The sequence below is a fragment of the Anaerovirgula multivorans genome, from assembly GCF_900188145.1.
GTDB classification, from domain to species: domain Bacteria; phylum Bacillota; class Clostridia; order Peptostreptococcales; family Natronincolaceae; genus Anaerovirgula; species Anaerovirgula multivorans.
Genome location: NZ_FZOJ01000011.1, coordinates 57,672 through 150,369 on the forward strand (window position 1 = coordinate 57,672; position 92,698 = coordinate 150,369).

General features: G+C 35.7%; 95 protein-coding genes and 1 riboswitch (1 of these 96 running past the window's edge). Of the genes, 8 read left to right on the forward strand and 87 right to left on the reverse strand.

Translation table 11 applies throughout. The annotated features are described in order from the left end of the window. The 7 genes from CHB72_RS12550 to CHB72_RS12580 all read right to left on the reverse strand — a co-directional run. Positions 1-583: the beginning of a TRAP transporter large permease gene (locus CHB72_RS12550; protein WP_089283228.1), read on the reverse strand. Its footprint begins 665 nt before the window's first position; the window shows 583 of its 1,248 coding nt (coding positions 1-583); it begins with the start codon at positions 581-583; its stop codon lies off the left edge, out of view. Next, positions 583-1,077 (reverse strand): TRAP transporter small permease, encoded by a 495-nt coding sequence (locus tag CHB72_RS12555; protein ID WP_089283229.1) that lies wholly within the window; start codon positions 1,075-1,077, stop codon positions 583-585. The genes CHB72_RS12550 and CHB72_RS12555 overlap by 1 nt, the downstream gene beginning before the upstream one ends. A 64-nt stretch (positions 1,078-1,141) precedes the next feature. Further along, on the reverse strand, positions 1,142-2,170 hold the full coding sequence (locus CHB72_RS12560; RefSeq protein ID WP_089283230.1) for a TRAP transporter substrate-binding protein: 1,029 nt from the start codon (positions 2,168-2,170) through the stop codon (positions 1,142-1,144). Positions 2,171-2,315: 145 nt separating this feature from the next. Further along, on the reverse strand, positions 2,316-3,986 hold the full coding sequence (ilvD, locus tag CHB72_RS12565) for a dihydroxy-acid dehydratase (protein WP_089283231.1): 1,671 nt from the start codon (positions 3,984-3,986) through the stop codon (positions 2,316-2,318). A gap of 129 nt (positions 3,987-4,115) precedes the next feature. Further along, a complete protein-coding gene (locus CHB72_RS12570) occupies positions 4,116-4,856 on the reverse strand; it encodes a response regulator transcription factor (protein ID WP_207652549.1) in 741 nt (246 codons plus the stop codon). Continuing rightward, complete coding sequence (locus CHB72_RS12575; protein WP_089283233.1) at positions 4,853-6,460, reverse strand: PocR ligand-binding domain-containing protein; 1,608 nt, start codon at positions 6,458-6,460, stop codon at positions 4,853-4,855. The genes CHB72_RS12570 and CHB72_RS12575 overlap by 4 nt, the downstream gene beginning before the upstream one ends. A gap of 215 nt (positions 6,461-6,675) precedes the next feature. Further along, the gene (locus tag CHB72_RS12580; RefSeq protein WP_089283234.1) at positions 6,676-7,065 is read right to left on the reverse strand and encodes a hypothetical protein; all 390 of its coding nucleotides are present in this window, start codon (positions 7,063-7,065) and stop codon (positions 6,676-6,678) included. A 337-nt stretch (positions 7,066-7,402) separates the two neighbouring features. Here CHB72_RS12580 and CHB72_RS12585 point away from each other — a divergent pair, with 337 nt between their 5' ends. Next, entirely contained in the window at positions 7,403-8,686 is a 1,284-nt protein-coding gene (locus CHB72_RS12585) for a PAS domain-containing sensor histidine kinase (protein ID WP_089283235.1), read from the forward strand. 58 nt (positions 8,687-8,744) lie between these two features. Here the strand turns inward: CHB72_RS12585 and CHB72_RS12590 are convergent, their stop codons facing one another. The 31 genes from CHB72_RS12590 to CHB72_RS12740 form a co-directional block, all read right to left on the reverse strand. After that, the gene (locus CHB72_RS12590) at positions 8,745-8,957 is read right to left on the reverse strand and encodes a hypothetical protein (protein ID WP_089283236.1); all 213 of its coding nucleotides are present in this window, start codon (positions 8,955-8,957) and stop codon (positions 8,745-8,747) included. A gap of 218 nt (positions 8,958-9,175) precedes the next feature. Next, entirely contained in the window at positions 9,176-10,366 is a 1,191-nt protein-coding gene (locus CHB72_RS12595) for an S-layer homology domain-containing protein (RefSeq protein ID WP_176431352.1), read from the reverse strand. A gap of 223 nt (positions 10,367-10,589) precedes the next feature. Then, a complete protein-coding gene (locus CHB72_RS12600) occupies positions 10,590-10,928 on the reverse strand; it encodes a flagellar protein FlaG (protein ID WP_089283238.1) in 339 nt (112 codons plus the stop codon). 178 nt (positions 10,929-11,106) lie between these two features. Further along, on the reverse strand, positions 11,107-11,430 hold the full coding sequence (locus CHB72_RS12605; RefSeq protein WP_089283239.1) for a coiled-coil domain-containing protein: 324 nt from the start codon (positions 11,428-11,430) through the stop codon (positions 11,107-11,109). 378 nt (positions 11,431-11,808) lie between these two features. Then, positions 11,809-12,264, reverse strand: coding sequence for a hypothetical protein (locus CHB72_RS12610; protein WP_089283240.1), 456 nt, complete (start codon positions 12,262-12,264; stop codon positions 11,809-11,811). Between the two features lie 162 nt (positions 12,265-12,426). Continuing rightward, positions 12,427-12,624: a YjfB family protein gene (locus tag CHB72_RS12615; RefSeq protein WP_089283241.1), complete on the reverse strand. Its 198-nt coding sequence runs from the start codon at positions 12,622-12,624 to the stop codon at positions 12,427-12,429. An 18-nt stretch (positions 12,625-12,642) separates the two neighbouring features. Continuing rightward, positions 12,643-13,011 (reverse strand): hypothetical protein, encoded by a 369-nt coding sequence (locus CHB72_RS12620; RefSeq protein ID WP_089283242.1) that lies wholly within the window; start codon positions 13,009-13,011, stop codon positions 12,643-12,645. 234 nt (positions 13,012-13,245) lie between these two features. After that, positions 13,246-14,331, reverse strand: coding sequence for a dTDP-glucose 4,6-dehydratase (rfbB, locus tag CHB72_RS12625; protein WP_089283243.1), 1,086 nt, complete (start codon positions 14,329-14,331; stop codon positions 13,246-13,248). 32 nt (positions 14,332-14,363) lie between these two features. After that, complete coding sequence (rfbA, locus tag CHB72_RS12630; RefSeq protein WP_089283244.1) at positions 14,364-15,230, reverse strand: glucose-1-phosphate thymidylyltransferase RfbA; 867 nt, start codon at positions 15,228-15,230, stop codon at positions 14,364-14,366. Between the two features lie 11 nt (positions 15,231-15,241). Next, the gene (locus tag CHB72_RS12635; RefSeq protein ID WP_089283245.1) at positions 15,242-16,333 is read right to left on the reverse strand and encodes a DegT/DnrJ/EryC1/StrS family aminotransferase; all 1,092 of its coding nucleotides are present in this window, start codon (positions 16,331-16,333) and stop codon (positions 15,242-15,244) included. Positions 16,334-16,439: 106 nt separating this feature from the next. Beyond that, the gene (locus tag CHB72_RS12640) at positions 16,440-16,970 is read right to left on the reverse strand and encodes a hypothetical protein (RefSeq protein WP_089283246.1); all 531 of its coding nucleotides are present in this window, start codon (positions 16,968-16,970) and stop codon (positions 16,440-16,442) included. 4 nt (positions 16,971-16,974) lie between these two features. After that, a complete protein-coding gene (locus tag CHB72_RS12645) occupies positions 16,975-19,332 on the reverse strand; it encodes an ATP-grasp domain-containing protein (RefSeq protein WP_089283247.1) in 2,358 nt (785 codons plus the stop codon). Between the two features lie 342 nt (positions 19,333-19,674). Beyond that, complete coding sequence (locus CHB72_RS12650; protein WP_089283248.1) at positions 19,675-21,003, reverse strand: glycosyltransferase; 1,329 nt, start codon at positions 21,001-21,003, stop codon at positions 19,675-19,677. A gap of 106 nt (positions 21,004-21,109) precedes the next feature. Next, positions 21,110-23,608: a glycosyltransferase gene (locus CHB72_RS12655; RefSeq protein ID WP_089283249.1), complete on the reverse strand. Its 2,499-nt coding sequence runs from the start codon at positions 23,606-23,608 to the stop codon at positions 21,110-21,112. A 160-nt stretch (positions 23,609-23,768) separates the two neighbouring features. After that, positions 23,769-24,623: a flagellin N-terminal helical domain-containing protein gene (locus CHB72_RS12660; RefSeq protein WP_330397041.1), complete on the reverse strand. Its 855-nt coding sequence runs from the start codon at positions 24,621-24,623 to the stop codon at positions 23,769-23,771. A 182-nt stretch (positions 24,624-24,805) separates the two neighbouring features. Next, positions 24,806-25,042, reverse strand: coding sequence for a carbon storage regulator CsrA (csrA, locus tag CHB72_RS12665; RefSeq protein ID WP_089283250.1), 237 nt, complete (start codon positions 25,040-25,042; stop codon positions 24,806-24,808). Between the two features lies 1 nt (position 25,043). Continuing rightward, positions 25,044-25,514, reverse strand: a complete 471-nt coding sequence (gene fliW / locus CHB72_RS12670; protein WP_089283251.1) for a flagellar assembly protein FliW — start codon at positions 25,512-25,514, stop codon at positions 25,044-25,046. Between the two features lie 44 nt (positions 25,515-25,558). Beyond that, entirely contained in the window at positions 25,559-26,122 is a 564-nt protein-coding gene (locus CHB72_RS12675) for a DUF6470 family protein (protein WP_089283252.1), read from the reverse strand. Positions 26,123-26,171: 49 nt separating this feature from the next. Further along, positions 26,172-27,830 (reverse strand): flagellar hook-associated protein FlgL, encoded by a 1,659-nt coding sequence (gene flgL / locus CHB72_RS12680; RefSeq protein ID WP_089283253.1) that lies wholly within the window; start codon positions 27,828-27,830, stop codon positions 26,172-26,174. Positions 27,831-27,844: 14 nt separating this feature from the next. After that, a complete protein-coding gene (flgK, locus tag CHB72_RS12685; RefSeq protein ID WP_089283254.1) occupies positions 27,845-29,347 on the reverse strand; it encodes a flagellar hook-associated protein FlgK in 1,503 nt (500 codons plus the stop codon). A 39-nt stretch (positions 29,348-29,386) separates the two neighbouring features. Then, entirely contained in the window at positions 29,387-29,881 is a 495-nt protein-coding gene (locus CHB72_RS12690; protein WP_089283255.1) for a flagellar protein FlgN, read from the reverse strand. Between the two features lie 34 nt (positions 29,882-29,915). Beyond that, positions 29,916-30,206, reverse strand: coding sequence for a flagellar biosynthesis anti-sigma factor FlgM (gene flgM / locus CHB72_RS12695; RefSeq protein ID WP_089283256.1), 291 nt, complete (start codon positions 30,204-30,206; stop codon positions 29,916-29,918). Between the two features lie 69 nt (positions 30,207-30,275). Further along, entirely contained in the window at positions 30,276-30,701 is a 426-nt protein-coding gene (locus tag CHB72_RS12700; RefSeq protein ID WP_089283257.1) for a TIGR03826 family flagellar region protein, read from the reverse strand. 114 nt (positions 30,702-30,815) lie between these two features. Next, the gene (locus CHB72_RS12705; RefSeq protein ID WP_089283258.1) at positions 30,816-31,556 is read right to left on the reverse strand and encodes a ComF family protein; all 741 of its coding nucleotides are present in this window, start codon (positions 31,554-31,556) and stop codon (positions 30,816-30,818) included. Between the two features lie 139 nt (positions 31,557-31,695). After that, on the reverse strand, positions 31,696-31,932 hold the full coding sequence (locus CHB72_RS12710) for an aspartyl-phosphate phosphatase Spo0E family protein (RefSeq protein ID WP_141131403.1): 237 nt from the start codon (positions 31,930-31,932) through the stop codon (positions 31,696-31,698). Positions 31,933-31,966: 34 nt separating this feature from the next. Continuing rightward, positions 31,967-34,198 carry an SF1B family DNA helicase RecD2 gene (gene recD2 / locus CHB72_RS12715; protein WP_089283260.1) on the reverse strand — a complete coding sequence of 744 codons (2,232 nt, stop codon included), beginning with the start codon at positions 34,196-34,198 and terminating at the stop codon, positions 31,967-31,969. 343 nt (positions 34,199-34,541) lie between these two features. Further along, positions 34,542-34,760 (reverse strand): DUF2922 domain-containing protein, encoded by a 219-nt coding sequence (locus CHB72_RS12720; RefSeq protein WP_089283261.1) that lies wholly within the window; start codon positions 34,758-34,760, stop codon positions 34,542-34,544. A gap of 38 nt (positions 34,761-34,798) precedes the next feature. Further along, positions 34,799-35,023, reverse strand: a complete 225-nt coding sequence (locus tag CHB72_RS12725) for a DUF1659 domain-containing protein (RefSeq protein ID WP_089283262.1) — start codon at positions 35,021-35,023, stop codon at positions 34,799-34,801. Between the two features lie 87 nt (positions 35,024-35,110). After that, on the reverse strand, positions 35,111-35,683 hold the full coding sequence (locus CHB72_RS12730) for a sigma-70 family RNA polymerase sigma factor (RefSeq protein WP_089283263.1): 573 nt from the start codon (positions 35,681-35,683) through the stop codon (positions 35,111-35,113). 182 nt (positions 35,684-35,865) lie between these two features. Further along, a complete protein-coding gene (metK, locus tag CHB72_RS12735; protein ID WP_089283264.1) occupies positions 35,866-37,059 on the reverse strand; it encodes a methionine adenosyltransferase in 1,194 nt (397 codons plus the stop codon). A gap of 163 nt (positions 37,060-37,222) precedes the next feature. After that, positions 37,223-37,322: riboswitch (SAM riboswitch) on the reverse strand. Positions 37,323-37,475: 153 nt separating this feature from the next. Then, complete coding sequence (locus tag CHB72_RS12740; RefSeq protein ID WP_242975121.1) at positions 37,476-37,961, reverse strand: COG2426 family protein; 486 nt, start codon at positions 37,959-37,961, stop codon at positions 37,476-37,478. 259 nt (positions 37,962-38,220) lie between these two features. Here CHB72_RS12740 and CHB72_RS25940 point away from each other — a divergent pair, with 259 nt between their 5' ends. Next, complete coding sequence (locus CHB72_RS25940; protein ID WP_141131399.1) at positions 38,221-38,379, forward strand: Spo0E family sporulation regulatory protein-aspartic acid phosphatase; 159 nt, start codon at positions 38,221-38,223, stop codon at positions 38,377-38,379. A 54-nt stretch (positions 38,380-38,433) separates the two neighbouring features. On the opposite strand, the gene CHB72_RS12745 is transcribed toward CHB72_RS25940, so the two are convergent. From CHB72_RS12745 to CHB72_RS12775, 7 genes are all read right to left on the reverse strand, one after another. Then, on the reverse strand, positions 38,434-39,363 hold the full coding sequence (locus CHB72_RS12745) for an AEC family transporter (RefSeq protein WP_089283265.1): 930 nt from the start codon (positions 39,361-39,363) through the stop codon (positions 38,434-38,436). Between the two features lie 227 nt (positions 39,364-39,590). Then, on the reverse strand, positions 39,591-40,178 hold the full coding sequence (locus CHB72_RS12750) for a GerMN domain-containing protein (RefSeq protein WP_176431355.1): 588 nt from the start codon (positions 40,176-40,178) through the stop codon (positions 39,591-39,593). A gap of 142 nt (positions 40,179-40,320) precedes the next feature. Next, a complete protein-coding gene (locus tag CHB72_RS12755) occupies positions 40,321-41,736 on the reverse strand; it encodes a sensor histidine kinase (RefSeq protein WP_089283267.1) in 1,416 nt (471 codons plus the stop codon). Further along, entirely contained in the window at positions 41,736-42,419 is a 684-nt protein-coding gene (locus CHB72_RS12760) for a response regulator transcription factor (RefSeq protein ID WP_089283268.1), read from the reverse strand. The genes CHB72_RS12755 and CHB72_RS12760 overlap by 1 nt, the downstream gene beginning before the upstream one ends. Positions 42,420-42,612: 193 nt before the next feature. Then, a complete protein-coding gene (locus CHB72_RS12765; RefSeq protein ID WP_089283269.1) occupies positions 42,613-43,158 on the reverse strand; it encodes a permease in 546 nt (181 codons plus the stop codon). After that, positions 43,155-43,640, reverse strand: coding sequence for a permease (locus tag CHB72_RS12770; protein WP_089283270.1), 486 nt, complete (start codon positions 43,638-43,640; stop codon positions 43,155-43,157). The genes CHB72_RS12765 and CHB72_RS12770 overlap by 4 nt, the downstream gene beginning before the upstream one ends. A gap of 133 nt (positions 43,641-43,773) precedes the next feature. Then, positions 43,774-45,426 carry a glycosyl hydrolase family 18 protein gene (locus CHB72_RS12775; protein WP_089283271.1) on the reverse strand — a complete coding sequence of 551 codons (1,653 nt, stop codon included), beginning with the start codon at positions 45,424-45,426 and terminating at the stop codon, positions 43,774-43,776. Between the two features lie 445 nt (positions 45,427-45,871). Between CHB72_RS12775 and CHB72_RS12780 the strand changes: the two genes are divergently transcribed. Further along, the gene (locus CHB72_RS12780) at positions 45,872-46,552 is read left to right on the forward strand and encodes a SurA N-terminal domain-containing protein (RefSeq protein ID WP_176431357.1); all 681 of its coding nucleotides are present in this window, start codon (positions 45,872-45,874) and stop codon (positions 46,550-46,552) included. A 381-nt stretch (positions 46,553-46,933) separates the two neighbouring features. On the opposite strand, the gene CHB72_RS12785 is transcribed toward CHB72_RS12780, so the two are convergent. The 12 genes from CHB72_RS12785 to CHB72_RS12840 all read right to left on the reverse strand — a co-directional run bounded on the left by CHB72_RS12785 (position 46,934) and on the right by CHB72_RS12840 (position 58,611). Beyond that, complete coding sequence (locus CHB72_RS12785) at positions 46,934-48,628, reverse strand: phospho-sugar mutase (RefSeq protein WP_089283273.1); 1,695 nt, start codon at positions 48,626-48,628, stop codon at positions 46,934-46,936. A gap of 207 nt (positions 48,629-48,835) precedes the next feature. Next, positions 48,836-49,255, reverse strand: a complete 420-nt coding sequence (gene fabZ / locus CHB72_RS12790; RefSeq protein WP_176431358.1) for a 3-hydroxyacyl-ACP dehydratase FabZ — start codon at positions 49,253-49,255, stop codon at positions 48,836-48,838. A 277-nt stretch (positions 49,256-49,532) separates the two neighbouring features. Next, the gene (locus CHB72_RS12795) at positions 49,533-49,856 is read right to left on the reverse strand and encodes a rod-binding protein (protein ID WP_089283275.1); all 324 of its coding nucleotides are present in this window, start codon (positions 49,854-49,856) and stop codon (positions 49,533-49,535) included. A gap of 62 nt (positions 49,857-49,918) precedes the next feature. Continuing rightward, on the reverse strand, positions 49,919-50,713 hold the full coding sequence (gene flgG / locus CHB72_RS12800; RefSeq protein WP_089283276.1) for a flagellar basal-body rod protein FlgG: 795 nt from the start codon (positions 50,711-50,713) through the stop codon (positions 49,919-49,921). Between the two features lie 15 nt (positions 50,714-50,728). Further along, the gene (locus CHB72_RS12805) at positions 50,729-51,817 is read right to left on the reverse strand and encodes a flagellar hook-basal body protein (RefSeq protein ID WP_089283277.1); all 1,089 of its coding nucleotides are present in this window, start codon (positions 51,815-51,817) and stop codon (positions 50,729-50,731) included. A 181-nt stretch (positions 51,818-51,998) separates the two neighbouring features. After that, positions 51,999-53,021 carry a rod shape-determining protein gene (gene mreB / locus CHB72_RS12810; protein WP_089283278.1) on the reverse strand — a complete coding sequence of 341 codons (1,023 nt, stop codon included), beginning with the start codon at positions 53,019-53,021 and terminating at the stop codon, positions 51,999-52,001. A 169-nt stretch (positions 53,022-53,190) separates the two neighbouring features. Beyond that, positions 53,191-53,460, reverse strand: a complete 270-nt coding sequence (gene spoIIID / locus CHB72_RS12815) for a sporulation transcriptional regulator SpoIIID (RefSeq protein ID WP_089283279.1) — start codon at positions 53,458-53,460, stop codon at positions 53,191-53,193. A gap of 154 nt (positions 53,461-53,614) precedes the next feature. After that, positions 53,615-54,463 carry a M23 family metallopeptidase gene (locus CHB72_RS12820; RefSeq protein WP_089283280.1) on the reverse strand — a complete coding sequence of 283 codons (849 nt, stop codon included), beginning with the start codon at positions 54,461-54,463 and terminating at the stop codon, positions 53,615-53,617. A gap of 119 nt (positions 54,464-54,582) precedes the next feature. After that, positions 54,583-55,587: a stage II sporulation protein D gene (gene spoIID / locus CHB72_RS12825; RefSeq protein WP_089283281.1), complete on the reverse strand. Its 1,005-nt coding sequence runs from the start codon at positions 55,585-55,587 to the stop codon at positions 54,583-54,585. A 76-nt stretch (positions 55,588-55,663) separates the two neighbouring features. Then, positions 55,664-56,935 (reverse strand): UDP-N-acetylglucosamine 1-carboxyvinyltransferase, encoded by a 1,272-nt coding sequence (gene murA / locus CHB72_RS12830; RefSeq protein WP_176431359.1) that lies wholly within the window; start codon positions 56,933-56,935, stop codon positions 55,664-55,666. A gap of 42 nt (positions 56,936-56,977) precedes the next feature. Continuing rightward, the gene (locus tag CHB72_RS12835; RefSeq protein ID WP_089283283.1) at positions 56,978-57,805 is read right to left on the reverse strand and encodes a YwmB family TATA-box binding protein; all 828 of its coding nucleotides are present in this window, start codon (positions 57,803-57,805) and stop codon (positions 56,978-56,980) included. A 254-nt stretch (positions 57,806-58,059) separates the two neighbouring features. Then, positions 58,060-58,611: a YueI family protein gene (locus CHB72_RS12840; RefSeq protein ID WP_089283284.1), complete on the reverse strand. Its 552-nt coding sequence runs from the start codon at positions 58,609-58,611 to the stop codon at positions 58,060-58,062. 208 nt (positions 58,612-58,819) lie between these two features. Between CHB72_RS12840 and CHB72_RS12845 the strand changes: the two genes are divergently transcribed. Beyond that, complete coding sequence (locus tag CHB72_RS12845) at positions 58,820-59,236, forward strand: NusG domain II-containing protein (protein WP_242975122.1); 417 nt, start codon at positions 58,820-58,822, stop codon at positions 59,234-59,236. A gap of 50 nt (positions 59,237-59,286) precedes the next feature. Here the strand turns inward: CHB72_RS12845 and CHB72_RS12850 are convergent, their stop codons facing one another. The 16 genes from CHB72_RS12850 to CHB72_RS12925 all read right to left on the reverse strand — a co-directional run bounded on the left by CHB72_RS12850 (position 59,287) and on the right by CHB72_RS12925 (position 73,891). Continuing rightward, positions 59,287-59,697 carry a F0F1 ATP synthase subunit epsilon gene (locus CHB72_RS12850; protein WP_089283285.1) on the reverse strand — a complete coding sequence of 137 codons (411 nt, stop codon included), beginning with the start codon at positions 59,695-59,697 and terminating at the stop codon, positions 59,287-59,289. Between the two features lie 17 nt (positions 59,698-59,714). Further along, positions 59,715-61,112: a F0F1 ATP synthase subunit beta gene (gene atpD, locus CHB72_RS12855; protein WP_089283286.1), complete on the reverse strand. Its 1,398-nt coding sequence runs from the start codon at positions 61,110-61,112 to the stop codon at positions 59,715-59,717. A 26-nt stretch (positions 61,113-61,138) separates the two neighbouring features. Beyond that, complete coding sequence (gene atpG, locus CHB72_RS12860; RefSeq protein WP_242975123.1) at positions 61,139-62,011, reverse strand: ATP synthase F1 subunit gamma; 873 nt, start codon at positions 62,009-62,011, stop codon at positions 61,139-61,141. Positions 62,012-62,026: 15 nt separating this feature from the next. Then, entirely contained in the window at positions 62,027-63,538 is a 1,512-nt protein-coding gene (gene atpA, locus CHB72_RS12865) for a F0F1 ATP synthase subunit alpha (RefSeq protein ID WP_089283287.1), read from the reverse strand. 18 nt (positions 63,539-63,556) lie between these two features. Continuing rightward, entirely contained in the window at positions 63,557-64,099 is a 543-nt protein-coding gene (locus CHB72_RS12870; RefSeq protein ID WP_089283288.1) for a F0F1 ATP synthase subunit delta, read from the reverse strand. Beyond that, a complete protein-coding gene (atpF, locus tag CHB72_RS12875; RefSeq protein WP_089283289.1) occupies positions 64,087-64,593 on the reverse strand; it encodes a F0F1 ATP synthase subunit B in 507 nt (168 codons plus the stop codon). Before atpF ends, CHB72_RS12870 begins: the two co-directional genes overlap by 13 nt. Before the next feature lie 55 nt (positions 64,594-64,648). Further along, on the reverse strand, positions 64,649-64,915 hold the full coding sequence (atpE, locus tag CHB72_RS12880; protein ID WP_089283290.1) for an ATP synthase F0 subunit C: 267 nt from the start codon (positions 64,913-64,915) through the stop codon (positions 64,649-64,651). Positions 64,916-65,086: 171 nt separating this feature from the next. Beyond that, entirely contained in the window at positions 65,087-65,641 is a 555-nt protein-coding gene (gene atpE / locus CHB72_RS12885) for an ATP synthase F0 subunit C (RefSeq protein WP_242975124.1), read from the reverse strand. Between the two features lie 38 nt (positions 65,642-65,679). After that, positions 65,680-66,372 carry a F0F1 ATP synthase subunit A gene (gene atpB / locus CHB72_RS12890; protein ID WP_089283291.1) on the reverse strand — a complete coding sequence of 231 codons (693 nt, stop codon included), beginning with the start codon at positions 66,370-66,372 and terminating at the stop codon, positions 65,680-65,682. Then, positions 66,373-66,780: an ATP synthase subunit I gene (locus CHB72_RS12895; RefSeq protein WP_089283292.1), complete on the reverse strand. Its 408-nt coding sequence runs from the start codon at positions 66,778-66,780 to the stop codon at positions 66,373-66,375. It lies immediately after the preceding gene. A gap of 4 nt (positions 66,781-66,784) precedes the next feature. Then, positions 66,785-67,021 (reverse strand): AtpZ/AtpI family protein, encoded by a 237-nt coding sequence (locus CHB72_RS12900; RefSeq protein WP_089283293.1) that lies wholly within the window; start codon positions 67,019-67,021, stop codon positions 66,785-66,787. Positions 67,022-67,287: 266 nt separating this feature from the next. Then, positions 67,288-68,454, reverse strand: coding sequence for a non-hydrolyzing UDP-N-acetylglucosamine 2-epimerase (wecB, locus tag CHB72_RS12905; protein ID WP_089283294.1), 1,167 nt, complete (start codon positions 68,452-68,454; stop codon positions 67,288-67,290). Between the two features lie 319 nt (positions 68,455-68,773). Continuing rightward, positions 68,774-68,890, reverse strand: coding sequence for a TIGR00366 family protein (locus CHB72_RS28100; RefSeq protein ID WP_141131405.1), 117 nt, complete (start codon positions 68,888-68,890; stop codon positions 68,774-68,776). A gap of 3 nt (positions 68,891-68,893) precedes the next feature. Then, on the reverse strand, positions 68,894-70,072 hold the full coding sequence (locus CHB72_RS12915) for an acetyl-CoA C-acetyltransferase (RefSeq protein ID WP_089283295.1): 1,179 nt from the start codon (positions 70,070-70,072) through the stop codon (positions 68,894-68,896). 319 nt (positions 70,073-70,391) lie between these two features. Next, the gene (locus tag CHB72_RS12920; RefSeq protein ID WP_176431360.1) at positions 70,392-72,119 is read right to left on the reverse strand and encodes a sigma 54-interacting transcriptional regulator; all 1,728 of its coding nucleotides are present in this window, start codon (positions 72,117-72,119) and stop codon (positions 70,392-70,394) included. A gap of 242 nt (positions 72,120-72,361) precedes the next feature. After that, entirely contained in the window at positions 72,362-73,891 is a 1,530-nt protein-coding gene (locus CHB72_RS12925; RefSeq protein ID WP_207652550.1) for an AbgT family transporter, read from the reverse strand. Positions 73,892-74,010: 119 nt separating this feature from the next. On the opposite strand from CHB72_RS12925, the gene CHB72_RS12930 reads away from it, so the two are divergent. From CHB72_RS12930 to CHB72_RS12945, 4 genes are all read left to right on the forward strand, one after another. Further along, positions 74,011-74,211 carry a CARDB domain-containing protein gene (locus CHB72_RS12930; protein ID WP_089283296.1) on the forward strand — a complete coding sequence of 67 codons (201 nt, stop codon included), beginning with the start codon at positions 74,011-74,013 and terminating at the stop codon, positions 74,209-74,211. A gap of 7 nt (positions 74,212-74,218) precedes the next feature. Next, complete coding sequence (locus CHB72_RS12935; protein ID WP_089283297.1) at positions 74,219-74,977, forward strand: lipase family protein; 759 nt, start codon at positions 74,219-74,221, stop codon at positions 74,975-74,977. 70 nt (positions 74,978-75,047) lie between these two features. Next, positions 75,048-75,401 carry a hypothetical protein gene (locus CHB72_RS12940; protein WP_089283298.1) on the forward strand — a complete coding sequence of 118 codons (354 nt, stop codon included), beginning with the start codon at positions 75,048-75,050 and terminating at the stop codon, positions 75,399-75,401. Continuing rightward, the gene (locus CHB72_RS12945) at positions 75,402-75,764 is read left to right on the forward strand and encodes a hypothetical protein (RefSeq protein ID WP_089283299.1); all 363 of its coding nucleotides are present in this window, start codon (positions 75,402-75,404) and stop codon (positions 75,762-75,764) included. It begins immediately after the preceding gene. Positions 75,765-75,886: 122 nt separating this feature from the next. On the opposite strand, the gene CHB72_RS12950 is transcribed toward CHB72_RS12945, so the two are convergent. The 14 genes from CHB72_RS12950 to CHB72_RS26590 form a co-directional block, all read right to left on the reverse strand. Then, a complete protein-coding gene (locus CHB72_RS12950) occupies positions 75,887-76,522 on the reverse strand; it encodes a response regulator (RefSeq protein ID WP_089283300.1) in 636 nt (211 codons plus the stop codon). Positions 76,523-76,526: 4 nt separating this feature from the next. Next, on the reverse strand, positions 76,527-77,900 hold the full coding sequence (locus tag CHB72_RS12955) for a sensor histidine kinase (RefSeq protein ID WP_089283301.1): 1,374 nt from the start codon (positions 77,898-77,900) through the stop codon (positions 76,527-76,529). A 47-nt stretch (positions 77,901-77,947) separates the two neighbouring features. Beyond that, complete coding sequence (locus CHB72_RS12960) at positions 77,948-78,547, reverse strand: DUF6305 family protein (RefSeq protein ID WP_089283302.1); 600 nt, start codon at positions 78,545-78,547, stop codon at positions 77,948-77,950. 21 nt (positions 78,548-78,568) lie between these two features. Continuing rightward, positions 78,569-80,200 (reverse strand): ABC transporter substrate-binding protein, encoded by a 1,632-nt coding sequence (locus tag CHB72_RS12965; protein ID WP_089283303.1) that lies wholly within the window; start codon positions 80,198-80,200, stop codon positions 78,569-78,571. A gap of 344 nt (positions 80,201-80,544) precedes the next feature. Further along, a complete protein-coding gene (gene ftcD / locus CHB72_RS12970; protein WP_089283304.1) occupies positions 80,545-81,441 on the reverse strand; it encodes a glutamate formimidoyltransferase in 897 nt (298 codons plus the stop codon). A 58-nt stretch (positions 81,442-81,499) separates the two neighbouring features. Next, positions 81,500-82,732 (reverse strand): sodium/glutamate symporter, encoded by a 1,233-nt coding sequence (gene gltS / locus CHB72_RS12975; protein WP_089283305.1) that lies wholly within the window; start codon positions 82,730-82,732, stop codon positions 81,500-81,502. A 363-nt stretch (positions 82,733-83,095) separates the two neighbouring features. Further along, positions 83,096-84,448 carry a sigma-54-dependent transcriptional regulator gene (locus CHB72_RS12980; RefSeq protein ID WP_089283306.1) on the reverse strand — a complete coding sequence of 451 codons (1,353 nt, stop codon included), beginning with the start codon at positions 84,446-84,448 and terminating at the stop codon, positions 83,096-83,098. Next, positions 84,426-86,429: a transporter substrate-binding domain-containing protein gene (locus CHB72_RS12985; protein WP_176431361.1), complete on the reverse strand. Its 2,004-nt coding sequence runs from the start codon at positions 86,427-86,429 to the stop codon at positions 84,426-84,428. The genes CHB72_RS12980 and CHB72_RS12985 overlap by 23 nt, the downstream gene beginning before the upstream one ends. Before the next feature lie 173 nt (positions 86,430-86,602). After that, a complete protein-coding gene (locus CHB72_RS12990; RefSeq protein WP_089283308.1) occupies positions 86,603-87,835 on the reverse strand; it encodes an efflux RND transporter periplasmic adaptor subunit in 1,233 nt (410 codons plus the stop codon). A 130-nt stretch (positions 87,836-87,965) separates the two neighbouring features. Then, a complete protein-coding gene (locus CHB72_RS12995; RefSeq protein WP_089283309.1) occupies positions 87,966-90,323 on the reverse strand; it encodes an ABC transporter permease in 2,358 nt (785 codons plus the stop codon). Then, complete coding sequence (locus CHB72_RS13000; protein WP_089283310.1) at positions 90,323-91,033, reverse strand: ABC transporter ATP-binding protein; 711 nt, start codon at positions 91,031-91,033, stop codon at positions 90,323-90,325. Before CHB72_RS13000 ends, CHB72_RS12995 begins: the two co-directional genes overlap by 1 nt. Positions 91,034-91,035: 2 nt before the next feature. Then, positions 91,036-91,626 (reverse strand): TetR/AcrR family transcriptional regulator, encoded by a 591-nt coding sequence (locus tag CHB72_RS13005; protein ID WP_089283311.1) that lies wholly within the window; start codon positions 91,624-91,626, stop codon positions 91,036-91,038. 202 nt (positions 91,627-91,828) lie between these two features. Then, positions 91,829-92,104, reverse strand: a complete 276-nt coding sequence (locus CHB72_RS13010; RefSeq protein WP_089283312.1) for a transposase — start codon at positions 92,102-92,104, stop codon at positions 91,829-91,831. A 26-nt stretch (positions 92,105-92,130) separates the two neighbouring features. Continuing rightward, positions 92,131-92,298, reverse strand: coding sequence for a response regulator (locus tag CHB72_RS26590; RefSeq protein ID WP_176431362.1), 168 nt, complete (start codon positions 92,296-92,298; stop codon positions 92,131-92,133). Positions 92,299-92,698 lie beyond the last annotated feature (400 nt).

The window sequence follows — 92,698 nt, forward strand, 5'->3', positions numbered from 1 at the left end:
TATTTTTATAGGCATATCTTATAGCCAAAACAATTAAGATCAAACCCATCAGGGATCCAGGTAAAAATCCACTTAAAAACAGCTTTGCCACTGATTGATCAGCAATGACTGCATATAAAATCATCGGGACAGAGGGTGGAATAACTACTCCTATCGTTCCACTGGCAGCAATTAAGGCAGCTGAAGTAGCTTCATCATAGCCCTTCTTTTTTAGTTCGGGTATGAGGGGTGTTCCTACCGCTGCGGTGGTGGCGGCACCTGATCCGGAAATAGCAGCAAAAAACATGGAGGCCAGAACACATACTACTGACAATCCCCCTTTAAGAAATCCGAAGATAGAATCTGCAAATTCCACTAATTTTCCCGATACCCTGCCTTTTGCCAGCAGGTCTCCTGCTAAAATGAAAAAGGGAACTGCTATTAGGGGAAAGGTATCTGTACCTGCAAACATTCTCTGAACCAAAACCGTTAGAGGCATTCCCTCCTTTACTAGTACTACCAAGGAGGCCAGTCCAATAGCAATCGCTACAGGAATACCTACTATCATAAAAATCAAAAAAGAAATAAAGATAAGAGCTCCCATTAAGCCTCCACCTCCCCTTGGTCAAAAATCATTTCAACGATCAAGTTTATTCCATGAATAAACATCACAATAAAACTGAGTGGAATTCCCAAATAGATATACTTCATTGGTAGCCTTAGGGCTGGTGATAACTGAAAGCTTTGCATAGCTATTAATTGAAAGCCATAATAGGCACATGTCCCAAAAAATATTAAAGATATGAATATACTTAATAAAGTAACTGCTTTCCTCAATGTCTTAGGCAGCAAATCTACACCAAAGGTAACAGCGATATGCATCTTTCTTTTATAGGCAAGTGTTGCTCCTAAAAAACTACTCCAAACTAACAAGTATCTTGCAGCCTCTTCCGTCCAAACCAAGGCATTAAAAAACACTCTAAAAATGATTTGAAGGCTTATAGAAACAATCATCCCTACAATTCCTAGAAAGACAACCCTTATAATCATCCAATCCAACAGATCACTAATCTTTCCTAAATAATAGGTTAATTTCATTGTGTACCCCCTTATTTTTGAATTAGCCTTGGCAAATCACTACCAAGGCTAATTTCAAACAATGTTATTTATTTAATTGCGCTTGAATTTTATCCATGTATTCTCCGTATTGTCCTCTATATTTCTCATACACTGATTGTACTGCTGCTTGGAAAGCGGCCACGTCTACTTCTGTAACCTCCATGCCTCTATCCTTTAATTCCTGTAAAAGAACTTCTTCTTCTTCTGTATTAACACCTCTTACATATACTGCTGCTTCTTGAGCAGATGTTTCCATAATTTCCTGAATATCTACTGGAAGCTTGTTAAATGCGTTTAGGCTCATCATAATGGTAGCTGGTGAATAACTATGTCTTGATAAGGATAAATGTTTTTGTGTCTCATCCAGTTTAAAGGAGTGAATTACTACTACTGGATTTTCCTGTCCATCGATGGTACCCTGTTGTAAAGCTGTAAGGGTTTCTGTCCACGCCATCGGTACAGTGTTTGCACCTAGCGCTTGGAAGGTATCGATATATACTGGATTTTCCATAACTCTTATTCTTAGCCCCTTCATATCATCAGGCGTGGTTACTGCTTTCTTAGAGTTTGTTAAGTTCCTAAATCCTCTTTCTGCAAAAGCAAGGCCTTTAAGGTTAACGTTCTCCATCTTACCTAGAATCTCTTGTCCTACATCACCGTCTAACACACCATAAACCTCTTCACGATTACTGAATAGGAAAGGCAATTCAAATACAGCTACCTCTGGTACGAAGTTGGCGATAGGCCCATTGGTAATAACCCCCATATCCACTGTTCCCATCTGCATACCTTCTAACAATGTTCTTTCATCACCTAGCGTAGCATTTGGATGGATTTCTATTTCTACTTTTCCTTCAGTTCTTTCTTCTACTAACTCTTTGAACTTAACAGCAGCGGTGTGGAAGCTGTCATTCTCATTAACAACGTGGGCTAACCGAAATTTCACTGGTTCAAACTCTTCTGCAGCAGGTTCTTCTCCTCCAGCTGCTGGTGCTGGCTGTTTTTCTCCGCAGGCAGCTAACAGGGTTAGCACCAAAAGCATACATAATAAAACACTCAATTTCTTTTTCATCATTCTTCCCCCTTAAATAATTACGTCTCATTATTTATATTTGATCAAGTATTTTACGGGAGGACAGAGTCCTCCCCTGCCTTCAGCATGGTCATTTTACCTATGGCTTTTATAGAGATGGAGTTCTCTCTCCACCCGGTTTAATTTAGTATTTAAACACCGCGCCTGTGCTGGCAGATGTAACTAATTTGCTATATCTATACAAATAAGTTCCTTCCTCTGCTTTTGAAGGTGGCTGTTTCCAATCCTTTAGACGACTTTCAATTTCTTCATCAGTTAAGTCCACCCTTAAGACTCTATTCGGTATATCAATCTCAATGATATCTCCCTCTTGAACAATGGCAATAGGTCCTCCCTCTGATGCCTCTGGAGAAACGTGTCCTAGACAAGGTCCTCTTGTACCTCCTGAAAAACGTCCATCGGTAATCAAAGCAACAGATTTTTCTAAGCCCATTCCTACGATTGCTGCGGTAGGACTTAGCATTTCCCTCATGCCAGGACCACCCTTTGGTCCCTCATATCGAATGATGACTACATCTCCTGATACAATTTTCTTATTAATAATAGCCCCATAAGCTTCTTCCTCTGATTCAAAAACCCTTGCTGGACCCTTATGCATCATCATCTCAGGTTCTACTCCTGATTGCTTGACGACAGCTCCATCTGGAGCAAGATTACCTCTTAGAATAGCAATACCACCTTCTTTGCTATAGGGTTTTTCTATAGCTCTTATGACATCAGTATCCCAAACCTCTGCCTTTGTTACGTTTTCTCCTAAGGTTTTGCCTGTGACAGTTATTTCATCATTATAGATTAATCCCGCCTTCATTAACTGATTAATGACGGCAGAAATGCCTCCAGCTTCATTCAAATCGTTGATACTATGGGCCCCAGCAGGACTTAGCTTAGCAATGTTGGCAACCTTTCTACTGACCTTATCAAATTCCTCTAAGTCCAAAGGAATCCTTGCTTCATTGGCAATCGCCATGAGATGCAATACGGTATTAGAGGAACCACCAATGGCCATATCAACTGCAATAGCATTTCTAAAGGCTCCCAGTGTTAATATGTCTCTTGGTCGAATATTTTCTTTAATCAGCTCCATGATTTGAATCCCAGCTCTTTTTGCCAATTGCCTTCTTTGTCCATAAGGAGCAGGTATCGTTCCGTTACCCGGCAGACCTATTCCTAGCGCTTCTGCAAGACAGTTCATGGTATTGGCGGTAAACATCCCGGCACAGCTACCACAGGTAGGACAGGATTGCATTTCTATTTCTTCTAATTCTTCAGCAGAAATTTTCCCTTCTACATGAGCCCCTACCCCTTCAAAAGCACCTCTTATTAAGTCTACTGTTTTACCCTTATGACTTCCTGTTAGCATTGGGCCTCCGCTGATATAGATAGCAGGGATATTCAATCTAGCCGCAGCCATCATCATCCCCGGCACGATTTTATCGCAGTTTCCTATTAGAACCAATCCATTAAGCTGATGTCCTATCGTCATGGCTTCAATAGAGTCGGCAATTAGCTCTCTGGTGGAAAGAGGATACTTCATTCCATTATGGTTCATGGCGATGCCATCGCATATCCCTATAACAGGAAATTCCATAGGTGTACCTCCAGCCGCACTTACCCCTAGCTTTACCGCCTGAGCTATTTCATTCAAGTGAAAATGTCCTGGAATCAGTTCATTGTGTGCATTGACTACACCAATTAATGGTTTTTTCAAATCTTCTGGCAGATACCCCATAGCATAAAATAGAGAACGATGGGGTGCCCGATCTACACCTTGATAGGTTTCATTTACTTTTTTCATATGATCAGCCCCTTAATTATTATTATTTATCTACTTTAACATAACAAAAGATCCAAAACTATTTAGTATATAGCTAAATATTTCGAATCTTTTGTTATGCAGAATTTTGAAATTCTTGTCCTATTTTTATTATTTTGTCATAAGCTGTCTTCTATATCCAGTGGGAGTAATCCCCTCATACCTTTGAAATACAATGCTGAAGTAGCTTAAATCTTCATATCCTACTCTGTAGGAAATTTCATTTAAGCTTAGATTAGGATTCCGCATGAGCTCCTTTGATTTTTGAATTCTTACTTGGTTTAAATAGTTAGAAAAATTTACCGCTGTCTTTTGCTTAAAAAATTTTGAAAAGTAAGTGGAACTTAAGCCCACATAGTCTGCTACATTCTGCAGATGAATTTTACTGTGATAATGATCCTCTACATATTCTTTTGCCTTTAGAATCACTTGATCCTCATAGATCTCTTGTTGTTTTTCCTCTTGAGGAACCGCTGCCTGTCGTTGCTTCTGATCATCTAGAAGCCTTTTCAACAAATTCTTTAAATCCTTAGGGGGTATGGGCTTTAAAAGATAATCATAGGCTCCTAGCCTTAAAGCTTTTTGTGCATATTCAAACTTATCATAGGCGGATAGAAAAATGACGGTTGCTGAAGGTTGCTGTTGCTTGATGGTCTCTGTAGCCTCCAAACCATTGACCTGAGGCATCTTTATATCCATAAAAATCACATCTGGCTGAAGCTTTTCCGCCAGAGCTATGGCTTCTTCTCCGTTGGAGGCCTCAAATACAGTAATAGGCAAATTTTCTTCTTGAATAACAAATTTTGTATATTCCTTCATCATCTTTTCATCATCTACGATTAATAATTTCATTCTTCTAGCCCTTTCTTTTTCCCATTGATAGGTAGTTTCATCAGCACCTTTGTACCTTCTCCCCATTGGCTTTCTATTTTAAATTCATAATCTTCCCCATAATAATAGGTAAATCGTTCCTTTAAATTAACTAAGCCAATCCCGGTTCCTTCCTTCGTTTCACTTTTTTTCTCAAAGAGCTTTTCCATTCCTTCATCTTTAATACCACAGCCGTTATCGGTTACCTTTAGAATCATATAGTTCTGCTGTTTTCTTCCCTCTATCCGAATCGTTACTTCTTTTCCCGTAGTTTCCAATCCATGGGCAATCGTATTTTCTACCAATATTTGCAGAATCATAAAGGGCACTTCTACCTCCAACAACTCTTCTGCTATATCAATTTCTTCTTGGATCAGATGGTGAAACCTCTTCTTCTGGATAAAGAGATAATCCTTAATATAATCAATTTCCTCCTGTACCTTTACCATCTCCTCTGAGCGCTTCAAGGTAGTCCGTAAAAGATTAGATAGGGCAAAGGTAGTTTCTGCTGCATCTTTTGCCCCCTGCATATAGGCTAACTCTCCTATAACACTGAGGGTATTGAATAAAAAATGAGGACTGAGTTGAGCCTGTAGTGCCTCCATTTTTACTTCATTGAGGGCCTTCTCCAGCTCAATCTGTTTTCTATGCTCCTCCATTACTTGTATCGTCTTTTGGTGCAGCTCCTTTTGGGCTAAATTATTGATACCGGATTCTACAATAAAATGACTCATCGTGGTTAAAGACTCCATAATTGCGTGCAGTCGTCCCTTTGTAAGTATTCTTATATTTAGATAGGACGCTAACAATCCCTCATTTCCATCCCTTTGCATTTCCTTTTTCAAGGTTTCTATAGATTTTTCTGAAGGCTCATTTAATAAAACAGGACCGCAGCTGATGTTGCCTATATAGGTGTCCCCTACGAAGATAGGGGTGTAGATGGTAACAAGGTCTAAACAGCAGCTTCTTACTTGCGTCTCACTTTCTTTATAAAGCCTTCCTTTGTTTTTTAAATGACAATTGTTGTCATACTTGCACCGAAGCTGACAAAAATCTACCATATTACTAGGCTCAGTAATAATTTCTCCCTTTTCATCTTTAATGACAATAGACATCTGAGACCCCTCAGAAAACTTATCCTGTACCTTTTGTAGCATAGGTAAATCAATAATATTTTTTAAATTGTCAATAGCATATCGCTTCGAGAACTCCACTGGTGGCAGTATTTCTCCATAACTCATACTATTGGCGTTATAGACAATGATCATCTCTAATGGTTCATTACCTAAATTAGTAACAGCATGCTCCGCATAGGGAGGTATATGATATACTTTTCCATAGGATAAAGGATATTCTTCTCCATCCACCCACTGGATCCCCTTGCCAGATAAAATATATAATATTTGTTCATCTCCTGTATGAAGATGTTTTTTCTGCTCTGTGTTAGGAAGAAAAGTGATGTGTCCCACCATTAGTTTCCCTTTGTCTACATCCTCAGGCTCATGAAGCCATTTCACCGTGCCCCACTCAAAGTACTGTTTTACTGGCCTCATAGCATTACGGTCATTATATGTTTTTGATTTCATTTGATCCCCTCTAAAACTTGTTATTTTTTGTCGATTATTACTCCTATACTCATTATACCATTTTCTCTTTTCTTCCTCATCCTAAAAATCCTTTATAAACCTATTGTGATACCACAAATAAATGTAATTTTATGAAGATTTAACCTATTGTTAATTCCCATTCATGAAAAAAGGTCTTCAAGAAGTCACCTATACTTCTCAAACACCTTTTAAAATCATCTTCTTCTCCTACCAAAGCCAGATACAGTAGCCTGCTTACTTTCACCATAACCGCTTTGCTCCTTTGTTTGAAGCTCTTTCTTTAGACACATTCCACAAATACTGCCTCGATCTATAGAAACACCACATTTTTCACAGTAGAGCAACAAGCTTCTCTTTTCCAGCAGGGACAATCTTCCCTCCTTCAAATACTTTAAAATCAACCTCTCACTAACCCCGGTTGCCTGGGATACTTCTAGTATGGTTGCCCCTTGATGCTCATAAACGTATTGACGTACAAGTTTATAAGGTTCCCCTTCCTCTACAGCACACCGACTACACAGTATTTCTCCTTCTCCCTCATCCTTGATGAGTCTCCCACACTTTGGACAATTAGTTAATTTCATTAGTATCACCTCATACCTTTGCGTCTGTGTCATTAAATTATGCCTTAAGTAATCTAAGATTTTATAGGGTTCTAATATCTTTTGAATTTCATTTTCCTTTAATTCATTTAGATAATCTCTTCATATATTCCCAATTCGACATTTTTTGCAAAAATCCTTCATTGCTCCTTGAGGAATCCTATTAGAAAGCACAAAATTATTGCATAATATTGTTAATTTTTTTGCATTCCCACAGGAAAACGCGGTTTTTTGTCGAAATTAGTTATAGAATAATGTTGAAATGTGTTGTTTTTAGTCGCACACTCATCATGTAAAACTATATTCAGGAGGAATTTTGATGCAGGAAAGTCCTTTAAACAGTCCTATTTTCAAACCTAAAACCATAGAAAAACTTAAACATTCCAGAAATAATGATAAAAAACTAAAAATTACAGAGGAACATTTTCGGCTGCTAGCTGATCACGCACAGGATATTATTTATTTATATCAATTATATCCTGAGGCTAACTTTCTATATATCAGTCCCTCCGTCACAAAAATTACTGGCTATACTCCTAAAGAATATTATGTGGATTCCGCCCTCGCTTCGAAGATCGTATATCCTAAAGATTATCCTATCTTAAAAAATATTTTTACTGGAGATTATGATTTTGAAAAACCTTCTGTGTTAAGGTTCGTTCGAAAAGATGGAACAATCATATGGCTAGAACAATATAATCATCCTATCTACAACGAAGAAGGAAAAATGGTTTCAGTAGAAGGGATCATCAGAGATATTACAGAAAGAAGAGTTCTTGAGGAACTGCATCGTCAGAGAGAGGGACAAGAAAAAATAAAAACGGAATTTTTTTCTAATATTTCCCATGAGCTGAGGACCCCACTAAACATTATATTAGGCACCCAACAGCTATTACAACTATATTTGTCAAATATGGAAATAGAAGATCCTACTAAAATGAAACTAAATAAACATTTAAAAACCATGCGACAAAACTGTAATCGTTTGATAAGACTTGTAAACAATCTTATGGATATCACAAAAATTGATTCTGGCTACTTCCATTTAGATTTACATAACTACAACATTGTGATGATCATAGAGTCCATCGTCTCCTCCGTTAAGGATTATGTTAAAAACAAAGATTTATCCTTAACCTTCCATAGCGACTGCACTAAGAGAGTCATAGCATGTGATACTGATAAAATTGAAAGAATCATGTTAAATCTTTTATCTAATGCTACTAAATTTACTCCCGGTGGCGGTAAGATTCATATTGAGCTCATTCATACAGAAACAGCTATGAAGATCGTTGTAGAGGATACAGGAGTAGGTATTCCTAAAGATAAGTTGAATTCTGTCTTTAAGCGTTTTGTTCAGGTGGATGGATCCTTTACCCGTTCCCATGAAGGAACTGGCATTGGGTTAGCCCTTGTGAAATCTTTAGTAGAGATGCATCAAGGCACTATTTCTGTAGAAAGTGAAGTAGGGAGAGGTACCAAGTTTATCATTCATCTTCCTCAGCATACTGTAGAAGATGAATGCTCTTTACCTTCAGAATGCTTTTTACAAAGAGATCAAATCGAAAAGATTAAAGTAGAGTTTTCTGATATTTATTTATAGATTCTGACATCTAAAAACGTATAAAGGAGCATCTAAGATGCTCCTTATTATTCTAGTATTAGTGAAAATTTCCCTTTTCTATATCTTCAAAGCTATATCCTTTTCTTTTCAAGAGCATAATAATTCCATGATAGTCCTTCATCATCACCATATCTGTGACAGCATTGGATTCTCGATAGTTTAAAGGAATCTTATGTAAATGTTTTTGAACACTTTTTATTTGCGCCTCCATGGAAATTACGTTGTTTCCCTTGTTGCCCTCTAAATTCATTTTATCCTCTCCTATGAATACATACTTGATGTCAAAACATCTATGTTTAGTTGTATCCATAGGACATGTTTCTACTCGCTTTTTAGACAATATTTTATTCCCATAATAGGTACTATTCTCCACATGCTGCTATTATTTCATTCAGGTATAAATTTTTTAAAAGGGCATTCTCTATGTAAAAAACAATGGTTTATGGTTATCTTAGTATCAATAATGCTTTAATAAAGGTTTTCTATTATCTTATACATAAGCTTACACATTTCTCCTCTTGTGATAGGATCCTGCGGCCGCAATAGATAGTTATCTTCCTCTACTGTCAGTACATCTTTACCTATAAAATAAGCTACACTATCTAATGCTAAAAGACTTATTTCATTGAAATCCTCGTAGTCTATCGGTACCATCAATTCTTCCTCATTGATTATCTCTTCTCTAAATCCATCAAATAACATCATAATGGTATCTTCTCTTGTAATAAATTCCTTTGGCTTGATGTTACCCTCTTCATCGGTGGAGAGAATTCCATATTGATGGGCTGTAGCTACATAATCCTTTGCCCAACTGGAAACGTCACTCCAGTCTTTACCAACACTTTTCCCTTTTGTTATTTCTATACCTAGAGCATCTACTACGATTTTCGCCATTTGCTCTTTGGTTACATGGCCGTCAGGTTGAAACTTATCACTGCTAACACCACTTACGATACCCATAGAATACAATTCCTCTATATACTCTTGCTTTGGATGATCTATCAGGTCTTTAAAAATCACTTCGTCGTCACCATTGAGGTCTCCAAAATGGTGATCTTTGGGGGTAGGTACCCATAAATCGTCCTTTGGCAAACCACTACTTGGTAAATACTTGGTGTCAATAGAAGTAATAGGTTGATTGTATTTATCTCTTATTAATTCAAATATCTCTTCTTGGAAAGCCTTTTTCCCTGATGCATTAGGATTATTTCTAGCCACCCATCCATTATATCCCCAGAGAGCAAAGTACCAATGCTCCAGTACGTTAGGATCCATATCTCCTACAATAGGATAAATGCTTCCACTAGCATTCCACCTACCCAGTAAAATATTTGCCCCCGCTTCAATATTATATTTTAAATCATATTTTAGCTTTTCCTGATCTAAATGCCTATGTATTCGGTTGATCTGCATAATTCCCGTATTCCCATTGGATATAAAGGGGGTTCCATTGCTGTCAAATTGATTATACTTACTTTCCTTCCAAGCAATTGCCTTAAGAATCACAGAGGGAATGTTTTTTTCTTTTGCTACCTCCTCAATGACCGTTTCAATTTCTTCATGACTCAAATTTCCATTTGCAAAACTCTGTGTTAATCCCGTCGTTATGAGTAATGTTAAGATTAGAATAAAAGTGATCCCTTTTTTTCTTTTACTCACCTTCACACCTCCAGTTTTTTTTGATTCTTCCACTAGCTTGAAAAACTAGTAGTGGTAGCTAGTCCATCTAGCGTTATACTTATAGTAATCGCATAATTCACTATTATCACATTTTTCTTCTTTAAAGGCAACTTTTGCTAATTTTTTCACAATAAATCTACAAAATCCACAATAAAAAAGAATCCTTTTCATTTAAAGGACCCTTTTTTGCTTTTGCTTCTATTTATACTTTTTCATCAATAAGAATTCCTGCAACCTCAAGCATATAGGCCACCATGTCCAATATTTTCTCTGGCGGTATTTCTCTAATCACTTCATCATTCATAGTATTTATTACCTTTACCATAACAGCATTCATTTTTTCATGCACTGAAATTTCAAACCGTCGATCAAAGGGCTCAAAACTTTTGTTAGCCCTTTCTATTGCCTTTACTACCTGCTCTTCACTAGGTATTCCTGCTTCCTTTGCCGTAGCATCTTGTCTCACTGCTTGCTGGCTTCCTTGCCTTAAAGTGTTGCTTACAGCAAAAGTTGAGTTTAACTGTACTCCCTCTACCTTCATATAGGCTCCCTCCTATAATTTCACAAATGTTTCTATATATTATATCGGATGTCTTAGATGAAGAGTTTAGTAGGGATTTAAAAATTTTTTCTCAGAGTGCTATCGATTAACCATAAAAGTAACCACAATCTCTCTTATAAAGGATTTTATATTTCTGGTAATACGATTCTGTTGAAATTTATTTGACATGCTTCAGTCTAGCAAGGTCATTCCAATTTTTCGATGTGATAATTTCTAGGGATCCTACGCTTCGCCGAAGATCTTCAATTTCTCCTGTTATGGTAAGATGTCTATCTGCATTTTTGCTGTCTAGTTCCATAAGATGATCTTTAATCTTTTCTTGTCCTACTTTAAGATGTTCTACATCTGATTGAAGTGTATTAATCTTATTGTCCATAACATTAATCTTATCGTCCATGCTATTAATCTTATTGTCCATAGCATTAATCTTATTGTCCATGCTATTAATTTTCGCCAGTATTTCCTTCAATAAATTTTCCATGGAAAGCTCCTTTCTACATCCTGTATTTCTTAATTTTCGCACATCACGCTTTAAACTAATCTATGCTATTATTTTACACTATATTGTCTAAAATAAAAATGAATTTTTGTGTTCTTTTTATTAATTCACCATAGTAAAGGTCAAATTCACTAAGGAGACCAATTCCTCACTAGAAATATATTAACAGAAGAATTATCAAAAAAGAAAGAAAAAGACATCTCACAAGTATTTCTACCTGGGAGGTGTCCTTTTTTTGTTAGTGATTTTTAACATTCAACTTTACTTTCTGATTACAATTTGATGTCTATGTTTCCTCCTAATGGATGTGATATTCATTTATTGAACACTAATGGTTTTGAACACAGAAAAAATCTTTCATTATTTAACAGATTTTAGCTCTATTATTTCTGCCCAGTTTTCTGCTGTAGCTCTTACCACTCTTATTAAGTCTTTTTGTACATCTTTTACTCTTGATGATGTATCTTTAACGGCTAATTCTATAACTTCCAATCTATCTGACAATGATTTACCGTCTTTATCTTTATTTCTTCCCAACTGCTCTTGAAAAGAAGATTGAACCTCTGCAAGAATTCGAATTTTTTTGTTCATGTCCTCAAGTATTACAGTATTATTATCTGTTTTATTTTCTACTCTTCCAAGTCTAATGTCTAGATTTTTTATGTCAGTCTTCATTTCATTGATTTCGGTCTTCATTTCATTGATTTCGGTCTTCATTTCACCAATGTCTATCTTCATAGTATTTATGTCGGTTCTAATAGGTTCAAGTTTTTGATCCAACAAATTTTCAATAGCTTTTAACATCTCTATATCCATATCTACACCACCTTTACATACACTTCACGTTACATTAATTATACATTATTTATCTAAATTATCAACAATTAAATATCTTCAGAATCAAATGATAAAGTATCGCAAAAAGACCCTGTGATAGAGTCTTTGCTGGCTGGTTTAGAATTTAACTTTATTTTCCCATTACAACTTGATATCTACATTGGCTCCTAGGTGAGGATTTATCGATTGCTCCATCATTTTTGTACTGTCTTCTAACATTTGCGTTAAATCTGCTGTTTGTATTTTGGCCGTATCCATTGCCATTTTCATGATGGAGATGCTGGCCTGCTGCGCTACCTTCATTTGACTTAGTCCCATTGATAGGGCTGCTATATCCATGGTATCAACTCCTTTCTCTTATGAAACAACGTAAGGTTTTAGTACTTTCTCCATTTCTTCCTTCCATGCTTTGAAGGATGGGAGAACTTCTTTCTCTATTTGGTTTTCTAGGTTACTCTCGCTGCCTTGCTCATAACTATCAACGGCTTTATTCATACTTTCTTTTACCACTACGAACAATGTATCTATGTTGTTTTCTGGTAATTCATCATATATAGGCTGCATTACACTATCAATACTTGCTATACCTTTCATCGCATCTTGTAAAAGAGTCAATGCTTCTTCATATCTCAATTCTACTAGTTGGTTTTGTATGTGAAGGATCCCTTCTTTTATGGTGTCCAATAATGGCAATATTTGCTGTATTACTTCGTAATATTTATTCATTGTTTTAAACTCCTTTTTACAATCATCGCTTATACTTTAACTTTCCACTTCAGTATTTTCCATTAATCAATCAAAAGTCTCAAAGAATTATAGAACATCTCTGTGTTCAAATATAAAGTCTTTATTACAAGTTATATGTTACAGTAATTTTATATCATCGTTACTTGATCCAGCCAAATAAAATTGTAACACTACTCTCCTTATTTTATTATACTTAATCTTTAAATACTAGTATTACAAGTTTAGTATCACTGCAAACTTATTACTAATATCTGAGTACATCCCCTCATAATACTTAACATAATCACCAGATACAATGTTCTCTATCCAGTCAGTATTATTTAAATACCATTCAATAGTCTCTTTTATCCCTTGTTCAAAAGTATAATTTGGTTTCCATCCTAACTGAGTTGTTATTTTAGTATTATCAATGGCATATCTTCTGTCATGGCCTGGACGATCTTTTACATATTTAATTAAATCTTCTGACTTACCAAGAGTTCTAATGATCAATTTTACAATTTCAATATTGGTCTTTTCGTTATTGCCACCGATGTTATAGATTTCTCCATTCTTGCCTTTATGTAAAACTATATCAATAGCAGCACAGTGGTCAGATACATGGAGCCAATCTCTTATCTGCATCCCATCTCCATAGACAGGTAAATCTTTCTTCTTTAAACAGTTATTAATCATAAGAGGTATCAGTTTCTCTGGAAATTGGTATGGACCATAATTATTGCTACAACGTGTAATGTTGACTGGCATATCAAAGGTTTCATGATAAGCTCTCACAATCATATCTGCACTTGCCTTTGAGGCAGAATAAGGACTGTTAGGCATTAACGGCATGGTTTCTACAAACATCCCTGTTTCCCCTAGTGCACCATAGACTTCATCAGTGGATACCTGCAAGAATTTCACCTCTTGCTTATACTCTTTACAATATTTGTCTTCAGGACTAACCTTCCAGTGTTTTTTAGCCACATCAAGTAAAACCTGAGTTCCAATGACATTAGTTGTTAGAAATACTTCTGGTTCTTCAATACTTCTATCTACATGAGACTCCGCTGCAAAATTTAAGACTGCATTAATATCATAAGATGAAAATATTTCTTCCATCTTCTGTCTATCTCTAATATCTGCTTTAATAAAAGTATAGTTTGAATTATGAGATATGTCTTTCAAATTTTCGAGATTCCCTGCATAAGTGAGAGCATCTACATTTATAATTTTATAGTCAGGATGCTTATTCAACATCATTTTTACAAAGTTACTGCCAATAAAACCAGCACCACCCGTAACTAATATAGTTTTCATCCTAAAAACCCTTTCGTTTTTAATCTATCATTTTATTCTTCTAGCAACGATAAAATGTATTGACCATAGTCAGTCATCTTTAAACTTTCCCCAATATTTCTAAACTGATTATCATCAATAAATCCTCTACGCCATGCGATCTCTTCCAGACAGGCTATATAGAATCCTTGTCTTGATTGTACTGCTTCAACATATTCAGCAGCTTTAAGCATCCCTTCCGGTGTTCCTGTATCAAGCCAAGCCATACCTCGGCCAAGCAAAATAACATTAAGATCTCTTTGTTCTAAGTAGACATTGTTGATAGAGGTGATCTCGATTTCCCCACGAGCTGATGGTTTTACATTTTTTGCTATCTCAATGACCTTATTGTCATAGAAATAAAGCCCTGGAACAGCATAGTTTGATTTGGGTTTGCTTGGTTTTTCCTCAATGGAAATCACCTTATTATTTTTATCAAATTCAACAACCCCAAATGAACATGCATCTTTAACAGGGTATCCAAAGATGACTGCACCAGTTTCAAATGTTTTGGCGCGATTAAGAACTTTTGTCAAGTCTTGTCCATAAAAGACATTATCCCCAAGGATTAAACATATTTTATCATCAGCAATGAATTCATCTCCTAATATAAAAGCATCAGCAAGTCCCCTAGGTGTTTCTTGTACCTTATAAGAAAATTTAACGCCGATCTTAGAGCCATCGCCAAGCAATCTTTCATAAACTGGAGTGTCTTCTGGTGTTGAAATAATAAGTATCTCTCGAATACCTGCTAACATAAGAACAGATAATGGATAATAAATCAATGGCTTATCATATATTGGTAAAAGCTGTTTTGATACAACCTGTGTCATGGGGTAAAGCCGGGTTCCTTTTCCTCCTGCTAAAATAATTCCTTTCACTCTATTCACCTCTATCCTTTAATACACTCACAAATCCTATCAACATCCTCTAAGGCCAAATCGGCATAAAGAGGAAGAGTCAACACTCTTTCAGCGATATATTTCGCAATTGGCGTTTCTTCAGGGTTAAATCTTCCTTTATAACATTCAAAGCTACTTGTTAATGGATAAAAATATTTCCGTGCAATAATATTCTGCTCTTTTAACGCTTCATACACTTCATCTCTGGTCAGCTTATATCCATCAAATACAACTGAAAAATACGCATAGTTGCTTTTCACACCCTTTTGTGGTTTCAGTAACTTGATACCTTTAATTTCGCTAAGATTTTCTATGTATCTTTCCACTACAGCTTTTCTTTTCATGATCTCATCATCTATATGGCGAAGATTGCAAAGACCCATAGCAGCTTGGAACTCATTCATTTTGGCATTACCACCAACATACACTACAGATTCTAGTCCCGTAATACCAAAATTCTTGAGGTTATTCAGTGTTTGTCGCAAATCAGGATTTCTAAAGGTTACTGCTCCACCTTCAATGGTATTAAAGACTTTTGTAGCATGAAAGCTGAACATGGAAGCATCACCGAAGTTAGCAACTCCTATCCCATCAAAGGTAACTCCAAATGCGTGAGCAGCATCGTAAATAACTTTAAGGTTATACCGATTTGCTATTCTTTCAATCTCAAATACGTTACATACATTTCCATACACATGAACAGGGAGGATAGCGGAAGTTTTCTCTGTTATCAGATCCTCAAGCTTGTCTGCATCCATGGTATAATCATCAGGATTAATATCACAAAACACTGGTTCTAATCCATTCCTTGCAATGGCATGTGTTGTTGATGCAAAGGTGAAGGGAGTTGTAATCACTTCTCCAGTAAGGTTTAAGGCTGCTATTGCGCACTCCAATGCAAGATGTCCGTTTGTAAACAGTATGACATTAGAAGTGTATAAATACTTAGACAATTCTGTTTCTAATTGTTTATGCTTTACACCCATGTTAGTCAGCCAATGGCTGTCCCATAGGTCTTTAATTTCTTCTATGTACTCCTCTATTTTGGGCATTGAGGAGTATGTTACTTGGATTTTATCCATGATATTACCTCTACTCCTATATATTTTTCTGCAAACTTTTTAAAAGCGAATATTACTTTATGGTTCAACTGGAAATTTACATAGCTCTCTCATTATAAAGCAACTCTTATCTCATAAAACATTTTATTAATAGTTCTAATTCTATTAAATCATTAGTTGAAAATAATATAGTCATATTTCTATTTAAATATGAATCATCTTCCGTTACGCATTTAAGTATTTTGAATTCAAGAGATTCAATGCTTTTTACAGAATCTTGGTTTTCAACTTCAAGCATATATTTGCATTTATTGTTTGATTTTAGAAAACGATCTAAAAATAGATTGTCCTTTATAGATCTCCTTTTCGCTACAAATGGTTTGTTTAGTAAAGTACATAATTTTATTTCATCAAACTCTAAATAATATACTTTTTTTTCTGAAGCTCTATGAATAATACGTTTTTTTTCAACCCTAACAGCTTTCATTGCTACATTTTTAATATCAAAAATAATCTTAAATTTACTTTCAAAGTTACTATCATTAAAGTTACTCTCATACCATTGATATATAATAAATTCTTTGTCCCACAAACTAGCTTTATTGACTGACTCTAAAATATATTTTTTTTCCTCTTCTTTTAGTGTTTCTATTCTCATAGTCTTACCCCTTAACTTTAATAAAAAGCTCCTTGTTTACATATCTATTGACTTCTAGATTGTTCATCATATCATTCTCATGAATTAAGCAAAATATAAAATCTGCATTTGAACCAAAACTTCCTCTTTTTTCTGGATGTAATAAATTAGGTATAAGAATAATATTTTTACCCAAGAAATTATTTAACATCTCTTTGCATATATCGTTATCATAAGTTACTGGTCTTCCTGACAAATTATAAACATAATCCATCACCATTTTTTTGCCCTTAGCTTGAGATTTTATAACTTCTTTGCCTGTAATCAAATTTATATATTCTTCTTGAATATCATAATCAAATAAATAACTAATATAGGTTTTATAATAAATTCCTCCACCAACCCCTATATCCATTTCGATCATATCAACATTTTCTTCACTAACAATAATATCTGCCTTTATAATCACATCTTTAAGCCTTAAATTTTTAATCATTCTATTTACATAATTTTTAATTTGAATAATTTTATCATCTTTATGACTCAAGCGTCCAAGTAAAAAAGATTCATGGAAAGACTGGCGTTTAATCGGAGCAAGTAATTTTAGTTCACTATTTTGAACTATAATAAGCATCCTATACTCTTCCCCCTCTTTTAACTCTTGGATTATATCTTTTTCTGAGAGATTATTATTTTCTATCATTTGATATAACTCTATCAAATTTATCTTACGTACTCCAGCGCTCCCTCTTCCGATAGATGGTTTAATGATGAATTTATTAATTCCTTTTACTAGAGTCTGATTGTTTCTCAGTTCATCAGAGCTAAAAGTTTTTATAGAAGTTAATTGGTATTTTTCATAAAGTTTTTGTTGTTCAAATTTATTCATATCAACTGATAATAATTTAGGTATACTTGTTGGTAGATTGAAAGTACGAGAAACTTCATGTAAAGTCTTAATAGCGACTCCGCCTGCAAAAGATCCTGCGGCTGACACTTCTATAGGTAATCCTTGTAACCACTTAATAGCCTCTTCGTGATTTGAAGTATCTATTTCTTTAAAATAGTCGCATAGCTTAATAGCATTTAAGTCATTTCTCCCCTTTCCAAAAGCAGCTACTGAATAACCTCTTTCTTTTAGAGCCTTAATAAATGGAAGTTGTGTACAGCCCGCTCCAACAGAAACAATTAATTTATCAGTCTTATTTATGGAATTTTTTTGATTTGCTATTTCCAAATTTATCTCTCCTTGTAAATTCAATACCTCTTTTGTGAATATATTACTAGTATCTTCCCTTAAATAAATATCGTTCCTTAAAAAAATCCAAAATTCATTAAATAATAAATTCAAATCGTAATTATAGAAAACAAGCTTTTCAAATGCATCAAGATATTTTTGCATACCCCCAAACCAGAAATATTTTGTAGAGTGAAATGATTCCTCTGATATATTAATCTGTTTCAGCAATCCAAAATCATGAAGAAAAGCTTCAAAAAAATTCATTTCTGCATCTACAAAAAGCTGAGAAGGTCCCCAAAAACGCGGATTTGCCTCTATCATATAATTTTTATTATTCTGTTGTTTAACTTCAACCATTACTAAACCAAAAAAATTAATATTTTTAAACAAACTTTCATATTTCTGAGATTCGCTAGAATTATGAAAGTCTGATGAAATAGCAGCTACCATAGATTTTCCATCTGGCTGTTGTATTAAATTTTCCTGTGAAAGCTTATAGATCATGCCGTTTCTATGAAAATAATATAGTAAATAAAGACTCTTTCCATTCACATATTCTTGATAGTAAAAATCTTCAATGTTATAATTTTCACAGAATAGCTCGAAATCTATTGAATGTTTTATTATTATTGGAGATAATATTTCTCTTTTTGTCGACGAGAAATATTTCTTAGGTTTAGCTACTACTGGCAAAATCATATTTTTACTAAATTTAAACTCTTTAGGAATTAAGATATTATTTTTCGAACAAATTTTCCCAAAGCTATATTTATCAGAAATCTGTTCATATAGTTCTTTTTTAACTAATGGTATTACGCACCCATTTTTCTCAAATAATTCTCTTTTCTCAAGTAAAAACCTATTTAGTGCTTCTGTTGTTGGGGCAATAATATATTCTTCTGCTTGAGTTTGTTCTTTTACCATTTTAATAGAGGATAATAAATCTTCAAGGTTAAGTGATAGCGAACTTCGAATAGCTAATACTTTTTCCTTATAATCCGTTAAGAAGATATCATCCTCTTGCGATTTAGCTATAATGGCATAATCTATATTATTAGCTTTTAACGTTCGTAAAAAAGCAATTACTGCTCTTTGATTGAAACCAGAAAAAACCAAAACACATATTCTGTTTATTATGTTCATTTTCACCCCCCCTTTCTTTGGTGTAAACTATCTTAACATTCTAAAATGTAAATTCCTATCTTTAAAATTGAACTAATAGTACTCTTATAATTTAAAACTTCTTTAAGTATTGATGTTCCTATCTTAATCATTACTTCTCATCTTTAATGTAAATATTATCCACTCTACTTTATTTGATTAGTTCTATTTTTCTTTGTTGGGTTTAATAATAATAGGTATAGAAATATTGATGAAGAACTCCTAATATGGAAATTCACTTTTAAAGATACTACAAACCTGAAAGTTATTTAAATTAAAATTATATAATTGTATGACATACTGCCAAAGTATTTAACAAATTACTTAGATTTTTTCTAATATTCTTTCATAAGCAAAAGGATATTCTTTAGAAATACTCATTAGTAATTCTAAGGCATACCTCTTATTTTTGCTATTCCATAAAGCTGGAAAGCGCCATATAACATAAGAGAATACTCTGTTATTAATCCATTTTTCCATTGTTTCTTCATTTGCTATTTTATTATCCAATACTTTTTTCTTTAATTTTTCAAATTCAATTATAGTTGATTCATCAAATTCTACAGGCATATTAAAACTCAAACTTTTTTTGTGTACACGATAAACGCTTACATGTTCATCAATAAATCCAACATCTCCCATTAGCATAAGCTTTAAATACATAAAGGTATCTTTACTTTTTGTTTTTTCATCTCCAAAGCCTGTAGCTCTTAGCTTTTCTACATCAAAAACCGTTGTAAGTTGACCTGTGATATGTGGCCTTTGGGGTGTTTCATAATTTAAAAAATAATCAATACCATTTGTTATTTTGGAGTTTTTGAAATTTGTAATACTTCCTTTTCCTGATATTTCATTCTTGATCTTGCAATTTGCCCATACAAAAGACAAATTAGGATAATTCATTAATAATTTCACTGCTTTTGAAATATAATCATTTTTTATTAGATAATCGTCATGATTAAAATACATTGCATACTTAGAGTCAATTAAATTGTAAAGCATATTTCGTGTATTGTTGCCCGGTCCAAGATTTATTTTATTACGAATATATTTTATTCTTTTATTATTTCGATATGTTTCCATCATTGTATCTGTACCATCTTGGGAGCAATCATCTATTACAAGAATTTCTAAATTAGGATAATCTTGTTGCAAGCAACTTTCTATAGCTTCTTTTAAATGTTCTTTTTGATTATAAGTTGTAATTCTAATAGTTACTTTTGGATAACTAGATTGCTTAATACTTAACTTGTTCTTTTGTAATTCAATTTCCTCAATTTTATTATACTCATTTAAAATTTCTTCAATTTTCTTTTTTATTTCTCCATCGATTGCATATTCTTTAGCCCTATTATAAAACTCATATGCTTTTACATGATTATCTTGTGATTGATATAAATAGGCAAGGTTACAAAGAAGATCAAAGTTTTCTCTATCTACGTTAAACCCTTCTGTCAAAACCCTCTCCGCCTCATCCATATCTCCCTTCATCATAGCAATCATACCTTTAAAGGAGTATATGTCTATGTCATCATTTACAATATTTTCATATTGGGTTAAAAGTTCTTTTGCTTCATTTAATCTATTATCACTTATTAATAGATTAATGTTTTCTTTGATTTTTTTCTGAAAAGTAATCATGTCATTATTCATTTTAATCTCCGCCAATCCTCATAATATTTTTGATGCTCCACCTGCTAGAAATTACACTTCTCCTGCTTTATGAGCTTAAAATAATTAAGGTTTATTATAAAATTAGCTATTTACTTACATTTTCCATTACAGCAATTTGAGATTTATAAAATAAAGCTTCCAGATCATCTTGTACAATCGTTTCATATTCTTTTAAGATTAATTTTGCATGATCTAATTCTCCATTATTAATAAACTCTTCTATCTTACTCTTTACTTGCTTTGTATATTCTGCAAATTCTTTTACTTCATCAATATTCTTCTTATCATTCTGTGAAACTATATCATCACCTTCTGCACAATTACCAGAAAGTTCTTCAATTATAGCACTGATTTGTTGTTGATGCTGTGCGTTATTTGTGGATAATAGGGCTTGCTGGTAAAGGTTAATTGCCAGTTGAATTTGATTTTTTGTCTCACAAAGGTAAGCAGCATTGCAAAGCAAGTCAAAATCAGTTGGTTCTAATAGTAAGCCTTCTTTTAAGATTTCCTCAGCATCTTCCCAATTTTCTTTAACTATAGCTATCATACTTCTTAAGGCATAAATAGAAATATCATCCTTTGCAATATCTGCATATTCGTCTAAAAGCTTTGCAGCATTTTCTAATCTTCCATTGCCAATCAGTGAATTAATTTGTTCTTTAACTTTATTTCGATAATGTTCAAACTCAGAGGTTTTATCAGCCTTTTTCTTCTCATCCTGCATCATCAATTCAATACCTTTTTTTTGCATAGGATAAACTTTTAATGCTTTCCTTAGATATCGAATATAATTTGCCTGCTCGGTATCTTTAAACTCATAAGCTTTAAGCATAAGTAAGAAAAAGACATCCTCGTCGGTTTTGACTCTATTAATACTTTCCTGCTGGATTATATCTCTATGATAAGTTTCTTCTAAGTCATAGACACCATAATGTATATATCTTTTAAAAACACCTAGATACTCCTTATCTTCCATTTCTCCATAAGACAAAAGTGCTCCGCAAACTATTTTTTCTATCTTAGATGTTTCCTGACTCATATATAAAAAGTGTTTCTTCATTGATTGAAGAATTATATCAAAAAATTCACTTTTGTAGGTGTTTGCTAAGTAATTAAGAAAAGAATATCTTTTTGTTTCTCTCAGATTGTATAGTATATCTATAATAGGTATGCCCTTCTTCATCATAAAGTAAATCATATCACTATAATATGGCGGCAGGTCATCATAATGAAAGGTCTTTATTTTTTCCAAAGTATAGCATTCTATTTCCATTTCATCTCTAATAGCTAATAATCTAATAGAATTTAGAAAACCATAACTGTCATCTAATTTCGAAAATAGCTGTATCAAAGAAAATTTTTCTTCTTCTTTCAAGGATTGAATTTTCAGTTCAACCATATCGTAGAAACTCTCTTTTAGAATTTTATCTCCTTTACATCTTTCATGATAGAAGTCTAACAATTTTTGATGATTTCCAGTTTTTAAGTATGCGGCAATGATTGATTCTAAAGCAAGTTTTAAAACATGATTTGATTGTATCATTTTTCCATATTCAATAGCCTGTTTATAATTTTCTTTTGCAGTCAATAACTTTGAAAGTTCATAGTATACTCCTTCATGGGAATCTAAAGTAAACACAATAGAGGTTGGATCTTTGTATTTATTAAAATCTTTCCTAATTTCCAAATATTTTTCATAATTTTTTATGGCATCATCTATCTTCGTTAGGTTTTGCTGAGCATAAGCCAAAAACCAATAAAGATCTAAATTTTTATTACTTATGACAATAGCTTCTTGGCAAATTTCTTCTAATTTTTTATATTTTTTTGCAACATAATAACAATGGGCAATTTGAATATATATATACATTCGTTCATTCATATTGTATTTTTTTTCTTTAGCAATCTCATATGCCTTTAAAGCTGCCTCTAAAGATTCCTTATGCTTATTATACATACCGTAGGATTGTGAAAGTTGAAACCATGTGTAACTGTTGTCAGGTTCCCTTTCAAGTTCCTTTTCCAGCAAAGCTATATTCCGAACAAATTTTCTCTTCATTAATTCCTTATCGGTAGAAATATATCCAAAATGAAGAAGTATAACATCTAGAAAGTAAATTGGATGTCTAATAATTGGTTGTTCATGAATACTACCTGTATATAGAAATTTTTTATTTTTAAATAGTCTGCATACGTGCACCACAGTGTTATATTCTCTTTTATCCGATGTAAAATTTTTAATAGATACTAAAGCTGTATTATAGCGTTTGTCAAAGTTATGCTTAAAAAATTGTATGATATCTTTTGCATCCTCAACAATCTCATCTCCATCAATGACAAAGAGCCACTCTCCCTTTGCATAACCAATAGTGATATTTCTCATCTCTGCAAAATTATCCTTCCATAAATGAAAATAAACCTTCTTTGTGTATCTTTTGGCAATTTCCATGGTATTATCCTGAGATCCTGTATCCACAATAATCAACTCTGAAGAGATCGCCTCCCGAATAGGGTCCAAACTCTTCAAGCATTTCTCTAAATATTTAGATTCGTTCTTCACCATCATAACGATGCTTAACTTCATTGATTATCCTCCTTATAAATTATCTGCTGATTAAAGAAGCTGTTTGCATAAGAAAATTCTTTTCTCATCTAAACAAATTCTTTATGTTCTAGAGTAAAGTTATCCTGAAGTTAGAAAAAAGGAGAGCAGTTACACTACTCCCCTTTCCATACTAATATATTTATCTTAATAATTGAAGCACGTTTTGTGGAGCTTGGTTAGCTTGAGCCAACATTGCTGTAGCAGCCTGTTGTAGAATATTCGTTCTAGTGAAGTTCATCATTTCCTTCGCCATATCGGTGTCTCTGATTCGAGATTCAGAAGCTTGTAGGTTTTCAGCAGATACGTCTAGGTTATTAATGGTATGCTCTAATCTGTTTTGAATAGAACCAAGTTTCCCTCTTTCAGCAGATACTTTTTCTAATGCATTATTAACTGTAGTGATAACTGCACTAATGCTAGCACCTGTAGAAGTAGCATCTGCTACGATAGTTCCAACAGAAGCTGCTGTAACTCCTAAGCTTGCAGCACTCATGTTAGCAATTCCAAATTCGATTTTCTGATCTTGGTTAGCACCTACTTGCAAATACACTGCATTTGTAGCAGATAAGCCTCCACCTAAAAGATTCTTTTTGTTAAACTCTGTTTTGTCTGTAATAGCTGTAATTTCTTCAGATAATTGATTTAATTCATCAGCAATCTTTGATCTATCTTCAGGTTCATAAGTGTCATTAGAAGCTTGTACAGCTAATTCTCTCATTCTTTGAAGCATTGCATGAGTTTCTGTTAAAGCACCTTCAGCTGTTTGAATCATTGAAATACCGTCTTGAGCATTTCTAGAAGCTTGATTTAAACCTCTGATTTGTCCTCTCATTTTTTCAGAGATTGCCAAACCTGCAGCATCATCAGCAGCTCTGTTGATTCTTAAACCAGAAGATAATTTTTCTACAGCTTTTGATTGATCTCCACCAGTTAGTTTTAAAGATCTGTGGGAATTGATTGCTAACATATTGTTGTTAATTACCATATTACTCATTATAAATCTCCTCCTTGAATTTTATTGTTTTTTCTGGCATCCTTGCCATAAACTGATTTTACATTAAATGATTCTAAAATCTTCCTTCTCCTTGGCCAAGGTTTATTGGTAAGATTTATTGTTATGCTTACTATATATATCGGAATATTTAAAGGCTACTTTAGAGTAAAAAGTAAAAAAATTTATTTTTCTTCTTTTTTTGTCAAAATATCTTTGATGCACGCAAAATTTGTCTTTTGTTGGCTGGCAGCTTTATTTTCCTCTTGGATCTCTATGTACACTTCTTTTCTAAAAATCTCTATATTTTTAGGGGCAGATATCCCTATTTTGACACGATCCTCCTCGATGCTGAGGATTTTTATTTCTATATCCTTACCTAACATAATGCTTTCTTCTTGCTTTCTTGCCAGTACCAGCATTTTACTTTGCCCCCTCTAAAGTTTTTTCATTTTGAGGAGTATTTAGTTCTTCTAATATATAATGTTTTGTATGATATCTTTCATCTTCTATTACAATTTGTTTTGCTTTATAGTTTTTGCTATTGATAATAAGAGGCGCCCGTAGGTTTGCTGTCATTTTGCTGATATCCTCTGGTACAACCACAATGGCAAATAGGTTGACATCTTCAACCGCTTCAATTCCTAGTTTTTCTACTACGCTTTGAGAAATTTCAAAATCATAATCAGGTCTGAAAATAAACGGATTTACTATTACAAAGGTTAAATTTTCATCCTCCACTGATTGCAGCCAATGGAAGGGGATCTCTTCATCTGGATTTTTAAGGATAATGAATTTTGTTCGTTCTTCAAAAGCAGGGATACCGTCGGGAAAGTCCAATATTTTTTCTTCTTCTATTTCTATTTCTCCAAAATTTCTTGTCTTTAATAGCATGCCCTTATCGCTCCTTTGATTTAAGATTTAATCTTATTATCTCATTAACCGCCATAAAGGTCTACTTTTTTTCCTACATAATCTATTTGGATATAGTTTTTTTGTTTGAGGTAGACCTTGACATCTCTTGTGTTGTAATGGATGTTGACAGGATTGGGAGGCACATGGGTTTTTATATCTCCCTTCTGGTAGCGAATATGGGTTTCTCCCTTTTGAAATCTCATCTCTGGTCTGGATTTTGGTATCATATCAAATGCAAATTGCTTCTCTTGAGCCTTCATCTTATTTTTGGCCAATCTGCCTATGACAACTCCGTTCTGGATATCTGCCATCGCATTGCCTTCATCTGCAATTTTTGCGATGGCTCTTAGGGCATTTTGTCTCCCCTTTGCCGCAAATTGTCTAGAGAGTTCTTGGTTACTTTTTAATCCCGCTTCGGAAAAGCACTGACTTTGATCAATAAGCAAGACAGGGTCTTCTTGCTGTATATAAATCTCAGGATATAATGTCTGTATTTGAAGAAAATGATGGTTTTGAGAAATATACAAATCTCCAATTCCCTGTTGAATGCCTATTTGGGCATCCTGCGTTTGAATACGTAAATTCATGTTGCTTCACCCCATTTAAAATAGATAAAGGATTGGACCTTTTAAGGCTTTACCTTAAAAAGTCCAATAATGTTGGCTGCATAATCCTCGCTCCAATGGATAGTGCAGAGCGATAAATAGCTTCTTCTCTTATTATGTCCGTGTAGACCTGTGCCATGTCTGCATCCTCAAGCTGAGATAATAACTTTTTAAAGTTTATGGTCTCATCGGCCACACGATTACTGACCATGTCCATACGATTCACCTTTGCACCTATTTCTGAGTTTACCTCTAATATTTTTTGATGGAAGGCATCGATTTGACCTAGAAGTTCGTTGATTTCCTCATTGTTTCCTCTTAATAATTCATCTTCTAGCTTATCAAATAGTTGGATTAGTCCTGCTTTTTGACCTGCAACAACCGTTTTCTTTTCTGCATCTCCAGCTACTCTTAATTGGTCAACTGCATCATTATCAATACCTAAGGTTCCTCCAAATATCTCTTTATTATAAAGGACTCCTGAATTTTCAGGGGCGATCACTCTTAATCCAGCACCATCAGCTTCGAATGTAAATCCAGCAATTTTCGAGCCCTTTTCTTGAGCTATTGCTTCAAAAGCATCTACCAGCATTTGAGAATCAAAAGTTCCATCAACAACCACTGTTGCTCCATCTTTTGTAACATTTGTGATTTCACTTGAAGCTCCAGCTTCAATTTTTAAAGTAACCCCCATAAAGGTAAAGGTAGTGTCTGGCGTAAACGTAATGTCTCCCGTCTCCCACACAGCCGCTACTTGCCTTGTATCCACCGCTGTAGCATCGGTAGGGGTAGCTTTGATTCTTAGAACACCGTCAATAACTTGTGTACCATCCCACTCATTGGCTTCATACTTTTCAAAGGAATAGCCTTTTAATGGAGAACCGTATACTTCTGCCATTTCCTTTAGTCCATTGATCATAGCTTCCATCTGTTCTTCTACATTACCAGGGGGGCCTACTGTAACAGTCGCTTCGGTTCCGTCTTGGTTTATGGTTACTCCTTCAGGAGATCCTATCACTAAAGTAACTGTTACTGGTGGCGTACCATCCTCCATCTGCAAAGTTATAGTATCGCCACTATTCAAAGGAAATTCTTCACTATAAACCACTGGCTTCTCATAAGCCTCAAACAATTGAAATCCCAAAGTGTTTACACCAATATTCTCAAAGTTTGCTACTTGAATATTTTTCTTGTCATCAACATAGGCAGGATTTACATAATCTGTTAAATTTACAAGATAATTGCCCTCCTTGTCAAATAGGGGCTGGTCTATCTTTTTACCAGAAAAGATATAGCTGTTGCCATAGGAGCTATTTCCAAAGCTAATAATTTGCGCCTTTAGTTCCTTTATTTCTTCCTGAATTTTTGTAGTTTCTTCAACCGTCAGGGGTCCATTGGCCGCTTGTACCATTAGTTCTCTTACACGAACAAGGGCATCATTTGTTTGTTTTGCTGCCAGTTCTGTGGTTTCTAGCCAAGATATAGCATCATTTACATTTTTACCATATTGCGTCAATTGACTTATATCTGATTTCACTCTTAAACTTCTAGCAACAGCTGCAGGATCATCGGAAGGCCGATTGATTCTTTTTGTTGTTAAGCCTTGAGTTTGCAGTTTATCCAAGCGTAGCATATTGTTATTTAAGTTTCGCATAACTTTGTTAATCATCATATTATTTGTAATTCGCATATCATATCAACTCCCTATCTTCCTACTATACCTAATTTATTAATAATAACATCCAGCATCTCATCAAAGGTAGTAACCATTCTAGCAGAAGCGTTATAGGCATGTTGAAATCTTATCATATTGGTCAATTCTTCTTCGGTGGATACTCCTGATATCCTTTGTCTCTCTGTGTCCACCATTTCAGTTAATAAGAACTGATTGACGGCATTTCTTTGGGCTTCTAGGGAATCTACTCCAAGGTTAGCGATCAAGGCTGTCATAAAGTCCTCTGCCTTTCCCTCTTTGAACATACTTCCATTATTTCTAAGCTCAGCAAGCTTTAAGGCATTGGAGCCATCGCCTGGAAGTAAATCCAATTCACTAGCGGCTGCAATCTTGTTCAAATCCTCTAAATCTAAAGCAACAGCGATATTTTTGGCATTGATTTTAGGACTTGTATCCTTTAGTGCCTCTTCAGTGGAGACACCATTAGCTGTGAAAAACATAATCCCCGTGGTTTCATTTAAACCAAAACCACTGCTGTGAAGTTTGTTTACCTCTTCAGCCAATACCTGTGCAAAGTGATTCAGTCTTTCTATGTAATAAGGTACTCCTTTAGTAGCACCTCCTTGACCATCCCTTAGGTCCAATAGCCCTTTTAATTCTCCTTTTAGAGCAGAGGTGTTCAAGATTGTGCCATCTGCCCATCTCACTACATTAATTTCTAAGTCGACGCCCATTTCATCGAAAAACTCACTCTTTTCTTTGGTGCCGGCATCCAATTTTTTCACTCTATCATGGTGAACCAAAGGATTACCATTAATTTGTATAGCCATTTTATTGTTGCCGTTTCCATCCGAGACTTCCAGCACTTCTATGTTGACCAATTTTGAAAGTTCATCTATCAAAAGATTTCTTCGATCCCTTAAATCATTAGCCGTGCTTCCCCCTATCTCATAACGAGAAATCTGTTCATTTAACTGGGCAATTTGTTCGGCATAGCCATTGATGGAATTCACAGCATCTACCACATCATTGTTTAAGCCCCGTACTAAGTTCTCCATCTGACTATACATGCTATTGATACTACTGGTAAAAGCACTGGCATTTTCCCGCACTAGTCTTCTAGTTGCAAGACTATTTGCATTTTCTGGTTTGCTAAGCTGTTGAAAAGAATCGAAGAATTCTTTAATAATTGTGTTTATACCAGTCTCAGAGGGTTCATTCATAATAGCTTCTAAGAAATATAAACCATCACTTTTGGCCTCCCAATAGCCTAGAGAATTGACTTCTCCTCTGTATCGGTAATCTAAAAATTCATTCCTTAACTGTTGTATAGCAACAGTATCTACTCCTGTACCAAGCATTCCCTGCCGGCCAGATAAAGGCATTGGCGTACTTTGAGTCTGTATTAATCTTTGTCTTGTATAGCCGGCTGTATTTACGTTAGCAAGATTGTGCCCCGTGATATCTAGTGCTCTTTGGGATGCAAAGAGTCCAGATGTAGCTGTATTAAATCCTAGAAATGTTGAGCGCATGATTCATACCACCTTCTTCTGTATTAGGTATCCCTTTTCTCAAACCTTCATATCCAATAGGCTGGAGATCGATTTTCTCTTTCCTGTATCCTTCTCTCCATAATTGTTACCTGTTTCTGGTGATGAGGTTATTATTTCTATGTTAAAATCGATGAACTCCAAGTTTTGTTGAATTAACTTCTCATTTAATTGGTTTACTTCTGTTAGCTTCTTAATAGTCTCTAACAACTGATTCCTTATGGTGTCAATTTCATTAATCTCCTGGTCTCCTAAATGCAACAATAGCTCGGATATGCCAGCGGGTTCAGGAATCTCCATTTCCTCTGCAATATTTGTGAAAATAGATCGTCGAATCTTTTCAAAGGTTGCCATTGTTCGAATATACTGCTGTTCTTTTTGAATGACCTCTTCCAATTCCACCAATTTTCCCATCTTTATAATTATTGTTTTTTCTTTAGCCATTTCTACAATATCCTTATACATCTTTAGCTCCTGATGTAGGGTTTCTTTTAACTGTTGAATGGATTTTATCATATTATCACCACCTGCTATATTTATCCTTAGGCTGTTAAATTTTCTCATCCATCAGAATGCTTTCAATTAATTTATCTGTGATTTCTTTTCCTGATACATTATAACTATTTGTTTGGATCTTTTCTTTTAAATCCTCTACTTTTTCTTTCCTTACTTCTGGTAGATTTTTAAAGGCCTTTACTGCCACTTGAAATTCCTTTGCTTTTCCTGATATATCTAGTTGATCCCCGGAGGATGTTACTTCTCCTGTTTTCTCTGTAGACTTTACAGATTTATTGTATAATTTCATGACCTGTGAAATATTAGGATTGTTGAAAATCTTCATAAAAACACCTCTAACTTTCCGATTGTTTTCTTAATAGTATTATCGGTAAGGCAGAGGTATTTCTTTACATCAATTATTTTTTTTTCTTTCTGCTATAAACATTTTATGAGTTCTATTGGTCTTTCTTGGTTTTTCCCTTTCTTTTTCTTTAGTATTCGGTTGCAGTACTTTACTAAATTCCTTTTGCAATTTAACAGTGCAAGATTCACAAAATCTCCCTGAACGAATGGCTGTGCCGCATCTTTCACAGTCCAAAAGTATATTGTCTTCTTCTCTGATTTCAATTCTATTTTCTCTTAAAAACTTTAAAATCTGTTTTTCACTTACTTCAGTAGCCTCAGAGACCTCCACAATTGTAGCTCCTGAATGATCATACAAATAGTTTTTTACTTTTTTAAAATCCTCTTCCTCACTTTCATTGCTACATCTAGAGCAAAAATTGGAACCAGTATAGGCAAAAGTTCTCCCACATTTTTCACAATTTCTTAATTCCATATGCACTCCTCCTCATGCCGCCTTCAGCGGAAATCATAGTTTAAAATTTAAAATGTAAAAATCAAAAGACCAATCTCTTTGATTTCCAGATATCATTTTTCATTTTGCATCCCTCTAAACTCCTCTGGCAAAAGTCAATACTGTAATGGACTTTGCTCCCTCCCCCATCAACACCCTGCTGCAGGCATCTGCAGTAGCCCCTGTAGTAAATATGTCATCTACTAATAAAATATCTCTTCCATCAACGGCTTGCTTATCTTTTACTTGAAAAGCATTTTTTAAATTTTCTCTCCGCTGTTTTCTTGACAGATTGTGCATCACCTTGGTATTCTTCACTCGGATTAAATTGCCCTTTTTATACTCTATATCCAAATTCCTACTAATATATTTGGCTAATAAATGAGCTTGGTTATAACCCCGTTTCCTTTCCCTTTCAGGATACAGGGGTACTGCTATCAACATATCTCCCTCTATGCCTTTCTTTTTTATGACAGCCGCCATCATATAGGCCATATTCCTTGCTAAATAAGTAGCATCATAATATTTGAAGCGAAATATTAAATCTTTAATCATTCCCTTATACTCTACTACAGCAACTCTCCTATGAAAGGAATTCTCTGTTCCCTCACAGTCCTCATAGATTTCTATGTCCTCCTGATCTACCAAGGGCCTGGAAAGCTTCTTACAACTGTTTTCAGTAACAAAAGAAATCTCCTTCATACATCTACAACAAATGCCAAGTTCAGTTTTTCCCTTTAAATAGCTATTACATAGAATACAAGTCATATTAGGAGGGTAAATTAAGTCTAACAATGCTTCACTATACGCTCTAAACAAACCATTTGTTTTTCTCATAGGACCATCCTCCTTGGGGAAAATGAGACTTAATTCATAAGTAGACAACCGAAAGTTTGATTTGCAACTTTCGTGTTGGTCACTTAGTTTGTTTATCTAGAGGAAGTTTTAGCACTATACTGAAGGACAAGTTATTTTTCTATGATTCTATTCTTTTTTTATACCTTTTTTTATAATAAACATTACCTTGTATTTCCTTTTCAAGCGATGGGTTTCGTTTAATCTCTTCTTGATAATTTACTAAAAAAGTATCTAGCAACTGACTCGTTTCAATAACCTCTGGATCCGTTAAATCCCCTTGTTTCTCCTCTATTAGCTGGCATAGCTTTTTTCTAGTGGCTTCAATCTTTTCCTTTAGCTTAATTAATTCTCCCATGTCTCTTCTCTCAATAGCCTCCCTATTTTTTTTCCTACTGCTGGTTAAAATGAAATTCATAAAACTTATTTAATCGGTAGCTTAAACCTGAATAACGTTGAACAATTTTATCATTATCCACCATCATCCTTAAATAGCTTTCCGCTCCTACTAGTACTACCAGATTTTTTGCTCTAGTAATGGCTGTGTACAGTAAATTTCTTGTCAATAACATTGGTGGTCCCCAAGCAATAGGCATTACCACTACAGGAAACTCACTTCCCTGGCTTTTATGAATGGTAATACAGTATGCCAACTCTAGTTCATCCAATTGAGAGAAGCTATAGTTTACTAGCCTATAGTCATCAAACAGTACTTTTAACTCTTGATCTCCTTCATCAATGGAGTGAATATAACCGATATCTCCATTAAAAATACCCTCCCCCTTCTCCTCTTGGGAATCCGGATCCTGGCTTTCCCATTTTAAAGTATAATTATTTTTTATCTGCATCACCTTATCCCCTACCCGAAAGATCTTTTCCTTTAATGCCTTCTCTTTTTTCCACTTAATAGGAGGATTTAAAGCTTGCTGCAGTTCTTTATTGAAGTTAATGGTGCCGATTTCTCCCTTTTTCATTGGAGTTAGCACCTGTATATCCTTTACGCTATCAAATTGATAATGGTTTGGAAGTCTTTCCTTTACCAATTGAATTACGGTTTTTGTAATATTCCCTCTTTGGTTTTTAGTAATAAAGTAAAAATCCTTTTCCTTCATATTTAAGAGGGGATACTCTCCATGATTAATCTTGTGGGCGTTGACAATGATCATACTCTCCTCTGCCTGCCGAAAGATCTCATTGAGCCTTACTACCTTAACAATTCTACTATCTATAATATCCTTCAATACATTTCCCGCTCCCACCGAAGGCAGCTGATCCGCATCTCCAACTAAAATAAGTCTAGTCCCTAGGGATACAGCCTTCATTAAACTATGCATCAGAAGAATGTCCACCATGGAAACCTCATCGATAATAATGACATCGCTGTCTAGGGGGTTTTCCTCGTTTCTCTGGAACATCATACTATCTTCCTCTTCCGCAAAACCCAGCTCCAGCATCCGATGAATGGTTCTGGCTTCTTTGCCGGTGGCCTCCGTCATCCTTTTTGAGGCTCGTCCCGTCGGTGCACCTAAGACAATCTTCATTTCCAGCTTTTCAAAGATTTTAATTAGCGTATTGATGGTGGTGGTTTTGCCAGTGCCAGGGCCTCCAGTAATTACTAAAATCCCATTTTCTACCGCCTGCTTTACAGCTTCTTTTTGATTGATAGCTAGGGAAATGCCTTCCTGCTGTTGCAGTTGCTGTAATTCTTCCTCAAGGTCTATTTCTAGAGGGTCCATCTTCACTCGTGAAAGCTCAATCAGCTTTTTACACACATTGGTTTCTGCATAGTAGTAGGCCATAGAATAAACAGCGGTTTCTTCCCCTTGCCTTTCTATCTGGATTTTCTGGTCTAATGCTAAGTTTTGTACTGCCTCCTGTACCATTTCCACCTCTACCTTTAAAAGCTCAGCCGTTCTTTCTATCAACATCTGGCTAGGAGCATAGGTGTGTCCCTCAAGGTGAAAGGTATTGAGCATGTACTTTGTGCCTGCATAAATTCTGTATTTGGAGTTAGCTGCGATCCCCATGGTTTTGGCAATCCTATCAGCGGTAATAAATCCAATACCCATAATGTCTTCTGCCAAACGGTAAGGATTTTCCTGTATGGTAGAAATCGTATTTTCTCCATAAATTTTATAAATCTTTACAGCATAATTAGGAGTTATACCGTATTGAGATAGAAAAAGAATGATCTCTCTCAGTTCCCTCTGTTCTTGAAAGGCCTCTGTAATAGCTTCCGCCTTTGACTCCCCAATGCCAGATACTTCTGTTAACCTATGGGGCTGACTCTGGATAATCTCCATAGCTTCCTCCCCAAAATGATCTACAATTCTTTTGGCCATCTTTTTGCCTATACCGGGAAGAATACCGGAGGATAAGTAATAAATTATGCCTTCTTCAGTGGTAGGCAAAATAGGTCTATACTCCTGTACCTCCAGCTGATGTCCATACACAGGATGAATCATCCATTTCCCCTTTACCAATAGATGGTCCCCCTCCTTTAGAGCCGGTAAGTATCCCACCATGGTAATTTCCTCCTCAGGTGATTCTAGTATCGCTACAGTATAACCATTGGATTCATTTTGAAATATGATTTCTATCAGTCTACCTTCAACCTCTAGCACCTTGGTATCCTCCTAATAATCAGTTGCACTTCCATGTCATAATTTTCTTTAATCCTTCATATATATCTATGTCTCAAGAGGAAACCTCTTATTATAAATTGTTAAAAAAATATTATTTTTATTATATCATATAGTAAAAAAACTGTAAGTAATAATTATACAAATGCGACAAAATTACCAGTTATTACCGTTTTGAATAATTATGCCCCCATAATTTTATCTGTTCACTGAAAAAAAGACAAAAACTTAGACTATTTAAAAGCCTTTAGTTCGAGGTGCAATAAAACCCGTGAACCACAGTGTATACAGTAAAGGATTCAGGGGAGCAAAGCTCCCCTGAATCCTACACTAACTCTAACTCTTCTTCTTCAGTTCTTATAATTTTTGCCCCATGAATTTCTCCGAGTTCCTCTTCTCCTACAATGAAAACATTGTCATTAAGAATGGTCTCCATAGCAGCTTTTACTTCTGCCGCCGTTATATCTTCACGAGCATTGACAATCGTTAGCTTTGCTGTTTTATCATCTGTCTTTTTAAAGGTCATTTCCAATACTCTATTCAAGCTTCTTCATCTCCTTTAAAAATATTCTAGGATTCCTCCTACTCTTCTACTAATTCCTTCTCATCAATCCTAGTGATGGTTTTTGCTTCCTTCTCTTGAAGCCCTATGATGGTTGCCGCCACATTATATACGGCTTGATCATCAGCTTGGGGCTTTAAATTACTATAGCTTCTTGAGGAAAGCTTTTCTTTTCCCTCTTGATCTCTGCTTTCAACAAATTGAAGTCGAATTCTTGAGGTTTCTCCCATTGCTTGCACTGGCATCTCTTCATCTCCTATCTTTTTCTACTTTAGCCTTTAACATCCTGTAGCTGCAGTCTACATTCAATAAATGTTTTAGAGATGAAAAAGTTAGTATACTTTTCTTAAATATTTTCCTAATTTTTTTAAAGCTACTGCCTTTGTCTTTGCTACAGAAACAGGATGAATCCCTTTGTGGGCAGCAATTTCCTTTAGAGATTGATACTGAAAATAATATCGAATCACTATATCCCTCTGACAGTTGGATAATTGCTCCATGGCATTCTGCAGGAATCGCTTTTCCTGATTTTCGATACAGATTTTCTCTATATCACAAGTGTTATCCTGCAATATATCCAACAACGTCCCAGTCTCTGCAGCTCCTACCGAAGCGTCTAGAGAATAATACTGTTTATTTTTACGTCTTTTATTATGATAATAATGACGGATTCTAGTGGAAACATAGGCTAGAAAAGGAATCTTTCTAGATGGGTCAAAATCCCTTAAGGCTTCAAGAATTTCCAATACACCTTCTTGATACATATCCTCCTCCCTTCCTTGTCTTGCTCCATACCTTTTACTGTAGGACAATATAAGGGGTTTCAGTTGATTGACCAAATCCACCACTGCCTCCTCTTCTCCCTTTAATGCCTTGTTCACCATTTTTTCAGATAATACATTCAATTTTCAACTTCCTTTAAAGGACACATCCTTTCTTATTACCGGCAATTCATTTTATGAAAACTTTCTTGGATAGGCTAATGATAAAATGAGACTTAATTCTTTACATGCTAGAAGGGTTATTTAGAAGAGTTTTTCATAAGAAAAATACGTAAAAAAAGAGAGGACATTTTATCCTCTCTCTGTTAGCCTTTTAGAATTTCATCGTTTTTTAACGTTTCAGCTTTATCTGTCTTTTCCCACGGAAGTTCTACATCGGTTCTTCCAAAATGACCATAGGCTGCGATTTGTCTATAGATTGGACGTCTTAAATCTAAATCTCTAATGATGGCAGCTGGCCTTAAATCAAAGTGCTTTCTAACCAATTGTATCAACTGTTCTTCTGTAGCTTTGCCAGTGCCAAAGGTTTCTACCATGATGGATACTGGTTGCGCTACCCCGATAGCATAGGCCAATTCAAGCTCACATTTATCTGCCAAGCCTGCTGCAACGATGTTTTTCGCAACATATCTAGCAGCATAGGCAGCAGAACGGTCTACCTTTGTTGGATCCTTCCCTGAGAAAGCACCACCACCATGGCGGGCATATCCACCATAGGTATCTACAATGATCTTTCTGCCGGTTAATCCAGCATCTCCCTGTGGTCCACCAATAACAAATCTTCCTGTTGGGTTAATATAGTACTTAGTGTTTTCATCTAACAAATCACTAGGTACGATTTTATCAATAACGTATTCTCTTAAATCAGCTTCAATTGTTTGTCTATCTATCTCTGGACTATGCTGTGTAGAAATAACGATAGCATCAATTCTTACAGGTTTATCTCCATCGTATTCAACAGTTACCTGAGTTTTACCATCAGGACGTAAGTAAGATAATGTTCCATTTTTTCTAACCTCTGATAATCTTCTAGCCAATTTATGTGCTAATGCAATTGGTAAAGGCATCAGCTCTGGTGTTTCATTGCAGGCAAAACCAAACATGATTCCTTGGTCTCCAGCACCGATAGATTCTAATGTATCTTGCATTTCTCCCTTTTTACTTTCAAGGGCTTCGTTTACTCCCATGGCAATATCAGGAGATTGTTCATCAATAGATGTTAATACTGCACAGGTGTCACTATCAAAGCCATACTTAGCTCTTGTATACCCAATTTCTTCAATTGTTTTTCTAACAACTTTAGGAATGTCAACATAACACTCTGTAGTAATTTCTCCAGCCACCAATACAAGACCTGTGGTTACAGATGTTTCGCAAGCTACCCTTGCATTTGGATCTTTTTCAAAAATTGCATCTAAAATTGCATCGGAAATTTGATCGCAAATCTTATCCGGATGTCCCTCTGTTACAGACTCAGAAGTAAATAATCTTCTCGCCATTTCACATACTCCTCCTTTATTTAAATGATTTATAAACGGGTATTGATTTATTATAATAACTATATTTTTATTCTTTACCCAAAAATTATCCATAAACATAAAAACACAAAAACATGAAAACCCTCTTCTCAAAAAGAAGAGGGTGTATTAACCAAATTCGGTTTCCTCATCTTCCAGAACTAACATTCTGTGGGACTTAGCACCATACTTTCTATGGTTGCCGGGTTTCATCGGGCCCTTCCCTCCACCGCTCTTGATAAGGCATCAAGTTTTTTATTTAATTGCACTCTGTGAAAGTGACTGACACCAAATCAAAGATTTGAGTCATCTACTTTTATCAATGTTTATGATATCACCACTGTTTTTATATGTCAACAAATATTTTGAATAAGAATGAAAATATTTAAAGGGATGCCTTATATTAGTATCATCGAATAAGTTAAAATAAACATGATGGTTCCTGCAATGGCAGCTCCAGTGGCTATTGCAGGAAATGCATACCGAAAAGGAATATTAAAGAGAATAGCAGCTAAACAACCACTCCATATACCTGTAGTAGGAAGAGGCACCGCTACAAACATAATGAGCCCAACGATACTATATTTCCTAATTTTTTCACTTTTTTTTAAGGTTCTCTTTATGGTTTTATCTACCAAGTAATGAAAAAATTTTCTATCTTTTAAATACGTAAAGATTGGTTTTATAAAAATCAATAAAAAAGGTACAGGGATCAGGCTTCCTAAGATTCCTAGAAGCGTTGCATGAATAGGGTGCATCCCTAGAGAAACGCCTATAGGTATAGCTCCTCTGACTTCCACTAAAGGCATAGCTGCTATTAACAGAACCATCAGTTCATGGGTAATAACTTCCATCATCTTATTCATCATTTCACCTCTATTCATTATATAAAATCCTAGAGATGAATAGAACCTAACTGCCATACATAGACATGCTTAGCAAATACAACAATGTTTTACAAATTTGTAATAAAATTTTAATGTTTTTACATTACAAATTATGGTATAATTAGTAAAACTAAGGGATAGAGAACAATTATTATGTCAGTTTTCAACCGTTTTTCTATAGTGAGATATTTATATTTATTAAGCTAAGGAGAAAATCTTCTAGTTATCTTATTAAGTCAAATAGGGGGCGAGACGAATGATGCAATTAGAAGAATTAAGGGTAGAAATCAATCGGTTAAGAAATAGATTAGGCCGTTATTTGGATCAAAACGAAGACCATGACAAAATCTTTAGATTAAATATAGAGATTGATGAATTAATTGTAGAGTACCATAGATTGCTAATGGGAAAATAGAATATACAATAGGGGAGAACCTTTCTCCCCTATTTTTTTATTCTTTTTACCCTTCTATTTAAGAACCAAAGTTAAAAGAGGAATGGTGATTAAAGATAATAGTGTTGTAATAAAAACACTTTTAGAAGCTAAGTAATGATCCGAATCATAAAGTGTTGCAAAAACTGCAGTGTTTGCAGCAGCCGGCATTCCTGTAATCACCACTGGTATTCCTAACAATAGTCCCCGAAGCCCGATAGCATATAATACACCCCATGCAATCATAGGTAGAATTAAAAGTCGGGCAAAAGCTAACGATAAGATCTTTTCTTCCTGTAATACTTCGCGGAAAGGAATGTCCGCTAGGAAAGAGCCTATAATCAACATCGATAAGGGAGTAGTTGTAGAACCCACTATATCCAATGTCTGATATATGGCTGATGGTAACTCAATTGACAATAAAAAGAAGCTAAAACCAAGGAATACCGCTATAATACCAGGATGTAGAAGAATCTTTTTGAAATCAACCTTTTCTCTTTCAATATTACTACTGCGACATATAACATAAACTCCTATGGTTAGCAAAATAAAATTAAAGGGTATGTTATATAGTGCTGTGTAGAAAACTCCTATATCACCATAAATAGCATCTATAATTGGATATCCTATAAATGCTACATTAGAAAAAATCAAAACAAACTGATATACATCTTTTTTCATACCTTTGACTCTAATTATTTTAGGATAAATAAAAGAAAATCCTATAGCTACACTGTAAACAAGCAAAGAAATGCCAATGACCTTCAAGCTATCCCACAATAAATCTTGAGAAAAAGGAAATTGCATGGATTTGATGATCATGGCTGGCAGCGCCACCTGTAGCACTAGATTGCTAAGGCCTTTATTCAACTGATTATCCACATATTTCAACTTTTTAGCTCCGAAACCAATAAGCATCGTAAAAAACAAAACTAAAATTTGATTGATCGTTGCATAAAATACCACATCAATATCCCCCTATAAAATTCCCTTATATAGATACTCCCTCTATACTTTGATTTTAATACACATATACTATAAATATGCTCATACTACCTTTATTGTCACTTAGAGAAAATTTACTCCCTCTATCCTAAAAAGACCATGTAATATTATAATAACAAAGCTTGCATTTTAACACAATAAAGAAATAAAGTGCAAGGCAAAAGAAAAAACGGAGGTTTTTCTCCGCTTTAGTATCCTAAGTCCTGCCTTTTAAGTGGTTCTTCAATAAAGATATGTCCCATTAGGGTTTCTCTTTTACTTCCGTCTACCAACAACTGAACTGCATCGATATCCTTTAGTTCTGTAAGAGAGTATACAATTTGATGTAACACTAAATCCTCCTGCAGACTTCCACCACTTAACCTATCACCGGCTAAGTTGACGTAAGCAATTTTTTCTGCTGTATCTACACTTAAGATTTTTATGTTCTCTAATGCTGTTGATAATTTATCTCCTTCAGGCTTCTTTTGGATTTCAGCTAAGATTACTGCTTCTAAAGACTTTTCTCCAACTGTGACTTCCTTCTCAAGCGAAAGAACTTTTTTCAATGTATCTCTTCCAGTCGTAACATATTCTTCATTTACGTAGTACAATGTGACCCTTACTACTTCACCTTCTGGTTCTGGGTCTACAATTATATCTCCCTCTTCTGCACTGTTCCCTGTCCCCGTTGGAGGTGCTGGAGTTTCTACTGGTTTCTTGCTACAACCAATCATTGTTATGATCATAGCGATAATTAATATGCTAAACCCTATTTTAAAAACATTTTTTTTCATTTTCATCTTCCCTTCTTTCCTATGTTGTACACTTTTCGCCGTTCATTTCCCCTTCGATGTATTGCCAAAACTCCCTCTGAATTAAGTCTTATCTATATTATATAGGAAGATTATTAAGGTACAATTAACAAATGTAAAGAAACTATAAAGAAATCTTTAAAGAACTTTTAGGAATGCAGACATTTATGGTCGTACCCTCCTTCACTTTACTGGAAGCCGCTATTTCCCATTTGTGAAGCTGTAGGATTCGGCTTACAATAGATAGTCCTATGCCAGCTCCTCCAGTATCTCTAGAGCGGGAGGTATCGGTTCGATAAAACTTTTCAAAAATAGATTGAATCTCTTCCTCCTCTATCCCTATACCATTGTCTTCAATAGAAACCTCATAGTAATTTTTTGTATTTCTTCCCCGAATCATCACTTCGCACTTTTCTTTCTCTATATCTCTATATTTTAATGCATTATCAATAAGATTAATAAATACCTCTTTAATTCTGCCGCCATCACAAACAACGATTGGTGGACTTTCTAAGTCAACAGAAATCTTCACTTCATATTTCTCTGCTAAGGGATTCAAAATTTTCACTGTATCCTCTATAATATTTTCCATAGAAAAGACTTCTGTTTTGATCCCCTTTTCCTCTATCTTTGTTAAAGACAGTAGAGATTTGACTAAATCCGATAGTCTATCAATCTCACCATCCATGTCCCTTAGATACTCTTGATAAACTTCAATATCATCCTCACCATAAAGAAGAGAATCTATTAAGGCTTTCATAGAAGCCAAGGGGGTCTTTAACTCATGGGAAACGTCCCCAATGAATTGTGTCCTTCCTCTGTCAATCCGATACAGCTCCTTACTCATCTGATTGAAGTTTTCCGCTAGCTTCCCTATTTCATCCTTTGATCTAACGTTGACCACTTCGCCTAAGTGCCCTTCTCCGATTCTTTTCGCTGTGAGAGATAAAGAGACGATAGGCTCTGTCATCCTTTGGCTGGCAAAGATAGCGGCAAAAACACCAATAATAGCAGCAGCAATAGAAATCATCATAAGCTGTTGTCTAAAGTCCTCTATCGCTTCAAATGCTTCATCTACACTGACGGAAATCAATACTGCTCCCAATACATCTCTACTAGTTTCTGTCACCTGTACGATAGGCACCGCCGCCTGTAGTACATATTTATCAGTTTCATAATACCCAAATTTCTCCTGTAGGTTAAAGGCCTGACGGATTTCTTGATTTTCAATCACTCTTCCCTCCAACAGATGAAAGTTGTCTACCATTACCCGTTGGTTTTCATTTAGTACTAAAATTCTTCCCTCCGTCATAGGGGTATACTTTTTAATATTTTCCCGTAGCTCTAAAGGTCTTTTTAAATTGTCACGGCTTACATTTGAAGCAATGTTGGCTGTTTTTAAGGTGTTTACCTCTATTTCCTTTAAAATGGATTGTTTCATATTTTCTACCGATAGATAATTGATTACAAACAAAGGCATGATAATCAATATAATATAGATAGCCGTTAGCTTTTGTCTGATGGAAGAAAACACAAGCATCAATCCCTTCTAAAGAAATACCCTACACCCCATTTTGTTTGGATCATTGGTGTTTTATCATCATGATCCTTTAATTTTTCTCTGAGGTTTTTAATGTGAACATCAATGGTTCTCGTATCAAGACAAGGTTCCTGCCAAATCAGTCGAAAGATTTCTTCTCTAGGAAAAACTCGACCTTTATTCCTTATGAGCAGTTCCAATATCTCAAACTCCTTAGGAGTCAATTCTATTTCTTTGGAGGACTTCTTCACAATTCTGTAGTTGGGGTCCACCTCTAAGTCCCCTGATGTATAAATGCTTTGTTTATGATCACTTTTTTCTTGTTTTTCTAACCTCCGTAATATAGCCCGCATTCTTGCAATGAGTTCCCGGGTGTTGAAGGGCTTTGTCAAATAATCATCTGCCCCCAACTCCAATCCAAGTATTTTGTCTATATCACTATCCTTAGCTGTTAGCATAATGATAGGAAGATCACTTTTTTGGCGAATGATCCTGCAAAGACTGGTGCCATCAATCTTGGGAAGCATCAAATCCAATATAAGTAAATCAAAGTCGTTGGTTTCAAATACATTTAATCCTTCTTCCCCATCATGAGCAGCAGTAACCTGAAATCCTTCTTGCTCTAAGCTCTTTTTTAATCCCTTCACCAATAACTTTTCATCATCAATGATTAGTATCTTCATGGACTTCACTCCTCCAATATAATAATATACTTTATTATATTATACAACTTTTCTTGTTTTCAAACAAAAGTTAATGGTTACTCCATCTCTGGTAACGGTTACTAGGGACAACAATTCATCCCCCACCCTAAAGAGGATGGGAGATGAATTGTAGCATTAGGTTCTTCAATCCTCTTTACTATGCTTACATAAATCAAGCTCGCTGTTCCATTTTTTCAGCATCGAGGTATATTTTATCTATCTCATCTTTAGAAAGCAGCCACTCTACTAAGTAGCCCATTAGGATAATTCCAGGTAGGTTGATTAATAATCTTGTTACCGTGAATGCATAGCCTAAAGCTGTCAGCTCAAAAACAAGTGTAGGTATTTTTGTAACACACCAAGCATTCATAAATATAACTATATTACTAAATTTCACACCTTTTCTTAGTAGAACTAGCGTAAATGGAAATGCTGCATACATGGGCCCTGCTGCTAAAGAGCCTATCAGTATAGCGAAGACTATTCCCATAAGGCCGGAATCATTTCCCATATACTTCATCATTGTCTTCCTCGGAATCCATTCATCCATCAAGCCTAATAGCAACATAATCGGAGGAAGCACCCCCAGCATTTGTTTAAAGGCACCACCGGCTATCACAAAGGACCTCACTCCTATCTCCCGATTGAATAGGATAACACTTGTTGTAATAAGAAAAGCACATAAAGCAAAAGTATACCTTCTTAAAATTCTTTTCATCTTCCTCCCCCCAATACATTCCCGATAATTACTGCTGCAATAAAGGAGAAAAGAAAGGCTACAAAATTCCTATAGAAGGCAGCTTTTTTCCCTATATACTTGGCTTCTAAAGCAAATGTCACTACCCCTACCAATGTTAGTGTAGATACTAAGGCCGCAACCTGAGGATAACCAGCACCGCTTTTTAGTAGCATGTCTGCTGTGGGAAATGCTACAAAGGTTGGCATCATGGTTATAGCCCCCACTACCGAAGCAAACAAAACTCCAAATATGCCAGATGATTCTCCTATGATACTTGATATCACCTCAGGCTTTAGTATGGCCAGTGTTAATCCTATAATAAAAATGATACCCAAAAACTGGGGCATTATATTCTCAAAGGATTTCCATGCCTTTGAAAGTGCCTTTTTCGTCTTTTCTTTATCTTTGCTATAAGATATCAACAACAACACCAATGCACTTCCATAGAGGATTAATTCCATGTTATCGGCCTCCTTAATGAACCTATAGAGTATACTGTATTTTATTCCATAGGAACATAATAAAGTCCTTCAAGAAATCACTTCCTCGAAAGACCTTATCTTCAATTTCAGTCAATCCAAACTAATTTTTTAACTAATTCTCACTTAACAATTCCACAACGTCTCTTTGTATTTCCCCAATTCTCCAGATGGAAACCCCCTTGATGCCATAATACTTTGCCAACAACAGCTTGCTTTCTACACTCTTCCTATCTTCATATCGGATCAACTGCTGCCTTTCTATGTCTCCTTCAACAAAACTATATTGAAAATTTGGGGTCATAGAGGTGAAATCAAAGCTCTTCTCTCCCTCCCTTTCGGTAATAGCTCGATAAACACTGGTCATGCCGGGGTTGAAAAATTCTCTTGACTTATCCTCCTCTTTAACAGTAGTAACCCACTGGGTTCCTGCCGCCACCTGTAGCCCCAGAATTACCTTATCAGGATTAACCCCTTCATTAAGCAGCTTCACTAGGGCCTCTTTTACTAAAGGGAAAGGAGCATGATCTGTTAAGACATTAAAGTTTTTTCTTTCATGATAATCATGGGTCATAATATTGATCTCATCAGCAATCTCTGATATTGCCTTATAATCATAGCCATCATAATATCCTATGACATTATTAGGCTGTACTGTAACTGTTAAGGTATAATTTTCTGACTTAAGATTCTCTTTTAGTTCCTTCAGAAATGCTACATATAACCCTCTATAGCCCTTCTCTAAATCTCGAATATTTTCAAGATCCATAACAACTCCAGTAAAACCATGTTCCTTTAGACTCTTTACAATGTCTTGAATCACCTGTTGTTGATTCCTTTCATTCTCCAACAACGGATAAATCAAACTGGTTCTGGTCTCTGTCACCATTAACTTTTTATCCAGCTTAGCATTGTCTACTAAGGTTAAGGCTCCTTCATAACCTACAGGTCTTCTATATTCGCTTGTAGAATTCATAGAAAAGATGATGGTGCCATCCTCCAATGCATCTAAAGCGCTCCAACCGAAAACAATTTCATCAAACACCTTTTCTAGAGAGAGGGCATTGGCCTGTGAGGAGGATTGGATAGCATAGTACCCAACCTGTTTCAAATCTTTCTTCTGCTGTAATACACCATAAATTATGACAACTGCTTCAGCTCTAGTAGCAGTGTTGTTAGGTTTAAATAAAAAACCTTCCTCTTCCCTATAACCCTTAATGATACCCCTTTCAGATGACATCTGTATGTATGCCTTTGCTCCTACTGGTATTTCTTCATCATCTAGGAAGGTGGTCTTACTTTCCATCCCCTGATTATCTATATTCATTCCAAAACCTCGCATAATCATTATAGCAATTTCTAGTCGGGTAATGGGTTTTTCTGGTTGGAATCGATTATTTTCATACTCATCTGGTACAATTATATTTTTTGTAACTGCCGCCTCAATATAGGGAAATCCCCATGAATTAGTAGCCACATCTTGGAAAGTAGCTGTTCCCCCAGGAATCTCCATCTCGGGTTCTAAGGTTTTTATCAGCATTGTTACAAACTCTTGTCGAGAAACTTGGTTTTGTGGTCGAAAACTATGATCCTCATAGCCCTTGATAATGCCTAAATGCTGCAGCAAATACAATACCTCCTTATGCTGTGCTGCAATCCAATGGTTCTCTATATCCTTCAAAATCGTAATGCTACTGTTACTAAAGCTAAATGCTAGGGAAGAAAAGAACAAGAGCGTTATTAAAAAACACGCTATTACTTTACGCATGATATCACTATCCTTTCTAGACAATTTTTAGATTTCTGGCCTTTATCCTAAATTTTATCACAAAATAGGTTACTAACCGCTCTCCTATATTGAACATATTGTATCTTATTCCATAAGAACACATAAAAATCCTTCAATGACTGCCACTAATTATATTTTTTCCTACTAAATAATTTAATCCTGCATATTGGGAAGTTACCCTATCAATAACTTATAAACAATGGGTGAGGGAATAATAGTTGGAACCATAGCATAAACAAAGAATCTTTAATAAATATTTAATATTTTATTTATCTACAGTTTATAATTAGCTGTTATACTGAATTGTAAGCTATATCCTATCTTAAGTCCATGGTTCAATACATTTGAAAATTACTATCTATTATATTAAGATAGTAATTGGAGATAATTTAAAAATAATATACTTATGAAGGGAGTTTTTTACTTGTTACGAAAGTTATTTATAGTTATATTAGCAGGAATGCTGATGATTTCCTTTTCAGCCTGTACCGCAAAGGAGGAGGGAGCAGCAGATTCAGCAGAAGAAAATGGTGCAGCTGTAGTAGCCCTTGTAAATGATACGGAAATTCAGAGGATAGATTTTGAAACCATGGTAGAAAATATGAAGTTGTCTTATCTGCAGTTTGGTATAGACTTTGAAAGTGAAGAAAGCAAGGAAATATTAGCAATGATAGAGGAAGAAGCTTTAAATAATTTGATTCAACAGCAATTACTTTTGCAGGATGCATTAGAAAAGCGTTATGAGGTTTCTAAAGATGAAATAGATGATGAAATAAAACAAATCAAATCCCAGTTTGACAACGAAGAAGAATTTTTAGCAGCCTTAGAGGCAAACCAATTAACTTTAGATGTATTAGAAAAAAATGTAGCCAATGACATAATGCTTGAACAATATATACAAGATGAAATCGGTGAACCTTCTGCATCTGAAGAGGAAATTAGGGCAATGTATGAAGAATACAGCCAGACGACGGAGGATGCACCAACCTTTGAAGAAATGAAGCTTCAATTAGAGGAAAATATTAAGTATCAAAAGTTTCAAGTAAGCTTTGGGGAATTAATAGAAAACCTAGAGGCGAAAAGTAGCATCGAGATTTTACTTTAGAGCATCCTTATATTTTTGATACATGCCAGGGTTAAGTTTCCCTAAAAAGCGGTGTAAATAATTTTGTGTATTCTCTTTCTAAGTACAATACCTGAATAATTTTAAGATTTGATGTGAAATGTTGATTTTTGTCGATGAGTAATTTAGCAGATTAGCTCTGTTGTATAAATTACCTAGTTAAAGCTAAAAATATACATTGTCTTTCCTAATAACAGAATAGGGCTATGCTGAGGAGCAACCTGAGCGGTTATTAGGATTCTTTACAGGAACGGGTAGTCTGATTGACTTCCCGTTTTTTTCGTTCCTGGGAGAACAAAAGCGTTAAACCTCAAAGGAATACCTATTCGTTATCAATTTAATAACTAGGTATTCCTTATATATTTATATACTATCGGTAATAGCATGGATGAGAGAATCAACCTTGCTTCTACATTCTTCCAAAGAATTCTCTACCACACCACAATATATTTTTAGCTTCGGTTCTGTTCCTGAAGGTCTTAAAGCAACCCAAGTGTTTTTCTCTAGAAGAAATTTAAGTACATTCTCCTTTGGCAGTTTATCTTGTTTAAGGTAATCTTCCACTATCTTCACTTGATAGCCTCCTATTTCAGTAGGAGGATTCTCACGAAATGTATCCATTGTTTTTTTGATTTTTTCCATTCCTTCTTTTCCTGCAAGCGTGATAGATTTCAAGTCCTCTAGATGATATCCATATTTCTCATATAGCTTTATCAAACCCTCATAAAGACTCATGCCTTTTGCAAAATAATAGGCCGCCATTTCACAGATCAGCATAGATGCCACCACTGCGTCCTTGTCTCTAGCGTAGGTGCCCGACAGATAACCGTAGCTCTCTTCATAACCAAAAAGGAAGGTTTTTTCGTCTGTTTCCTCATATTCTTTAATTTTTTCACCTATATACTTGAATCCTGTTAAGGTATTAAATACATCCACACCAAAATTTTTAGCAATAGTAGCTCCCATTTCACTGGTGACAATGGTTTTGATGATAGTTGCGTTAGCAGGAATACGCTTCTGTTCTTTCATGGCAGATAATATGTATTCTACCAATAGAGCACCCGTCTGATTCCCTGTTAAAACTACATATTCTCCCTCATTGTTTTTTACCACCGCGCCTACTCTATCGCAGTCAGGGTCTGTTCCAATGATTAAATGTGCATCCTCCTTTTTTGCTAAATCAATAGCTAATTGAAAGGCTGCCTTTTCTTCAGGATTAGGATAGCTCACGGTAGAAAAGTCAGGGTCTGGCAACTCCTGTTGTGGCACTACCAACACCCTTTTAAAACCAATTTCTTCAAGTACGCTTCTAATAGGAATGTTTCCTGTTCCATGGAGGGGTGTAAATACTACCTTAAAATCTTCCACCACCTGTTGGTTCTCTTTTCTTCTTAAAGATTGACCTATCACCGCTTCTTTGTAGGCGTTGTCTATCTCATCTCCTATGTATCGTAATAGTCCTCCCCTTAAGGCTTCCTCTTTGTCCATAGAAACACTTTTATAAAAGTCATGAATTCCTTGAATTTCTTCCATGATATCCTTGGCCAATTTAGTAGCAACTTGGGCACCGTCCTCCCAATACACCTTATAGCCATTATAAGCAGGGGGATTATGACTGGCTGTGATTACAATACCTGCTATTGCCTTCAAATATCTTACCGCAAAGGAAAGCTCTGGTGTGGGTCTCAAATCTTCAAATACGTAGGTCTTTATATCATTGGCAGCCAACACAAGGGCCGCCTCTTGAGAAAATTCCTTTGACATATGTCTAGAATCATAAGCAATGACAACTCCTTTATCCATTGCTTCTGTCCCTTTACTTTTTATGTAATTAGCTAACCCCTGGGTTGCTTTTCTTACGGTATACTTGTTCATTCTATTGGTTCCTGCACCAATAATACCCCGTAAGCCGCCGGTACCAAATTCTAAATCCTTATAAAACCGATCTTCTATTTCTTTTTCATTTCCCATGATTTCCTTTAGCTCTTGTCTGGTGATATCATCAAAATATGGGTCAAACAACCAAGTCTCGTAATTCTTCATGGTCTGCAAGTCCATTTTAACGCCTCCAACATCATTAGATTATTTTAGGTTATCCTATTCTATTATATTTATTATTTTTATCTGCAGTACTATTATAATATTTTTTTAACTTTTTACAAAGTTTTTATGGGATACCTTTTATTTTCTTTTGAAAAAACATTAGCCCTGATAGGGAATTTTCTTCTCTATTAGGGCGTTTTATGTCTTTCGCTTTTTTATGTATTATTTTTGATCCACCATAGCAAAGGTTATATTTGCAGAACAGGCCAGCTCTTCTCCTACAAAAGCCTTTCCTTCTGTTTTTGCAATACCTCTTCTGAAGGCAGTAATGTTGACCTCTAACCTCAGCACATCTCCTGGTACAACCTGCCTTCTAAACTTACAGTTGTCTATGCCTGTAAACACGCCTAATTTTCCTTCATTTCCTTCCACTCCGCTGCAGGCAATCCCTGCAACCTGAGCCAATGCCTCTACCATCAATACTCCCGGCATCAGAGGCATTTGAGGAAAATGTCCTTGAAAAAAAGGTTCATTAATCGTAACATTCTTAATCCCTACCGCTGATTTTCCTGGTTCCATTTCTATAATTTTGTCCACTAATAAAAATGGATAACGATGGGGAATTGTTTTCTGTATATCCATAATATTTAATTCTATGGGAATCTACCTCCTGTATCAGTACTATATCATGTATCATGCCATGGGTATCATGCCATGGGGACATGGCATAATGCCATGGGGACGGTTCGTCTGGCACACACCGCTACGCCATGGGGACAGGCCCTCTGTCTTCCCTGCGGTTGCTGCCTTCGCCAGCAAGACATATGGCCAGTCCCCATGGCTCCGCTATTTAGTGCAGTGTCATTATTCATAATATCTTAAATAATAGTATACCATTTTTCAAGCATATTATTTCAACCTATTCTATAGGTTTTTTCGTTGTTCTTGATAGTTGTGTATAAAGTTCTTGGGCGAGGCCTATGCCGCCACCCTTTGACATTTCCTTTGCAACCTCTTCATCCTGTAAGGATTCATAGAGGTCACGGGCATAGCTTTTTTCCACTAGTCCTCCATCAGGAACAGTTCTTCTCATCTGCTGCAGCATCATGTTCAAAAATATGGACTCAAATTCTCTGCAGACTTCCATCAATTTTTCTGGATCTTCTGGAGTTTTTGTGGTTTTTGCCTTGTTTTCTATTTTATTAGAATTATTTAAATGAATCATTGAATCATTTATTTTCATAAGTGCACCAACCTTTTGCCGCTCCTTAAGGCGGAAATTATAATCTAAAATTAAAAATTATTTTATCTCTTCAGATTGTTAGCCATTCCCAGCATCTCATCTGCAGTCTGTATGGATTTAGAATTGATTTCGTAAGCTCTTTGCGCAGTAATCATTCTTACCATTTCATCGATTACCTGTACATTGGAGGTTTCTAAGTAACGTTGTCTCAGAGTGCTGGTACGATTTTCATCCTCCATTGGTATTTCTTCACCAGAAGCAACAGTGGCTTTATATAGATTTCTCCCTACTGATTCTAATCCTTCTGGATTAATAAATTTTGCCAGCTTAATGGTGGCAATTTCCTCAATCTCTCCATCTTCATTTTCTGCTGTAACCAAACCCATTTCTGAGATACTAATATCTCTCATGCCTTCCATAAAGACAATTTCATCATCAAATTCTGATAGTATGGTATATCCATCAGCAGTTACTAATCTCATCTCATCCATATCAACACTTAATTTGAAACTCCCATCTCTCGTATATAAAAATTCACCTGTAGGAGTTTCTGCCACAAAAAAACCTTCTCCTTCTATCGCAACATCAAGAGGGTTTTCTGTAGCTTCTAAGCTCCCGTTTGTAAAAACTCTTGAGGTTGCCATTGGCATAACACCATGACCTACCTGTAGGTTCACAGGACTCCCAACCCCATCATTTAAATCAGCTTTTCTAATGGTGGTATATAATAAATCCTTAAATTCTACTTTTTGTCTCTTATAGCCAGTTGTGTTGACATTTGCAAGGTTATTAGAAATCGTATCAAGATTTAATTGTTGTGACTTCATTCCGGAAGCCGCTGTCCACAAAGCACGCATATTTAAAACCCCCTTTTAAATTCTTCCTATATCATTAACAGCTTTTTGCAGTATTTCATCATAGGCTTGTACTACTTTTTGGTTAGATTCATAAAGTCTTAATGTTGTGATCATTTCCACCATCTCTTGAATAGGATTCGTGTTTGAGCCCTCTAAAAACCCTTGATAAATCTTACCTTCAAAAGTCTCGACTTCAGCCTCCATGCCCTCTTCTATCTGATAGAGTCCTTCTCCATACTTCCTAAGTATATTTACATTGGTTATATTGACCATATCAATTTGATCAATAAATTCATCATTCAAGATCACAGCACCATCTTCTGCAATTCGAAAATCATTGATTTCAAATTCTTCATCCAGAAATATGGAACTAGACTGCCCCATTAAGTAGTAACCCTCTTTTGTAACAATTTCTCCATTATCATTTAAAGAAAAGTTCCCATTACGGGTATACATATCTCCCTTCGGTGTGTTTACTCGGAAAAATCCGTCACCCTCTATAGCCAGGTCTAAAGGATTGTCTGTTTCCTCAAAGCCTCCCTGGGTAAAATAGGTCTGCATTTTTTCCAATCGCAACCCGCTATTCATGGTTCCTATTGTATTAAACCCAGGACGGGAAAGAAGGTTAGCCACTACTTGTCCATTGGCAACCACTTGTCCCTGTTGATTTACTTCTATATTGTTATTCTCCACCTGTATTCTGTTTCCGTTTGCATTTAGTATATAGTTTCCTTGAGAGGTATCGATTTTTCCTTGAATATCCCTTGTAAAGGTTCTTAAATATCCTTCCTCGTCTGCCGCAAAGGTAGTAAAAGAGCTATAGCTTTTTCCATGAGTTCCTTCTGCAATAAAATAACCGCTTTCTGTTGAAACCTGTAGAGCTTCTCCATCTCTTTCTACTTCTACAGAAATGTTTCTCAAATAAGGCTCTGGCTGTAGCTGTCCATTCATCTTTTTAATTAATACTTCTGGAAAAGACTCTGTAACCATGACATCCTTTTTGAATCCAGTAGTATTGACATTCGCAATATTGTTAGAAGCTACATCTAGCTTTTTCTCTGTTGTCTGCATAGCTGATACAGCTGTATAAAGTCCTCTTAGCACATTTTCACCTCATTTTGTATCCTTCATTTTTCATTTATTAAATATATATCGGAAATTTTACGACAAATCTTTAGTGCTATTTTCAAAATAGTATAGATATCTATTTGAACCTAAATTAAAAGCTGAGATTTAGATTTAGGTTTTTTTCAACCCCAACCTTAGTCTCAGCCTTATTAGTTTATTATCTTCTACTTCTAGAATTTCTTATGTCATTTTCTAATAGATGCAGTGAGTCTAATGCTTTTCCTGTTCCTTTTGCCACACAGGATACAGCTTCTTCTGCCACTCTGACAGGAATTCCAGTGCGTTCGGAAATCAGGTGATCAAGACCCCATAATAGCCCCCCTCCACCAGTCATAATAATTCCTTGGTCTGCAATATCCGCCGCTAGCTCAGGAGGTGTTTTTTCCAGTACCGAATGTACCGCATCAGCAATAGACATAACGCTTTCTTCAAGTGCTTCTACCATCTCACTACTACCAACTACTATATTCACTGGCAATCCAGATACCAGATTTCGTCCCCTGACATTCATGGTTACTTCTTCTTCTCTATCACAAGCTCCACCTATATTGATCTTCATTTCTTCAGCTGTTCTTTCTCCAATCATAATGTTGTGCTTTTTTCTCATATAGCGTATGATCGCTTCATCAAACTTGTCTCCGGCTACTTTTATAGAATTGCTCACAACAATACCACCTAGAGATATAACAGCAACATCACTGGTTCCTCCACCAATATCTACGATCATATGTCCATTAGGTTGAGCAATATCCAAGCCCGCTCCGATGGCAGCTGCAATAGGTTCTTCTATAAGATACGTCATTTTTGCTCCAGCTTCGTTGGTAGCATCAATTACAGCTCTTTTTTCCACCTCAGTAACACCGCTGGGTACACATACAATAATTTTAGGCTTGAAAATCCATTTTTTCCCTACGGTTTTATTAATAAAGTATTTTAACATCTTCTCGGTAACTTCGTAGTCAGAAATAACGCCGTCCTTTAGGGGCCGAATAGCAACTATGTTTCCTGGTGTTCTTCCTAACATCCTTCGAGCTTCTTGTCCTACCGCTAATATATGATTTGTATTTTTATCAATTGCAACAACAGAAGGTTCCTGTAATACGATTCCCCTTCCTTTTACAAACACCAATACACTAGCAGTCCCTAAATCAATACCGATATCTGAACTGAATCCGAACATCTTTCCCCCACCTTCATTTTTCATTTTTGTTTCTTATGTACTAAGTGCTTTCTCAACACTCAACTTTTATACATTCTATAGTAATTAGGGGAAATCCTTCTTTTTTTTCAAATTTTTTCAAAAAAGTTCTTTTAACGACAAAAATCTCCTGAGATCCCAGGAGATTTTTTTATCCTTTTGCTTCTGCTGTTTTTCCACACTTATATTTCATCTTCGTTGCTCTGCCACCTCTTATATGTCTCTCAGCTTTATTCACCTCAAGTATATTTTTTACTTGATTAGCCACTAGAGGGTTTATCTTAGGAAGTCTTTCGGTAACATCCTTATGAACTGTGCTTTTACTTACTCCAAATACCCGAGCGGTTTGTCTGACGGTGGTTTCTTCTTCAATAATATAACGCGCTATCTCGATAACCCGTTTTTCGATATAGTCCTTCAAATGTGTGACCCCCCTCTATTCTATGTCTTAGTTTATTAATATGAGGGAAGATTCAAATTTAGAATTGTTATTTTTTCAGGTTTTTTTAGAATTTAAAAAAGAAACGAAGATTTTTCTCCGTTTCTTTTTATTAAATACAAAGGAATGTAATATTTTAGTTAGTTCTTGGCAAGTATTTCTGTGGATCAACCATTTGACCTTCTTCAAGTACTTGGAAGTGCAACAGTGGACCTTCTAGAGTTTTATTGGCTGCTGTTCTGCCTACTCCACTAATCACTTGACCCTTTGCTACTTTTTGTCCAACCTTTACCATAGCATCGGTGGATAGGTTGCTGTATCTGGTGATTAAATCTTCTTCATGTTGAAGGCTGATGGTGATACCCATAATTGTATCATTTATCACTTCGATTACTTCGCCCTCTAGTACTGCTCTTACAGGAGCTCCCTCCTCAGCATGAATATCTACTCCCTTATGGGTACTCCAGTGATCTAATGTCTTATGATATACCAATCTGTCTTCAGCATAGGCTAACCCTACTTTTCCAATTACCGGTTGTGCCATAACATATCTATCCGTAGAAGTAGTAGGTGTATCTGCTTCTTCCTTCTTTGGTTCCTCTTTTCGCGGACTTTCCTCTAGTTCAATTTGCTCCTTAGGCTTTTCCTGAGCAGTAGTCTCTTCAGTCTCTTGCTTTTGCCTTGGCTCCGATTCCACTACCTCATCCGTCTTTCCTACAATAGCGGCTTCTTGGGTGTCTTCATCCTCTTCTGTATCTTCTTCAACTAAGGTTACCTCCACCCTGTTAAAATCTTCTTCTACATTCTCTTGAGAGTTTTCTGATAGAAAATATTCTTCCTCCTGTCTAGAAACCCAAAATGCTGTTACCAAAACAATAGAAACGCATAATAGTAGAATAAGATAAAAGCCTTGTTTGTCCAAAAATTTGTATAGGGATTTTTTTTCTCTTTTGTTATTATTGTTATTATTATTTTCAAAAGACATAGAATTCCACCTCCATCTGTAATTATGACCTGTTTACGGCAAATTATACATTTGGAGATATTAGTTTGTGGAAATCTTAATATATTAAAATTACAGCAACCTTAATCTTGACTTCAACCTTATTTTGTGTAGCTTGTTAATTTACTCAAGGTAATTCCTTGATAATAATGTTTTAATATTTCCTCGTAATCACTACCCTGCTCAGCCATACCATTGGCTCCCCATTGACTCATTCCTACACCATGCCCATAGCCCCTAGTGGTAAAGGTGATTTGATTCCTTCCTACATCTACAGTAAAATCGGAGGATCTCAGGTCAAAAATTTGTCGTATTTCTGAACCTTTGTAGTTTTTATTTCCTATTTGAATTGTTTTTACACTACCCCCTTGATTCTTTTCCAATATTTTGATTTCAGAGGCAATATTTCTATCATTGATTTGAATATCCTTATCTCTACTTTGCAAAGCATTGATAAAATCCTGGATCTCTACTTCTTTCTGATCCACCAGCACAGGAGATCTTTCCTCATAGGGACTAGAGACACTTCTAAGATAAGGCATAGCTGAAGCAAACACGTCCTCAGAGTTTTCAGTTGCGCCTCCACTGGTGGAATGATAAAGAGGTTCAATAGGCTGCATATCGTAAGTCATAATAACGCCAGCTGTTTCCTCAACAGCCTCCTGTATTGTAGGCCAATATCTTGCAAACCATAGGGTTCCATGTCGATTTTTCAGTTCATCTACCGACAGCCATTCTTGACAATGGGTATGGCTCGTACACACGCTGGCACCAGGATGGGAAGGATGTCCTTCCTCACCATAACTGGTTTTTCTTAAAATAGTATAGGTTCTTGCAGCTACCGCCTGTGCCTTTAGAGCCTCTAATTCAAAACTTCCTGGCATTTCTGCCGCCACCACCTGAGTCACATATTCTTCTAAATACAATTCCATAATTTCTCTAGTTTCATGATTAAATACTTTGATCATTAAATCCGATTCTCGTATTTCTTCTCTACTCACGTTTTTCCTCTGGGGAACCTGCATGTCACAACTACTAATAATGAACAGTGGTATCAACAGGGTAGTTGTTAAAAGTGAAATAAAAGCAAAAAAAATACCCTTCATTTGTCCTATCCCCCTATGTAAATGTAGTATTCATTTACTAGGTATATGACAAAAATGAAGGATTTAGAACTAGATATTATTTTTGACTATCTTGACTTTCTTCTCGGTAAATGTTGGCACCAAGACCTCTTAATTTCTTTTCGATATCTACATATCCTCTCTCAATATGTTCAATATTAGTAACTTCCGTCCTACCCTCAGATACTAAACCCGCTAAAATCAAAGCAGCTCCTGCTCTTAAATCAGTAGCCTTCACTGGAGCTCCTGTCAACTTCTCTTGTCCTTCTATAATAGCACTTCTTCCCTCTATTTTAATATCCACACCCATTCGTTTCAATTCACTTACATGCATGAAACGATTTTCAAATACAGTCTCAATGACAACACTGGTACCTTTTGCGATGCTCAATAGGGCCATAAACTGTGCCTGCATATCGGTAGGGAAACCTGGATAAGGAAGGGTTTTTATATCTGCAGGTTTTGGTCTGCCAGAAGCTATGACTCGAAGACCATTTCCTTCTTCAAAAATCTCTACATCCATTTCTCTTAGTTTTGCTATGACAGGCTTCAAATGCTCTGCCTCAACATTGTCTACTAAAACATTACCTCCTGTCATAGCAGCAGCCACCATATAGGTTCCAGCTTCAACTCTATCAGGAATAACTGTATGAGTGGCTCCCACCATTTTTTCTACACCCATAATTTTAATGGTGTCAGTGCCAGCACCTTTAATCTGAGCACCCATTTCATTTAAGAAGTTTGCTAGATCGGTAATCTCAGGTTCTTCGGCAGCATTTTCTATAATGGTCTGTCCTTCTGCTAAAACCGCAGCCATCATAATATTTTCTGTTGCTCCAACGCTTGGAAAATCTAAATAGATCTTACTTCCTATCAATTTATCTGCCTTCGCCTCCACAAAACCATGACCTAAAGTAATCTCAGCGCCTAGGGCTTTAAATCCCTTCAAATGCAAATCAATAGGTCTTGTCCCTATGGCACATCCTCCCGGCATAGAGATTCTGGCTTTTCCCATTCTAGCCAAAAGAGGACCCATTACTAAAAAGGAAGCTCTCATCTTTCTCACTAGTTCATAGGGTGCTTCAAAATTGTCAATTTGATTGGACATTATTTCAATTTGTTCTCTATTTATTCTTTTAACATCGGCGCCTAAACTAGTTAACACTTCACAAATAACATCGACATCTCTTAGGGGAGGTACATCCTCCAATATACATTTTTCTGTAGCCAATAAGGATGCTGCTAAAATTGGTAACACTGAGTTTTTTGCACCACTTACTCGGACTGTACCCTTTAACGGTTGACTTTTCTCAACGACTATTTTTGCCAATATTTACTCCTCACTTTCCATAGATGCCAAAGTACTTTTTCATTAGTAGCCTAGGGTAATCAAAGGATTGGCAATATATAAATAGGTCTTATCTTCATAATTGTTGTATCTCATAGCTAAATGTAAGTTAACCTTCTTATCGCCATATTCAATTGCCTGTGGAATAATAGGTGTATAGACTGTAGTACTTATATATGATTGCGAGATTACTTCTTCTACTATTTTGCCTTTTACAGAATGAATGATCTCATCTATTTTTTCCTTACTATCTCTATCTGATAGCTTTCCATCGTATGTTCCAGTAAAGTTTATGACTGTTTCCATCATATCTCCATACTTACCTAATATCGCCTGGCTTTGATTACTCTTTTCCACTATATCTTTATACCTCTTATTCTGTATGATGTCAATAATAATATACGAGGTTTTTTCACCTTGAACATCTGCTGAATAAATTTTAAATGTAAGGATATCATCTTTTTCATTTGTATTTGTGGCTATAATTTGGTTAATTCCAATATCTGAAAATTCATGAATAAATAATTTTTCATGATCATCCTGTGTTATTTCATTTTCATAAAATAACTGATATTCATCCTGTATAATTACTTCTTTTTTATTTACAAGATTTAATTGCTTTTTGATATCTTCTTTAATGCTAATAATCTCTTCTTTACTCCATACAGTATATGGTACTTCTAATGTGGTCGTGATATTGGCCTCAAGTATATCTGCCCCACTTTTTTCAAAAACAGTAATCATCGGATCTTCTGCACCAGAAGAAAGGGTTGTATTGCTCATAGCGGATGCTATATAGAAAAAGCTAAGTAATAACATAAGAATAAGTACTGATTTCATAAATTTTTTCACATAAATCTCTCCTTCTCATCAATTCATCTGTCATGAATTTAGTCACAATAACATAAAAAAGGGAAGAGATTTAAGTATGTAATCATGATGTTAAAGGGGGACGAAAAACATCTTTACTACACCTCACACTCTTCCCTTTGTAGTTTAATTATTGCCATGAAAAAAAGGAGATATACGTAGAAAACTTTTTTTTATAAATATCTATTTTTCAACAAGCAAACCTTAATCCACAGCTTGCTGCAGCTATAGCTTCACTACATCAAAGGCCCTCCATCTATATCTTTTTTACAAGCACCACAATATAAGCCTATCATGTTGTCAAGGAAAGTAAGTTTCTTAAACTCCTTTGCCATCTCTGGATCTATATTTTCTAATTCTTCATAGCACTCACTACAAAGCTCCTTATGTCTTATATGTTTAAATTTTCCAGGCAACTCTTTGATTTCTGGCACAACTTTTTCTCGATCTACAGCCCTACGGCTTGCCACCACCAAACCCATCGCCTCCTCATACTCAGTTGCGATAGACTTATACTCTTTGTTCATTTCCTTTGCTAATTTCATGTATTTTACAGTAGTCTCCATGGCTACTTTGTTATTAAGAATAAGCATTTCTGCCATAGGATCCTTTAACCCTTCTCTTACTACATGTATTGCCTCTACCTTTTGAACCTGTTCTGGGGTTAAACCTAGGATAATTCTTTCTCTGAATTCTCCCAACCATTTTCTTTTTTCTTCCGGTTTTAATTGCGGTGCTCCCTTAAGAGCAAATTCTATTGTTCTCTCTAGTTCATTTTTCTTTGACATTTCTCCACCTCCAATTTCTAACTTCTTAAATTTAATTTCCCCTATAGATATTACGATTATTCTATGTGTTAAATGGATGTTTCATTTATTCACTTAACTTCCATTTTCTAAGTTTGTCAAGATGCTTAAAATAGTATATAATAAGGTTAGTTTTTACGCAGTCTGACGTCCCTTTGTCTTGTGGGTCTGCTTAGATGGAGGTTTTATTATGAAGATTATAACAAAGGCAGATATTGCATTGATCATCGTTGTTTTTATTCTTAGTATTGTTTCTATTTTTACAATACCTAAGCTTTTAGTTGCTGATGGAAATGGTAAAGAGATTGTTGTTTATTTAGATGGAAATATCATCCATCGTTTTCCATTAATAGAGAGTCCTGAATCAGAGTTTATCGAATTCTCCTTTGAGATTAACGACAGCAATTACACTGGAAGACTAGAAATGAAGGATGGTTACGTGAGACTCCACCGATTATCAGATGAAATTTCTCCTCTATCGATCCATGCAGATATGGGATGGATTCGTGAGCCGTATCAAATGATTGTCAGTCTTCCCATCAAAATGTATATTACCGTAGAGGATGCAGAAGAAGAAGAATCTCTGATTGATATCATTGTTCAGTAATAAATTAAAAAGAGTCGGGTCATAAAATGATCCCACTCTTTTTGTTTGTTCTACTTTCTTCTGCTTTCAACTACTTCGATTCTATTTGTCGCCTTCTTTAAAGCAATTTCTGCCCTAAGGGTATCATAGGCCTCTCTACCAGCAACTAATCTTTTTTCAGCTCTTTCTTTTGCTTCTTTTGCTCTTTGGACATCGATCTCCTCTGGCCATTCTGCAGCGTCAGCAATAATGGTGGTGCTACCCTGTACTACCTTAACAAAGCCTCCAGCGATAGCCGCTTCTTTAAAGCTTCCATCCTTTTTGATCTTAATTTTACCTATCTTCAAAGGAGATACCATAGAAATATGCTCGTCTAAAATTCCTAAGTCTCCTTCGGAGGTTCTCACCACTGCCATCTCTACTTCACCATCGTAAAATACCCTGTCTGGGGTTACGATTTCTAGATGAAACTTGGAAGCCATTTCATCACCTACTTCCTTTATTCGCTTTGTTTTGCTTTTTCTACTGCTTCTTCTATCACACCAACAAATAGGAAAGCGGATTCCGGTAAGTTATCATGCTTACCTTCTATGATTTCCTTAAAGCCTCTAATGGTTTCCTTTAATGGAACGTACTTTCCTGCAAACCCTGTAAACTGCTCTGCAACATGGAAGGGTTGTGATAGGAAACGTTGAATTTTCCTGGCACGAGCAACTGTCAATTTATCTTCATCAGAAAGCTCATCCATACCAAGGATGGCGATAATATCCTGAAGTTCTTTATATCTTTGTAATACAGCCTGTACCCCACGAGCAACTTCATAATGCTCTTGGCCTACGATAGCAGGGTCAAGAATTCTTGAGTTGGAATCCAATGGATCCACCGCTGGATAGATGCCTAAATCAGAGATTTGTCGGGACAATACAGTTGTAGCATCTAAGTGGGCGAAGGTTGTAGCTGGTGCTGGGTCAGTCAAGTCATCCGCCGGTACATATACAGCCTGTACAGATGTGATGGAACCCTTCTTGGTGGAAGTAATACGCTCTTGTAAAACCCCCATCTCTGTTGCCAGTGTAGGCTGGTAACCAACGGCACTAGGCATACGTCCTAATAAGGCAGAAACCTCACTACCTGCTTGGGTAAAACGGAAGATATTATCAATAAATAATAATACGTCCTGTCCCTCTTGATCTCTAAAATACTCCGCCATAGTAAGACCAGTTAATCCAACCCTCATTCTTGCTCCTGGCGGTTCATTCATCTGACCGTATACAAGGGTTGTTTTATCAATAACCCCTGATTCAATCATTTCATGGTATAAGTCATTGCCTTCCCTTGTTCTCTCTCCAACTCCTGCGAATACGGATAGTCCACCGTGCTCTTTAGCAATGTTATTGATAAGCTCCATAATGATTACTGTCTTACCAACTCCTGCACCACCAAAAAGACCGATTTTTCCACCCTTTGCATAGGGAGCAATCAAGTCTACTACCTTGATTCCTGTTTCTAGAATTTCTGTTGATGTTTCCTGCTCTTCAAAGCTTGGGGCGGCCCTATGGATAGGAGAATGGAACTCAAAAGCCACATCTTCCTTTTCATCCACCGCTTCCCCTAATACGTTGAAAATTCTTCCTAAGGTTTCTCTTCCTACGGGTACAGTGATTGGAGCTCCTGTATCAACAGCGCTCATACCCCTTACCAAGCCATCTGTTGAACTCATAGCAACACATCTTACGGTATCTCCCCCCGTATGCTGTGCTACTTCTACTGTCACTTTATGACCATTTCCTTCAATGACAATAGCGTTCTGTAGGGCCGGTAGGCTTTCACTGCTGAATTTTATATCTACAACTGGTCCAATGATTTGCACCAGTCTACCTACATTTGCTTCAGGCATTACGTTACCTCCTCTTGATAAAAACTTTATTTCAGTGCCTCTGCTCCACCAACAATTTCTGCTATTTCTTGTGTGATCGTGGCTTGTCTTGCACGGTTATACTGTAGCTGTAAGTCATCAATCATCTCAGAAGCATTGTCAGTGGCACTTTCCATAGCAACCCTTCGTGCTCCCTGCAGACTGGTGGCAGATTCAATAAGTGCACCATAAATCATACTTTCAATATACTTTGGCACCAAAAAGCTTAGTACCGCCTCTGGTGATGGCTCATAAGACATAAACTCTTCATCATCGTTTCTTTTTACTTCTACTACTTCTTCTGCAGTAGCTTCTATTGGTAAAAGCTTCATGGTCTTTGGTTTTTGGTTGATCGTACTCAAAAACTCTGTATAAACCAAGTATACTTCATCTACTAGTTCTTGCCTGTATAACTCAATTGCTAGCTTTCCTATATTTTGTGCATCAGTAAAAGAAGGGTTTTCAGAGATATGAATAAATTCACCATCTAAGTCATAGCCTCGTTTTCTAAAGAAATCTCGACCTTTTTGACCAATAGCAATCACAGATACCCGTTCCTTTTCCTCCATATGGAATATAGCGTTTTTTATAACGTTGGTGTTATAACCGCCGCATAAGCCTCCGTCGCCAGTGATAACGATGTATGCTGTTTTCTTGACTTCCCTCGTTTTCAAAAATTCATGCTGTATTCCTCTAGTGGAGGAGATAATTTCTTGTACGGTTTTTCCTATGGTATTAAAATAGGGTCTGGTTTTATCTAGTCTTTCTCTAGCTTTTCTTAGTTTCGCCGAAGAAACTAGCTCCATCGCCTTTGTAATTTGTTTTGTACTGTTAACACTTTTGATACGCCTTTTTATACCTCGCATTCCTAGTCCAGCCAATGTATCACCTCCCGACTATTGGGCTAAAAACTTTTTCTTGAACTCCTCTAGGGCAGCCTTTAATTGTTCTTCTGTTTCCCCTTCTAGCTTTCCAGTTTTTACAATAGTTTTACCTATCTCAGCATACTGGGTATTGGCGAATTCTAGGAACTGATCTTCGAAATCTCTTACCTGGTCTACTGGAATATCTGTAAGATATTTATTGGTTACAGCATAAATCATCATAACTTGATTTTCAACCAAAACTGGATGATACTGAGGCTGTTTAAGAATCTCCAAGATTCTTTCCCCTTGGGCTAATCTTGCAGCGGTTTCCTTATCTAGCTCAGAACCAAACTGTGCAAAAGCAGCCAATTCTCTGTATTGTGCCAGTTCTAGACGAAGCTTGCCTGCAACCTTTCTCATAGCTTTTATTTGCGCACTTCCTCCAACCCTTGATACAGAAGTACCAGGGTTTACCGCTGGACGAACCCCTGAATAGAACAACTCTGATTCAAGGAAAATCTGCCCATCGGTGATGGAAATAACATTGGTAGGAATATAGGCAGAAAGGTCTCCTGCCTGGGTTTCAATAAGTGGCAGGGCTGTTAGTGAGCCTGCTCCTCTTTCGTCACTAAGTTTTGCGGCTCTTTCCAACAATCTACTGTGTAGATAGAATACATCACCAGGGTAAGCTTCACGTCCCGGTGGGCGTCTTAACAATAATGACATAGCACGGTAAGCCACCGCATGTTTAGATAAGTCATCATAAATAATTAAAACGTGCTTGCCATTTTCCATAAATTCTTCTCCCATAGAACAACCAGCATAGGGAGCAATATATTGTAAAGGTGCCAGTTCACTGGCGGTAGCTGATACAATAATAGTGTAATCCATTGCACCATTCTTTTCTAATATGTCTTGAATTTGTACTACAGTAGATTTCTTCTGTCCAATAGCAACATAGATACAAATAACGTCTTCCTTCTTTTGATTGATAATGGTATCGATCGCTATAGCCGTTTTACCTGTTTGTCTGTCCCCGATGATTAACTCCCTCTGTCCTCTACCGATAGGGATCATGGAGTCAATCGCCTTGATACCAGTTTGTAGCGGCTCATGTACAGATTTTCTAGCAATGATACCAGGAGCTACTCTTTCAACTTCTCTATATTTATCAGTATTGATAGGACCTTTCCCGTCAATAGGTTGACCTAATGCGTTCACAACACGACCTAGAAGGGCATCTCCTACAGGTACCTCCACGATTCTCTCGGTACGCTTTACGATGTCTCCCTCTTTGATATAGTCATCTGAACCCAAGAGCACGCATCCTACGTTGTCTTCTTCAAGGTTTAAGGTCATGCCGTATACATCTCCTGGAAACTGTAATAGCTCACCAGCCATACACTTTTCCAAGCCATGAATCCTGGCTATCCCATCACCAACCTGAATAACAGTTCCAACGTCCTTCATTTCAAGCTTGTTTTCATACCTTTTAATCTGCTCTTTTATCACTGAGCTAATCTCTTCAGGTCTAAGATTCATATGATATCACCCCTATTCCTATAATATAACTTGCGACAACTGCTGCTTCAAATGCCCAAGTCGATTTTTCAGTGTTCCATCAATTACTTTGTCCCCTATTTTCACCAGGACACCACCAACAATTTCTTGATCCACTTCATTCTTCAACTTAACATTTTTACCAGATGCCATAGAAAGCTGTACCTGTAGCTTTAACAGCGTTTCTTGATCAAGGGCAATGGCAGTAATCGCTACACCCTCTACCATATTTTTAGAAGCATCTGCCATTTTGTTAAATTCTCTTATGATATCATGGATAGCATTGGTTCTTCTCTTATCTACAAGAATATATAAAAAGTTTAAGACCTCATTGCTAAGCTTGTCTTTAAAAATATTTGTAAGGACTTCTTTTTTTTCATTGGAATTTACTAATGGTGTGTTTAAAAGATTTTCAAATTCTTGATTTTCCTTTAAACAGGTTCCAATAAATTCTAATTCTTCCCTTGCAGGCTGAAGATTGTTGTCCTCTTGGGCAACTTCAAATAGGGCTTCGGCATATCTTTTTGCTATTAGTTCTGCCATTGCGCTTCCCCTACCTCTTTAATAAATTCTTCGATCATTTTTTCATGAGTCTGTTGATTTAACTCTTCTTGAACGACCTTAGAAGCTGCCATAATGGCCAATGTAGAGATTTGATCCTTTAATTCGTTTACAGCTTTGTGTCTTTCTCTCTCTACTTCTTGCTGACCCTTTTCCTTAATCTTCTGAGCTTCTACTTCTGCTGCCTTAATGATTTCGTTGCTTCTTTCTTCAGCACGCTTTGTAGCTTCACGAATGATTTCATTTCTCTCTTCTTTTATATTAGCTAATTTCTCTTGGTATTGTCCTTTTAAATCCTCGGCTTCTTTATTTTTCATATCGGCTTCTTCAAGAGCATTTTCTATGCCTTTTGTTCTATTTTCCATGAACTCCGTGGCAGGCTTGAATAAGAAGCGTTTGAGTACTAAAAAGATAATAATGGTATTTACAATTTGAAAAACAAAGGTCCAACCAAATTCCACTAATCCCTGTGGCATCGTTTGTTGCCTCCTTTCCTTAACTTAAGAGGTCCTAACGCCTCTATTTCCTATCCTATAATAGGTTGATTAGTGGGTTTGCAAATAATAAAATCAAGGCAATGATTAATCCGTAGATACCTGTTGTCTCTGCAACCGCTGCACCTAGTAACATTGTTCTTACGATATCTCCTTGAGCTTCAGGTTGTCTTCCAACACCTTCAGCACCTTTACCAGCTGCATATCCCTGTCCGATACCAGGTCCTATACCTGCGATCATCGCTAACCCTGCTCCTATAGCTGAAGCTGCTAATATTAACGCTCTACCTGTGATTGGTTCCATAATAATAATTCCTCCTTCAAAAGTAATGATATTTTTCTTTTCAAAATAAATTTAAAATGAAGCTTTTTACAATTTAAATCATTAACATTTTTATGTAACCGTAGGATATAAAGTTCAGATCAACCTTTTGAGCTAACTAAACCTTCACCTCAGTTTCAATCTTAGCCTAAATTATAATAGGGCAACTAGTGGATTGGCAAACATTAAAATCAAAGCTATGATCATAGCATAGATTCCTGTTGTTTGAGCAACCGCTTGGCCTAAAAACATCGTCCTGACAATAGCAGATTGATGCTTAGGTCTTTTCCCTACCATCTCGGTTCCTTTCCCGGCTGCATAGCCTTGACCTATCCCAGGTCCTATCCCGGCTATCATGGAAAGTCCTGCCCCTATCGCAGAAGCCATCACAACAATTGCAGCTCCTGACATATTTACCAATGGATTAGCAAATAGCATGATCAGGGCGATTACCAAAGATAAGATCCCTGAAGTTTCTGCTACTGCTGCTCCTAAAAGCATAATCATCGTAGCTTGCTTGCTGCTTTTGGGATTATAGCTTACAGCCTCTGCTCCCTTACCTGCAGCATAGCCCTGGCCAACACCAGGTCCTATACCTGCAATCATAGCGAATCCAGCTCCTATAGCAGAAGCTGCCAAGATTAAAGCTCTGCGATCAAAGGTCATTAACCATTCTAAAAACCTCATGATAAAATTCGTATTTTCCAAATTTTCACCCCCTTAGGGAAAAGAGTTCACTTTGCTCATTAATCCATAGCAATTGAAATAAATACCATCGATAACATCATGAAGATAAATGTGTGTAGAACACCTGAGAAAATATCAAAGTACAGGTGAAAGACTAAAGGAATTCCCGCTTGAAGTATTGGGAAAGCTCCTAATCCCACCATGCTGCTAAGACCTATTAAGCTGCCATATAGTAGGGACATAATGATCAAACCACCTACAATGTTACCAAACAGACGGAAGGAAAGAGATACTGGGAAAGCTAGTTCTGAAATAATGTTCATTGGTAACAATAAGGGAAAAGGTTCTAAAAATCCCTTTAGATAGGTTCCAGTACCTTTGCGCTTTGCTCCATAAAAATGGATCAAGATAAATGTCAAGGTAGATAAAGCAAAGGTGGTGTTAACATCTGCTGTCGGGGGTCTAAGTCCTAATAGCCCTAATAGGTTGGCACATAATAAAAACAAAAATAGTGTCCCCATATAGCTTGCAAAAAACTTCTTATCTTCCCCCATTGTTTGAATGGTCAATTTGTTGATTGCATCAACAATCACCTCAACTACATTTTGTCTCCCTCTAGGTATTTTCTTAAAAGCACTTCCCCCTATCATGGCAAGAACCGTTAGTACTAGCATAATGATCCATGTGTTGATGACGGTTTCTGTCACAGGAATACCACCTATTTCAAAGATTACCTTTGGGCCAAACTCCATTTATTTTGCCTCCTTTCTCTTGAATATATTTTTAAAATATTGTTTATTGTTAAACAATTCTTTTTTCAAAATTACAAACTTCAAGGTTATGATCCCCAAAACCGTGCCTAATACATGAATATATTCCGCTTTAATAGATATGTATAGAACCATTCCTATAATAAAGTAGCGAATCATATATCTTGTAGTGGCATAAACCTGAGCTTGATGAGGCTGCATCTCCACTGCCTTTTTCATGGTAAGAGAAAGCAGTCTAAAATTCAGCAAGGAAATGATTGTACCAAAGAGCAGTCCTGTTAAAAAAGGCATGGGTGGTTTAACAAGAAAAAAACTAATCAATCCTAAGATGCTATTTACTATGAGAACACCCTTTATGATTTTTAGCTGCGTTTCCCCTATAGAATTCATTTCATCACTTCCTTTTACCCTTTTCAATATCTTTTGTAGCTACTTTAAAAAGATTCATAAAAGCAACAATTACGCCAGTCACGATAAAGACAAATAAAAATATCGGCTGCGTATTTAATCTGCTGTCTAACCATCTGCCTATGTACACGCCTCCAATAATGGGTATAATCATGGATATGCCAATATAGCTGATTAGTGCAAGATTTTCTAAAACATTTCCTTTTCTTCTTCCTGTTGGCATCCTTCTCTCTCCATGTTCAATATAATAGTGATTATTATGTGCAAACTTTTGTAATTACAGTTTTTGATAATGTTAAGACAACATCATATCTATTATATCATAAACTTGTTTACTTTGTAGATAATATAACGAAAATCTTAGTCAAATATTTAATCTACTGTCAACTACACTTCATTCTATTTTAATAGTTTTTGAAAATTTCACAAGAGCCACGCCGAAAATCTTTTAGATATATTTCGTGATTTTTCTACATTTTCCTTCTTTTTTTAATTTTCAATACTTTCTATTTTAAAATTATTTGGTTTTGTATGAATATATCCAAAGTAATATTTTAAAGCCGTAACAATTCTTTTGGATGCCATCCCATCTCCATAAGGATTAACAGCATTTGCCATTTGTAAATAATGTTCGCTGTTTAATAGCAATTTATCCACTTCTTTTATGATAATATCTTTTTCTACACCTACTACCTTTACTGTCCCTGCTTCCACTGCCTCTGGCCGCTCTGTCTCTGTTCTTAATACTAAAATAGGCTTGCCTAATGCAGGGGCCTCCTCCTGAATCCCGCCAGAATCGGTCAAGATTAAATGTGCTCTATTGAGGAGATTAGCAAAGGGTTCATAATCTAAAGGTTCAATTAAATGGATTGCTTCCACACCACCCATCACTTTTTCAGCAAGGCTCCGAATTTTCGGATTAAGATGTACTGGGAAAACAACCTCTGCATTCCTATGCTTTTTCACAACCTCAACGATTGCCTGAAAGATGTTTTCCATGGGTTCTCCCCAATTCTCTCTCCTGTGACAGGTCATAACGATAACCTTTTTATTGATATAATCTATTTGATTTAATAGATGGTTGTCAAAAATATAATCCTTCTTCACCACCTGAAGTAAAGCATCAATCACCGTGTTACCAGTTATAAAAATGTTCTTTTCCTTTATTCCCTCCTGAATTAAATTTTTATAATTACCTTCAGTAGGCGCAAAATGGAGGCTCGTTAAAGTTCCAGTAAGTTTTCGATTCATTTCTTCTGGATAAGGAGAGTAAATATTACCACTTCTCAGACCTGCCTCTACATGACCTACTGCTATCTGTTGGTAAAAGGCAGCTAAGGCACCTATAAAGGTAGTGGTAGTATCTCCATGCACCAGCACGATATCTGGCTTTACCTCCTGCAAGATGGATTCTAACCCCTTCAATACCTTAACGGTAATATCTGAAATTGTTTGTCCATGCTGCATAATATTCAAGTCGTAATTAGGCTTTAATTGAAATAGATCCAATACCATATCCAACATCTCTCGATGCTGTGCTGTAACACATAAAATCGATTCTATCTCTTCTGTCTCCTGTAGTTGTTTTACCAAAGGTGCCATTTTAATCGCTTCAGGTCTAGTTCCAAATATCGTCATGACCTTTAATCTCTTCATTCCTTTACTTCCTCTCTATGAATCTTATTTTCAAAATATATAATTCGACATAAATTGACGGATACCTTTTATTATTCAAGCTTCCCATTAATTTCGGAATATTTTATTAATTTCAGACTTATGAGCAAACAGATTAGTGGTCCGATATCCATAGGTTAAATAAAACTTTAAGAATCATCACCTATTCTATCAAGTTTCCCCTTAGTTTATGTATATTTTTTTGTATTTTTAATCTTATTCTATTTTGAAAATAGGAAAAAGGAAAGATGCCGATAGCTCTTATCAGCACCTAATGATAAACCTGTTTTTTTCTAGATCTCTACAGAAACACCAATCCTAAGGAAATGATTACACCGGCATAAAGTAAATTGATGATACAAAATCCCATGATATCCCTTGCCCCTAATCCTGCAATTCCTAAGGCTGGTACCCCTATTACCTATCTCTTTACAACCATTGCCATTCCTTGTCCTCCTCCTATACAAAGCGTGGCAAGTCCTGTTTTAGCTTCCTGCTTTACCATTTCGTAAAGCAATGTTGTTAGTATTCTTGCACCAGATGCGCCTATGGGATGACCTAAAGCTATGGCTCCACCATTGACATTGGTCTTCTCTGGATCTAATCCTAAATCCTTTACAACCGCTAAAGATTGTACTGCAAAAGCTTCATTAGCTTCTATCAAATCAATATCCGTTGCCATTAATCCTGCCTTCTCTAAAGCTTTCCTAGAAGCTGGCACGGGTCCATAGCCCATGATCTTAGGATCAAGTCCTGCAGAGGCAAAAGAAAGGATCGTTGCCATTGGTTCAAGATTTAATTTATCTGCCATTTCCTTTGACATCAGGATTAAAGCTGCTGCGCCATCATTGATTCCTGAAGCATTGCCAGCGGTGACAGTTCCATCTTTTTTGAAGGCAGGCTTCAGTTTATTTAACGTTTCCATGGTTGTACCAAATTTTACATGTTCGTCTGTATCAACGATTAGAGATTCTCCTTTTCTTGCAGGTACCTCAACCGGTACAATTTCTTCAAAAAATCTGCCGCTTTTAATGGCCTTTTCTGCTCTGTTTTGGCTTTGAAGAGAGAATGCATCCTGCTCTTCCCTAGAGATTTTCCACTGCTCTGCAATATTTTCAGCGGTGATGCCCATATGATAATCGTTGAAAATATCCCATAGACCATCATGGACCATGTAGTCCACCACTTTTTTGTCACCCATTCTATGACCCCATCTGGCGTCATTTAAAAGATAGGGTGCCATACTCATATTCTCTGTTCCTCCAGCTAATACAATATCTGCTTCCCCCAGCATAATGGATTGAGCAGCTAATGCTACGGTTTTCAACCCTGATCCACATACTTTGTTGACGGTAAAAGAAGATGTTTCTGCAGGTATCCCCGCTCCGACGGAAACCTGTCTTGCTACATTTTGACCCTGCCCCGCCTGTAGTACATTGCCAAAAATTACTTCTTGAACCATTTCCGGTTTAATATTTGCCCTCTTAATAGCTTCTTTGGCCGCAATAACCCCTAATGTTACAGCTGACACATTTTTGAAAGCTCCTGCAAAGGTACCTATAGGTGTTCTAGCAGCACTTATAATTACAACTTCCTTCATGATATTTGCCCCCCTCTTAAAATACATAATCGGTATTTAAATAAAACATACCTACTGTTTATAATTTTAGAAGCAAATTCCATGCCAAAAAAAATGCGAAAAGGACGAGGCTAAAATCTTGAATTTCCAATAAAAGTCTCTATCTTTTCGCAAACATTTCTCATCTGTAGTAAAGTTTGTAGAAATTTTTCTACACTTTCCTTTGATCAATCTCTATTTCTTCTTTTTTTCAGCCATCAAGCAGGATACAGACTGTAGACAATTTTCTACAATCGAAAGATGCTTGTATCCTACTTTATACAACAGCAGTGCTATCAGACTAAATCTTTTTAATATCTAATCCATAGGCATCTATTTTTTTATACAAAGAAGTCCGGTGAATTCCTAGTTTTTCTGCAGCAAGGCTTCTATTTCCATTGCTTTCCTTAAGCGCCTCTAAGATTCCTTTGATTTCTGCATCAGCAATAATATCCTTTAACTTTAGGGATTTCTCCTGATCTTCTTTCTCAACAGGTATTTTTTTCAAAAGATATTCTGGTAAATCTTCTAGTTCAATCTTATCTTTATAGGAGACATTCATGCCTCTTTCTAGAGCATTCCCAAGTTCTCGTATATTGCCAGGCCAATCATAAGCAGATAGCAGCTTCATGGCCTGGGAGGTTACTTCCTTCGGTACCATTTCAAGCTCCTTGGCTAAATTTTCAATGATATATTTAGTCAGTAAGGGAATATCCTCTTTTCTTTCTCTTAAAGGGGGAATTTCTATCCTTATTACATTGAGTCGATAATATAAATCCTGTCGAAAAGTTCCTTTCTTGATAGCTTCCTCCAAGTTTTCATTAGTAGAAGCAAGAATTCTCACATCTAATTTTAGTGGATTGGTTCCACCTACTCTATCAAATTCATGGGATTCCAGTACACGAAGAAGCTTTGCCTGCATTTCTAAAGGCATGGCTCCTATTTCATCTAATAGAATGGTTCCTTCATTGGCTAGCTCAAATTTCCCCAGTTTTCCTTCTCGCTTTGCTCCCGTAAACGCTCCCCCTTCATAACCAAATAACTCTGCCTCTAACAATTCCTTAGGAATAGATGCACAGTTTATTGTCACAAAGCTTCCATATTTACGAAGACTTGCATTATGAATGGCATGGGCAAATATTTCTTTTCCAGTTCCACTTTCTCCTTGTATCAATACAGTAGAATTGCCTTGCGCTACTTTACGAGCAATTTCTTTTAAATAAAGCATATGTCTATTTTCAGAGATAATATGCTTAAAAGTGTACTTTGCCTCATAAAACTTTGTGATTTCTCTTTTATATCTATCGACTGTACTAACTAATAATTCTAATTTTTTCGCCAAAGCTTTTAATTCTTTTACATCTTTAAACATCACTGTCCCGGCAGCTCCAATAACTTTTCCATCCTTTACAATGGGGACACGACTAGTAATCATATCATGTCCTTGTATCTTCTGAATACTTCCAATTTCTTTCTCTCCTGTTTTTGCAACAATGTGCAATCTAGTATTCTCAATAACATCTTCAACATACTTGTTCAACACATCTTTTTCCTTAATTCCCATGAGTTTTTCATAGTTCCACTTAACAATTTTACCTTCATGATCTACAAAAACCATTCCGTAATATGCATTATCAAAAAGTTCCCCAATCATCTCCACGCTTTCTTTTAGTTCCTTTAGTTGATATCCTGCATCTTTTTCTTTTGTAATATCCTTAATCACCACTACTTTACCAATGGCTGTTTCTCCAACACAAAGAGGTGTTACCCTACAGAGTAGTTGCTTATGATGAATTTGTATTTCTTTTGTAAATTGATTTTCTTGATGATTTTCTTCGATTTTCTCCAGCTTTTTTTGAAATATACTGGAAAAATCCTTAACCATCAATATATCTTTGTCTTTTCCTATAATTTCTGCAAAGCTATTATTACAAAAGCTAATTTTCCCTCGCAGGTCAAAAATAGCAACCCCATTAAAGACCATATCTAATACTCTATCAAAGTTCTCATGGATTTTATCATTTTCCATGGTAATCCACCTCCTTCCTTTAATGAGTTCAAGTAGACTCTTGTTTCAAGCTTCCTTCTATACTAATATCATTGTACCATAATTAGGAAGATAATTTGACACATACCTAAGGACTGTCCTCTATTTTTAAAAACAAATTACCATAAAAAACAGGAGCATATCATATTGATATGCTCCTGTTTTTCTTCACTTACGTAAGACTCCTTCTTGATGTCTCATGTAGTATTCATATTATTTAGCAATTATCTCATAAATGCATCTGGCCCGATTGGTAATCCACTGAAATACCATCCGATCAAAAGAACAGCCCATCCAGCTAAAAATACTAGAGAATAAGGAAGCATTGATGAAATCAGCGTACCAATCCCTGTATCTTCATCGTATTTTTGAGCAAACGTAACAATAACTGCAAAGTATGACATTAATGGAGTAATGATATTCGTAGTAGAATCACCGATTCTATAGGCTAATTGAGTGAATTCTGGATTTATTCCGGACAAGAGCAGCATTGGAACAAAGATAGGCGCCATAATCGCCCATTTTGCTGAAGCCGAGCCAATAAATAAGTTGATGAAGGCTGCAACGATGATAAATCCCATTACTAAGGGTAGCCCCCTCAACCCTATAGATTCAAGGAAATTTGCACCACTAACAGCTAATATGATGCCTAATTTTGTTTCACTAAAGTAATTTACAAATTGAGCTGCTGCGAAGGCAAGGACTAAGTATCCACCCATTCCTGCCATAGCTTGGCTCATATGCTTTACAATGTCTTTATCATTCTTAACGGAACCAGAAGAAATGCCAAATGCTAAACCTGGAATTAAGAAGAACAGCATAATGCTAGGAACAAGACCATTGCTTATAAATGGTGCAAGCACACCTTCAGCTCTCAACCATGCATTTGAAGGAATTGTTAAAAATGCCATAACAGCTCCAAATACTAGCAGAGAAATACCGGCTGCTATCAAACCTTTTTTCTCTTCTGCCGTAACCTTCATTGATTCAATCAACTGCTTACCTTTGTATTCTCCTAGTCTTGGCTCAACAATCTTTTCTGTTACCCACGTACCCAGAATGGTTAACAGAAAAGTAGAAGCAATCATAAAGTACCAGTTAGCGGTAGGCAAAATTTCAAAGTCAAATCCACCAATACGAATCGCTTCATTTGTAATCCCAGTTAAGAGTGGATCTATCGTACCTATTAAAAGGTTGGCAGAGAAACCGCCAGATACACCAGCAAATGCAGCAGCTAAACCTGCTAAAGGATGCCTGTTAAAACTTAGGAAAACGATTGCTCCAAGTGGTACAAGAACAACGTAACCAGCATCTGAAGCAACATTTGACATGATACCCGCAAATACAACTACAGCGGTTATCAATTTTTTAGGAGTGCTAAGTACTAAGTTTTTCAATGCTGCACTAATTAAACCTGTTCCCTCCGCAACACCAACCCCAAGCATTGCTACTAAAACCGTTCCTAATGGAGCAAAACCAGTAAAGTTTTTTGTAGCTGAGTTAAAGATATACTGTAAGCCTTCTGGGTTCATCAAGGAAACTGCCGTTACAGTAGTATCTGCTTTGGCACTTGCATTGTAGTAGGTTACAGTTAATCCAGCTTTAAAAGCGATTTCAGAAACGATAATAACAATTAAGGATAATATCAAGAAGATCGTAACTGGATGTGGTAATTTGTTACCCACCTTTTCTACTCCGTTCAGAAACTTATTAAATAAGTTCGGTTTCTTAGCTACCATAGATTTTGTTTCCATTTTTTCTCCCCTTTTCTTTTTTTTATTTTACTTTCACTACTATTATAAATAGCTAAAATAAGAAATGGATTTTTCTAACATATTTCTCTGTAAAAAAAGAGAGAGAAAAAAGAGAATAATTGGATTATTCTCTTGAGACTGTTGAAGTTGAACCAAATGACGAATCACCACATGTAATAGGCAAGGAAATGTCTTTTTCTGTTAAAGTACATAATGTTGGTACTGAGAATTCAGGTGCTTTGCTTTTAAGAGTGTATGAAGATGATAAAAAAATTGGAGATATAAATGTAAATATTCTTTCACCAGGGATGATTAGTTGATGGTTTAATGCTTGGTAAATATAAAATTACAAATGAGGTAGATAAGGACAAGACTGCTGGCGACTCAAACAGAGAAAACAACAAAAAAAGTATATCTATTACTAGTACTGTTCCTGCAAAAGATAAATCCCTATATATGCAGCTATTAACCCTTTCCCATTGTTCTTATTTTGATAGAGATGTTAATGATCTTTTACACGCCACAGGGTATAGTAACTGGACACAAGTAAAAAAAGGTTATGGTACTTCTGGATTTGAATATTTAATTTGTAAAAATCAACATACAGATGAATATGCAATTCTTTTTACTGGATCAGATGAACCGCTCGATTATTTAATTGATGTTGTTGAAGTTGGTTTAGATATTGTAAAAAGTCAAAGAAAGCAAGCCGAAGCTGTAATTAAGGATTTTGCTAAGGATCCAGAAACCAAGAATGCAAAATTTTATATTGCAGGACATTCTTTAGGGGGGTATTTAGCTCAATGGACAGCTGGAAATATATCTTTAAATAAGTTAGAAGGTGTAAAATCAAGCAACTTTATAAAGTGTTATACTTTTAATGCCCCTGGAGTTAATACCACTGAACTAGAAATTTTCACTGAAATTTTAAAAGGAGATATGAGTAAAATCACAAACTTTGTTATAGACACAGATTTAGTAAAAGAAGCGCATTATTATTGTCATGTAGGTAAAGTAGTAACATTCCCAATTGATAAGAGATTTGCACATTCCATAAAATACTTTTATGCCTATAATTATAATTAAATTATCTTTTATATTATATAATTGTATAATATAATACGAATAGAATATATATCCTAAAGAGGTGAAGTAAGTGGATTTGGAGTCAGTAATCCTTTGGTTAATGGGCTTTTTATTATTTGCCTTTAAGCTAATATATAATATACCAATCGTTATGTTTTTTTGGTTGCATTATGATAATAATAGAATACTTACCATTAAAAAAGCAGAAAAAATAAAACAAATTAATAATGGATTTTTAATATTTAATGTTGTTTCATATGTTCCATACTTTTATATGTATTATCTTCTTACTATAATTTATGATAGATTACCACCTTTATGGATAACGATTATTCCTATAATATGCTCATGGGTTAATATTAAATTAAGTAATAATTTCCTTAAAAAAGCTACAGAGGATATAAAGCCTAAGGAGGTGAAGTAAATGGATTCTGAATGGTTGATAATGTCTTTTTTGGTTATTACCTTTATGCTAATATATAATATACCAATCGTTATGCTTTTGGGGGTTATGTTTTTGGGATTATATTATGATGATGATAGAGTGCTTACCATTAAAAAAGCGGAAAAAATACAACAAATCAATAATGGATTTTTAAAATTTAACGTTGTTTCATATATTCCATACTTCTCTATGTATAATCATTTTGCTATAGCTTATGATAGATTACGACCTGTATGGTGGATAACGATTATTCCGATACTATGTTCGTGGGTTAATACTAAGTTAAGTAATAATTTACTTAAAAAAGCTACAGAGAATATTAAGCCGCAACTGCCGTTATAGCCTTCGCTATGTACTCTGCTTTTGCTTTTGTTACATGTGTCAATTGTATTCACCTCCTCTTTAGAAGGATGAATTTATTATGGCACAACCTGAGAGAATAATTGGATTATTCTCTCAGGTTGTTATAAAAGCCTATATCTATTTTTAGGCCGTCCTAATTTCCCATAAATTGGTATTACCTCTAGTCTTTCTTCTTCTAATAAATATTGTATATACCTATGAACTGTTTGATATGCTAAATTTACATTGCTGGTTATATCGTCAATGGTAACGTCAGAATTCTGTTTTCTCAAGTATTCAATAATTATCGAAAGTGTAGCTGGACTAATTCCTTTATCTACGAAGATACTTTCTCTATCCTCTATCATTTTTTGCTGTATTCTATTTATTTTAAGGTTTACATTCATCCTTGCAATCAAATCAGGTGCCTTGATAGGTTTTATAGCAAAATCTGTGGCTCCAACCTCCATAAACTTATCAGAGATCTCCTGTCTCTCATCCACAGTTAATACTAAAATAGCTACTGCCTGATCTAACTCTTTAATTTTTTTTATCGTAGTTAAACCATCCCAATTGGGCATATGATAATCAACAATAACTAAATTAGGTTTTTCTCTCTTGCATAGATTGTACCCTTCCCTACCACTTTGAGTTGTAATGACTTCATATCCACAATAGGTACAAATTTCTTTTATTGTATATAATATATCTGCTTCATCATCAATAACCAACACTTTCGTATTTTCGTTTTCCTTCACAATATCACTCCTCTATCTCCCTATCAACCGACGGAAAAAATACATTTACTCTTGTACCTTCCTCTAAAATACTGGCTATTTCAATCTTACCATCATTTTCTTCAATGATTTGCTTTGCAAAGGGTAATCCTAAACCAGTCGTATTATTGGTAGAATGACCAATTTCCCAAACATGCGGTAAATCTGAAGGCTTAATACCCATTCCATTGTCTATTATTGAAATCCTAATTCCTCCCATGAACCCCTTAACTTCAATGATAATTTTCTTATAAGTATCGTTGCAGGGTACAATAATTGCATTTTCTATCAAATTTATTAAAGCTCTCACCACCCTGACTTTATTTACATAAATCTCAGATAAACCTTCTTCTATATCTATTTCTAACTTCAATTTCTCATCCTCTACAGGTATTTGAGCCCTAATATAAGTGATTAGTTTCTCAACCTTCATTTTTTGTCTTGATGAACCATATAAAAAACTTGTAACCATTTCACTCATCTTTTCAACAGCATTTTCAATTTTATTACAATAGTCCTGTAATTTTTCTTGGTTTCCTGAAATTAAAAGTAATGAATTTAAACCTCTTATTGTAACTAAAGGGGTTTTTAAATCATGGGCAAGAGAATTGATTTCTAAATATACTCTATTTCCCATAGCCTTAGTCTTCATTGACTCCAAAGCCCTTTCCTTTAAATAATTTTCCTTTACAATAGCAATGTTTTGAGCATGGCTTTGAAAAAGCGTAGATGTAATTACAGCAGAAAAAAATAAAGGAATAAAGAATGAAAAGCCTATAAAATTTAATACAGAACTACTATTCAAATAAACGCCTGCAATTTTTATACTTATAGGAATATCACTTTGCCCAAATCTATAAACTGAAAAGATAGGCATTATATTTAACCATTGAAAAGCGAAAAAGACTTGTATAGATACTACTGTTGATTGAAAAAAATAATGACTTTGTCTTCGTCCCTTTCTAATCAAATAACAAGAAGAAATCATAGCAACGATTGTAGTAATAGGTTCCCAAGGAATTGACAACATTTTAGAGATAATTATATTAAGCATGACGAAGCAAGTAATTTGAACTATTAGTAAAATGTTTTCTTTCAATATCCATTGATTTAAAAGTAACCGACCTCCTACAACTACACTTAAAAATAGCAAAGTGTTTTGTGTTGTAAATAGTATACTACTTGTAGCAGAAGCCAATATTAATTGGCCACTATCTCCCGTATTGATAGCTTCTCTAATTTGTACAACAATATTAAACCATACAGCTTCTGTTATGATTGGCCACAATATGCTTGTAATAAAAAGCACCAAGGCACTTATCATGTATTTCTTTTCTTGCATTAAATTTTCCGCGTCCATAGTTTCCCCTCTTTTTATAGTGATTTCAATCAAACAACCTTGTAATGCTAACGAAAGGCGGATACAAAGGGTTCCGTTATATCCCTAATATCCTCAACTAATGTTATGGGTATGTTGTGTTCTTTAGCTAAATTTGAAAGAAATTGATCATAATTAGAATCTGTTGTACTAATAATATAATCTGACTCTTTACAAGTCATCTTTAAAAGCATATCTGTTTTTCTATTTCTCCTTGAATTGCCACCAATGTATATTGTTATGATAGGTATCTCTTTTTCTTTTACACTGTTTAATAATTTGTCAATTCTCTTTTTTTCATCTTGAAAGGATATTTCCTGTAGCTTTTCTCCTATATCACTATATCCAGCCACAAAAACTACAGTATTTATATTCTCTAAATCTGGTTCTACCGCTTGAGGCATAAAGAAATTATGAAGCATTAGTTTATTAGCTATATCTTTTATCATATAGGCATCAGTGCTCTGACCAGCAGAAGTAATTAATACCATCTCCTTAGCAATTGGTCTAGGTAAAGAAGGTAATGCCTGTAAATCTCTATATGTCTTCTTGTCCACAAAGGTATTCAGCATAAAGGAAATTACTAATAAAGTAGTAAAGCTAATTACCGTTAAAGTTTTTAATTTCATTCTCATCTTCTCCAACAATTATTATTCAATAAGTAAATCCACTTGATCTAAGGGTTCTTCTCCAATGATATGGGGGACATAACCTTTAACAGCGCTTCTTGCTCCTATCGTTGGCATTGTATGAACTAAAGGGATAGATGGGGTATCACTGTGAATAATCCCCTGCAATTCTCTATATATATTCCTTCTAAATTCCATATCAGTAACTTGTCTAGCTTGAGATAGTAATAAATCTACTTGAGGGTTATTATAAAATGAATAATTACTAGCTAGTCCAGGTTTTATATTTTCCGATGCAAAGAAAGTATAAAGAAAATTGTCTGGGTCAACATTATCACCGTTCCAACCAATTAAAGCCATTTCATGATCTCCATCCTTAATCCTATCAATATATTGATCCCACTTCATCACTTCAATATTGACAGTAATATTTGCTTTATTTAAACTTTCTTTTATAAATTCTGCTAAAGCAATTGGATCAGGAGAATAATCTCTTGGCGAATCCATCACCCATAAATTGATTTCAAATCCATCTGAAAGGCCTGCTTCTTTCAATAATTGTTTCGCTTTATCAACATCATATTCTAGTGATTTTATCGTTTCATTATATCCCCATACTACAGGAGGCAAAAAAGAATTTGCTGGTCGAGTTAAATAGTTAAATACTTCTTTAATCATATCATCTTTATCTATTAAATGACCTATTGCCCTGCGTACTTCCTTTTTATTTAATGGCTCCTTTGTGTTATTTAAAGCTAAATATCCAATATTAAAAAAAGGTCTAGCATGTAGTCGTAAATCATCTGAATCATCTATCTTTTGTATATCGTCTAGAACTAAATTATCCACCATATGAATTTCTCCTAATTTTAACAGCATCATTCTTTTTTCATTTGATGGTATTGTTCTAAATTCAATTTCATTAAGCTTTGGGGTTTCTCCCCAATAATTTCGATTTCTTTCTAGCGTAATTTTTTCACCCATTTCCCAGCTTTTAAGTGAAAATGGTCCTGTTCCTATGGGATGATATTTGAAGCTTTCGTTATATTTCATCATTGCATCTGGACTTGCTATTCCAAAGGAAGGAAGGGCTAATGTACTCAAAAAAGGAGCATAGGGTTTAGTTAGAACTATTTCTAAAGAATAATCCGATAGAGCTGTAGCACTTTTTACTATACCAGGAAAACCGCCAAAATTATAGTTCCAGTAACTAAAATGGCCTGTATGATAGGGACTTTCAGAATTCATCCACCTATTAAAATTAAAAGCAACAGCATGGGCATTAAAATTAGTTCCATCGTGAAACTTTATATTTTTTCTTAATCTAAATACCCATATCAAACCATCTTCTGTGGTTTTCCAGCTTTCTGCCAGGGATGGAACCATACCAATACCATTTTTCTCGTATTTTACCAGATTATCATAAATATTTACTGTCACTTTAAAGGATTCTTGATCTGTTGTAACAGCCGGATCCAGACTAATAGATTCATTTGCTCTTCCTATAATCAACTTTTTATAATCGGGAGAGCTTTTAGAAATATTACTTAGTACATAATCTATATTTATTATAGGAGATTCTAGCAGAAGAACTAAGCTTATAGAAAAGAAAAGAATGATAGCGAATATTAATAAAATTTGATGTGTTTTCAATCAAATGCACCTCCAATCATCGACCCTTTTTTACTCAATATGAACAATAGAACTTGCTTATTCAAGTCAAATGGTTTCAAGCACCTATAGCATTGTCTTATCTGGAATGTTCCTTAAGCAACTTTATCCTTCGTTATACTATTTCTATATTCTACTACCTATTCCTTTTTATCTTTTAAATCAATATTAGTATTTTTATTTTACACCAACCTTCAAGGACTTTTCTACTGTCTAATCTTGCTGAATCAAGTAAATAATGACAAAATCTGCATAAGTAAAATAGAGCAACCCTTCTGCGAAGAGCTGCTCTATCCTTTATTTTATATTCTATTCTCTTTTCCCCTTTATTCAGCTACTCTTTTTTCTAATATTTGATCCATACTGAAGTCTTCTATCTGTAAATAATATTCAGCACAATCAATTAAGGATTTCATAGGAACTAAGCCTATTACCTCACTGCCTATTACAGCTATTCCATATCTTTGAGCTTCCATTTTAACCATTTCGAAGGCTTGATAAATAGCGGTTTTTTCATAATTCACTAAATTCATTGAAACCTGCGCTATGTTTCTCTCTTCTAGCATAACGCCAATTCCCTTTACATATCTTAATCCTCCACCTAAAAATCTTACCTTCTTTGCAATAGCACTTGCAATCTCTATATTATCTGTTGCAAGGTTAACATTGTAAGCAACTAACGGTACTCGAGCCCCAACAGCTGTAGCTCCTGCCTTTACATTCATTGTTGCGGGTCCAAAATCTGGCTTCCATTCTTCTTTTTTAATTTTTTCAAAGAAACCTTCATATTGTCCCTTTCTTACCTCTGCAAGATTTCCTCTTTGAGGTGTTGTGGCAGCATCTTCATAAAGATATACAGGGATATTTAACTCTTCTCCCATTCTTCTGCCTACTTCACGAGCCATCTCTACACACTCTGCCATTGTTACATCAGCGATTGGAATGAAGGGGATCACATCAGTAGCCCCCATTCTTGGATGCTCACCCTCATGGATTGACATATCAATTAATTCTGCTGCTTTTTTAGCTAAATTGAAGGCAGCTGTTGTTACTGCTTCAGGTTTCCCTACGATGGTTACCACTGTCCTGTTATGACTTTTATCTGAAGAATAGTCCAACAATTTGGCTCCTTCAACCCTTCTTACTTCCTCTACGATGGCTTCTATTACTTCATTGTTCCTACCTTCACTAAAGTTTGGAACACATTCTACTATTTTTGCCATATCATAGTCCTCCTCTTATTTTTAATAGATATCTTTCTAATATTAAGTAAATTTTATTCTATTGGAAGAAATTCATAAACCATACGATGGTAGGTAATGCCACAATATCGATTAAAACTGCACCTACCAAAGGAACCACTAAAAAGGCTCTTGGAGATGGTCCATACTTTTCTGTAACAGCACCCATATTCGCAATGGCATTTGGCGTGGCCCCTAAACCATGTCCCGCCATACCAGCTGACATAATGGCACCATCAAAACCTTTGCCCAATAGAGGGAAGCAAACAAATATACAGTAGATTGCCATAAAAGTTACCTGAGCAACCAAAATTACAAACATAGGAATGGCTAGATCAAATAATTCCCATAGCTTCAAGTTCATTAGAGCCATTGATAGGAAAGTACCTAGAGATATATTACCAATTAAATCAATTAAATGTTGATCTAATTTTACTATTTTTACCTGATCGTTAATATTTCTGAAAATAACTGCAATAAACATAGCACCTACATATCCTGGTAGTGCAAAGTCAATTGCTTCCGAGAACCATCCACTGGCCATAGCCCCCACTGTCATACATACGGTGATTAAAGCAATGTGAACAAACATAAGGTTAGAGGTGATTTCAGATTTTTCTCCTGTAGCTGCTAATTCCCTATAGGTTTCTAGCTCTAAAGAATTTACCTCTTCAGGCTTTAAATTATTTTTTTCAATTAAATACCTAGCAATCGGTCCTCCGATTAATCCTCCTGCAATTAATCCAAAGGTCGCAGCTGATAAGGCCACTGTGCTTGCTCCCGCAAAGCCCATACTTTCTGCTGTTGGCCCAAAGGCCGCAGCTGCACCATGTCCACCCTCCATAGAAACAGCTCCCGCCATGATTCCTAGCATAGGATGTAATCCTGTAACCTTAGCAAAAACTACACCTATGATATTTTGAAAAATAGCTAAGGCTCCGGAAAGCAGCCAATAGATGATAAGAAAAACACCACCTTTTTTTAATAATTTTAAGCTTCCACCTAATCCTACAGTGGTAAAAAAGGCGATCATAAATGGTGATTGAAAGGTTGTGTCCAATTGAATGGTAATGATGTTGGACATCTTAAGAATTAAAACAATGATTGCAAATAATAGTCCTCCGATCACTGGAGCAGGAATACAAAATCTTTCAAAGAATGCTACTTTTTTTCTAAGCGTGTACCCAATTAGAAGTAGACAAACTGCCATAGCTAAGGTTGCTATCATATCTACCTTCAAGGTCAAGATACCTTCTAGTAATTCTGTCTTCATTTGATTAACCTCCTTTAATTATTAATGGTTTCTTCTCACTAACTATAGACATACTCTCACAAATCCTAATTTCAATACACTAAGGGCTACATTTGCAGTCCTTGACCATGTCCTTTTGTCAAGGGCGAAACCGTAGACCATGGATATTAAAATTTAAGGCTATCAGCGTATATTGATAATAAAAGCAATTTGTGTGCCATTATTTCAAATTTTTTAATAATTATATGAAGGTTTTTAGAATCAGCTATTTCAAGGCATTAGATAGATGACAACAAATCTTAATCCTCCTTGAAGCTACAATAACTACAAAAATGCCCTGCAAATTTTTCCTTTCGGTAAAAATTGCAGGGTGCTATATCTCTTTTATAGGTTATACTCCTTAATCTTATATCTCAATGCCCTTTCGCTCATACCTAAAGCCTCTGATGTTTTCTTGCGATTTCCCTTAAAATATTCTAGATTTGCCTCCATTACCTTTTGTTCTATTTCCTTCATGCTTTCTCCAATATGAACCGGAATAAAACCCTTTGAGGATTTAACGATATTTTCTACTCTCGATAAATCCTCTGGTAAATCCTCTTGGTCAATAAAATCATTTTGCGTTAAGGCCACCGCTCTTTCAATAATGTTTTCTAGCTCTCGTACATTTCCTTCAAATTTATATCGTTCTAGTGTTTCCAATGCCTTTCCTGTGATACCCCGAAGGTTTTTAGAGAAGGCTTCATTATATTTCTTTATGAAAAATTCTACTAACTTTGCAATATCTTCCTTTCTTTCCCGTAGAGGAGGCATAGGTATATGAATTACATTCAATCGATAGAACAGGTCCTTTCTAAACCGATTCAGTAATGTTTCCTCCTTTAAATCCCTACTGGTAGCAGAAATAAATCTTATATCTACAGTGATCCCTGTCGAAGCACCAATAGGTCGAATTTCCTTCTCCTGTATTACCCTCAGCAGCTTTGTTTGAAGGCTAACCTCCATATCTCCAATCTCATCTAGAAATAAGCTTCCCCCTTGAGATAGCTCAATAATTCCTTTTCTATCCTCAAAGGCTCCAGTGAAGGATCCCTTCTTAAAACCAAACAACTCACTTTCCAATAGATTTGCCGGCATGGCAGAGCAATTAATTACATGAAATGGCTTATCTTTCCTTTTTCCTTCAAAATGAATAGCTCTTGCAACTAGCTCCTTACCCGTACCACTCTCTCCAGTAATCAATATGTTACTATCGATATCCTTTACTTTGTCGATCAAATAAAAAATTTCCTTCACCTTTTTAGAGGATCCAACAATATTGTATCGAGAATTCTTCTGCTGAATATGGCGATCCAAATATCTAATTTTACTATTGAGGTGAATATATTCTTCTGCCCTCTTCAACAATAGCAAGAGTTCTTCTGAATTAATGGGTTTTGTAACGTAATAAAAAGCCCCTGATTTGATGGCTTCAACTGATGATTCAATGGTACCATAAGCAGTCATCATAATCGTAATTACTTCTGGCTTTAAAGCCTTTATCTCTTTTAATACCTCTACTCCATCATCCTCCCCTAATTTCAAATCCAAAAGAACGATGGCAATATCCTCTTCATTCACGATTGCCACTGCAGATACCTGATCTCCAGCAGTGTAGATTTGGTAGTTATCTTCTAGGGTGAACCTTAGGGAATTTCTTATGGATCCTTCATCGTCAACAATTAATAGCTTCTGCAATGAAATCTTCCCCCTCTCTAGTAAATGTTAAGGTAAAAATTGTTCCCTCCTGTAAAGCACTCTCATAGCTTAAGGCTACTCCATTTTCCGCTAAAAGCTGAAAGGTTACAAACAATCCCAAGCCAGTTCCGTTAGACTTTGTTGTATAGAAGGGATTATAGATTTTGTGAATGCTATCTTCATCTATACCACATCCATTATCCTTAATATTTAAAAGTATTTTTTTGTCTCTAATTTCTGCTGAAAAAGTAATTTTCTTTTTCTCTTTATCCATACTTTCAATAGCATTTAAAATCATGTTTAACAATACTTGTCTCAAGTGATTTTTGTCCATATGAATATAAATAGCTTCATCTATATGGTTCTCAATATGAACCTTCTCTTGTTTTATTTTATTTTTCAGTAAAGTTAGGACTCCATTTAATGCAGATTGTAGATGAATCCTCTCACGGAAGGGCTTCCTGGGCTTTGCATATTCTAACAAATCATTGATTAGGGTGTTTACTCTATCAATTTCTAACGGGATATCTGTAGAAAACAACTTCTGAAACTCCGTATTGTTAAACTTTTTAGGCAATAGCTCTGCATAAGCCTTAATGGAGGTCAATGGATTTCTTATCTCATGGGCAATGCTGGCAACTAAATTCCCTAAAGATTGTAGCTTGTCCTTAGTTCTTATAGTTTCTTGTAGCTTTCTTTCCTCCGTAACATCTCTAAAGAAAAGAATAACCTCCTCCATATCTCCATTAATATTGGTAATGGTTCTAATATCATAATATAAAAGCCTTTTTTCTCCTTGAATATAGATTTCTTCTTCTCCCTTTCCCTCTTGCAGCTTATCTAGGGAAAATAGCTGTTCTAACAGGGTTTCTCTATAGGGATTTCCTACCAGCCGCCCCTCTTCCTGAGATCCTAATAGCTGATAAGCCAATTGATTTACAAAGGATATCCGTCCCTCCTTGTTAATGGTAACCACCGCTATGAAAATATTCTGTAGGATTTTTTCTCTAAAATCCTTTTCTCTACTGATTTCCTTATTTTGTCCGATTAAGATTTTATTCACCTCTTGAATCTCATAGGTTTGCTTTTCAACCTCCTTTTTCAAGGAGGAATTCCATCGATAAAGAAACAAAATCATAATTAAGAGAGAAGATATAGCAATCCCTATGGTTGCGATGATCTTTCGTTTGTACCAGCTGGGAAATTGAAGAGGTTGACCAAACCACTTCCTATAAATTTTATCATAGGTTCCATTTCGCTTGATTTCTTTTAAACCTTTATTAATGATATGCTGGGTATAAACATCTCCTCTCGCCACCGCTACAGCATATTTGCTGGGATTTAACATTTCCCCCACAATTTTAACCTGGTTCCTAACCCCTAGTTGATTGATCAAGAAAGCACCTGTTAACGTGTTACCAATGTAAGCATCTACTTCCCCCACTAATAGCTTTCTCATAGCCTCCTCTTGATCACTTGTAAAAATAATTTTCACTTCCCATAGAGCTTTTAGATTAGTAATCGCCACATCTCCCTGTTGTATAGCAACTCTTTGAAAGCTAAGATCCTCTAATTTTTCAATCTCTGTATCCATTAAAACAAAAATCGATTGAGAATTCTCTAAGTAGGCATCAGAAAAATCATAGTACTTTTCCCGTTCCTTTGTTATCTTGATGCCTTGAATCACATCAACCTCTTTAGCCTGCAATTTTTCACTGGTTTCTTGCCATTCCATAGGATAAAATTGCACATTTATACCCGTACTCAAGGCAATAGCTCTAATAATATCGACATTGAATCCTATGTATTCCCCATGCTCATCTATATATTCATAAGGAGGAAAATTTCTATCCCCCGCAATCCTTAATGTGATAGAATCAGTTTCTCCAAAAAAGGTAATCGTGTTGAAAACTTCAAAATAAGCCAACACACCATAAGCGATTATGATAAGCGTTGTAACAAAGGCAATTGTTTTCTTCAAAAGGGTCATCCTCTCCAAGCTTCTATAGTTGTCTCAACTCATTCTTTAGAGTAATTATATCATAGCTACCCCTCAGGATGACAGATTCAAAAACATGACAGGAGACAGTCTTTGTTGTGAATAAAGATTTTACTCTATCACAATAAACTGTCCCCTGCATATACCGTTATTGACTATTGGACTTTTATAGCAATTCCCTTTTCCAATTTTTCATCTGGCGAAAGAATTATCTCTTCCCCTTCTTGCAGGCCAGTGATTACCTCCACCTGTCTTTTGCTCTCAATCCCTTTTTGGATTTCCCTTAATACTGCAGCATTGCCTTCGTTAACAAAGACATAGTTCTTCCCATTCTGTTGAAATACGGCATTTTCTGGAATCAGCAGTACATCTTCTCTACTGTTAACAATGATTTTGACATCTAAATCATAGCCAGGACGAATTCCTTCCACAGTGTCCTCTATATCCATCTCCACCTTAATTCTTTTCTGCTCAATCCCTAAATCAGAGATTTTGCTAAATGCCTGTGGATGGATTTTTCTTATGGTTCCCTTTACATCCTCGATCCCTAAGTCCTTATGGGAAATTTCTACAGCTGAGCCTACCTTTACCTTTCCTATTTCAGACACCAATACATCACTTTCAATATATAAGGCTTCTTTATCTCCAATCTCCATCACCTGCATTCCTGGTTGCAAATAACTGCCAACCTCTACTTCCTTCATCATCACTGTTCCCGTTAAGGAAGAAGTGATAACAAAATCCTTTCCCTTGCTTCTTAGATCTTCCATCTGGATATCCAGTTGTCTAAGCTGAGCCTCATATTGGGAGGCGATATTTTCTGAAACTGGCTTTCTCAGCAATTCTAAATCTAAATTAATCTCTTCAAGCTGTGCCACTTCCTGCTCTAGATCAACGATGATAACTTGGTACTCCTCATAGCTAATGGCTCCTGCTTCATATAAGGTTTTGTTATTATCCCGTTTTCTTTCCGCCTCCTGCACTTTTCTTTCTTGAGTAGCCAGCTGCGATTCCAGCTTCTCAATTTCCCTAGAATCTATAGGCTTCGTCTCTTCATTATATCGAGCCATTACTTCGGATTTTTTAGCTTCTAGTTCCATCATCTCTCGGGCAAGCTGCTGACTATCTATTTTTACTAGCACTTCTCCCTTCTCTACCTGGTCACCTACTTCTACTACGACCTCCGTCACCCTGCCAGTTGTTGGAGAGAAAACACTTCCTTTATTTTCTGATACTACAAGCCCTAATTCCTCTACATACTCTGCTATATTGCCTTTTTCAACAGCTGCAACCTCTACTTCTACAGCTTTGCTTCTATTCATCATCAATACTGCTCCTACTGAAATAACTGCTATAATAGCTATGATGCCAACGATTTTTTTCTTCATTTTTTTCACATCCCCCTATGAAAAATCAGGTTGAGATCGAGGCCAAAGCTAAGGCCACTGTCTCCTCTGTCCTTCGATTTTTTGTTTAAAATATGATAGCTTTTTATGTCTCCGAAGCTATAGTTTACTCCTAGGAAATTCTATTTTTCAAAGCATCCATAAAGTTCAATTTATAAATTTTCCTGATGGTGGCCAACTGAGCTATCGTAACAAAAAACATAGTAGCAATAGCTGTTATGACATAACTACTTGGATTGATAATAACAGGTATGGTAATCATATCCATTGCAAGAGAGGATACCATACCAACAGACATAGCATATCCTAGCGGCATTCCCAACAGTATACCTAGAAAAGTCATCAGTCCGTTTTCTCTAGTAACCATTTTGTAGATTTCTTTTTTATCAAAGCCCAGTACCCTTAAGGAAGAAAACTCCATGATTCTTTCGCTGATGCTGATAATGGTAACATTGTACACGATGGCAAATCCTAATATTCCACCAAATAACATCATTACCCCTACAGAATAGATCATCATATCCATAAACTCTAAAAAGCTATTTTTCATATCCTCCACCGATTGCACCTGTCGAATATTTTTTACATCCTGTAGCTTAGGAACCACCTTATCCCTTGAATCTACCAATACTCCGGTAATCACACCCTTTTCTCCCAGCAGATCATTCATTGCCTCAATATCCATGTAGGCATTGGTTCCTAAATATTGTTCAACAATTCCTTTTACCTCAATAGATTGATCCTCTTTATCCGGCATAAAGTTTTTTATTATGATTTCGTCTCCTGTACTCACTCCGAGGGTGCTAGCCAGTCTATCGACTAATATAATTCCATTTCTAGGTAGGTCTACTGACTCACCTGTTGGAGTTTTAAAATGATAAAACTCCGTATCCTTTGGTACGCCAATAATACTTACAGCCTTCTTCTTCCATCCATTTCTTAATTCGAAGGGAACCTCTGCTTTTGGTTCTATACGATCCACCTCAATGACTTTAGACAGCTCCCTCAAGGCATTATGATTCATAGGAGCAGCAAAATCAATATTATACTGCATCGTTTGGAATTCTCCATATTGCAGCATAAACAGATTGTTCCAGACAGAGGACATAAAAACTGGTACCATGGTGATGGCATAGGTTAATGCAATTCCCATCACTAGAAAGAGGGCTCTTCTTTTATTCCTCAATATATTTCTAATCACCATTTTCCAGCTAAAGGAAATTCTGTTCCAGATAAATTTAACTCTTTCTAACCAAATTCTCCCTCCTGTTTTAGGAGCCTCAGGTCGCATGGAATCGGCAGGCAATATTTTTAAAACACTTCTGGCCCCCATCAACCCTGATAATATACAAAATGCGCTGGTTAACAGGATGCCATATACAAAATAGGTATAATAAACCTTCATCTGGAACATAGGAATGTTCATATATAAAATATACATATTTGTAAATGCCATCGACAGTGGTATGCTGAGGATAATCCCAATAATGGAACCCACCAAGCCAATAAGCAATGAGAATTTAGTATAATGCCCTAATATACTGAGGTTATTATATCCCAATGCCTTCATTACCCCAATGGACATTCTATCGTTTTTGACGATTCTGGATAACATAACATTGATAATCACCGCTGCTACAATTAAAAATAATAAAGTAATGGCAGTAGCCATCATTTCTAACTGCTCCACTTCCTGCATCATCATGCTATGGCTTAGCTGATCCTCTCTTTTAACGATTCGCCTCACTCCATAGCGATCCAATTCATCCTCTATTTCATCTACAATGCTGTCTATTCGATGAATATATTCCTCATTGATCTTAATCATTACCTCATTGTAGCTTCCTTGATACCCTAAAGCTGATTGGGCAAAATCCTCTGTAACATAGATAACTCCAAATTTTTCTGGTGCTGGTAACAATGCTTCTTCATTTTCCATTAGATAAATATATTCAGGACTACCTACGATACCTACTACATCCAGCGGATACTCTCGCCCTGCGATATAGGGTGTTATCCTATCTTCCAGTTGGATTCCTCTAGCGTCAGAAAATTGTTGCAGTACCACTGTAGTTTTAGGATTTTCCTGGAGTTCTCTTCCTTCTATCGTATATAGTCCATTAATGGCTTCCGTTTCCTGCGGGAGAGAAACAATCCTGACCCTTACTTTTTCGTTAGGATCTTCTACCCTAAGGGGTACATCACTGCTGATTCGTCCCTGAGCTACTTCTACACCTTCTATCCTATGCAACTGGTCTATTGCTGTCTTTGGTATTCTCACTACTTCTACAAAGACATCCCCAAAGTTAGTAACATCATAATAATGAAATATGGAATCATTTAGGTTATCCGCCACCATACTGAAGGAAACATAGATGGTCAATGCTAAAATTACCATCACTGCAATAGAAATAAATTGCCCTTTGGAGTTTTTAATTAATCTCAATAACCTTACATCTAATTTCTTCATCACCACTCAATCCCTTCAGGATGAATTGGATTCTTATTGATCTTTGTCTCTATAATTTCTCCACTTCTCATTTTAATCACACGATCCGCCATCTCTCCGATAGGTACATTGTGAGTAATAATGATAACGGTCTTATTATATTTTTTATTAATCTCTCTCAACAGCGTAAGAATTTTTATTCCTGTCTTGAAATCAAGAGCTCCTGTCGGTTCATCGCATAATAGCAAAGCAGGATTCTTTGCCACTGCTCTTGCTATGGCCACCCGTTGTTGTTCACCACCACTCATTTGGGCTGGGAAATGTTCTTTTCTATCCCCTAACCCTACTGCCTCTAATACTTCGTCAATGTCCAAAGCATCTTTACAAATTTCTGTAGCCAGTTCTACATTTTCTCTAGCAGTTAAATTTGCCATCAAATTATAGAACTGAAAAACAAATCCCACTTTTTCTCTACGATAAATCGTTAGCTTTCTATCGTTATATCCAGTAACATCTTCTCCCTCCATAAAAACCTTACCTTCAGTCGGTAAATCCATTCCTCCTAAGATATTTAAAAGGGTACTTTTCCCTGAGCCACTGGGTCCCAGTATGACAACAAATTCTCCTTGGTATAATTCAAGGGATACTTCTTTTGCAGCTGCTATTGTTACTTCTCCCATCTGATAGAGTTTGCTGACATTTTCTACCTTCATTAAAGTATCGTTTTCCATAATTATTCCACCCCTTTTCCCCCTAATAGTCCATATTTGAGAAAATCATAAAAGCCTTCTGCTAAAGTGCTTGGATCTTCTTGGGTCTTGATTTTATCGAAATACTTTTCTGCAAATCCTTCAGTCATCATCATCAACATATCTGTCATAATGGATGTGTTCACCTTTCTTATTTCTCCTTTTTCTACCCCCTCCTTTATAATCCATTCAAATATTTCTCTACCTCTTCTATACTTTTCCTCCAGCAATTTTTCTGTAACATAGGGGATTTCCATAGCATCCTTGTAAAAAGCAAAAGAATAATTCTTCGAATCTTTCAAATTGTAGTTCATCATAAAGTTTATTTTTTCCAAGGTTCCGGGTATTTCTTTCATCTCTTCTTCAAACATGGCAGAGACTCTATCCATAAGAGATAATACAACCTCTAAAAATAACTTTTCCTTTGAAGGAAAGTGTTTATAGATTGTCATCTTGCTAATTCCAGCTGCTTCTGCAATCTCATCCATAGAGACTGCTTTATAACCTAACTTTACAAAGAGTTCTTCCGCCTTCTCCATCAACCGTTTGTACTTTATTTCACTTTGTGTAGCCATATCACACCTCCTGAACTCAATATAATCTTAAGGCAAATTTGTACTTTTGTACCTCCAGAGTATAATTTTATTATATATCTTTCTACAAAAACTGGCAATATCATTTATAAACAAAAACGAAAAAACCACGGAAAAACCACAGGGACGGCAGGTTTAAACCACGGGGACTAAACCACGTAAACCACGGGGACGGTTCTTTTGGTTAGACTTTTAGAACAACTCCTCTGCTGACTCCTGTTAATCTCGATATTTGCCTTGTGGATAGTCCCTCTTCTAACTCTTGTAGAAGGATATGGACATGATTACCCATTAGACAATATTCATATACCTTATATCTACTTTTATTTTTATATTCTTTTAATGTCTGTATAAATTTTACATTATCTTCCTCATCTTCAAATATAATTTGCTTATTAATTCCCCGTAAAACTATATGATAGATACCACTTTCACTTTTTTCTCTTGCTTTTCTTGGCATAAAAAATCACCTCCAAATATATGCTATCATAAATTTAGAGGTGATTTAACCAATAGAACCGTCCCCTTGGTCTTAAGCGCTTGCAAACCATCTGACACTTTATAAACATCATACCTGGCTTCCCTTAAATATATCTCAAGGACTTCCAGCACTTCACCATTATCATCTACAATCAATATACTATACATTGACATATAATCTAATCACCCAATCTTTTCTACTGTCAATTAACTTAAAATACCTATGTAAATTTGGTCTACATTCAATTTTTCAGTTTAGAAAATGGCATAAGTACCCATGCATATCGTAGCAATTTTTTAGAAAGTAGTCAATTATAAATTAAAAATTTTACGATTAGTATAATGTTAGAAAAATTTGATTTTTTTTTATAAAAATGTTAAATCCAAATAATAACCTGCCGATATAAAGACTAGGAAGGATTAATGCAAGGTGTTGATTATGACAACTATTTAAATTCAAAGAGGAAAAATGTTTTTAAGATAACTCGTGATAGTAAAATATAGTACTTATAGTACTCGAACAGATGTAATTCTTTGTTTGAGTATATACAAAACTCGTGGTCTGTACTCATAG

Coding starts and splice junctions, on each gene's coding strand:
- wecB (WP_089283294.1), bottom strand. CDS start 68,454: ATGAAGAGATTAAAGGTCATGACGATATTTGGAACTAGACCTGAAGCG.
- flgL (WP_089283253.1), bottom strand. CDS start 27,830: ATGCGAATTACAAATAATATGATGATTAACAAAGTTATGCGAAACTTA.
- CHB72_RS12635 (WP_089283245.1), bottom strand. CDS start 16,333: ATGGATAAAATCCAAGTAACATACTCCTCAATGCCCAAAATAGAGGAG.
- metK (WP_089283264.1), bottom strand. CDS start 37,059: ATGGCGAGAAGATTATTTACTTCTGAGTCTGTAACAGAGGGACATCCG.
- mreB (WP_089283278.1), bottom strand. CDS start 53,021: ATGTTCGGATTCAGTTCAGATATCGGTATTGATTTAGGGACTGCTAGT.
- CHB72_RS12655 (WP_089283249.1), bottom strand. CDS start 23,608: ATGAAGTTAAGCATCGTTATGATGGTGAAGAACGAATCTAAATATTTA.
- CHB72_RS12990 (WP_089283308.1), bottom strand. CDS start 87,835: ATGAAGAAAAAAATCGTTGGCATCATAGCTATTATAGCAGTTATTTCA.
- flgM (WP_089283256.1), bottom strand. CDS start 30,206: ATGAAGATTTTCAACAATCCTAATATTTCACAGGTCATGAAATTATAC.
- CHB72_RS12660 (WP_330397041.1), bottom strand. CDS start 24,623: ATGAGTAATATGGTAATTAACAACAATATGTTAGCAATCAATTCCCAC.
- atpE (WP_089283290.1), bottom strand. CDS start 64,915: ATGGAACCAATCACAGGTAGAGCGTTAATATTAGCAGCTTCAGCTATA.
- CHB72_RS12610 (WP_089283240.1), bottom strand. CDS start 12,264: ATGGATATAGAGATGTTAAAAGCTATTGAAAATTTGTTGGATCAAAAA.
- CHB72_RS12870 (WP_089283288.1), bottom strand. CDS start 64,099: ATGGCAGAACTAATAGCAAAAAGATATGCCGAAGCCCTATTTGAAGTT.
- CHB72_RS12820 (WP_089283280.1), bottom strand. CDS start 54,463: ATGTCTTTTGAAAATAATAATAACAATAATAACAAAAGAGAAAAAAAA.
- CHB72_RS26590 (WP_176431362.1), bottom strand. CDS start 92,298: ATGTCAATGTATAGTATATTGATTGTAGATGATAATGGTGAAGTGCTG.
- atpF (WP_089283289.1), bottom strand. CDS start 64,593: ATGCCACAGGGATTAGTGGAATTTGGTTGGACCTTTGTTTTTCAAATT.
- csrA (WP_089283250.1), bottom strand. CDS start 25,042: ATGCTGGTACTGGCAAGAAAGCAAGAAGAAAGCATTATGTTAGGTAAG.
- CHB72_RS12915 (WP_089283295.1), bottom strand. CDS start 70,072: ATGAAGGAAGTTGTAATTATAAGTGCTGCTAGAACACCTATAGGTACC.
- fliW (WP_089283251.1), bottom strand. CDS start 25,514: ATGCTATTAAAGACAAGAAATTTTGGAGAAATAGAAATAGAAGAAGAA.
- CHB72_RS12845 (WP_242975122.1), top strand. CDS start 58,820: ATGAAGATTATAACAAAGGCAGATATTGCATTGATCATCGTTGTTTTT.
- CHB72_RS12560 (WP_089283230.1), bottom strand. CDS start 2,170: ATGAAAAAGAAATTGAGTGTTTTATTATGTATGCTTTTGGTGCTAACC.
- ftcD (WP_089283304.1), bottom strand. CDS start 81,441: ATGGCAAAAATAGTAGAATGTGTTCCAAACTTTAGTGAAGGTAGGAAC.
- CHB72_RS12935 (WP_089283297.1), top strand. CDS start 74,219: ATGCTTGGTAAATATAAAATTACAAATGAGGTAGATAAGGACAAGACT.
- CHB72_RS12770 (WP_089283270.1), bottom strand. CDS start 43,640: ATGGAATTAATCCTCTATGGAAGTGCATTGGTGTTGTTGTTGATATCT.
- spoIID (WP_089283281.1), bottom strand. CDS start 55,587: ATGAAGGGTATTTTTTTTGCTTTTATTTCACTTTTAACAACTACCCTG.
- CHB72_RS12750 (WP_176431355.1), bottom strand. CDS start 40,178: ATGAAAAAAAATGTTTTTAAAATAGGGTTTAGCATATTAATTATCGCT.
- CHB72_RS12575 (WP_089283233.1), bottom strand. CDS start 6,460: ATGAAATCAAAAACATATAATGACCGTAATGCTATGAGGCCAGTAAAA.
- CHB72_RS12740 (WP_242975121.1), bottom strand. CDS start 37,961: ATGAATAGAGGTGAAATGATGAATAAGATGATGGAAGTTATTACCCAT.
- CHB72_RS12640 (WP_089283246.1), bottom strand. CDS start 16,970: ATGAGAATAGAAACACTAAAAGAAGAGGAAAAAAAATATATTTTAGAG.
- CHB72_RS12645 (WP_089283247.1), bottom strand. CDS start 19,332: ATGAACATAATAAACAGAATATGTGTTTTGGTTTTTTCTGGTTTCAAT.
- CHB72_RS12900 (WP_089283293.1), bottom strand. CDS start 67,021: ATGCCAACAGGAAGAAGAAAAGGAAATGTTTTAGAAAATCTTGCACTA.
- CHB72_RS12960 (WP_089283302.1), bottom strand. CDS start 78,547: ATGAAATTAAAAACTTTAACGGTAATTAGCTTTACTACTTTATTAGTA.
- atpA (WP_089283287.1), bottom strand. CDS start 63,538: ATGAATCTTAGACCTGAAGAGATTAGCTCAGTGATAAAAGAGCAGATT.
- CHB72_RS12650 (WP_089283248.1), bottom strand. CDS start 21,003: ATGAATAATGACATGATTACTTTTCAGAAAAAAATCAAAGAAAACATT.
- CHB72_RS12755 (WP_089283267.1), bottom strand. CDS start 41,736: ATGCTTGTGTTTTCTTCCATCAGACAAAAGCTAACGGCTATCTATATT.
- CHB72_RS12840 (WP_089283284.1), bottom strand. CDS start 58,611: ATGTCAAAGAAAAATGAACTAGAGAGAACAATAGAATTTGCTCTTAAG.
- CHB72_RS13000 (WP_089283310.1), bottom strand. CDS start 91,033: ATGGAAAACGATACTTTAATGAAGGTAGAAAATGTCAGCAAACTCTAT.
- rfbB (WP_089283243.1), bottom strand. CDS start 14,331: ATGAAAACTATATTAGTTACGGGTGGTGCTGGTTTTATTGGCAGTAAC.
- CHB72_RS12605 (WP_089283239.1), bottom strand. CDS start 11,430: ATGGAAAATTTATTGAAGGAAATACTGGCGAAAATTAATAGCATGGAC.
- CHB72_RS12795 (WP_089283275.1), bottom strand. CDS start 49,856: ATGAAAATAAATGATTCAATGATTCATTTAAATAATTCTAATAAAATA.
- CHB72_RS12705 (WP_089283258.1), bottom strand. CDS start 31,556: ATGAGAAAAACAAATGGTTTGTTTAGAGCGTATAGTGAAGCATTGTTA.
- flgK (WP_089283254.1), bottom strand. CDS start 29,347: ATGCGCTCAACATTTCTAGGATTTAATACAGCTACATCTGGACTCTTT.
- CHB72_RS12995 (WP_089283309.1), bottom strand. CDS start 90,323: ATGAAGAAATTAGATGTAAGGTTATTGAGATTAATTAAAAACTCCAAA.
- CHB72_RS12760 (WP_089283268.1), bottom strand. CDS start 42,419: ATGAAGATACTAATCATTGATGATGAAAAGTTATTGGTGAAGGGATTA.
- CHB72_RS12850 (WP_089283285.1), bottom strand. CDS start 59,697: ATGGCTTCCAAGTTTCATCTAGAAATCGTAACCCCAGACAGGGTATTT.
- CHB72_RS12920 (WP_176431360.1), bottom strand. CDS start 72,119: ATGGAAAATGATAAAATCCATGAGAACTTTGATAGAGTATTAGATATG.
- fabZ (WP_176431358.1), bottom strand. CDS start 49,255: ATGGATATACAGAAAACAATTCCCCATCGTTATCCATTTTTATTAGTG.
- CHB72_RS12710 (WP_141131403.1), bottom strand. CDS start 31,932: ATGGGAGAATTAATTAAGCTAAAGGAAAAGATTGAAGCCACTAGAAAA.
- CHB72_RS12765 (WP_089283269.1), bottom strand. CDS start 43,158: ATGAAAAGAATTTTAAGAAGGTATACTTTTGCTTTATGTGCTTTTCTT.
- CHB72_RS13005 (WP_089283311.1), bottom strand. CDS start 91,626: ATGGCTACACAAAGTGAAATAAAGTACAAACGGTTGATGGAGAAGGCG.
- CHB72_RS12675 (WP_089283252.1), bottom strand. CDS start 26,122: ATGAATTTACGTATTCAAACGCAGGATGCCCAAATAGGCATTCAACAG.
- flgG (WP_089283276.1), bottom strand. CDS start 50,713: ATGCGTGCTTTGTGGACAGCGGCTTCCGGAATGAAGTCACAACAATTA.
- CHB72_RS12700 (WP_089283257.1), bottom strand. CDS start 30,701: ATGGAATTAAGAAATTGTGAAAAATGTGGGAGAACTTTTGCCTATACT.
- CHB72_RS12895 (WP_089283292.1), bottom strand. CDS start 66,780: ATGAATTCTATAGGGGAAACGCAGCTAAAAATCATAAAGGGTGTTCTC.
- CHB72_RS12600 (WP_089283238.1), bottom strand. CDS start 10,928: ATGAAGGTAGAGGGAGTACAGTTAAACTCAACTTTTGCTGTAAGCAAC.
- CHB72_RS12725 (WP_089283262.1), bottom strand. CDS start 35,023: ATGCCAGTGCAAGCAATGGGAGAAACCTCAAGAATTCGACTTCAATTT.
- CHB72_RS12620 (WP_089283242.1), bottom strand. CDS start 13,011: ATGAATAAATATTACGAAGTAATACAGCAAATATTGCCATTATTGGAC.
- CHB72_RS12580 (WP_089283234.1), bottom strand. CDS start 7,065: ATGAAATTAACTAATTGTCCAAAGTGTGGGAGACTCATCAAGGATGAG.
- atpB (WP_089283291.1), bottom strand. CDS start 66,372: ATGGAGTTTGGCCCAAAGGTAATCTTTGAAATAGGTGGTATTCCTGTG.
- CHB72_RS12925 (WP_207652550.1), bottom strand. CDS start 73,891: ATGGAAACAAAATCTATGGTAGCTAAGAAACCGAACTTATTTAATAAG.
- CHB72_RS13010 (WP_089283312.1), bottom strand. CDS start 92,104: ATGCCAAGAAAAGCAAGAGAAAAAAGTGAAAGTGGTATCTATCATATA.
- CHB72_RS12945 (WP_089283299.1), top strand. CDS start 75,402: ATGGATTCTGAATGGTTGATAATGTCTTTTTTGGTTATTACCTTTATG.
- CHB72_RS12785 (WP_089283273.1), bottom strand. CDS start 48,628: ATGGACTTGCAGACCATGAAGAATTACGAGACTTGGTTGTTTGACCCA.
- CHB72_RS12555 (WP_089283229.1), bottom strand. CDS start 1,077: ATGAAATTAACCTATTATTTAGGAAAGATTAGTGATCTGTTGGATTGG.
- CHB72_RS12590 (WP_089283236.1), bottom strand. CDS start 8,957: ATGAATTTAGAGGGCAACAAGGGAAACAACGTAATTTCCATGGAGGCG.
- gltS (WP_089283305.1), bottom strand. CDS start 82,732: ATGAAGACAGAATTACTAGAAGGTATCTTGACCTTGAAGGTAGATATG.
- ilvD (WP_089283231.1), bottom strand. CDS start 3,986: ATGAAAAAAGTAAATGAAACCTATCAAGGTGTAGATCGGGCACCCCAT.
- atpD (WP_089283286.1), bottom strand. CDS start 61,112: ATGCCTGAAGCAAATGTAGGTAGACTGGTGCAAATCATTGGACCAGTT.
- CHB72_RS12615 (WP_089283241.1), bottom strand. CDS start 12,624: ATGGATATAGCAGCCCTATCAATGGGACTAAGTCAAATGAAGGTAGCG.
- CHB72_RS12570 (WP_207652549.1), bottom strand. CDS start 4,856: ATGAAATTATTAATCGTAGATGATGAAAAGATGATGAAGGAATATACA.
- CHB72_RS12690 (WP_089283255.1), bottom strand. CDS start 29,881: ATGATAAAATCCATTCAACAGTTAAAAGAAACCCTACATCAGGAGCTA.
- CHB72_RS12955 (WP_089283301.1), bottom strand. CDS start 77,900: ATGGACGCGGAAAATTTAATGCAAGAAAAGAAATACATGATAAGTGCC.
- CHB72_RS25940 (WP_141131399.1), top strand. CDS start 38,221: ATGATGCAATTAGAAGAATTAAGGGTAGAAATCAATCGGTTAAGAAAT.
- CHB72_RS12775 (WP_089283271.1), bottom strand. CDS start 45,426: ATGCGTAAAGTAATAGCGTGTTTTTTAATAACGCTCTTGTTCTTTTCT.
- CHB72_RS12585 (WP_089283235.1), top strand. CDS start 7,403: ATGCAGGAAAGTCCTTTAAACAGTCCTATTTTCAAACCTAAAACCATA.